Origin of the sequence: Paracoccus methylarcula (assembly GCF_003007735.2) — a bacterium.
Classification (GTDB): Bacteria; Pseudomonadota; Alphaproteobacteria; order Rhodobacterales; family Rhodobacteraceae; genus Paracoccus; species Paracoccus methylarcula.
In genome coordinates this window covers 1-112,896 of the sequence record NZ_PXNQ02000012.1, presented here as the reverse complement: position 1 = coordinate 112,896, position 112,896 = coordinate 1, and the positions used below count along the sequence as shown (strand labels likewise).

Sequence of the window (112,896 nt, the reverse complement as noted above, 5' to 3'; positions counted from 1 at the left end):
TCATGATCTCGACGGCCTTGACCGCCTTGTCGGTGCTGTCCCCGGGCAGGACCTCGCCATCCTCCGAGATCAGCGTTCCGCCCTGCTGCGCCAGAAGCGTGTAGAAGACGCGATAGGTGCCGCCATCGTCGCCGGTCGCATAGGTCACCGGCGTTTCCGAGCCGTTTTCGGCCGCAAGCTGCATCGCCTCTTCGAAATCGGCGACGCTTTCGATGCCGGTCAGCTTGCCCTCATCGTCGAGGAAGCGCGAGCCTTCGAGGTAGGACTTGTTATAATAGAGCACCAGCGAGTGAATATCGAAGGGCACCGCGTGAAGCTGACCCTCGGAATCGCGGGCGGCGTCAAGCGCGGTGGCGAAGAAATCCTCCTCGTTCAGCCCTGCGGTCTGCAGGTCTTCTTCGGTGATCGGCGACAGCACGCCTTCGCTCAGGCCCAGGGGCATGCGCGACAGGTGATAGGTCATCACGTCCGGTCCCTGGCCGACGGCGGCCGAGGTCCGCACCTTGCTATAGAACGGCACGCCCCATTCCAGCGTCGTGCCCTTGATCTGGATATCGGGATGCTCTGCGTTGAACTCCTCGATCAGCGCCTTCATGCGCACGCCATCCCCTCCGGAGAAGAAATCCCACCATGTCACGGTCTGCTGCGCCCATGCGGGCGACATCGCGCCCAGTGCCGCCGCTATTGCGGATGCGGTTACGAGTGCCTTGATCTTCATCGATTTTCCCTCTTTGCATCGGGCCACGTTTTCCACGCGCCCCCTCCCTTTTTGTCCTGCCACGCGCAGGACTATCGAAGCCTTCCGCCCTCGGGCGAAAAGGCCATGATCCTGTCGGCATCGGCGCCGATATGCAGTTTCTGCCCTTCAAGACTGTCGCGGCTCCCGCGCCGCTCGAAGACCAGATCGGCGCCGGAGGCCGAGCGGGCATGGACATAGGAATTGCCGCCCAGCTCCTCGGCGACCTCGACCGTGACCGGCAGGCCGCCTTCGCTTACCGGGGCCAGATGCTCGGGCCGGATGCCCAGGATGACCCGGGTTCCTTCGCCCGGTTTGGGACCGGAGAGCGCCGCGCGCAGGCTGCCTTCCTCGGCCTGCACCGTGATCCCCCCGGAATCGGTGCCGGTGACGGTGCCATTGACGAAATTCATCGCCGGAGAGCCGATGAAACCCGCCACGAAGCGGTTATCCGGATCGTCGTAAAGCGTCAGCGGCCGGCCCGACTGCATGACATGCCCGCCCTTGAGAACGAAAATGTCGTCGGCCAGTGTCATCGCCTCGACCTGGTCATGGGTGACATAGATCATCGTCGCGCCGATCTGCCGGTGCAGGCGCGTCAGTTCCAGCCGCATTTGCACGCGCAGCTCGGCGTCGAGATTCGACAGGGGTTCGTCGAACAGGAAAACCTCGGGTTCGCGGACGATGGCCCGGCCGATGGCGACGCGCTGACGCTGTCCGCCGGACAGGGCGGAAGGTTTCTTGTCGAGATGATCGGTCAGTTGCAGGATGCGGGCGGCCTCGCGGACCTTTTCCTCGCGTTCATGCCGGGGCGCGCGGGCGAGGCTGAGCGAAAAGCCCATGTTCTCGGCGACGGTCAGATGCGGATAGAGCGCATAGGACTGGAACACCATCGCCACGCCGCGCCTGGCGGGCTCGGCATCGGTGACATCGCGGCCGCCGATCTCGATCCGTCCGCCGCTGGTTTCCTCGAGCCCCGCGATCATCCGCAGCAGCGTCGATTTCCCGCAGCCCGAAGGCCCGACAAAGACGCCGAACTCACCCTTTGGCACTTCGAGCGAGACATCCTTGATGACGTCCACTTCACCGAAGGATTTCTTGACATTGGTCAGCTTCACACCCGACATGATTTACACCCTCAACCGCAGAACGTGATAGGACAGCGGAGCGATGGCGCCGCCAAGCGTGCCGTCCTCGACCGCCAGCCCCTTGCCGGGAACTGGCGCGATGGTTTCCTGCCCGGGACCGTTGCGGGTCATCAGGTCGTGACCCTCGATCACCTGATGCTCGGCCAGCCGGGCATTCTCGAACCCGGTCAGCGCCATCCGCAGATCGGCGGCTTCGGTCAGGTGCCGGTTCACGATGAACAGCGTGACCGTGCCGGCCTGCGTGTCATGCGTCGCGGCAACGTCCAGATAGGCCACGTCATCGGCCACCTTGCAGTCATAGGTCGGCCCATCGACCGAGACGCGCAGCGCCCGTCCGCGCCCGTAAAGCGAGGCGAGCTGATAGGGCCAATAGATCGATTGCCGCCATGCCGGCCCGCCCGCCTCGGCCCGGATCGGGGCGATCACGTTCACAAGCTGCGCGATGCAGGCGATCTTGACCCGGTCGGAGCGGCGGATGAACTCGTTCAGAAGGCAGGCGACGAAGAGCGTATCCTCGAAGGTATAGCTTTCCTCCAGCAGCGCCGGGGCCTCGGGCCAGTCCCATGTCCGCCAGCGGCGCGAATCCTCTTCGCGGTCGTGATACCAGACATTCCACTCGTCAAAGCAGATATGGACGTCGTTCTTCGCCCGCTTCTTGGCCTTGACGAAATCGATCACACCGGAAATCGCCTGGATATAGCGCCCGGTTTCCTCGACCTTGCCAAAGAAGTTCAGCGTGTCGCGGCTGGAATTGCCGTAATAATTATGCAGCGAGATGTAATCGACATTCTCGTAGCATTCCTCGAGCACGCCGCGCTCCCAATCGGGATAGGTCGGCATCTCGTTATTGGAGGAGCCGCAGACGATCATCTCGGCGCCCGGGGTCAGTTGCCGCAGCGCCTTGGCGGTTTCGTCGGCGAGGCGGCCATATTCCTTGGCCTCCTTGTGGCCGATCTGCCAGGGCCCGTCCATCTCGTTGCCAAGGCACCACATCTTGACGTTGTAGGGCTGCTCGACGCCGTGGCTGCGGCGCAGATCCGACCAATAGGTTCCCGAGGGGTGGTTCACATATTCCGCGAAGTTGCGCGCGTCCGAGATCCCGCGCGAGCCGAGATTGACCGCCAGCATCATGTCGATGCCCAGCTCATTGGCCCAGGTTGCGAATTCATTGATCCCGACCTGGTTGCTTTCCTTGCTGCGCCAGGCCAGGTCGAGCCGCGTGGGGCGGTCTTCCTTGGGGCCGATTCCGTCCTCCCAGTTATAGGCCGAGACGAAATTGCCGCCCGGATAGCGGATCGCGGGGATCTTCAGGTCGCGCACCAGCCCGGCGACATCGCGCCGGAAACCGTTGGCGTCGGCCTCGGGATGCCCCGGCTCATAGATGCCGGAATAGATGGCCCGGCCCATATGCTCGATGAACGCGGCATAAAGCCGGTCATCGATTTCCGAGATTTCGAATGCGCGGTGGATGGCGGCTGAAACCCGCATCAAGCTCTCCCTTTTCAATTTGTCCTACAAATAAGCGAAAGCGAAAAACCCTGTCAAGCCGGTTTCGTCAACCGGCTTTGCAGGGCTCCGTGCGGGATCATTCCCGGGCGTGGAGGTGCAAGGAAACGGCAGGAAACCGGAACGCTTTCCTGTGGGATGGCGATGTCATCGCGTGGGAAAGGGGTGCGCGCCAGGATGGGGTGCAGGGGCTGACCGGTTCCTTGATCCGGGTTGGTTCCGTGCCCCTGCCGACCGCGCCAATACGGTGGGATTGCCTCTCAGTTCCCTAATACCGGCCGCACAAACAGCACCGCCAGCCCCGCCAACAGGAACAGCGCCGTCCTCAGCCCCCGCTGCTCGCCGATCAGCCCATGCGAGACCAGCCCGCAACCGATCCCGATCTGCGCCGCCGCCAGCAGCGCCGCGCCGGGAGTGGCCGCCAGTTCGATCAGGGCAGGTTGCGCGATCATCGCCAGCGGGATCAGGTAGAGCCCGACGCCCAGTGCCATCGCCGTCAGCGCGACCTTGATCCAGTTCTCGCCGATCATGCCCGCCGCGATAAAGACCGCCCCGCAGACAGGCGGCGTGATCGTGGACAACAGCGCGAACCAGAAGACGAACAGATGCGCTTGCAGCGGCGACAGGCCAAGCTGCGTCAGGGCAGGGCCCGCGACCGAGACGCAGATGACATAGGCGGCGGTGGTCGGCACCTCCATGCCCAGCACCAGGCAGGCCAGCGCCGTGAGCAGCAGCGAGGGCCACAGCATCCCGCCCGAGACCGACAGGATCAGCGAGGTGATCTTGACCCCAAGACCGGTGACGGCCAGCACCCCGATGATGATCGAGGCGCAAAGGATGATGGCCGCGATCATCGCCACCTGCCGTGCAGCCGAGATCAGGGCATCGCTCAGCCGCGTTCCGGCCCGGCGCAGGTCGATCCGGCCATCTGCGCCGGTCAGCAACAGGGCGGCGGCTGCGATGATCGACAGGCAGGCCGAGAATTGCGGCGTGTAGCCCATGCCGAACATGGCCACCATCAGCACGGTGAACGGGACCAGGAAAAAGGCCGAGGTCACGATGACGGCGCGCCGCGCGGGGCGGTCGGCGGCGTCGATGCCGCGCAGGTCGAAGCGGCGGGCATAGGCGTCGATGCCGATCCAGACGACAAGGAAATACAGAAAGGCGGGCAGGGCGGCGGCCAGCACGATGCCGGTATAGGGCACGCCGGTCAGCTCAACCATGACGAAGGCTCCGGCGCCCATCAGCGGCGGCATGATCTGCCCGCCTGACGAGGCCACGGCCTCGACCGCGGCGGCGATGCGGCGCGGATATCCCAGCCTGACCATCGCGGGCATGGTGACGGCACCGGTCGAGGCGACATTGGCCGAGGCCGAGCCCGAGATCGATCCGAACAGGGCCGAGGCCAGCACGCTGACCTTGGCCGCTCCTCCGCGCAGGCGGCCGGCGGCGGCAGCCGACAGGTTCATGAAACCCTGTCCGGCCTCGCCCGCGTTCAGCACCGCGCCGAAGATCACGAAGATCGCGACGACACCCACCGATACGCCCGTCAGGGTGCCCCAGATGCCGCCCTCGGCCAGGGTCAACGTGCCCATCAGGCTGGCATGGGGCAGGGGGGCATGGCCGAATTCGCCGGGGATCAGGTGACCCCAGAAGGCATAGGCCAGCGACAGCGCCGCCACGATCGGCAGGGGCCAGCCGATGGCGCGCCGCGCCGCCTCCAGCACCGAGACCAGCAGCACCGCGCCGATGGCATATTGGAAACCGCTCTCGACAAAGCCGTATTGATCGGACAGCGCATCGGCGTTCCAGGCCACCCAGACAGAGGCCGCCATCCCAAGCGCGCCCAGCACCCATCCGCTGACCCGCGATCCCGGCGAGCGGCCCTCGGTAAAGATGAACACCCATGGCAGGATCAGCGCCATATGGAGCGGGCGCGCGACCAGGTTCGGGGTCAGCCCGTAAAAGATCAGCCCGAGATGATAGAACACCAGCAAACCCGCCGCGATCAGCGCCAGCGGCCGGGCAGGGAGGCTTGCCGTATCGGCAACAGAAGGTGCCCGGATCGGGGCAGGAGCGGCTTTCATCGGCGGAACCATGCAAAAGGGCTGCGGGTCAGTTCAAAGGCTCGGGGATCATTCGTCCAAAAAACCGCAAGCAACCGGCACTCCCGCTCTTTCTTCTTCATGCAAATATCCTCTGGGGGTCCGGGGGGCGAAGCGCCCCCGGCCATCGCGGGACGCAGGTCCCGCTCACTCCCCGGTATCGATCCCGGCCTCTTCGTAATAGCGCGCGGCACCGGGATGCAGCTCACCGATATTGGCCACCTGTTCGGGGCTCACGCCCGCCCACCATGCTGCGGTTTCGGCCAGCTTCTCGCGGGTTTGCCAGAAATCCTTCGTCAGGTCATAGGCGGTTTGCTCATCCATCGCCGTGGTGGTATATGCCACGACCGGCAGGCCGGTGGTCGTGATCGGCCCTTCCTGCCCGGGATAGGTTCCGGCAGGGATCTCGACGCGGGCCTGGCCGGTTTCCTCGATCTGGGCATCGCTCAGCGACAGGATGCGGATGCCGGTGCTGGCCGCCGCCTCGATGATATTGGGTGCGGGCCAGCTGCTGGCCGAGACGAAGGCGTCGATCTGGCCGTTCTTGAGCGCGTCCCCGGCATTGGACAATTCGGCATCGGCGATGGTCACATTGTCCTTCAGCCCGAACAGATCGAGATATCGTTCCCCTTCCGTGGCGCTGAACGTGCCCTTGCCCAGCAGGATGCGGGTTCCCTCCAGCACCGACATGTCGGTCGGGCCCTCGCTGCCGGTGACGACGAAATGCATGGTCAGCGAGGGGATCGGGAACAGCGCCCGGATCTCGGCGAATTTGGGATCGGCCTTGCCCTCGAACGGGCCCGCGCCCTCCTGCGCCGAGGCGATCAGCGCGGGTGGCGAGGTGAAGATATAGTCGCCGCCGCGCGCGCGGGTCTCCATCACGTTCTGGACCGAGCCCTGGCTTTCCTCGACCGTCATGACCAGCGCGCCTTCCGAGGCGGTCTTGACGGCTTCGGCCAGTTCCACCCCCATCTGGTAATAGGAGGTGCCGGTCTTGGCGGATTTGTAGGTGAGCTGGGTCTGGGCCATGGCGGGCAGGGTCAGCCCTGCGCAGGACATGAGTGCCATGGCGGCGGCGGCGATCAGGGTGCGGCGTGTCATCTGGATCCTCCTCGGGTTTTGCGCCAGAGTTCACCCGGGCGCGGGATTATGCAACCCGTCTTGGTGGCGCCCGTCCGGTATCGGGTGCGGCCCGGGTGCGGCATGACCGGCGGGGTGATGTCGATTTGCAAGACCGTTGGCGGAGCCTGGCCGTTCCTTGAACCGGGGCGTTTACATTCTATTTTTGTTGTAGCAAGAATTTTCGTGAACTGGACTCGACGCGGTCGAGTGGCTCATCCGGGCGCCTACCCCCCCGGCAATTCCGAGCAGGTTCCTGTTGCCAAGGGTACAAGGGTCATGTGGTTGACAGCATTGGCAGTTTTGCATGTGAACCGGTGCTCGCTCCGAATGTGAACGCTTTGACATGAAGAAACGCGACCCCCTGTTTCGACGGATCATACGGGATAAATTCGAAAAGCTGCTGTCGGAGACCATCCGCACCGGCGCGCTGGCCGTGGAGCTGCCATCGGGCGCGCGCTGCGTCGCCGGCGACGGGTCGGGACGGCATGTCCGCATCCGGATCACGAGCTGGAAGGCGCTGACGCGGATCGTGCTTTATCCGGACCTGGCGCTTGGCGAGGCCTATATGGATGGCGAGCTGGTCCTGCTCGACGGCGAGATGTATGACCTGCTGGACCTGATCTTCCGGAACCTGACCGTTGACGAACCCTCCGGGCTGTCCACCTTGACCCGCCGGCTGGTGCGGCTGTTCATCCGGATCAGCGATTACAATTCGCCGGCGCGCGCGCGCCGCAATGTCGCCCATCACTACGATCTCGACCGGCGACTCTACGACCTGTTCCTCGATAGCGACCGGCAATATTCCTGCGGCTATTTCGAGAAACCGGGCGACGGACTGGAGGAGGCGCAGCTTGCCAAGAAACGCCACCTGGCCGCCAAGATGAACCTCAAGCACGGTCAGCGGGTGCTGGATATCGGCTCGGGCTGGGGCGGTCTGGCGCTGTACCTGGCGCGGATGTTCGATGCGAGTGTGCTGGGCGTGACCCTGTCCGACGAGCAGCTGGCGATCTCGACCGAGCGTGCCCGGGCGGAAAAGCGCGAGGGGCAGGTGGATTTCAAGCTGCGCGATTACCGTTCGCTGACCGGGCGGTTCGACCGGATCGTGTCGGTGGGCATGTTCGAGCATGTCGGCAAGCGCAGCTATGGCGAGTTCTTCGCGAAGGTCCGGGACCTGCTGGCGGATGACGGGGTGGGGGTGCTGCATTATATCGGCCGGACCACCGCGCCCTATGTGACCAATGGCTGGGTCCGGAAATATATCTTCCCGGGCGGCTATCTGCCCTCGCTCTCCGAGGTGATGCCAGAGATCGAGCGGCACGGGCTGACGGTGACCGATATCGAGGTGCTGCGGCTGCATTACGCCGACACGCTGCGGCATTGGCGCAAGCGCATCATGGCCAATCGCATGCGCGCGGTGGAGCTTTACGACGAGCGTTTCGCGCGCATGTGGGAGTTCTACCTGGCCGCGTCCGAGACGGCCTTCCGTTACCAGGGGCTGGTCATCCACCAGATCCAGTTCGCGAAATCGGTATCCGCGCTGCCGCTGACCCGGGATTACATGACCGGCAACGAGGAAGAGCTGCGCCGGAGAGACCGGATTCCCGATCATTCGCAGACGGCGGCGGGGTAGGGGCCTGCCCATCGCGTCCGGCTCTCGGTAATGTGAGCGGGGGAAGGGAATTTTTCCCGGGGCTGGTGCGTTGTCGGCCCGGATTTTCCACATTAGGCTGATCTCATGATATTCAGACGCAGAAATTTCCTTGCCGGTGCGCTCCTGTCCGGCATCGCGGCCTGCGGGCCCAGCAAGTTCAAATCCTATTCCGGTCCAAGGATCACCCGCGTCGTGGTGAACAAGGGGGCGCGGCGGATGTATCTGTTCAGCGGCGAGAAGGCGCTGAAGGTCTATCCCATCGGATTGGGCACCTATCCGGTCGGACAGAAGGAATACGAGGGCGACGGCAAGACGCCCGAGGGGCTCTATTACATCGACCGGCGCAATCCCGACAGCCGCTATCACCTGTCCATCGGCATCTCCTATCCGAACGAGCAGGACATCGCGCGGGCGGCGGAACAGGGCCTTCAGGTCGGCAGCGACATCTTCATCCATGGCCAGGGGCCCGAGGGCCGGGTCCTGTCGCAGCGCGGGCGCGACTGGACTGTCGGCTGCATCGCGGTGACCGATGAACAGGCCGAGGAGATCTATGCCATGGTCGAGGACGGCACCCCGATCGAGATCACCCCCTAGTTGCGGAATATCGTCAAGAACGCGTGAAAACGGCCGGGCGGGTGGAACCCGTTCCGGTTCGGCTCGTTAATGCCGCATGCAGATTCCATTCCGTGGCAAGAGGGGCCAGATGAGACGCATCGCTCGCAACACGACCGCCATTCTAACCTGTCTTTCGCTGGTGATGCCGCATCTGGCATGGGCGGAGGCCAATGACGAGCGGGACCTCTCCCACAAGTTCACCCAGGAGATGGAGCGAAAGCAGGAGCAGGCCAAGGAAGAGCTCAAGCGCAAGGCCGAGGAGAAGAAGAAGGCCGCGGAAGCGAAGCGCGAAGAGCGCAAGAAGCGGCAGGAGGCCAAGCGCGAGAAGCGCAGGGAGGCACAGACCCGGAAGGCCCGCGAAGAGGAAAAGCAGGCCGCGGAAGCGGAACGCAAGGAACGCGAGAAGCGGCAGGAAGCCAAGCGCGAGCAGCGCAGGGAAGCGCAGGCCCGGAAGGCCCGCCAAGAGGAACGGCAGGCCGCGGAAGCGGAGCGCAAAGAGCGCGAGAAACGCAGGAAAGTGCAAGCCCGCGAGGCCGAAAAGATCCGCGAACAGGAGCAGAAAGCTGTCGAGCAGCGCCGGGCCGAACGGCGCGAAGCCGAAAAGGCGCTTCAGCAGGAACGGAAAGCCGCCGAAAAACGCCGGGCCGAGAGGCGCGAGGCCGAGGAACGGCGCCGTGCCCGGCGGAGCGCCGCCGCGCGCGAGGCTGCCGAGGTTCGCGTGCGCCCGAGGCCGCCGCTCTGAACAGCCTGTTCGGCTCGGGTTCCGGCGAGATCATCCGGCAGGTGATCACCGACGAGAATTCACGCTCGTCCGACGAGGATTTCGCCACCAGCCTGCGCGATGCGGTCTCTGGGGACCGGGACCGGCGGCGCCGCGAGGAATCCCGCTGGCGCGACGAAAGGCGCGAGCGCCAGGAGGCCCGCGACGATGATGATGACGACAACGACCTGACCAAGGCGCTGCTTCTGGGGCTTGGCGCGCTGGCGGTCGGATCGATGCTGAGCAATAACCGGCAGGTCGCGCTCAGCTCGCCCGACCGGGTGGTGATGACGCGCCCGGATGGCAGCCGCGAGATCGTCAGGGACGACGTGGCGCTGCTGCGCCAGCCCGGCTCGAATGTCGAGACCGAGCAATTCGACGACGGATCCTCGCGGACGGTGGTGACGCGGGCCGATGGCAGCAAGGTCGTCACCATTCGCGACGCCAACATGCAGGTGCTGCGCCGCACGCTGATTTCGCCCGATGGCCGCACCAGCCGGCTGATCGACGACACCGAGGATGTCCGGCCCGTCGATATCGCCAGCCTTCCGGCCCCCGCCCCGGTCGCGGATATCGGCAATTCCATGGACGAGGAGGCGCTGCGCGCCGCGCTGAACCGCGAGGCGAATATCGACCGGCGCTTCACGCTCGGCCAGATCCGCAATATCCCCGAGGTGCGTTCGCTGGTCGCGCCGGTCGATATTCCGGCGATCACCTTCGATAGCGGCTCGGCGGCGATCCCGCCCGGGCAGGCGCGGCAGCTCGGGGCCCTGGGACGGGTGATGGAGGACCAGATCCGCGAGAACCCGCGCGAGATATACCTGGTCGAGGGATATACCGACACGGTGGGCGATCCGTCGATGAATCTCGCGCTGTCGGACCGGCGGGCGGAATCCGTGGCGCTGGCCTTGACCGAGCATTTCGATGTGCCGCCCGAGAACCTGGTGGTGCAGGGCTATGGCGAGGATTTCCTGAAGACGGGAGAGGCGGGGGATGTCCGCGCCAATCGCCGGACCTCGGTCCGCCGGATCACCGACCTGTTGCAGACCGGGGATTCGGAATAGGGGGGCGATCCCCTATCCGGCGGTGCTCATGACATATCCCGGATGGCAGGCGATGCGCACGGTGGTGATCGGGCCCGCATCGTTCCAGGTGCTGCGATGCAGGATCAGCAATGCCTGCCCCTTCGGAACCCGGAGCAGGCGCGCATCGCGCCTGTCGGCATTCTCGGCCGAAAAGGCGATATCCGCGCGCAGATAAGGGGCGTTGCGGACCAGCCATTCATTGGCGTTCTGATGGCGGAAATCGACCGTATCGAGCCCCGGCGCCGAATCCGGGTTGATCCAGCGATCCTCGAACTGGAAGGCCCGGTCATTGCCGTAATGCACGGCGCGCAGATGGATCAGGATCCGCCCGGCGGGCAGGCCGATCCGGGTTGCGATCGCCTCGGGAACCGGGCTGCGGCGCTGCGCGATGACGCGATGGCTGTATTCCATCCCGGCGCTTTCCACCTGCTCGCGGATGATGGGGATGGTGAAGACCGCCTTGCGCACCGGGTTGACCGCCACCCGCGTGCCCGCCCGCCGCCTGCGGTCAAGCAGCCCCTCATCGGCCAAAAGTTGCAACGCCTTGTTGACCGTCGCCCGCGCGGCGCCGAAGGTGACGGCCAGGTCGGCCTCGTCGGGAATCCGCTCGCCCTGCTGCCATTCCCGCTCGACGATGCGGCGGCGCACCTCGCCCGCGATGAGCTGCGCCTTGGGCGAGGTCGGGCCGGGTTGGTGGTCGGTCACATCCGCTCCTGCAATTGGGTGATCCGGGCCAGATACTCGGCGATAATCCGGTCGCGGTCCAGATGCCGTCCGTCGCGGACCACGTGACGCCCCGCCGCCCAGACATCGCGGATCAATCCGTCGCCGCCGGCAAAGACCAGGCTGTCCAGCATCTGGTCGCCATCGCGCGCCGCCATCACCGGGTTTTGCAGCGATACCGCGCAGAGATCGGCCCAGAGCCCCGCCCGGATCGCGCCGCTTTCACGTCCGGCGGCATGCGCGCCACCTTCCAGCCCGGCCTCGTAGAGCACCCGCCCGGTCGAGCGTTCGGGCTGCGCCAGGATGGCGCGGGCGGTGTCGCGCAGGCGCTGGCTGTATTCCAGCGTGCGCAGCTCCTCGATCAGCGAGATGCGGATATTGCTGTCCGAACCGAAGCCGAGCCGCCCCCCGGCCTTGCTCCAGGTGGTGCCGTTGAAGATACCGTCGCCAAGGCTGGATTCGGTGATCGGGCACAGCCCCGCCACCGCGCCGGTCGCGGCCAGCCTGCGGGTTTCGTCCTCGGTCATGTGGGTCAGGTGGATCAGCGTCCAGTTGCCGTCCGGGGCGTGGTTGTCCAGCAGCCACTCGACCGGGCGCAGCCCGTGGGTTGCCTGCACCTCCTCGATCTCGGGGATCTGCTCGGCCAGGTGCATATGCAGCGGGCGTCCCGGGCGCAGCGCGGTGCAGGCCGCCAGGCCTTCCGGGCTGACGGCGCGCTGGGAATGCGGCGCCACCCCGATCCCGGCATCAGGGGGCAGGCCGCGCAGGCTGGCCTCGGCGGCGTCCAGCAGGCGGGTGAAGCCATCCGGATCGGTGCCGAAACGCGCCTGTCCGGGGCCAAGCGGCCGCCCGTCGCAGCCGCCGAACTGGTAATGCACCGGCAAGAGCGTCAGCCCGATCCCGGTCCGGCTGGCGGCTGCGGCGATGCGCTCGGACATCTCGGCGATATTGTCATAGCCCGCGCCGCCGGGGCGGTGATGCAGGTAATGGAATTCGACATTGGTGGCATAGCCCGCCTCCAGCATCTCCATCTGCACCAGCGCGGCAATGGCCTCGACATCCCCGGGGGTCAGGTGATCGAGAAAGCGGAACATGATCTGCCGCCATGTCCAGAACGTGTCGCGGGGATGGGGACCGCGTGCCTCGGACAGCCCGGCCATGGCGCGCTGGAAGGCATGCGAATGCAGGTTCGCCATGGCGGGCAGCAGCAATTCGACCCGCTGCCCTTCCGGCGCGGCATCGGGCGTGACCGATAGGATGCGGCCGTCGGAGGCCAGTTCGACCCGCGTATTTTGCGCCCATCCGCCGGGCAGCAATGCCCGTTCCGCCCATATCACGGTCATCTCGTCTTCCTTTCCGCCGGTGGCGACCGGGCGGCGATTGACGCCCGATAAGTTTATACATATAGAATAATTAAGTTTAGACATAATGCAATATCGAAAACGGGGCAACCATGCGGCTTCTCAGCAATGCCAGGCTTGCGCGGATTGACGGGAAATCAGCGCATTACGCGGTGAGCGAACCATTGTCGCTGGTCATGCGAGGCGACCGAATCGCGTGGATCGGGGCGGCGGATGCGCTGCCTGACGATTTCGCGGGGGCCGTGCCGCATGATCTTGGCGGGCGGATCGTAACGCCGGGGTTGATCGATTGCCACAGCCATATCGTCTTTGGCGGCGACCGCGCCCGCGAATTCGAGATGCGGCTGGAAGGTGCCAGCTATGAAGAGATCGCCCGCGCCGGCGGCGGCATCCTCTCGACCGTCACCCATACCCGTGAGGCGGATGAGGCCGGTCTGCTGGCCTCGGCCCTGCCGCGCGTCGATGCGCTGCTGGCCGAGGGCGTGACCACGCTGGAGATCAAGTCCGGCTATGGCTTGGATATCGAGACCGAGATCAAGATGCTGCGCGTGGCCCGCCGGATCGGGCAGGAGCGCCGCGTGACCATCCGCACGACTTGGCTGGCCGCCCATGCCCTGCCGCCGGAATATCGGGACGACCGGGCGGGCTATCTGCGCGATGTGGTCATCGCGGGGATGGAGCGCGCCCACGCCGAAGGGCTGATCGACGCGGTGGACGGGTTCTGCGAGGGCATCGCCTTCACGCGCGACGAGATGGCGCAGGTCTTTGATCACGCTGCCCGCCTTGGCCTGCCGGTCAAGCTGCATGCCGAGCAATTGTCGGATCTGGGCGGGGCGGCGATGGCCGCGAAACATGGCGCGCTGTCGGCGGATCACCTGGAATATCTGGGCGCGGACGGGATCAAGGCCATGGCCGCGTCGGGCACGGTGGCGGTATTGCTGCCCGGTGCCTTCTATACGCTGCGCGAAACGCAATTGCCGCCGGTGCAGGCTTTGCGCGATGCCGGGGTGCCGATAGCGCTGGCGAGTGACTGCAATCCCGGCTCTTCGCCGCTAAGCTCGCTGCTGCTGGTCATGAACATGGCCGCGACGCTGTTCCGGATGACGCCCTCGGAATGCCTGGCGGGCGTCACCGCCCATGCCGCCCATGCGCTTGGCCTGTCCGATCGCGGCAGGGTCGCTGTGGGCAGCCGCGCCGACCTGGCGGTCTGGAATATCACCCATCCGGCCGAACTGAGCTATCGTATCGGCTTCAACCCGCTTCATGCCCGCATCTACGGAGGCGAATTTGCCTGAACTGATCCTTATCCCCGGCGAGACGACACTTGCCCAGCTTGAACGCGTCTGGCGCGAGGGGCTGGCCGTGCGGCTGGCTGACAGCGCCCGCGCGGGTATCATGGCCTCGGCTGCGCAGATCGAGGCGGCTGCGAATGGCGATCAGCCGGTCTATGGCGTGAATACCGGCTTTGGCAAGCTGGCCTCGATCAAGATCCGGGCCGAGGATACCGCAACGCTGCAACGCAACCTGATCCTGTCGCATTGCTGCGGCGTGGGTGAGCCGGTCGAGCCCGAGACCACAAGGCTGATCATGGTGCTGAAGCTTCTGTCGCTCGGGCGCGGCGCATCGGGGGTGCGGCCCGAGGTGATCGCGCTGATCGAGGGAATGCTGGCCCGCGACGTGCTGCCGGTGATCCCGGCGCAGGGCTCGGTCGGGGCCTCGGGCGATCTGGCGCCGCTGGCGCATATGGCCGCCGTGATGCTGGGCGAGGGCCGCGCCACCCATGACGGGCACGAGATGAGCGGCGCCGAGGCCTTGGCGGAGGCGGGGCTGACCCCGCTGGTGCTGGCCGCCAAGGAGGGGCTGGCGCTGATCAACGGCACGCAGGTCTCGACCGCCTTCGCGCTGGCCGGGCTGTTCGATGCCTTCGCCTCGGCCCGTGCCGCGCTGGTCACCTCGGCGCTCTCCACCGACGCGATCATGGGCTCGACCGCGCCTTTCCTGGACGAGATCCACCAGCTGCGCGGCCATCGCGGCCAGATCCTGTCGGCGCGGGTCATCCGGGGGCTGATGGAGGGCAGCGAGATCCGCGAGAGCCACCGCGAGGGCGATGCCCGCGTGCAGGACCCCTATTGCATCCGCTGCCAGCCGCAGGTGACCGGCGCCTGTCTCGACCTGCTCTGGCAGGCCGCCCACACGCTGCGGATCGAGTCGAATGCGGCGACCGACAACCCGCTGGTGCTGGCCGAGGCCGGGCGGATCGTCTCGGGCGGGAATTTCCATGCCGAGCCGGTGGGTTTCGCCGCCGACCAGATCGCGCTGGCCATCGCCGAGATCGGCGCCATCGCGCAGCGGCGCATCGCGCTGATGGTGGATCCTGCGCTGAGCCATGACCTGCCGCCCTTCCTGACCCCCGATCCGGGGCTGAACAGCGGGCTGATGATCGCCGAGGTCACAAGCGCCGCGCTGATGAGCGAGAACAAGCATCTGGCCAATCCGTGCAGCACCGATTCCACGCCCACAAGCGCCAACCAGGAGGATCATGTCAGCATGGCCGCCCATGGCGCGCGGCGCTTGCGGCGCATGAATGCCAACCTGTCGCAGATCATCGGGATCGAGGCGCTTTGCGCGGCGGCGGGGGTGGAATTCCGCGCGCCCCTTGCGACCTCAGGCCCGTTGCGGGCGGTGATCGCCCGGCTGCGCGAAACCGTCCCGGCGTTGGAGCAGGACCGCTACCTTGCCCCCGATCTGGCCGAGGCGGCCGCGCTGGTCCGCTCGGGCGCATTGACCGGCGCGGTGCCCGCCGATCTTCTGCAGGAGGTCTGCCCGTGAATCCAACTGACGTGAATCCCGTCGAGATCATCCGGGGCGATGGCCCGGTCATCCTTGGGCTGCCGCATACCGGAAGTTTTCTGCCCGATGAGATCCTGGCAAGGCTGAACCCGCGCGGGCAGGTGCTGGCCGATACCGACTGGCATATCCACCGGCTCTATGACGGGCTTCTGCCCGGCGCGACCACGGTGCGGGCGCGGTTCCACCGCTATGTCATCGATGCCAATCGTGGCCCTGACGATGCCAGCCTCTATCCCGGGCAGAACACCACCGGGCTTGTGCCGCTGACCGATTTCGACGGTGAGCCGATCTGGACCGAGGCGCCCGGCCCCGATGAGATCGCCGGGCGCAAGGCACGGTTCCACGCCCCCTACCACGCCGCCCTTGCCGCAGAGATCGAGCGGGTGCAGGCGAAACATGGCGTCGCGATCCTGTATGACTGCCACTCGATCCGCAGCGAGATCCCGTTTCTCTTCGAGGGCAGGCTGCCGGATTTCAACATCGGCACGAATATGGGCGCGAGTTGCGATCCGCGCATCGAGGCCGCTGCGCGCGAGGTCGTCGAGGCGACGGGCCGCAGCTGGGTGGTGAATGGCCGCTTCAAGGGCGGCTGGACGACACGGCATTACGGCCAGCCCTCGCGCGGTGTCCACGCGATCCAGATGGAACTGGCGCAATCGACGCATCTGGCAACGGAGGCTCCGCCTTTCGATTACGACGAAGGAAAGGCCGAGGCATTGCGGGATCCCCTGCGCGGGATCCTGGGCCGGTTGGCGGCCTTGGCACCGATGCTGGTGGCCGAATAGTTGCGTCCCGCGATGGCTGGGGGCCAGCCCCCAGACCCCCGGGATATTTGCATGAAGAAGAAATACAGGTTTTCCGATCTGCTTGGGAGCAAGACATGAACAATCCCCGTCACAATAGCCGCGATATCTATCCCGCCACCGGCACCGAGATCACCGCGAAAAGCTGGTTGACCGAGGCGCCGATGCGGATGCTGATGAACAACCTGCATCCGGACGTGGCCGAGAATCCGCATGAGCTGGTCGTCTATGGCGGCATCGGCCGGGCGGCGCGGACATGGAAGGATTTCGACCTGATCGTGGACAGCCTGAAGGCACTGGAGGAGGATCAGACCCTGCTGGTCCAGTCCGGCAAGCCGGTCGGCGTGTTCCAGACTCACAAGGACGCGCCCCGGGTGTTGATCGCCAATTCCAACCTCGTGCCGCATTGGGCGAATTGGGACCATTTCAACGAGCTCGATAAGAAGGGGCTGGCCATGTATGGCCAGATGACCGCCGGATCCTGGATCTATATCGGCAGCCAGGGCATCGTGCAGGGCACCTATGAGACCTTTGTCGAGGCCGGGCGGCAGCATTATGACGGCAGTTTGCAGGGGCGCTGGATCCTGACCGCCGGATTGGGCGGGATGGGCGGCGCGCAGCCACTGGCGGCGGTAATGGCCGGGGCCTGCTGTCTGGCCGTGGAATGCGACGAGACCCGCGCCGATTTCCGGCTGCGGACGGGCTATGTCGATGCGAAGACGCATAGTCTCGACGAGGCGCTTGCCATGATCGATGAATGGACCAAGGCGGGCGAGGCGAAATCGGTGGCGCTGATCGGCAATGCCGCCGATGTGTTCCCCGAACTCGTCCGCCGTGGTGTCCGTCCTGACATCGTCACCGACCAGACCAGCGCGCATGACCCGGTGCATGGCTATCTGCCCAAGGGCTGGAGCGTCGCGGAATGGCGGGCCAAGCAGGAGAGCGATCCCAAGGCCGTCGAGAAAGCCGCCCGCGCCAGCATGCGCGAACATGTCGCCGCGATGGTGGATTTCTGGAATGGGGGCGTGCCGACACTGGATTACGGCAACAATATCCGCCAGGTCGCCAAGGAAGAGGGGCTGGAGAACGCATTCGCCTTTCCCGGTTTCGTGCCCGCCTATATCCGCCCGCTTTTCTGCCGTGGCATCGGTCCGTTCCGTTGGGCGGCGCTGTCGGGCGATCCCGAGGACATCTATCGCACCGATGCCAAGGTGAAGGAGCTCATCGACGATCCGCATCTGCATAACTGGCTGGACATGGCCCGCGAGCGGATCAGTTTCCAGGGCCTGCCCGCGCGGATCTGCTGGGTCGGGCTGGGGCTGCGTCACAAGCTGGGGCTGGCCTTCAACGAGATGGTCCGCAATGGCGAATTGAAGGCCCCGATCGTGATCGGCCGCGACCACCTGGACTCGGGCTCGGTCGCCTCGCCCAACCGCGAGACCGAGGCGATGAAAGATGGCAGCGACGCGGTGTCTGACTGGCCGCTTCTGAATGCGCTGCTGAACACGGCCTCGGGCGCGACTTGGGTCAGCCTGCATCATGGCGGCGGCGTCGGCATGGGCTTTTCGCAGCATTCCGGCATGGTGATCTGTTGCGATGGCAGCAAGGATGCCGATGCGAGAATCGCGCGGGTGCTGTGGAACGATCCCGCGACCGGGGTGATGCGCCATGCCGATGCGGGCTATGAGATTGCGCTGGATTGCGCGAAGGAGCATCAACTGAATCTGCCCGGCATCCTGTAACGCCGAGCTGGTGCGCCGGTTTCATTGACGGTGGCGCTCCGGGCGGACAAAAGACCGAAACGACCCAACAAGGAGACTGACATGACCTTGAAGACCACCCTGAAAGGCGCCCTGTTCGGAATCGCCGCGCTTGGTCTGGCCGCGCCTGCGATGGCCGACCAGCTGGCCGACATCAAGGCCGAAGGCAAGATCGTCACTGCGACCGACATGCATTATGCGCCCTTCGACATGCTCAACAACGGCACATATGAGGGCATGACCAAGGACCTGTTCGACGAGGTCGCCAGGGAAATCGGCGTCGAGCCTGTCTATCAGGACATTCCCTGGACTGCCGAACTGCCGGGGCTGGAAGTGGGCAAGTTCGATATCGTCATCGCCCCCGTGACGATTACCCCCGAACGGCTGGAGCGTTACACCTTCACCCCGCCGATTGCCGATGCGACAGTCTCGCTGGTGAAGGCCAAGGGGAATGACGATCTGCAAAAGCCCGAGGATATCGCCGGCAAGACCGTCGGCGTGCAGCAAGGCACGGCACAGTTCCGCCAGCTTCAGGCCTATGGCGAAGAGCTGGGCGGCGTCACCGTCAAGGAATATGGCACCACCGATGAAGCCTATGCCGATCTGGGGGCTGGCCGTCTGGACGCGGTCGCGGGATCGCTTCCGAACCTGACCTATCTGGTAAAGAGCCGCCCCGAGAACTTCGCCCTGTTCGAGCCTGCGCAATTCGGCGAGCCCACCTATTTCGCATGGGTTCTGCGCAAGGAAGAGGCCAGCGAAAGCCTTGCCAAGGCCATCGAGGACGCAATCGCCAAGATGACCGAGGATGGCCGCATCAAGGCGATCCAGGAAAAATGGCTGGGCAGCTATACCGAACTGCCGCTGAGCGCATCCGCCAACTGATGCCCTGCCGGGCGGAGTTCTGACCCCGCCCGGCCCTTCGATCAAACGGAGAGGCGATGTTCTCTATCGAGACATTCTTCGGCAGCTTCGGCCCGCTGTTCTGGGCGGCGCGTTATACATTGCTGGTTTCGGGCCTTGGCATCGCATTGGGGCTGGTGATCGGTGCGTTCATCTGCGCCGCCGGCCTGTCGCGCTGGACCGTCGCGCAGCGTTTCGCGGCGATATGGGTCAGCTTTCTGCGCGGGGTGCCGCTGCTGGTCCAGCTCTTGCTGATGTATTACCTGCTGCCGGTCATCGGCATCAACGTGCCCGCCATTGCCGCGGCCGTCATCACCGTCGGCATCTGCGCCAGTGCCTATATCAGTGAAATCTGGCGAGGCGCGATCGGCGCCCTGCCCAGGGGCCAGTCCGAGGCCGCAATCGCCATGGGCATGGACCCGCGCAATGTCTGGACCCGGATCGTCCTGCCGCAGGCGGTTGTCCTGTCGCTGCCGGCGCTGGTCAACGAACTGATCCTGCTGGTCAAGGCGTCCTCGCTGGTGTCGGTCGTCGGTATTCTCGAGGTCACCCGCGCCAGCCAGGCGCATGCCGCCACGACCTTCCGCCCGCTGGAGGTCTATCTGGCCGCCGCCTGCATCTATCTGCTGATCAATCTGTGCCTTGCCGGGCTTGGCCGTTATCTTGAACACAGGACGGCCGTCTGATGGAATGGAGCATTTTTCAGCAATACGGTCCCATGCTGCTGCGCGGTTTCGCGATCACGATTTTCTGCTGGCTGCTTGGCACGATCCTGGGCATGGTCCTTGGCCTGCTGATCGCGCTGGCGCAGCGCTACGGCGTCAAACCCGTTCGCTGGCTGCTTCAGACCTATATCGAGATCATTCGCGGCACGCCGTTTCTGGTGCAGTTGTTCGTGCTGTATTACGGCGGCCCGCTCATCGGGTTGCGGCTGGACGCGCTGCCTGCCGGGCTGCTGGGCCTGACAATTTACGGCAGCCCGTATTTCGCGGAAATCTTCCGCTCGGCCTTTCGCGCCGTTCCGCATGGCCAGATCGAGGCCGCCCGGGCCATCGGAATGGCCGAGCCCTCGATCATCCGCCGCATCCTGTTGCCGCTCGGGCTGGTGTCGGCCCTGCCGGCGCTGGTCAATTTCTCGATCATCCTGACCAAGGAAACGGTGATCCTGTCGATCATCACGGTTCCGGAACTGATGTACCAGGTTCAGCGCATGTCCACGGAAACCTTCCGCTACCTGGAAGCGAACCTTGTGCTGGCGCTGTTCTTCTGGGGCCTGGTCGAGCTGATCTCGCGCGCTGGCCGCAGGCTGGAAACCCGCATCACGAAACATCTGATCGAAAGGACCTGAGATGGTTCAGGCATCCTCTGTCGAGATCCGCAAGGTCAACAAGTTCTACGGCCCGTTCCAGGCGCTGAAGGATATTGACCTGTCCGTGCCGCCGGGCAAGGTCACCTGCCTGATCGGACCATCCGGTTCCGGCAAATCCACGTTGCTGCGCTGCATCAATTTCCTTGAGGAATACGATTCCGGCGAGGTCCGCATAGACGGTCAGCTGATCGGTTACGAGGCGCCGGGCGGGCGCAGGATGCGGGCACGGAAACTGCGCGAGATGCGCCGCTCGATCGGGATGGTGTTTCAGCAATTCAACCTGTGGCCGCACATGACCGCGCAGGAAAATGTGGCCGAGGGGCTGATCCGCGTGCGGGGCCTGCCCAGGGCCGAAGCCGCCGACCGCGCGGTCGAGGCGTTGCGCAAGGTGGGGCTGGGCGACAAGATGGCCAATCACCCCGCGCGGCTGTCGGGCGGGCAGCAACAGCGCGTCGCGATTGCCCGCGCCATCGCGATGGAACCGCGGCTGATGCTGTTCGACGAACCGACCAGCGCGCTGGATCCCGAACTGGTCGGCGAGGTGCTGAACGTCATGAAGACGCTGGCAGGCGAGGGCATGACCATGGTCGTGGTCACGCATGAAATGGGCTTTGCCGCCCATGTCGCCGACCAGGTCGCCTTCATGGAAGCAGGAGAGCTGGTTGCCGTCGATGCCCCGGCGCGCATCTTGCATCAGCCCGAAGATCCCCGCATTCAGGGCTTTCTGCGGACCTATCACGAGCGGAATGCGTTCTGACGATCAAGGGCCAGCCCCGCGAGGTTCACTTTCCATGTCCGGGGCTCTGTCGCTCGGTCGGGGCCTGGCAGAGCGGCAGGCTCGGGAAGGGCCGGATCGCCAGCAAGGCTTGCCCGCCCTTCAAGGTCCTTGCCGAACTCGCCGGATGCCCACCAGGACGAGGATGGCCGAGAACATCAGCAATCCCGTGACCACCGGGTAATCGTTATATCCCAGACTATCGAGGAACAGCCTGTTCCGCCGATTGGCGGCCATCCTTGGTCAGCCATGACCATCTGCCCGCAGGCTCTGCGCATCGCCATGGCTGAACTCTCCCCCGCGCTGCAGGAACAGCCTGCCATAGCTGGCCGTCAGCGCGCCGGGATCGCGGCATGTCCAGACCTGTGGATAACGCAGCGCTCCGGCCGCCCGCAGCTTCATCGCGGGTTCCGCCGCTGCCTGCATGGTGCCATCCTCGGCCGTGAACGCGATGTCATGCTCACGCTGCACAGCTTCGGCATTGGCGCAAGCCGCATCGAGGGCTTTTGCCGTCCGGAAGAGACAGCGATAGGGCGTTGTTGCGCGACTCGCGCCTGAGGCGTGACTTCCCCCTTCCCCCGCGGACGTTATGCCACGCGGACGATCTCGGCGGTCTGTCGGTCCGGGTCTCTCGCCATGATGCGTTCGCCGAAGGATTTCAGGTCGAGCAGGTGAACGCCACCGGTTCAAGAGAACCTGCGAGGGCATTTTTGCCGTGATCCGGCTGCGGGCGCGGTATCCGGTCCAGCGTTTCCGGAACACCCTGTCGATGACCGGAGGCACGCAGGCGGTCACCCGTTGGGTCACCGGGCTCGGCCTCAGCCCGACGGCGCTGCTGTTCCTGTTCGTGGTCTTCTACGTGGTGCTGGGCATGTTCATGGATGCGATGTCGATGCTGGTCCTGACCGTTCCCATCGCGGTGCCGATGGTCACGGCGCTTGGCATCGATCCGATCTGGTTCGGCGTCTTCGTCGTCGTGATGTGCGAGATCGGGCTGATCACGCCCCCGGTCGGAATGAACCTCTTCGTCGTGCAGGGCGTGCGCAAGGGCGGGGGCAGCTTCAACGACGTGATCCGCGGCTCCCTGCCTTTCGTCTTCATCATGATCCTGTTCACGGTCCTGCTGGTCATGGTGCCGCAAATCGCCTTGTTCCTGCCCGAACTGGCCTCGGAGAGCTGACATGACGAACAATCCGCAAGAGACGGCGGCGGCGGTCGCCGGACACCGGCTGCTGATCGTCAACCCGAACGGCAATCCCGAGGTCACGCGGCTGGTCGAGCGATCGGCCCGGCGGGTGATCGGTCCCGGCACTTCGGTCAGGGCCGTCCACCCGGCGGACAGCCCGCTTTCGATCGAAACCCCCGATGATCGCGATCTGGCCGAGCCGCTGGCCATCGCGCTGCTGCGCCGCAATCCCGGCTATGACGCCTATGTCATGGGCTGCTTCGACGATATCGCCGTGGCCGGTGGGCGCGGGGCCCTCGATGCGCCCATCGTCTGCGCGGCAGAGGCCGCGATTTCGCTGGCGCGGCTGTTCGCGCCCCGGTTCGCCATCGTGACCACGGTGCAGACCATGGTTCCCGGCATCCTGTCGCTGGTCGCCTCGCAGGGGGTGGCCGACCGGTGCAGCGTGCGCGCCGCCGGGATCGGGGTCGCCCGGGCCGCGGCGGGCGGAGACGAAACCGAGGCCCGGCTGGATGCCACCATCCGTGCCGCCCGCGAGATCGACGGCGCGGGGGCGATCATCCTGGGCTCCGGCGGGCTGACCGGCCGGGCCGCCGGGTTGAGCGCGCGCCATGGCCTGCCCCGTCATCGACTCGATCGAGGCCGCCGTCGCCATGGGTGAAACCGCCGCCCGCCTGGTATCCCGAAGCGGGGTGCCGGGTTGAAGGCGACGGGCGGCAACGGAGCCGATGGCGGGAAGCGGAACCCAGCCCCGCGCTACGACCCGGTGCCGGGAATATCCGCCAGCCGCAATCCGTCGTCCAGCGCCACCAGGTCGATCAGCGGCATGCCGGGGGCGATCCGCAGCGGGGCAAGGCCCATGGCGGCACAGGGAATGTCGGTGGCCATCGCGATGGCGCGCTCGGGTGCGATGCCGGTCATCCGCACCAGCCGCCGGATCGAGGTGACCATGTCGATATGCGCCCCGGCCAGCGAGCCCTCGCTGTTCACCAGCGCGCCGTCCCGCACATGGATATCCATGCCGTAGAGATTGAAATGATCCGGCCCGCCGATTGTCGGCATGGCATCCGACACGATGAAGCAGCGGTCGGGGCGGGGGCGGGCATTCAATGTCAGTTGCAGCATTTCGGGGCTGACATGGATACCGTCGGTGATCAGCCCGCACCAGGCATCGGACAGGATCGCCGCCGCGATCATCCCCGGCTCGCGCGAGCTCATCTGCGGCATGGCATTGTAGAGATGGGTGAACATGGTGACACCGCTTTCCAGCGCCGCCTGCGCCTCTGCCGCTGTCGCCATGCTGTGTCCTGCCGACAGCACCACCCCCATCGCCGCCGCCTCGCGCAGCAGTGCAGGATCGGCGCGCTCGGGGGCCAATGTCAGCAGCACCGGCACATCGGCCCGGCGCAAGCGCCGCAGGACCGCCATGGTCCGCGCATCCAGCGGGCGGATGAAGCGGGCGTCATGGGTGCCGCGTTTCCGTGGCGAGATATGCGGGCCTTCCAGGTGGATGCCGATGATGCCGGGCCTTCCCATCGCGGCGATGATGGCATCAGTGGCGGCCTCCATCACATCCGGCGCATCGGTGATCAAAGTGGGCAGGATCCGTGCGGTGCCAAGCTTGCGATGGGCTGCCGCGATGGCCTCGATCCCGGCGACGGTGGGATCGGTATTCAGCAGCACACCGCCGCCGCCATTCACCTGCAGATCGGTGCAGCCGGGCATCAGCAGCGGGACATGCGCATCGGGCGTATCGCCGCCAAGGGGGCGGCAGGCCGTCACCTTCTGCCCGTCGGTCTCGATGGCGAGGCCGGTTTGCAGCCTGCCACCCAGCCAGATCCGGTCCGCCGCGATCAGCATGCCGCCTCCGGGTAATAATCCGCCAATGCCTCTTCGACATGGGCTTGCAGGATCGCGCGGGCCGGTGGCAGACCGATCCCTGCCGCCCGGTCCAGCGTTGCCTGCGGCAGATATTGCCGCAGCAGCGGGCGCGGCGGATCGGCGTGGTCGATTGCCCGGCACAGGTCCTCGACAGCATCTTGCGCCTTGGGCCAGTAATAGCGGATCCGGTCGGCATAACCGAAATGGCGCAGGATCCGGGTGTCCCCGCCATGATAATGGCCCTGCCAGTGGCGGGGTTCCCCGGTCATCAGGCCCTCCATCCGATCCGAGACATGGGGGCTGCCATCCAGCCAGTGGCGGATATGCGAGAGCGCATAGAGCGCCTCGCGCCAGGCGAAGGTCAGGGCGGGGCCGACCTTGAGGATGCCGAAATTCCGCCGGGCCAGGTCGGCATAGACGGCGGCGTCCTGGTAATCGGTCGAATGGGCCTCGAAACAAAGCCGGGGATTGTCGCCCAGCACCGGGCTGAGCCGGTCCGGCTGCGCCATGTCGAAACCGATGACGCTGGCCGGGGCGAATTCCAGCCCCGGCTGCACGACCAGCCCCCGGACCCGCGACCATGCAGCCCCCGCACCCTCGGCCTCGAAGGCGCGGCGATGCGCCTCCAGCGTGGCGGCGGCGTTTTCCGGCGGCGTGGCCGTGATGCCCTCTCCGTCATGGCGCGCGCGCCGGGGGGCGGAACCTCGGTGCCGATGATATAGGTCAGCGCCTTTGGGTCGGGCGCCGCCGCCTCGGCCACGGCGGCCAGTTGTGCCGCACGCGCGGCGGCCAGGTCGTCGCCAACCTGCGCGGGCTCGCCTGCGCAGCCTTCCGAGCAATCGAGATGGATCTTGGTGAAACCAGCCGTCATATAGGCGCGGATCATCCCGGCCGCATGCTCCATCGCCTCATCGGCGGGGCGGTCGCGCCATGCCTGCGGGCCCAGATGGTCGCCGCCAAGGATCACCGGCACATGGCCGAGCCCATGCGCCTGCGCGATACCCTTCAGGAAGCCGGTGAAATCGGCGGGGGTCATGCCGGTATAGCCGCCGAACTGGTTCACCTGGTTCGAGGTCGCCTCGATCAGCGCGGGCATGCCCTGCGCCGCCGCCTGCCGCAGCCCGGCGGCGATGACATCGGGATGGGCCGAGCAGACCGAGGGAAGCGCCGGGCCGTTCCCCGTCCGCATTGCCTCGATGATCGGGGTGAGAAGATCGCTCATGTCAGATATGCCTTTGCCATCAATGCCGCGCCGCGCGCACCGGCGCTGTCGCCATGCACCGCCCGCCGGATCGCGGGCAGCCGTGAATTGCCAAGCCGGAGCCGGGCCAGCGCATCGGTCAGCCGCTGCGGCACATCGGGGATGTTCGACAGCCCGCCGCCCAGCACGATGACCTCGGGGTCCAGCAGCAATTGCGCGGTATAGACCATCTCGCCCGCCAGATCAGCCCAGATATCCATCACCCTTGCCGCGCCCGGATCGTCAGCGACCGAGGCGGCGACATGTTCCGGGTCGGGATTGTCCAGCCCGGCCCATTCCGCCAGCCGCCGCAGCCCGGTGCCGGAGACGTAATTCTCAAGACAGGCCACCCGCCCGCAGCCGCATTGCCAGACCGGCAGGTCGTGGCGGGCCAGCGCGCGGGCGGGCATGCCGATATGACCGATCTCGACCGCAAGGCCGGCATGGCGATGCGGCAGGCGGCCACGCTCGACCAATCCGCCACCGACGCCGGTGCCGAGGATGATCCCCATGACCGAGACCGCCCCGTCCCCCGCGCCGCCATGCGCCTCGGAATAGGCGAAGGCCATGCAGTCGTTGATCAGCGGCAGGTCGCGCCCGATCTCTGCCTCCAGCGCCTTGGCGATGCCGCGCCCCGATACCGGGATGTTCGAGGCCGTGGCGATGCCCGTCTGCGGGTCGATCACCCCGGCGATCGAGATGGCGACGGGCAGGGCGGGGTCATCCGCCTGCTGTTCGAGCCAGCGGATCTGACCGGCCAGCGCGGCGATGAAATTGTCGAAACTGTCGCGGGGCGTGGGGATGCGGCGGGTCTCGATGGTTGCCATCGCCGCATCGAACAGCCGCGCCTCGATCTTGGTGCCGCCCAAATCGATCGCGCCGCAATTCATCGCTGCCATCCATAGAGTTCCACGCCCGAGACCACCCGCGTCAGGTTCCGCCCGGCGAAGGGATCGTCCACCGGCAGGCCCAAAGCCTCGGACCAGCGATGCGCCAGCACCTGCGCGGGCAGCACGTAAAGCACCGCATCCCCCGCCGTGCCGGTCAGGTTCAGCGCGATGTCGCAGCCCTCTCCGCCGATGGTGGTGACGCTGATATCCGGGAATTGCCTGCGGATCTCGGCGGCAAGGTCCATGTCGTAGCGGGCGGTCTGCGGATCGGGATGGATCATCACGAAAACCGCCGTGCCGCCATCGACCGCCGCCTTGGGGCCGTGGCGAAAGCCCAACGTGCTGTCCCATTGCGTCAGCGTGCGCCCCGCCGTCAGCTCCAGCACCTTGAGCGCCGATTCGCGCGCGATGCCGGTCAGTTCGCCGGAGCCGAGAAAGATCGCCCGCTCGGGCCGGGGCGCGTCCAGCGACCACAGGCCGGGCAGGATCGCAGCGGCGGCATCCGACAGGGCGGGCAGGGCAGTTCCCGCGTCGAACCCCGCATCGAGGCAGGCCAGCGCGGTCAGGTACATGGTGGTGAAACTGGAGGTCATCGCGAACCCCCGGTCATGGGTCGCCGGGGGCAGGATGATTGCCTGCGTCTCTCCGGGGCCGGGGCCCTGCCGCGTGGCAAGGGCGCTGTCGGGGTTGCAGGTGATGTTCAGCCGGTCCACGCCGGGCATATGCGCGTCCAGCAGATCGATCAGCCCGACGGTCTCCGAGCTGTTGCCGCTGCGCCCGAATTGCACGGACAGGGCAGGGCCGGGACGATTCGCGCCAAGGCCGGGGCGTGCCACGAGATCGGTGGTGGCCAGCGGCAGCAAAGGCGGGCCTTCGCCGGTCACCTGCCGGGCCAGCGCCTCGCCGATATAGGCCGAGGTCCCGGCACCCGACAGCCAGATCTCGCGCGGGGCACGGGTGGCGATCCATTCGCGGATCCCGGTGGCCCGGCTGGCCAGAGGCGCGGCCCAATCCCGCCAGATACCGGGTTGGGCGTTGATTTCGTCAAGGGTGAAGCTGCTCATCATCGGTCCTTGCTGTCAGAGGCCGGTGCGTCGGCGACGACCAGCCTGATCCCGGCGGCATCCAGCGCCGCGCGGATTTGTTCGCTTGGGTTGCGGTCGGTGACCAGGATGGCGATACGCCGCAGCCCGCAAATGCGGTGCAGGCGCGCGCCGCGGAACTTCGTATGGTCGGCCAGCACGATGACGCGCGAGGCGGCCTCGACCATGGCGCGGGTCACATGCGCCTCGTCCTCGGAATAGGTGGACAGCCCGCCATCCGGGTCGATGCTGTCCGCGCCCATCACGAAACTGCTGAAATTCATGCCGTTCAGGCTGCTTTCCACCAATCGTCCCGACAGTGAGCCGGTCGAGGCGCGGATCACCCCGCCGGTCAGCATCACCCGATGGCGTCCGTTGCGCAGCGCCTGTTGCGCCACCATCAGTCCCGAGGTCATCACCGACAGGGCCGGAACATCCTCGCGCGTGCCCAGCAATTCGGCCAGCATCTCGACCGTCGTGCCATTGTCGATCAGGATCGCATTATCCTCGGCCAAGAGACCGATGGCGGCCTCGGCGATGCGGCGCTTGCCGGCGGGATTGGACAGGCGGCGGTCGGCGATCTGCGGATGCACCGATGCCGAAGCACCCTGCGAGGCCAGCGCCAGCGCCAGCTCGATCCGGAAATCCGCCAGCCCGGCGAATCCCAGGCTTCGGCAAAAGCGGATCAGCGTGGGCTCGGATGTGCCCAGTCTCGCGCAGATCTCGCGCGAGGTCATGCGGATGAACTCCGCCGGTTCCTCGGTCACGAAACCGGCGATGGCGCGCAGCTTGGCGGGCATGCTGTCCTGCGCGGCGGAAATCGCGGCCCAGAGGGCGGCGCCGCTGAGCGGTTTGTTGTCGCTTGCCAGTTGCATGGGCGTTTCTTTCAGGTTTGCGCAGCACCTATGGTTATCCCTCCCAGAATATTTGTCAAACTAAAATATATATCGGCAAATGTTAGCATGACTGAAAAAATATCTTTACAAAAGGAATATTTTGGTGTTGCCTGACCTCGTCATAACACCCGAGGTTACATGCCCCAGGCATCCAAGACCCCCGTGCTGGAAGTTTGCGTCGATGATCCGCAGGGATTGTCGGCGGCGGTTTCCGGTGGCGCCGACCGGATCGAGCTGTGCTCGGCCCTTGCGCTTGGCGGGCTGACGCCCTCGCCCGGGCTGATCGCGGCGGCGGCGGAGCAGGCGGTGCCGGTTTTCGCTATGATCCGTCCGCGCCCCGGCGGTTTTGTCTATACGCCGGAGGAACTGGCGGTGGCCAAGGCGGATATCGCGGCGGTGCGGGGTGCGGGACTGGCCGGGATCGTGCTGGGCGTCACCCATCCGGACGGGCGGCTGGACCGCGAGGCGATCACCCGGCTGCGGGATGCGGCAGGGGATCTGCCGATGGTGCTGCATCGCGCCTTTGATCTTTCCCCGGACCTGGACGAGGGGCTGGAGACCGCCATCGAGCTGGGCTTCTGCCGGATCCTGACCTCGGGCGGCGCGCCTTCGGCGGGTGAGGGCGCGGGCAATATCGCGCGGCTGGCGGGGCAGGCGCGGGGACGGATCACGATCATGGCGGGCGGCGGCGTCGATGCGGGTAACGCGGCGGAATTGCTGCGGGCAGGGGCGGATGACCTGCACGGCTCCTGCAGCGAGATCCGGGCCGATCAGGACATGGGCGGGCGGCTGCGGATCGCGTCAGAGCGGGCGCAGACCTCGGTCGCGAAGATCCGGGCGCTGCGCGCGGCCATGGAACGGGCCGCGATGGAACAGACGGGGGAGGAAACATCGTGAAGGCGGGTATCATCGGATTGGGCGCTAGGATCGCCTCGCTCTTGCCAAGGATGCGGGCGGCCTGCCCGGAATTCGAAGTGCTGGCGGTGGCCGATCCCGGCCCCGGACATCAGGACCGGTTGGCCGAGGCGGGGCCCGCGCAGGTCTATGCCGATCCCTCCGAAATGCTGGCGGCGCATCGCTTTGATTTGCTGATGATCGGCTCGCCCAATTACCTGCACCTGGATCATCTGCGGCAGGCGCTGGCCTCTGACACGCCGCATATATTTGCCGAGAAACCCGTGGTGATCTCGCTGGACGAGACGTTGGAGCTTGCCCGGCTGCTGGCCGCCCATGACGGGGTGAACCGCGTCGGGGTGGGCATGGTGCTGCGCTATTCGGCGCTTTATCGCGCGGTCAGGGCGGCGCAGGCCGAGGGCCATCTGGGCGAGATCATGTCCATCGAGGCCGCCGAGCATATCGGCCCCTATCACGGCAGTTTCTTCATGCGGGACTGGCGGCGCGACAGCGCCATGTCCGGCGGCTTCATGCTGGAGAAATGCTGCCACGATCTTGATCTTTACCAAGCGTCGCGGGGGCGCGTGCGGCGCGTGTCGCCAGTTTCGGCGGGCGCAAGAAATACCTGCCCGAACGCCGCCCGGCCTCCGCGCCCGCCTATCTGCAGGAAATGTCTCCGCGTTGGGGCGGGGCAGGGGATGCGTTTTCGGGCGAGGGCGACCTGATCGATTACCAGACCGCGCTGGTCGAATATGAAAACGGCGCGACGCTGGCCTTTCACACCAACATGAATGTCCCCGACGAATTCCGTCGTTTCGCGGTGATCGGCACCGATGGCATGGCCGAGGGCGATTTCATCCGCAATTTCTTCAAGCTGACCCGTTCGGATGACGGTGCCGTGCTGCGGGACGATCCCGCCATCGGCACGGATGGCAGTCAAAAGGGCCATTACGGCGCCGACCAGGCCATGGCCGAGGATCTCTGCGCCTATTACATGGGCCGCCTGCCCGCCTTGCCGCTGACCATCACCGATGCGCTGGAGGCGGGTGTGACCGCGCTGGCCATGGACCGGGCGCGCAAGGAGGGCCGGATCGTCGATCTGACCGATTTCTGGGCCCGCTTCGACGAGGCGCTTGCCGGGAGGGCCGTGGCATGAAGACAGGCCGCGATCCCTTTCCCTATCTGCTGCTGGTCCCGGCGCTCCTGCTGGTTGGGCTGATCGCCGCTTGGCCGATCATCGAGACCTTCCGGCTGTCCTTCACCAATGCCTCGATGCGGCCCACGCAGGAATATGTGGGGATGGAGAACTATACCAAGTTCTTCAACCGCGATTTCTGGCCGGTCATCACCCGCACGCTGATCTGGACGACGCTGTCGGTCAGCCTCAAGCTTATCATCGGCCTGCTGGGCGCGGTGCTGCTGAATGCCGCCGTGCCGGGGCGGGCGCTGTTTCGGGTGCTGATCATGCCGCCTTGGGTGGTGCCCATCGCGGTGGGCTGCTTCATGTGGGCATGGCTCTATAACGGCCAGTTCGGGATGATCTCGGGGCTCGGCCAGCGGATCGGACTGTTCAGCGGTCCTTTCGAGTTCCTGGCCTACAAGCAGGCGGCCTTCATCTCGACCGTCGTCACCGATGTCTGGATCGGCACGCCGCTGGTCGCGCTTTACCTGCTGGCGGCGATGCAGACCGTGCCGACCGATCTTTACGAGGCCGCATGGACCGACGGGGCCAGCCGCTTCTATCGCTTCCGCCGGATCACCCTGCCGCTCTTGATGCCGTCCATCGCCACCATGGCGCTCTTGTCGACGATCTGGACCTTCAACAGCTTCGACATCATCTGGATCCTGACCGAGGGCGGGCCGCGCGGTTCGACCACCACGATGATCATCGACACCTATCGCACCGCCATTTCCCGCTTCCGCTATGGCGAGGGCGCGGCGCGGGCGGTGATGATCCTGATCTGCCTGTCGGTGCTGTCGGCGGTCTACCTGCTGATGCTGCTTCGGCTCACGAGGAAAGGACGCGCGAGATGATCAACCGTTATCGCTGGTGGGAATATCTGCTGATCTATGCCGGAATGACCCTGTTCCTGGTCTTCATGCTGGCGCCTTTCGTCGAGGCGTTCATGGTCTCGCTGCGCCCCCTGAACGAGGTGTTCCGGGTTCCCTACCGCTTCATCGCCGAGGGGATGAGCTTCGAGAATTACGTGACCATCTGGACGGCGCAGCCGATGCTGCTGCGCTGGATCATGAACAGCTTCGGCATCGCGGTTGCGGTCACGATCCTGTCGATGTTCTGCTCGGTTCCTGCCGCCTATGCCTTCGCCCGGTTCGAGTTCAAGCTGCGCGGCAGCATCCTGGCGGTGTTCCTGGTCGTGTCGATGGTCGGGGCGGCGGTGCTGATCATCCCGCTTTACAAGCTGATGCTGGCGGCCGGATTGCTGAACAGCTACGCCGCGATGATCGTGCCGGGCGCGGCCTTTACCGTGCCTGCGGGGATCTTCCTGATGCGCAGCTATTTCATGCGCATCCCGGCCGAGCTGGAAGAGGCCGCCTATGTCGATGGCGCCAGCCGGCTTTACACCATGCGCCGGGTGATCCTGCCGCTGGCGGTGCCGGGAATGGTCGTCGTCGCCGTGACCACCTTCATCACCGCCTATGCGCAGCAATTCCTGTTCGCGCTGACCTTCAATTCCAAGAACGAACTGAACCCGCTGCCGGTCGGCCTGTTCCAGTTCTTCGGCCATGAGACCGTCCGCTGGAACGAGATCATGGCCGCCAGCCTGGTCGGCGTGCTGCCGGTGCTGGTGCTCTACGTGTTCCTGCAAAGATTCATCGTCGCCGGGCTGACCGCCGGTGCGGTGAAGGAATGATGATCCAAGGTCCAATCAGGGAGTAAGCAAATGAAATTCCGTTCCATCATCCTCGCCTCGACCGCGCTGATGGCATTGCCGCTGGCGGCGCAGGCCGCGGAAGAGCTGCATATCGTCAATTGCGGTTCCGATACCGAGCCGCAGGCGCCGGTGCAGCAGAAGCATATCGACGAATGGGTGGCCGAGAACCCGGATTACAGCGTCCGCGTCGAATACCTGCCGTGGGAGCAGTGCCAGGCCAAGACCCTGACGCTCGCCGCCGCCGGAACCCCGCCCGCCGCCGCCTATATGGGTTCGCGCGTGCTCAAGCAGCTGTCCTCAAGCGATCAGATCGTGCCGATTGAGATGTCCGAAGAGGAGCTGGCCAGCTACGAGCCCTCGGTGATCTCGACGGTGCAGATCGGCGGCGAGGTCTGGGGCCTGCCGCGCGCATTCTCGACCAAGGGCCTGTTCTGGAACAAGGACCTGTTCGCCGAGGCCGGGCTGGACATGCCCGAAGGCCCGCAGACCTTCGACGACATGCTGACCGCCGCCAAGGCGATCTCGGAAAACACCGATGCGGCGGGCTTTGGCCTGCCCGCGGCGGATATGGACAACACCTTCCACGAATTCCTGAACTTCCTCTATTCCAATGGCGGGCAGGTCGTGGATGCCGATGGCAATGTGGTCTTCGACAGCCCGCAGAATGTCGAGACGCTGGCCTTCTACCAGGAACTGGCGAAATATTCGCAGGAGGGGCCGCTGGCCTATGAACGTGGCGGGCTGGAGCCGCTGTTCAAGGAAGGCCAGATCGCGATGTATACCTCTTACGCCGCTGGCCGTGGCAAGGCGGAGGGCGTGAATTTCGGCGTCTCGCTGATCCCCGCCGGGCCGCAGGGCGGGCATTCGACCCTGCTGATCACCGACAGTCTCGTGGTGTTCAAGGGCACCGGGCTGGAGGAACCGGCGCAGAAGCTGATCAAGTACCTGACCGCGCCGGAACGGCAGGCCGAGTTCGACAAGGAGGGCGGCTGGACGCCGATCCGTCTTGGCACCGATACCGACGCGCTGATCGCCGAGGACCCGTCCTGGAAACCCTTTATCGACGCGATCCCGACCGGCGGGCCGGAACCCCTGATGACCGATTTCGTCGGCATGCAGGATGTCGCGATCGAGAATATCCAGGGCGTGGTCCTGGGGGAACTCACCCCCGAAGATGCCGCGACCCGGATCCAGGAAGATCTGAGCGCGCTGGACTGAGTTCCGCGCAACCATGGCAGGGGGCGCAGCCTGCCCCCGCCTTTCCCCTGCAGGAGAAGCCGATGGGCGATTTGAAACTGAACGGAGTGACCAAGGATTTCGGCTCGGCCCGGGTGATCCACCCGACCGACCTGCATATCCGCGACGGCGATTTCACCGTCTTTGTCGGCCCTTCGGGCTGTGGCAAATCCACCATGCTGCGGATGATCGCGGGGCTTGAGGATATCAGCGACGGCACGCTGGAGATCGACGGAAAGGTGGTGAACACGCTGCCCCCGGCCAAGCGCGGCATCGCGATGGTGTTCCAGTCCTATGCGCTTTACCCGCATATGAGCGTGTTCGAGAATATCGCCTTTCCGCTGCGCGTGGAGCGGCTGCCGCAGGCCGAGGTCGATGCCAGGGTGAACCGCGCCGCCGAGGTGCTGAAACTGACCGAACGGCTCGGGCATCGCCCCGGCGAACTGTCCGGCGGCCAGCGCCAGCGCGTCGCCATCGGGCGGGCCATCGTGCGCGAGCCCTCGGTCTTCCTGTTCGACGAGCCGCTGTCCAATCTCGACGCCGCCCTGCGCGGAGAGATGCGGGTGGAATTGTCGCGGCTGCATGGGCAGCTTGGCAACACGATGATCTATGTCACCCATGACCAGGTCGAGGCGATGACCATGGCCGACCGGATCGTGGTGCTGAACGGGGGCCATGTCGAGCAATCCGGCACACCGCTGGAGCTGTTCCACCGGCCCGCGAACCGTTTCGTCGCAGGCTTCATCGGCAATCCCAACATGAATTTCCTGTCCGCCCGGATCGAGGCGGTCGAGGCCGAGGGTATCGCCGTGCAGATCGAAAGCGGCCCGCGCGTGACGGTTCCGGTCGATCCGGATGGCGCATCAGTGGGCGATCAGGTCACATTGGGCATTCGTCCCGATGATCTGCATCTTGCGGAAGAGGGGCTGTCCTGCAGCGTCGATGTGGTCGAGCGCTTGGGCAACAGCTCTGTTGTCTATCTAATCGCGCCGGGGGAGGTGCCGCTTTGCATGGTGACCGATGGAACCGCGCATAGCACCCCGGGGGATCAGGTCGGGCTTGGCTTCTCCCCCGCCGATGCGCATCTGTTCGCAGCCGATGGCAGGGCGTTCACCCGTCGGCAGGTGCCGGTCGATCTGGCCGCCATATCCTTGAAGCGGACAGCATGACCGTGAGCCGTTCCCTGACCCTCAGGCTGATGCCCGACGCAGAAGCCGCCGCCGCCGCTGTCGCAAGACAGATCGCCGAGACGGTCGCGACCAAGCCCGATGCGGTTCTGGGCCTGGCCACCGGTGGCACGATGGAGCCGGTCTATGCGCATCTGGTCCGCGCCCATCGCGAGGGGCTGAGTTTCGCCCGCGTGCGCACCGTCAACCTGGACGAATATATGGGCCTGCCGCCCGATCACCCGAATTCCTATCACAGCTACATGGCGCGGCATTTCCTTGACCATGTGGACATCCCGCGCGGGCAGAGCTTCATTCCGCGCGGCGAAGGGGATGCCGATGCCGCCGCAAGGGAATATGCGGCGCTGCTGGAGCGGCTCGGGCCGGTCGATCTGCAGCTTCTGGGGGTGGGCCATAATGGCCATATCGCCTTCAACGAGCCGGGCACGCCCATCGACGCGACCACCCGTGTCGTCCGGCTGAGCGATGAGACACGGCAGGCGAACCGGCGCTTCTTCGCGGAAGGAGAGACGGTGCCGGCCGAGGCGGTGACGATGGGCACGGCGCAGATCCTGTCGGCGCGCAGCCTGCTGGCGCTCGCGGTGGGCGAGGCCAAGGCAGCCGCGCTGTCGTCGGCGCTGGACGGCCCGGTCGATCCCGATTGCCCGGCCAGCTATCTGCGGCTGCACCCGTCCTGCACCATATTCGCCGACAAGGCGGCAAGTTCCGGGCTGCGCGGGCGCTGACAACCCCCGGCCCCGGCCTTGCATCGCCTAGGGCAATTGCCGCAATCCCGGCAGGTGCCTGTCGAAATAATCCTTGCCGAAATGCCGCTTGATGGCCGCCTGCATCTGGGCGGCCGTCTCTTCCATGCGGGTGCCCATCCGGAACAGCGGACCCGCGACCGTGGCCGACAGCATGCGATCGTTCAGCGGCAGCGGGATCGAGACCCCGCCAAGATCCTGGCTGTAGGATGACGCGCTCATGAACCAGCCCCGGGCAAGCGATTCCTCGATGATCCTGTCGACCTCGCCGGCACTCATCGGCGTGCCGGGGCCAAAGCGTTCATAGCTCGCCTGCCGCAACAGCGCCGCGCGTCTTGGTTCCGGCATCTGGCTCAGGATCGCCTGTCCGGTCGCGGTCGCATGCATGGGAACCCGCTTGCCCGGCTGCGCGGTATAGCGGATCGCCTGCGGGGATTCGATGACCGCCAGGAACACCGCATGCTGACCGGCGGACCCCGCGAGCCAGACGGTCTCGGCGCTGAGCCGGGCGAGTTCCCGCAGCAGATCCTGCAGGCTTTCCGGCAGGGGTTCCGCATGCGCGATCTCTTGCGCGAGGCTCAGCCATCGGGGCGTCGGATAGAAGCCGTGACGGGGCCGTGGCTCATAGAGAAACCCGCGCTCGGCCAATGTGGTGATGAGATTGAACGTGCTGGATTTCGGCCAGCCGAAATGCCCTGCAATCTCGGCAAGGCTCGCCGGCTGCCCGGTCGAGGCGAAGAACTCGAACAGATCGAGCACGTTAGCTGCCTGTTTTACGATCGTCGGCATCCTTGCGGCTTCCCCCGTAACTCGTCAATTCCCATGCGCCGGATGGCCGCGCCAGTCAATCGGAGGGCGGCGGAATCCCAGAGAATGAAAGCTTGACAGAGGCGCGTTGGAAAGTCTAGCGTTCATGACAGTGAATATTTGGTCTTTATATATGGACCAAATGACAGGAGCGACAGGGGAGGGATCCTGGCAATGGGGCCACTTGAAGGGCTGCGCATCATCGATATGACCTCGGTTCTGATGGGGCCTTACGCGACGTTGATGCTGGGCGATTTCGGTGCCGATGTGATCAAGGTCGAAAGCCCCGAGGGGGATGTCGTGCGCCAGATCGGGCCCTCGCGTCACGCGGGCATGGGGCCGCTCTTCCTGCATGCCAACCGCTCGAAACGCTCGATCACGCTGAACCTGAAACAGCCCGAGGGGCGCGAGGCCCTGCTGCGCCTGTGCAAGAATGCCGACGTGCTGGTCTATAATGTTCGGGCCCGGGCGATGGCGCGGTTGGGCCTGTCATATGAAGAGGTCTCGGCGGTCAATCCGCGCATCATCTATGCCGGCATGTTCGGTTACAGCCAGTCCGGCCCTTATGCCGATCGCCCCGCCTATGACGACCTGATACAGGGGGCATGCGGCCTGCCCTACCTGTTTTCGCGCGTCAATGACGGAGAGCCGCGCTATGTGCCCTCGGCCATCGTCGATCGTATCGTCGGGCTGGCCGCATGCAACGCGATCCTTGCCGCCATCGTCGAACGCAACCGCAGCGGCTTGGGTCAGCGCGTCGATGTGCCGATGCTGGAAACCATGGTCAACCTGGTGATGGGCGATCACATGGGCGGGCTGACCTTCGATCCGCCCCTGGATCGCGGCGGCTATGCGCGGCAATTGTCAGTGGATCGGCGGCCTTACAGGACACAGGACGGTTTCATCTGCGCATTGATCTATACCGATGGCCACTGGCGGCGCTTCTTCAAGGCGATCGGCTGCCCGGACCTGCCCGAAGCCGATCCGCGTTACCGCGATTTCACCGCCCGCATGGCCCATATCGACGAGGTCTATGCAGAGCTTGGCCGCATCTTTGAAACCCGTTCGACCGCCGAGTGGATGGAGCTTCTGGAGCAGGCGGATGTGCCCGCGATGCCGATCCATGATTTCGAGGGGATGCTGAACGATCCGCATCTGACGGCGACCGGCTATTTCGAGATGGTGGACCATCCGAGCGAGGGGCGGATCCGGCAGATGGCCGTCCCGGCAAGCTGGAGCCGCACACCGGCCCGCCCCGAACGGCTCGCCCCGAGGCAGGGCGAGCACGGGGCAGAGGTGCTGCGCGAATCCGGCTTTGCGGATGACGAGATCGAGGCGCTGTCGGCAAGCGGGGCCTTGGGCACCGCCGCCGAACTGGCCGCCACCGGCGAATAGGACAGATCACGGGGGGAGACGGCATGGATTTTTCATATAGCGAGGAACAGGAATCGATCCGGGATGCCGTCGCGGCGATCTGCTCGCAATTCGACGACAGCTACTGGCTCGGGCTGGATGCGTCCGGCGAGTTTCCGCATGAGCTTTATTCGGCGCTGGCCCGCGACGGTTGGCTGGGCATCTGCACCGCCGAGGCCTATGGCGGCTCGGGCCTTGGCATTGCCGAGGCGGCGATCATGATGCGCGAGATCGCGGAATCGGGCGCCGGCATGTCGGGCGCTTCGGCGGTGCATATCAATATCTTTGGCCTCAACCCGGTCGCGGTGTTCGGCACCGAAGAGCAGAAACAGCGCATGATCCGCCCGATGGCCGAAGGCCGCGAGAAGGCCTGTTTCGCCGTGACCGAGCCGAATACCGGGCTGAACACCACGCAGCTCAAGCTGCGGGCGATACGCGACGGCGATGGCTATGTCGTCAATGGCCAGAAGGTCTGGATCTCGACCGCGCAGGTGGCCGACCGGATCCTGCTGCTGGCGCGAACCACCCCGCTGGAAGAGGTGTCCAGGCCGACAGAGGGGCTGAGCCTCTTCTATACCCGTTTCGACCGTGACCGCATCCGGGTGCGCGAGATCGAGAAGATGGGCCGCAAGGCGGTCGATTCGAACGAGTTGTTCTTCGAGGATTTCCGCATCCCCGCCGATGACCTGATTGGCGAGGAAGGGCGCGGTTTCGAATATATCCTGCATGGCATGAATCCCGAGCGCGTGCTGATCGCGGCAGAGGCGGTCGGGCTTGGCATGCTCGCGGTCAAGCGTGCCGCGCGCTATGCCAATGAGCGGATCGTCTTCAACCGCCCCATCGGCCAGAACCAGGGGATCCAGCATCCGCTGGCGAAATGCTGGGCGGAACTTGAGGCGGCCTGGCTGATGGTCATGTCGGCGGCATGGCAATATGATAGCGGCGCCCCGGTCCCGGTTGTCGGCGCCGCCGCGAATGCCGCCAAATACCTGGCCGGGGAGGCGGTGTTCGAGGCCTGCCAGACGGCAGTGATGTCGCATGGCGGTTTCGGCTATGCCAAGGAATACCATGTCGAACGCTACCTGCGCGAAGCCTTTGTCCCGCGTATCGCGCCGGTCAGCCCGCAGCTTTGCCTGTCCTACCTGGCCGAGCGCGTGCTCGGCCTGCCGAAATCCTACTGATCGCGGCCGGGGGAGACAGAATCATGGATAATCGGGGACCGCTGACCGGGTTGCGCATCATCGAGATGGAAGGGATCGGCCCGCCTCCCTTCGCGGCCATGCTTCTCGCGGATATGGGGGCAGAGGTCATCCGGATCACGCGCCCGGAGCCCTCGGGGCTGGGGATCGAACGGCCGCCGGAATTCGAGCTGCCCGCGCGGGGCCGCCGCTCTGTCGCCATGGACCTGAAGAACCCCGAGGCGGTGGCATGTCTCCTTGATCTGATCGCCCGTGCCGACGGGCTGATCGAGGGCTTTCGGCCCGGCGTGATGGAGCGGCTTGGCCTCGGGCCCGAGACCTGTCTGGATCGCAATCCGCGCCTTGTCTATGGGCGCATGACCGGTTGGGGGCAGACCGGGCCGCTGGCCCCGCGCGCGGGGCATGACGTGAACTACCTTGCTCTGACCGGATTGCTGGACATGATCGGGCGCGAGGGGCAGCCGCCGACGATCCCCTTGAACCTGCTGGCCGATTATGCCGGTGGCAGCCTGATGCTGGTGATCGGCATGCTCGCGGCGCTGCTGCATGCGAAATCGACGGGACAGGGGCAGGTCATCGACGCGGCAATGGTCGATGGCGCGGCCTTGCTGGGCACGGCGATGACCGGGCTGCGCGCCTCGGGGATTCACAGGGGCGAACGCGGCACGAATATCCTTGATGGCGGCTTGCCGGAATACTCGGTCTATGAATGCGCGGATGGGCGATACCTGTCGGTCGGCGCGCTGGAACCCAAGTTCCGCAAGATCCTGCTGGAGGGGCTTGGGCTGGACGAGGCCGACGCGCCGCTGGACGGCTCACCGGCTTCGCGGATCAAGGCCCGTGCGGCGATTGCCGGGCGGATCAAACAGCATGGCCGTGACGAATGGGTTGCCCGGTTCGAAGGACTGGATGCCTGCGTCGCGCCGGTCCTGTCGCAGGAAGAGGCGGCGCATCACCCGCATAATGCCGCGCGGGAAAATCATGTCGAGATCGCCGGGATCGTCCAGCCCGCACCCACGCCGCGCTTCTCGGTCACGCCCCTTCCCACGCCCACCCCGCCCGAGCCACCGGGGGCAAGCGGAACGGCGGTGTTGGCTGCATGGGGGCTGCCCGCCGAGCGGATCGAGGCCCTGCTGCGATCCGGCGCGGTGATTGCCGGGGATGAAGGGGAGGGCGGATCATGATGCTGACCGACAGGGACGGCCCGTTGGACAGGGTCTTGACCCGCATCGAGCGCGGGCTTGTCCTGCTCTCCGGTCTGGCGATCGGCATCATCATGATGGTCGTGGTGGCGGATGTGTCGATGCGCTACCTGTTCCGGCAACCGCTGACATGGTCCTATGACCTGATCGGCAGCTACCTGATGGTGGGGGCCTTCTTTCTCGCGCTTTCGGACACGATGAAGCAGCATGGCCATATCGCCATCGACATGTTCCTCTACAAACTGCCGCATCGCTTCATGCACGCCTCGCAGGGGCTCGGCTATCTGCTGGCGGCAGTCATCCTGCTGGTCATCGCCTTGCAGGCGGGGGACCGTCTGGCATCGGCATGGAAGGGCGGCGACCTGATCAGCGCGACGGTTCCGTGGCCGACATGGCCCTCTTACCTGATGGTGGTGACCGGGGCGGGGGTGATCACCCTGCGCTGCCTGGTTCGCAGCCTGCAACACCTGCTCTCCTGTCTGAGCGGCCGGCAACTGGCCGATCTGCCGCCGCCGCATGAAACCGGCCCGCATGACGAGGAACAGTCACTATGACCGTCGCACTTGTCCTGCTGTTGCTGGCTCTGTTCCTGGTCACAGGGCTTCCCGTCGCGCTCGCCATGTCGGTCTCCGGGGCCGTCGGGCTGTACCTGCTGGGCGGCTGGAGCTTCGTTGCTGGCATCCTGCGCACCTCGCCGCTGTCCACGGCAAGTTCGTATGAGATCATTACCATCCCGATGTTCATCCTGATGGCCGAATTCGTGATCCTGTCCGGGGTGGCAAAGGACCTGTTCCGGGCGGCCAGCATCTGGGTCGGGCGGCTGCGGGGCGGGCTGGCCATGGCCACGGCGATCGCGGGGGCGGGTTTCGGCGCCATCTCGGGTTCCAGCACCGCCGCGGCGGCGACCCTTGCCTCGACCTCGATCCCCTCGATGATGGAACAGGGATACGATCCGAAACTGGCCGGCGGCGCGGTGGCGATCTCGGGCACTTTGGCGATGCTGATCCCGCCATCGATTGCCCTGATCCTCTATGGCATCATCGCGGATCTGCCGGTGGGGGACCTGCTGATCGGCGGGGTCATTCCGGGCGTCATCGTGACCATGGCGATCATCCTGACCATCGCCGTGCTGGTCCGCATCGATCCCGCCGCCGCCCCGGCGGGCCGGGCCTATACGCTGCGCGAGAAATTCGGCTCGCTGAAACATGTGGGGCCGATGCTGATCCTGTTCCTGGCGGTGACCGGCGCGATCTATTCGGGCATCTCGACGCGACCGAAGCCTCGGGGATCGGGGCCTTTGTCGCCATGCTGCTGGCCGCGAAAGAGCGCAAGCTGAACCTGCAAAGCCTGCTGATCGCCCTGCGCAATACCGGGCATACCACCGCGATGATCCTGTTCATCATCCTCGGCGCGCATGTCTTCGGCTATTTCCTGACCCTGTCGCGGGTCACCAACGAACTGGCAGGCTGGATCGGCGGGCTCGGGCTGGCGCCTCTGCTGATCATGGCGATCATCCTGATCGGCTACCTGATCCTCGGTTTCTTCATGGACCAGATCGCCATCCTGATCCTGACCGTGCCGGTCATCCTGCCGGTCGTCACGCAGCTTGGTTTCGACCCGGTCTGGTTCGGCGTCGTGGTCATCGTCACCGCCGAGGTCGGCATGGTGACGCCGCCGATGGGCATGAATGTCTTTGTCGTGGCCCGCTATACAAGGCGGCCATTGGGCGAATTGTTCCGGGGCGTGATGCCGCATGTCTGGGCGCATCTGCTGGTGATCGCGCTGCTGGTGCTGTTCCCGAGCCTGGTGCTGTGGCTGCCCTCGACCATGTGAGGCCGGCCGGGACCGCAAGAAATCAACAGGAGGAGGAAAGAGATGAATATCGGAAAGACGAGGACCGCGGCACTGACCGCGATGGCCGCCGCCATGACCATCCCGTCGCTTGGGATGGCCGAGACCCTGCGGGTCGCCGACAGTTTCCCGGTGGGCCATTACATCGCCGAGAACATGACCAAGATCTGGATGGACAAGGTTACCGAACTGACCGGCGGCGAGGTCGAGTTCGAATATTACCCCGCCGAGCAGCTGGGCAAGTCCAAGGACCTGCTGTCGCTGACGCAGAGCAATACCGTCGATATCGGCTATGTCGGCGTTTCCTATGTCGCCGACAAGCTGCCGCTTTCGGCGGTGGGCGAATTGCCCGAGGCGTTCAACTCTTCCTGCCAGGGCACCGGGGCTTATTGGTCCATCGCCCGGCCCGGCGGGATTCTGGACGAGGCGGAACTGGCCCCGCAAGGCGTGCGCATGCTGCTGGTGATGATCCTGTCGCCCTACCAGATTTTCACCGCCGAGAACGAGATCACCGATATCGACAGTTTCAAGGGGATGAAGCTGCGGGCGACCGGCGGCACCAAGGAGATCGCGGTGCAGCTGATGGGCGCGACGCCGGTCAACATCCCGGCCCCCGAAACCCGCGAGGCGCTGACCCGGGGCACCATCGACGGGGTGCTTTTCCCGCATTCCAGCGCCCTTCCCTACGAGCTGGAACCGGCGCTGGCCTATGGCACGCAGGGCATGAATTTCGGCTCTTTCGTGGCCAGCTATGTCATCAGCGAGGATCGCTGGAACCGGCTTTCGCCCGAGGTTCAGAAGGCGATGACCGATGCCGCCGAAGAGGTGATCGGTTCGGCCTGCAAGGCTGCCGAAGAGCTTGACCTCAAGGACAAGCAGACCATGGCGGATGCGGGGGTGGCTTTCGTGTCGCTGCCCGAAGAGGACATGGCCGAGATCGGCAAGCGGATGTCCACCATCGGCGAGAAATGGGCCGAGGACCTGGACGGGCGGGGTCTTCCCGGCTCCGAGGTGCTGCAGGCGTTTCGCGACGCGCTGGCCGAATAGGATGCGGGGCATGCGCGCGGCCGGCTTGTCCGCCGTCGCAATGCCCGGGGATGCCGTCGGCATCCCCGTTTCGATGCAATGTCGCGGAGCAAGCGACCTGTTGGCAAGGAGCCTCGAATGAAACTGCTTGGTGAAGGATTCTACTGGAACGATCTGACGGTCGGCGACAGGTTCCGGACCTCGGGCCGCACCATCACCGAGACCGATATCGTCAATTTCGTCAATGCGGCGGGCATGCTGGAATCGCTCTTCGTCGATGCCGAGTATCGTGCCGCCCATTCCGCGATTCCGGGCCGCCCCGCGCCCGCCGCGCTGGTCCTGTCGCTGGCCGAGGGGCTGGTGCTGAACGCGACCGCGCAGGGAACCGGGCTGGCCTTTCTGCATATGGAGATGAATGTCGAGGCTCCGGTGCTGCAGGACGACACGATCCATGTCGAGATCGAGATCTCCGAGGCCCGGCCCGCGAAAAAGGCCGGGCGCGGGCTGGTCCGGACCCGCAATCACATCGTCAATCAGCGCGGAGAGACGGTCATCACCTATACGCCCCTGCGCCTGATGGCGGGGCGCGAGGCGTGACAGGGGAAACCCGCACATCTCCGGGCCGTGACGGCATGAGATGACCGAAGGCGGGGGCGGCGCAATTGGCCGATGCCCGGCTGCAAGGGCCGACAAGCTGCGAAATCATTCCTGCAAGGCCCGGCGGGTCACCATCTGGTGAGCCCTCTTCGCCTCTGCGCAGCAAATTGCCGATAGATTTAGGCAGAGATATGCCGGTTCCGCCCGCTATCCGGCAAATATGGGAACGGGCCTCGACGAACCCTGTTGCGTCATTATTCGTAACAGCCACTTGGGAAGACAATCTCCTGAAAGGTTCCTCCGATGCTCTCTTACCCCTCCTCCCGAATGATTTGCGGCGCCGCCATCGCGGGGCTTGCCGCCACGCTCAACGCCGCGCCCGCGCTGGCCTATGTGGGGCCGGGTGCGGGGTTGACCGCGCTTGGCACCATGATCGCGGTCATCGCCGTCGTGCTTCTGGCCGTGGTCGGCTTCGTCTGGTATCCGCTGAAGCGGCTGCTGCGCAGGAACAAGCCCGCCGATGACCGCCAAGAGCCGCAATGATGGCCGTCATCGCGCTTGTTGCGGGCGTGGTCGCCTTGATCGCCGTGTTGCGGCTGTTCGAGATCGAGCGCCGCGCCGGTTCGGCCATCCAGATCGCCCATGAGGCGCTCGGCACCATCACCGATCCGGATCTGAGCGACGAGATCAAGGAACGGCAGGTCCGGCGCGCCACATTCACACTGGTCAAGAGCAGCGCCACCCTGCTGGCCATCGCCGCGGCGGGATTCCTGGCGGCGGCGGGTTTCGTCGTCGGCGGCGACCTGCTGGGCCTGTTCAGCATCGGCGAGGCGATGGATATCGCGCTGAGCTGGTCCTTCATCCTGTGGTCCTCGCTTGGCAGCATCGCCTTGTGGATCGGGATCGGCCGATTGCGCGGGAAGGATGCCGGGGCAGCCGCCGGGGACACCACGCGCGACGAGGTGCCCTATTCGGCGCTCGACCGGGCGCTGCACAACCTGGCCTTTTCCTCGCCGGGGCTGCAAAAGGGGCTGGCCAGGGTCGAGGACCGGCTGTGGCGGCGCAGGATCGAGGACACGCGGGCCGAGCGGCCGGTGCTGGTCACCTCGCTGCCACGGGCGGGCACGACGATCCTGCTGGAATTGCTGGCCCGGCAGCCGGAATTCGCCTCGGCCAGCTATCGCAACATGCCGTTTACCTTGTCGCCGCTGTTATGGGGGCGCTTTTCCAACCTGTTCCGCAAGGCCGGTGAAAAGGCCGAGCGCGCGCATGGCGACGGTATCGACGTGGATTTCGACAGCCCCGAGGCTTTCGAGGAAATGGTCTGGATGGCCTTCTGGCGCGACCGTTACAGGGGCGGCCGCATCGCGCTGTGGAACGAGACGGACCGCAACGCGGAGTTCGAGGCGTTCCTGTCCCGCCACATGCGCAAGATCGTCGCGGGCAAGCCCGGTGCCTTCCGCTATGTGTCCAAGAACAACGCCAATATCGCCCGGTTGCCGCTGTTGACCGCGGCTTTCCCGGATGCCCGGCTGGTGATCCCGGTGCGCGATCCGGCCGCGCAGGTCGTCTCGCTGATGCGGCAGCATGAACGCTTTGCCGATCTGCATGCCCGCGACCGTTTCGCCCGCCAATACATGGAGGGGATCGGGCATTACGAATTCGGCGCCGCCTTGCGCCCGATCGCCTTTCCCGGCGCGCCCGAAAGCGCGGCAGGGGCCGGGACCAGCGACTACTGGCTGCGCTATTGGAATGCCGCCTATGCCCATGTGCTGGAACATGCGCCCGGGGATGCGGTCTTCATCGATCACGCCGCGCTCAGCAGCCACCCGCAAGAGCAGTTGCCCCGACTGGCCGAGGCGCTGGAACTGCGGGACGGGCAGGCGCTGCTGTCGGCCAGCGGCATGTTCCGCCCCTCGAAACCGCCCCCCGAGCTTTCCGGGGCCTCTGCCGGTCTTCTGCATCGCGCGAAAGAATTGCATGCCGCGCTGCTGGAACGGGCGCTTTGATCGGTTGCCATTCACAAGAGAAAGTAAACAGAGCCTTGAAACGCAGAATTTCCGACCGCATCGGTCCCGTCATTTCAATTGTTTCGCTTGCAATCATCGCGGTGATCTATGGCACCGTATCCACCTGGTGGAACTGGTTTCCCGCGCCGCAGATCGGCCTGGCGCATCGCACGATTCTGGAGGTCTCGCAGAACTGGAAGAACGATATCGGGCTTGAACCCACGCGGCACCTGGTCAAGCCGATCTCCGGCGATCCGGACCCCGAACGCGGATTCTCGGGCCAGACTTCGGGCAGCAGCGCCGAGGGCTATACCCTTGCCGCGGGGCTGAACGAGCAGCGGGACGGGCCGTTCCACACGGTTCGCCTTTATGACGGCAGCGGGCAGGAGCTGCATCGCTGGCCGGTGCGCTACGGCCTGTATGATTCCGAACGCAAGCCGCAGAACGTGATGCTGCACGGCATGGAAGTATTCGAGGACGGCTCGCTGGCGCTGACCTTTGACGGCGGGCAGGCCATCACCCGGATCGATGCCTGCGGCAAGCCCATCTGGACGCAGAATGACCGGTTCCACCATAGCATCAACCGGGATGGCGAAGGCCATCTGGTGACGCTGCGCGATGACGATATCGTCTGGCTCGACGAGGATACGGGCGAGATCCTGAACAGCATCAGCCTGCGCAAGGAAATGGTCGAGGGCGCGAATGCAGAGCAGAAGGCGATGCTGGAGATCCGCACCCGCACGCCGGAAAACGCCGAGGAAGAGGTCTCCTATCTGGGCGATCCCTTCCATCCCAACGATGCCGAGCCGCTGCGCGCCGATATGGCCGGTGCCTTCCCGATGTTCGAGCCCGGCGACGTGCTGCTGAGCCTGCGCGAGCTGAACATGATCAGCGTGGTGGATCCGGAAACCGGGCGCCTGAAATGGTGGCATTACGGGCCCTGGTTCAAGCAGCACGATCCCGACTTCCAGCCCGATGGCCGGATCACGGTTTACGACAATGCCACCGGTTCGGGCGCAAGCCGGGTCCTCTCGATCCGCCCCGGCGAGGATCGGGTCGAGACCCTGTTCACCGGCTCGGACGAGGTGCCGTTCTATAGCTGGCGCCGGGGCAAGCATCAGGTCCTGCCGGACGGCAACATCCTGCTGACCGAGGCCGAGGGCGGGCGCGTGCTCGAGGTGACACCCGGTGGCAAGCTGGCCTGGGAGCGGCACATGGCCTGGGATCCCGAGCAGAACGTGATCATCACCGAGGCCCGCCACCTGCCTGCGGATTTCTTCGAGAACGGGGTGCCGGGCTGTGATACGGGCGGCGAGGGGGAGACCTGAGCCACCACCGCGATGCGGTCTGAAACAAGGATGAAATTCCGGCAGGCCCGGCCTTGCGGGAAATGCGTCATCGCCCGATGGCATGGGGCGCGTTAACCGCCTTGCGATTTCGCTATTGGCGAAGATCCTGTTTTCGATCATTGCAGTTTTCGGGATGCGCGAATGCTTGAAATGCGCGATAAATTGCCGATCTGGTAAAGGGAACCCGAAACGCGAAGGAAGACAGCCGATGAAAGGTCTTGCATTGATCTGCCTCGCCGGCATCGCTTGGATGGGCGTGACCGCCGCCTCCGCCGCCGGTCTGGGCCCCCTTGTCGAGGCCGCGGAGCTGAATGCCGCCCTTGATGAGCAGGATCCGATCGTCCTGGATATCCGGGGCGATGCCTATGCCGAAGGCCATATCGAGGATGCGGTTTCGGCACCCTATGCGCTGTTCCGTGGTCCTGCCGGGAATCCTGGCCAGCTTCCTCCGGTGGATAGGCTGGAGGCGACCTACGAGGAATTGGGGCTGGTGATGGACCGCCCCATCGTCATCATGTCCCAAGGCGATACCGACAGCGATTTCGGCGCCGCCGCCCGAGTATACTGGACCCTGAAAAGCTCGGGTTTCACCGAGCTGTCGGTTCTGAACGGCGGGGCGGCTGCCTGGATCGATGCCGGGCTGCCGCTGAGCAAGGCCCCGGCCGGCGCGACGCCATCCGAGCTGGACATCACCTGGGACGACCGCTGGACGGCGCTGACCGACGAGGTTGCCGGCATTGTCGCAGGCGAACGGGACGCAGTGCTGGTCGATGCCCGGCCGCCCGAGTTCTACGAGGGCAGGAAAGCCCATGACGCGGCAGAACGGCCCGGAACCGTGCCGGGGGCGCTGAACCTGCCCCATTACAGTTTCTTCCCTCCGGGCGCGACGAGGATCGGCGGGGTCGATGACCTCGACGCGCTGAAGGCGTCGCTTGGCATCGATGCGGGCGAAGAGGTCGTGTCCTTCTGCAATACCGGGCATTGGGCCGCGACCGACTGGTTCGCGCTGTCCGAACTGGCCGGGATCGAGAACGTCAAGCTCTACCCGGGCTCGATGGTGGAATATTCGGCCAGCGGCAACGAGATGGCCAATGTGCCGGGCCTGTTCGAGAATTTCCTGAACCAGTTCAGGCGCAACTGATGTCCGGGGCGTCGGTTCCGCAAGGCCGGGAAGGCCCGGCCTTCGACATCCTTGCAAGGCGCGGCGGGCTGGTCCTGGCGGCGCTGGCCTGCATCGCGCTTGTCGCCCTGTTCGCCGGGGCGCGATACGGGATGATGCTGGCCATCGGCCTTGGCTTCGGCATCGCGCTGGAAGGGCTGCGCTTCGGCTTTGCCGGGCCATGGCGCGCGATGATCCTGCGCCGCGAACCGGCGGGAATCCTGGCGCAATTGCTGTCCATCGGGATCGTCAGCGCGGTCGCGATTCCGCTGCTGGCCGCCCATCCGGACGAGCTGACCGGCGCGCAGGCCCCTATCGGTTGGGCGATGATCGGCGGCGCCTTCGTCTTCGGCGCGGCGATGCAGGTGGTGCTGGGCTGCGGCTCGGGGACATTGGTGAATGCCGGTTCGGGCAATCCCGTCGGCCTGCTGGCGCTGCCCTTCTTTGCCATCGGCAGTTTCGCCGGGGCCTATCACCTGATCTGGTGGACCGGGCTGGGCGCCCTGCCGATCCTGACCCTGTCCGGCTGGCCGGGCCTGATCGTCACCCTTGCGGCTCTGGCGGCGGTAGCGGGCCTGCTCCTGAGACTGGCCAGGCCCGAAGCCCGGCACCTGCCGCGCAGGCTGGTGATCGCGGCCATCGCCCTTGCCGCCCTGGCCATCGCCAACCTCGTGATCGCCGGGCAACCCTGGGGCGTGGTCTACGGGCTGGGCCTCTGGGCGGCCAAGGGGTTCACGGCCCTGGGCGGCGACCTGTCCGGCTCGGCCTTCTGGAGCGCGCCGGGATCGGAACGGATCCTGCAAGGCAGCATCCTGACCGATTATACCTCGCTCACGAATATCGGCATCATCGCGGGCGCCTTCGCCGTGGCCGCATGGCGGAGCGGCGGGCTGTCGCAGAAACTGCCCGGCTATCCGATGCGGGCATGGCTGGCCACGATCGTCGCGGGCTTCCTGCTGGGATATTCCTCGCGGCTGGCATTCGGCTGCAATGTCGGGGCGTTCTTCTCGGGGGTGTCCACCGGCAGCCTGCATGGCTGGGTCTGGTTCGTCGCGGCCTTTGCCGGTGCGGTCCTGGGTGTCCGGCTGCGCCCGCTTTTGGGGCTGGAGACGCGCGCATGACCCGCACCGTCACCGCATCCGCCGCGATCGCGTTCCTTGCGGCCCTGCTGGTCTTCGACCAGGCAAGCGCCGATCTGAATCCCTACAAGGCGCCCCCGGCCTTTGCCCTGGGATCGGGGCAGGCATCATCGGGCGGCTTTTGCGGCGCCCTGCCGGAATAGGACGGGTCCGGCGGGGCAACGGGGCGCGCTGTCAGGTGAACAGGAAATCATCCGCGGTGATCTGGGCACATCATGCGCCATCCGGCCCTGGGGCATATGAGGATGTCGATCACCGCCCGACGATCAAGCGATACTGCAGAAATCTGACAGGAAGGACCATGCTCGGGATCATCGGGCGGTTTAGACCAAAGGCTTACTCACGTACTCACATTTGGTATATATAGTACAATTTGCAGACGATGGCAACAGCCAGCTTTCACCCATCCCAACCGCTGCAGAACGGTTGGCGACAGGGTGGTTACTGCAGGTCGGGGCACAAGGTCCCCTCCCCGGGGAAAGCTGGTTCCAACGGGGAGGGGACAGGCATGATCAGGCCAGGTCGAAACGGTCCGCGTTCATCACCTTGGTCCATGCGGCGATGAAATCGCTCACGAATTTCTCGCGGTTGTCATCCTGTGCATAGACCTCGGCATAGGAGCGCAGGACCGAGTTCGAGCCGAAGACCAGGTCGACCCGTGTCGCGGTCCATTTCACCGCATCGTTCTTGCGGTCGCGGATCTCGTAAAGCCCGTTATCCACGGGTTTCCAGCTATTGCCCATATCGGTCAGGTTCGCGAAGAAATCCGTGGTCAGCGTGCCCTCGCGATCGGTGAAGACGCCATGCCGGGTGCCACCGTGATTCGTGCCCAGCACACGCATGCCGCCGACCAGCACGGTCATCTCGGCCGCGGTCAGGCCCAGAAGCTGCGTCCGGTCCAGCAGCAATTCCTCGGCGCTGACGACATAATTCTGCTTGATCCAGTTCCGATAGCCATCGGCCAGGGGCTCCAGCGGGGCAAAGGAGTCCGCATCCGTCATCGCGTCGGTCGCGTCGCCACGGCCCGGAGCGAAGGGCACGGTCACGTCAAAGCCCGCAGCTTTCGCGGCCTTCTCGATCCCCAGGTTGCCGGCCAGCACGATCACATCGGCGATGCTGGCGCCGGTTTCCGTGGCGATGGGCTCCAGCACGGACAGGACCTTCGCCAGGCGGGCGGGCTCGTTACCCTCCCAGTCTTTCTGCGGGGCAAGGCGGATGCGCGCGCCATTGGCGCCGCCGCGCATGTCCGAGCCGCGCCAGGTCCGCGCGCTGTCCCAAGCGGTTGCAACCATGTCCGCGATGGACAGACCGGCAGCGTCGATCCTGGCCTTGACCGCCGCCACGTCATAGCCGGTATTGCCAGCCGGGATCGGATCCTGCCAGATCAGGTCCTCGGCCGGAACGTCAGGCCCGAAATAGCGCGCCTTCGGCCCCATGTCGCGATGGGTCAGCTTGAACCATGCCCGCGCGAAGGTCTCCGAGAAGTAGGCCGGATCGTCCCTGAAGTGCAGCGCGATCTCGCGATAGCCGGGATCGACCTTGAGCGCCATGTCGGCATCGGTCATCATCGGGTTGCGGCGGATGGAAGGGTCCTCGACATCAACGGGCTTGTCCTCTTCCCTGATGTCCACCGGCTCCCATTGCCACGCGCCCGCCGGGCTCTTGCGCAGCTCCCATTCATGGTTGAACAGCATTTCGAAAAAGCCGTTGTCCCATTGGGTCGGATTGGTCGTCCACGCGCCCTCAAGCCCGCTGACCACCTGGTCGCGGCCGATGCCGCGCGTGGACTTGTTCAGCCAGCCAAGGCCCTGATCCTCGATCCCGGCACCTTCCGGTGCATCGCCCAGCAGCTCGGCGCTGCCATTGCCATGGGTCTTGCCGACGGTATGGCCGCCCGCGGTCAGCGCCACCGTCTCTTCGTCGTTCATCGCCATCCGTGAGAAGGTCTCGCGCATCTGTGCCGCGGTTTTCAGCGGGTCGGGCTGGCCGTTCACGCCCTCGGGATTGACATAGATCAGCCCCATCTGCACGGCGGCCAGCGGGTTCTCCATGGTCGAGGGGTCATCAAGGCTGCCGTAACGGCTGTCGCTCGGCGCCAGCCATTCCTTTTCCGAGCCCCAATAGACATCCTTTTCCGGATGCCAGATATCCTCGCGGCCAAAGCTGAAGCCGAATGTCTTCAGCCCCATGTCCTCATAGGCGATGGTGCCCGCCAGGATGATCAGGTCGGCCCAGCTGAGCTTGTTGCCGTATTTCCTCTTGATCGGCCAGAGCAGGCGGCGGGCCTTGTCGGTGCCCGAATTGTCCGGCCAGGAGTTCAGCGGTGCGAAACGCTGGTTGCCGGTGCCGCCGCCGCCACGGCCATCCGAGATGCGATAGGAACCCGCCGCATGCCATGACATGCGCACGAACATCGCCCCGTAATGCCCCCAATCGGCGGGCCACCAGTCCTGGCTGTCGGTCAGCAGGGCGCGCAGATCCTGTTTCAGCGCCTCGACATCCAGTTTCTTCAACTCTTCCCGATAGTCGAAATCCTTGCCCATCGGGTTGGTCTTGCTGTCATGCTGATGCAGGATGTCCAGGTTCAGCGCATTCGGCCACCAGTCCATCACGCTGGCGCCCGAGGCCGTCATGCCGCCATGCATGACCGGGCATTTTCCCGAAGATTTGATGTCATTTCCGTCCATTGAAACTCTCCTTGCTGAACCGTGCCATCACGGTGACCGGATCTCGCGCGTTTCTCATGCGGAGCGCGAATCCGGGCATCGGCTACCATCCGTTTGTAACATGAATCGGAATTAGTTAAATTTGGATTTATTGATTGATCACATAAGGTGATCTTATGATGATACATTGCCGGATTCCCGCCCCGCTCCATCGGCAAACTGCCGCAAAATTCGACAATCCGCCGGAATATGCCTAACGAAATGGCATATCACGCTGAATCTGCTGCTTTCACAACCAGTTCCGATGCTCTGCGATTGAGATCGCCTGTCCGGCTAATTCAATGGCCTCCATGTTCGACTCACCCCGCATATCCGGTTTCCAGCGCAGTCATGGGCAGGCCCGGATCGTGCTTGGGCCCCGCGGTGTCGTCGATCTGGCGCAGTCGGGTTCGGCCAAGGCGATGCTGCCGCGGATGGCGGCGGGGCTGCCCGAGATCGTGTTCCTGAATACCTCCGGCGGGCTGGCCTCGGATGACCGGCTGGAATACGGCGTCGAGTTGCGCCCCCGCACGCGCGCCCTGGCAACGACACAGACGGCCGAGCGCGCCTATCGCGCCGATGGAGGTCCGGCGCGGGCGCATGTGTCCCTGACCATCGGCAGGGATGGCTGGCTGGACTGGCTGCCGCAGGAAACCATCCTTTTCGACGGCGCCGCGCTGGATCGCGTGACCGAGGTCGACCTGGCGCCGGGCGCGGGCTGCCTGTTGCTGGAAATGATCGTGCTGGGGCGGCTGGCCATGGGTGAGCATCTGTCGCATCTGCACTTGCGCGACCGCCGGGTGGTCCGCCGCGAGGGCCGCATCCTGCATCACGACGCGCTGGCGCTGGACGATGCCGGGCTGCGGCGGCTGGACGGTCCGGCGATGTTGGGCGGCGCGAAGGCCGTGGCGACGCTGGCCATGATCGCCCCGCATGCGCCGGATTTGCTGACCCGCGCCCGCGACATGCTGGACGAGCCCGGCGTGACATCCGCCGCCAGCGCCCCGCCCGGACGCTGGTTGTGCGGCTTCTGGCCGGGGATGGCTGGCCGCTGCGGCGGCAGATCAACCGGCTGCTCGCGGCACTGCGCCCCGATCCCCTTCCACGTATCTGGCAGGTCTGACCCATGAACCTTACCCCCCGTGAACGCGAGAAACTGCTGGTCTCGGTCGCCGCCATGGTCGCCCGTGGGCGGCTGGCCCGCGGCGTCAAGCTGAACCATCCCGAGGCCATCGCCCTGATCACCGATTTCGTCGTCGAGGGCGCCCGCGACGGCCGCAGCGTGGCCGACCTGATGCAGGCGGGCGCGCATGTGATCACCGCCGGGCAATGCATGCAGGGCGTGCCCGAGATGATCGAATCGGTGCAGGTCGAGGCGACCTTTCCCGACGGCACCAAGCTGGTTACCGTCCATCACCCGATCCGCGAGGAGGCTTGAATGAAACGATTTTTCACCCTTACCGCCGCTGCGGCCGTTTTCCCCGGCCTGGCGCTTGCACATCCCGGCCACGAGGCGGGCCAGTTCATGGGCGGGCTGTCCCACCCCATCGGCGGGGCCGATCATTTGCTGGCCATGGTCGCGCTTGGCCTGCTGGCGGCGCAGATCGGCGGGCGGATGCTCTGGGCCCTGCCTGCCGCATTCGTCACTGCGATGATCGCGGGCGGGCTGTTGGGTTGGGCGGGGCTGCCCTTTGCGGGCGTCGAGCCGATGATCCTTGCCTCGGTGGTGATCCTCGGCGCGCTGGTCGCGATGGCCATGCGCCTGCCGATGGCGGTGCTGGTTCCGGGCGTCGCGATCTTCGGCTTTGCCCATGGCTGGGCGCATGGGGCAGAGGGCCCGGTGCAGGGGCTCATCCCCTATGCGGTGGGTTTCGCCACTGCTACCATGGCGCTGCATCTGCTGGGCATCGGGATCGGCAGGCTGCTGCAACGCGGGGCATTGCTGCGCGGGATCGGCGGCGGCACGGTGCTGGCGGGCCTCGCCCTTGCGGTTGCGGGCTAGGCCATGATCCCCGGTGAGCTCATCCCCGCCAAGGGCGAGATCGCGCTGAACGAGGGCCGCGAGCCGATCACCCTCATGATCGCAAATAGTGGCGACCGTCCCATCCAGGTCGGCAGCCATTACCATTTCGCTGAAACCAACCCGGCGCTGCGTTTCGACCGCGCAGCCGCACGTGGCATGCGCCTGTGCATCCCGGCAGGCACCGCCGTCCGCTTCGAGCCGGGCCAATCGCGCGAAGTGCGGCTGATCCCCTATGCGGGCGACCGGGTCGTGCAGGGATTCCGCAAAGACATCATGGGGGCGCTGTAATGGCCGTGACGCTTTCCCGCGCCGATTACGCGGCGATGTATGGCCCGACGAGTGGCGACCGCATCCGGCTGGCCGATACGGAACTGCTGATCGAGGTCGAACGCGACCTGACCATCCCCGGCGAAGAGGTCAAATTCGGCGGCGGGAAGGTGGTGCGTGACGGCATGGGGCAGTCCCAGGTCACGCGCGGGGGCGGCGCGATGGATACCGTCATCACCGGCGTGGTGGTCTTCGATCACCAGGGCATCACCAAGGCCGATGTTGGCCTGAAGGATGGCCGCATTGCCGGCATCGGCAAGGCGGGCAATCCCGACACGCAACCGGGCGTCATGCTGATCATCGGACCGGGAACCGAGATCATCGCGGGCGAAGGCCGTATCCTGACCCCCGGCGGCTTCGACTGCCATATCCACATGATCTGCCCCCAGCAGGTCGATCACGCGCTGCATTCGGGTGTCACCACCCTGCTTGGCGGCGGCACCGGCCCCGCGCATGGCACGCTGGCCACCACCTGCACGCCGGGGCCGTGGCATATCGCCCGGATGCTGGAGGCCTGCGCCGATCTGCCGGTCAATATCGGCCTGGCGGGCAAGGGCAACGCCTCGCGCCCCGAGCCGCTGGAGGAACAGGTCCGCGCCGGGGCCTGTGCGCTGAAGCTGCACGAGGACTGGGGCACCACCCCCGCCGCCATCGACAATTGCCTGGGCGTGGCGGACCGGATGGATGTGCAGGTGATGATCCATACCGACACGCTGAACGAATCCGGCTTTGTCGAGGACACGATGGCGGCCATCGCCGGGCGCACGATCCACGCCTATCACACCGAGGGCGCGGGCGGAGGCCATGCCCCCGACATCATCCGCATGGTCGGCATGGGCAATGTGCTGCCCTCATCGACCAACCCGACCCGGCCCTATACCGTCAATACCATCGAAGAGCATCTGGATATGCTGATGGTCTGCCACCATCTGGACCGCCGCGTCCCCGAGGATGTCGCCTTCGCCGAAAGCCGCATCCGGCGCGAGACCATCGCCGCCGAGGATATCCTGCATGATCTGGGCGCCTTCAGCGTGATCTCGTCGGACAGCCAGGCGATGGGCCGCGTGGGCGAGGTCATCATCCGCACATGGCAGACCGCCGACAAGATGCGCCGCCAGCGCGGGCGGCTGGAGGGCGAGCAGGGCGAGAACGACAACCTGCGCGCCCGCCGCTATATCGCCAAATACACGATCAACCCGGCCATCGCGCATGGCGTCAGCGCCCATATCGGCAGTATAGAGCCCGGCAAGCGCGCCGATCTGGTCCTGTGGTCCCCGGCATTCTTCGGCGTCAAGCCCGAGATGGTGCTGGTCGGCGGCCAGATCAGCGTGGCGCAGATGGGCGATCCGAACGGCTCGATCCCGGTGCAACCGGTCTTCAGCCGCCCGATGTGGGGGCATTCGCGCCGTGCCTCGGCGCTGTTCCTGTCGGGTGCGGGGCTCGAGGCCGGGGCGGGCGGTGGTCTGGACAAGGTGCTGATCGCGGTCGAACAGACCCGGGACATCGGCAAATCCGACATGGTCCTGAACGATGCCATGCCCGAGATCGAGGTCGATCCGGAAAGCTACGAGGTTCGCGCCGATGGCGAAATCCTGACCTGCGAGCCCGCGAGCGAACTGCCCATGGCGCAACGCTATTTCCTGTTCTGAGGAGCCCCGATGATCCCCCATAGCCACCAGGTCATCCGCAATGCCGCCGCGTCTTCCGGTGCCCCCTTCGATGGTGGCGTGGTGCTGGATTACGAGGGGCGGCTGCTGCGCCGCAAGCGGCTGGCCTGCGATGCGGGCGATTTCCTCGTCGATCTGCCCGAGGTCACCAGCCTTGACGATGGTGACGCCTTCCTGCTGTCGGATGGCCGCCGGATCCTCGTTCATGCCGCCGCCGAGCCGGTGCTGGTCATTCGTGGCGACCTGCCCCGCCTCGCATGGCATATCGGCAACCGCCACACCCCCTGCCGGATCGAGGCCGACCGGCTCATCATCCGCGCCGATCACGTGCTGGAGGCGATGCTGAACCAGCTTGGCGCGCGGATCGAACATGCCACGCTGCCCTTCAGCCCCGAAAAGGGCGCCTATGGCCATGGCCGCACCTTCGGCCATGATCACGGTCACTCCCATGCACATGCGCATGACCACCAGCACGATCACGCCTGACGCCGCCCGGCTGCGGCTGGCGCAATACCTGTCGCCCGCCTTCCCGGTGGGCGGTTTCGCCTGGTCGCAGGGGCTGGAATGGGCGATGGATCAGGGCGCGGTGACCCGCGCCACCCTGCCGCAATGGCTGGCTGACTGGCTGGAACATGGCGGCGGCTGGACGGATGGCGTGCTGGCCTCGCTGTCGCGGCGGCCCGGGGCCGATCATGCCGGGCTGGACGATCTGGCCCGCGCCGCCTGCATGGGCTCGCAACGCCTGACCGAGACCGTCGAGCAGGGGACCGCATTCGCCGCCAATATCTCGGCGCTGACGGGCGAGGCCCATCCTGCGGCAGCCCTGCCGGTCGCCTTCGGGCGGGCCTGCGCCGGGTTTCCGCTGCCCATGCCAGAGGTGCTCGCCGCTTTCCTGCAGGCGCAGGCGGCGGCGCTGATCTCGGCCGCGGTGCGCTTCATGCCGCTTGGCCCGGTCGAGGGGCAGGCGATGCTGGCCGGGCTGCAACCGGCGCTGCTGGCCACGGCAACCCGCGCCGCAACGGCGACCGAGGCCGATCTGGCCAGCGCCACATGGGGGGCGGATATCGCCGCCATGTCGCATGAAACCATGACAACGAGGATATTCAGATCATGAGCCCAGAAGCATTTCCAGCAAAAGTGGGCACCGTTTCGGCAGAAAAAACAGTCTCCCAGACTGTTTCCCGGTCCTGCCTCGATGCGTCCGGAAATGCGTCACGTTTCTCGCACGGTCCCCTTCGCGTCGGCATCGGCGGTCCCGTCGGCTCGGGCAAGACCACCCTGACCGAGCAGCTGGCCCGGCATCTCGCCCCGCGCCTGTCCATGGCGGTCATCACGAATGACATCTACACGCGCGAGGATGCCGAAGCCCTGATGCGCGCGCAGGTCCTGCCGCAAGAGCGGATCCGGGGCGTCGAGACCGGCGGTTGCCCGCATACCGCGATCCGCGAGGATGCCAGCATCAACCTTGCCGCCATCGCCGATCTGAACGCCGCCTTTCCCGGTCTGGAACTGATCCTGATCGAGTCGGGCGGCGACAATCTGGCCGCGACCTTCTCGCCGGAACTGGCCGATCTGACGATCTATGTCATCGACACCGCCGCCGGGCAGGACATTCCCCGCAAGCGCGGCCCGGGCCTTGCGCGTTCCGACCTGCTGGTGGTGAACAAGACCGATCTTGCGCCGCATGTCGGTGTGGATGCCGAATTGCTGGAGGCCGATGCACGCGCCTCGCGCGGGTCGCGCCCGGTGGTCATGGCTTCGCTGCGCCACGGCAGGGGGGTGCAGGAGATCATGGATTTCCTGGTCCGCGAGGGCGGGCTGGAACTCGCACCGCTCAAGGCCGGGCACGAGGTCGGTCACGCGCCGTAGCGGAACCCGCGCTCTCTGCCTGCGCCCTATTTCTGCAACAGGTCCCACATCATCCGGTCACGCTCTGCCGTCCAGATCCGGGGCGTGTCGATGCCGCGCGCCTCGTCCCATGCCCGGCCGATATTGAAGGGCAGGCAATGCTCGTAGATCGCGTAATCGCCGAATTTCGGATCGCATTCGGCGCGGACGGCTGCCGCCGCCTGCTCGATCGTGCCGCCCCCGGCGGCGATGCGGGCGACGGGGCGATAGGTGCTGTCGACGAAATCGCGGGTATTGGCCACGGCCTTGGCAACCATGTCGCGGCCCAGCAGGGCGTCGCCGCGCCCCGGTGCGATCGCGGCCGGGTCGAATGCCATGATCCGGTCGAGCGTGCGCCCCCAATCGCCGAAATGCCCGTCGCCGCAATAGCAGGCCGAGTGGTATTCGACGATATCACCGGTGAACATCACCTCCTGGTCGGGAACCCAGACAACCGCGTCCCCGGCGGTATGGGCCCGCCCCGGCTGGAAGATATCGACGCGGCGATTGCCCAGCCAGACGGTCATCCGGTCGCGGAATGTCAGGCTGGGCCAGGTCAGGCCGGGGATTTCCTCATGCCCCTGGAACAGGCGCGGAAAGCGCCCGAACTCGCTGTCCCAATCCTCCTGCCCGCGTTCGGCGACCTGCGCGCGGGCGGCGTCGGACATGATGATCTCGCCCGCCCCATAGGCCGAGGCGCCCAGCACCCGGACCGCGTGGAAATGGGTCAGGACCAGGTGGCTGATCGGCTTGTCGGTCACGCCGCGGATCGATTCGATCACCTTGCGGGCCAGGCGCGGCGTGGCCTGCGCCTCGACCACCAGCACGCTGTCATCGCCGATGATGACGCCGGAATTGGGGTCGCCCTCGGCGGTGAAGGCGTAAAGCCCCTCGCCGATTTCGGTGAAACTGACGGTTTTCTCCTCGAGATCGCCATGAGATGCGAATTGCTTGGCCATTGGGATGCTCCTCGTCCTGCCTGCAAGGCATAGCCAATTCACATGCGCGATACAAATGCGCAGCCGCGCAGGGTCCCGCATGCGGAGCGGCTCAGCTACCAGGCCAGGGATTTTGCTGTATACAGCATGACGAATAAATGCTAGGAAATACCCTGGAGATCGCGATTGCTCCGGTATTCTATCTTTGGTTGTGCACAACGTTGACTTGTAAAAGGCCGTCGCATCATGTTCGCAAATCCTTTCAGCAGGCAGGAACTGGATCGGCGCGTGGCAGGCTTCCGGCAGCTCCTTGTCCGGAAACAGCTTGATTTCGCCGTTCTTTCTGCCCCCGAAAATGTCTTCTACCTGACCGGGCTCGATCACTGGGGTTATTTCGCCCCGCATTTCCTGATCGTTCCGGTCGAGGGCGAGATGGTGCTGGTGACCCGCGCGATGGAGCGCGTCACCATCGAGACCTTCGTCCGCAACGCGCGGTTCTCGGGCCATGGGGACGAGACCAGCCCGGCCGCGGCCCTGGTCGCCGAGATCCGGACGCTTTCCGGCCGGGCCGGGGTCGAGATGAACACGGCGGGCTTCTCCTATCCGACCGGGCGGGCGCTGGCCGAGGCCCTTGCCCCGCGCGAGATGACCGATATTTCCGGCTGGCTCGACTGGATGCGGCAGGTGAAATCACCCGAGGAGCAGGTCTTGATGCGTGCCGCCTCCAGGCTCTCGGACCGAGGCATGCAGGCGGCCATCGACGCGCTCGGCAACGGGGCGGGGGAATCCGGGACCGCCGCCGAGGTCATGGCCGCGCTGATCCGCGATGGCGGCAGCCCGCCCGGCTTCGGCCCCTTCATCCGTCCCGAACACCGCTTGGGCGAGGAACACACCACATGGGGCGAGGGAGATTACCTCGAAGGCAGCCGGGTCTTCATCGAGCTGTCGGGCTGCGTCGCCCGCTATCACGCGCCGCAGGGCCGGCTGATCCAGATGGGCCGGATCCGCGACGAGGATGCCCGCATGGCCGAGACCTGCCGGACGGCGTTCGATGCCGTTTGCGAGGCGCTGAAACCGGGGGCGGTGGCGCGCGATGTCTATGCGCTCTGGCAGGGGCATCTCGACGAAATCGGCTGCGCGCATTACCGGCGGCATCATTGCGGCTACATGGTCGGCATCGGCTTTCCGCCAAGCTGGACGGGCGGAAACGGCGTCACCGGGCTGCGCCATGACAGCGGGATGGAGATCCGCGAGGGCATGGCATTCCACATCCTGTCCTGGATGATGGGCACCGGACGCGGCGATTTCTTCCTATCGAACACGGTCCTGGTCGGCAAGGCGGGAGGGGAGGTCCTCAGCCAGACGACGAACGCGCCCATCGAAATCGAGCGGGCAATGGCACTATCGGCCTGATTCATCGATAAAAATCACTGAGGAGGAGGAAATGACGGATATTCCGGGAGAAAGGGAGACATTATCCCTCAATTACAGGATCACCATACCTTCGGTGGCGATCCTTGTTGCGCTGTGCATCCCGCTGGTCATCTGGCAAGAGGAGTCGACCGAGACCCTGAACGCGATCTTTGCGGTCATCGTCAACAATATCGGCTCTCTCTATATCTGGTATTCGATCCTGATGGTCGCGGCGAGCCTGTTCTTCATCTGCACCAGGTATGGCAGCGTGGTGATGGGCGATCCGGGCCGCAAGCCGCGCTTCAGCTGGTTCGAATACCTGTCGATCATCGTCGCCATGGGCATCGGCTCGACCATCATGCGCACCGGCACGGTCATGTGGGCGCCCATCGCCGCGGCGCCGCCATTCGGGCTGGAGCCGCAATCGCTGGCCGCCATGGCGACCGGCAATGGCTATGCCATGTATCTGTGGAGCTTCCAGACCTTCGCCATCTTCTCGGTCGGTGCGCCGGCCGTCGGCTACCTGCTCTATGTCCGCAAGGTGAAGATCCTGCGCATGTCCGAGGTCTACCGCCCGCTTTTGGGCGACCGCTTCACCGATGGCACGGGCGGCATCGTGATCGATATCCTGTTCATGGTCGCGATCATCGCCGGGGCGGCGACCTTCCTTGGCCTCGGCACCCCGATCGTGACCGCCATCGTGTCGCATATCACCGGGTGGGAGGCGACATTCGGCCTGACCTTCGTGGTCACGCTGGTCTGGATCGCGCTGTTCACGGCATCGGTGCTGCTGGGGCTGGAAAAGGGGATCAAGAACCTCTCGACGCTGAACATGTATCTTGCGGCGCTGCTGGGCGTCTTCATCCTGGTGGCGGGCCCCTCGGGCTTCATCCTGTCCTTCTTCGCCGAGTCCCTCGGCTCGCTGTTCCGCGACCTGCCGAATTACGTTCTCAATACCGGCACTTGGCCCGAAGAGGGCAGCGGCAGCTACGACATCGCCCGCTATACGATCTTCTGGTGGGCCTATGGCGCGACATGGTCTCTGTTGCACAGCATCTTCGCGGCCAAGATATCCGAGGGCCGGACGATCCGCGAATTGCTGCTGGCCTATCTGCTGGCACCGCTGGTCCTGGCATGGGTGGCCACCGGCATCCTCGGGGGCTTGGGCGCGGGGCTGCAGGCCGACGGATCGCTGGACGTGTTCGGAATCGTCGCCGAAAGCGGGCAGATGGCGGCAATCGCCGAGATCGTCGCCAGCGTGCCCTTCGGGCTGATCGCCGCGCTTGTCTTTACCATGCTGACGATGACCTTCTTTGCCACGACGCTGGATTCCACGACCTTCACCGTCTCGGCCTATACCGATGATAACGACATGCACAAATACGATCCGGCGGCGAAGATCCGGCTGTTCTGGTCGGTCGTCATCTCGGTCTTTGCGCTGGTGCTGATGAAGGTCGGCGGCCTCGTTCCGCTGGAGGTCACATCCGGCCTTCTCGGTCTGCCGATCATCTTCATACAGCTCGGCTCGGTCTGGGCCGCCAAGAAGATGATCGACCAGGATCGCGCATGGGAGACCCATACGCGAAAGGCGGCCGCCCGGATCTAGGGCGGCCATCCCTTCCCTGACTGGCCCCGCCTTCGGGCGGGGCATTTTTCCCCTTGGGCTGATGGTTTTCGATGACAGGATTTTCCGCTTTCAGACTTCTGGCCGAGGCGCTGCGCGGCAATCGCGGCTGGACCCCGCATTGGCGCAAGGCGGCACCGGGTTCGCATTACGACGTCGTCATCATCGGCGGCGGCGGCCATGGGCTGGCCACCGCCTGGCATCTGGCCCGCGCCTGCCGGGAATTGCGGATCGCGGTCCTGGAAAGGAACTGGATCGGATTGGGCAATACCGGGCGCAACACCACCGTCATCCGCGCCAATTACCTGCTGCCCTCGAACCAGCGCTTCTATGAATATTCGCTGCGCAAATGGGAAAGCTTCGAGCAGGATCTGAACTACAACGCCATGGTCTCGCAGCGCGGGGTGCTGAACCTGTGGCATAGCGACGGCCAGCGCGATGCCCATATCAGGCGCGGCAACACCATCCGCCTGTCGGGCGGAGATGCGGAACTGCTGGATGTCGCGGCATTGCGGGCCCGCTATCCGTTTCTCGATTTCGACAATGCCCGGTTTCCGATCAAGGGCGGGCTCTGGCATGGGCGGGGCGGCACCGTGCGCCATGACGCCGTGGTCTGGGCCTATGCCCGCGCGGCCTCGGATCTCGGCGTCGATATCGTCGAGAATTGCGAGGTTACGGGCTTCGAGATCGAGGCGGGCCGCTGCCGCGCCGTGCAGACGACGCGGGGCCGGGTCGCGGCGGAAAGGACCGCGATCTGCGTCGCTGGCTCGTCCGGCAGGCTCGCCGCCATGGCCGGGCTGCGCCTGCCGATCGAAAGCCACGTGCTGCAGGCCTTCGTGACCGAGGGGCTGAAGCCCTTCATCGATGACGTGATCGGCTTCGGCGCCGGGCATTTCTATATCAGCCAGTCGGACAAGGGCGGGCTGGTCTTTGGCGGCGACCTGGACGGCTACAACTCCTATGCGCAGCGCGGCAACCTGCCCATGGTCCGTCATGTCTGCGCCGGTGCGATGGCGCTGATGCCCGCCATCGGCCGGGCGCGGCTGCTGCGCTCCTGGGGCGGGATCATGGACATGACCATGGACGGCTCGCCGATCATCGACCGGCTGCCGGTCGAGGGCATGTTTCTCAATGGCGGCTGGTGCTATGGCGGCTTCAAGGCGATCCCCGGCGCCGGGGATTGCTTTGCCCGGCTGATCGCCAGTGGCGAGCCCCCGCCCGAGATCGCCGCCTTCCGGCTGGACCGCTTCCAGCGCGGCCGCCTGATCGACGAGGCCGGGAGCGGTCCCCGGCCCAACCTGCATTAGAACCCGTGGGGATGAGATGGAAACCGTGATGATCCGCGTCCCGCGATGGCCGGGGGCGCTGCCCCGTCGCCGGCAGGTCTCTCGAACCAGTGGCGCCCCAACCGGCGACCCCCGGGGATATTTGCATGAAGAAGAAAGGCCCGGTCATGCCCAAGCCTGAATCCGTCATTTTCCGGGAGATTTGAAATGCGCATTCCCCATCCCGATCTTGGCCTGCGCGATATCGAGGAATTTACCTGTCTAGGCGATGCCTGCCTGTGCGAGCGGCCACAGGCCTCGGCGGATCACCGGGATTTCTGCGATTATCTCTATCTGCGCGACAACCCGGCGGGGCCGCATCGCGAGCTGTGGTTCCATGAACATGGCGACCAGTCATGGCTGATCGTCACCCGCGACACATGCACGCATGAGATCCTCTCGGTGGAATACGCCGATATGCGACCGACCGAAGGAGGGCGGCCATGAGCGCGTATCGGCTGGATGGCGGGGCGGGCGAGCTGTCCTTCGGCTTTGACGGAGAGATCCTGAAGGGGCGGCGGGGCGATACCCTGGCCTCGGCCCTGCTGGCCAATGGCCGGCATCTGGTGGGCCGGTCCTTCAAGTATCACCGCCCGCGCGGCATCTTTACCGCGGGCGAAAGCGAGCCGAACGCGCTGGTCACGATCGGCGAGGGGGCATTGCGGACGCCCAACAGCAATGCCGCCACGCAAGAGCTGCATGACGGCATGGTGGCCTGTTCGCAGAACCGTTTGGGCTCGCTGCGCTTCGATCTGCTGGCGGTCAACGACGCCCTGTCGCCGCTGCTGGGGGCAGGGTTCTATTACAAGACCTTCATGTGGCCGCGCGCTTTCTGGGAACGGGTCTACGAGCCGGTGATCCGGCGGGCGGCGGGGCTGGGGGCGTTGTCGGGCGCGGCGGATGGTTATCATTACCGCAAGGCCTGGCGCGATTGCGACCTGCTGGTGATCGGCGCGGGCGAGGCCGGGGTCGCCGCCGCGCGGGCCGCCGCCGAGGCCGGGCTGGAGGTGATCCTCGCCGAGCAGGATTTCACCGTCAGCCCGACCGCCGCCGGGCTGGAGGCGTTGCCGAATGTCACGATCATGCGCCGCACATGCGTCTTTGGCCATTACGACGGCCCGGTCTTTGCCGCCCGGAGCTGGGGCGATCCGGCCCATAAGTGCGAACGGCACCAGGAGACGCTGTGGCATATCCATCCCCGCCACGCGATCCTGGCGACCGGCGCCCATGAGCGGTCGCTGGTCTTTCCGAACAATGACCGCCCCGGCATCATGCTGGCCAGCGCCGCCGAGCGTTACGCCCTGCGCCATGATGTCGCCATCGGCAGGCGCGTCGCTGTCTTCACCAATAACGACAGCGGCTGGTCATCGGCACTGTCCCTGCAGCGGCGGGGCGTCAACCTGGTCGCGGTGATCGATCCGAGGCAGAGCTTTTCTCCGCCCGAGCCGTTGCGGGGCATAGCGCGGATCGGGCATTACGTCGCCGGAACCCGGGGGCGGCTCGGGATTTCGCAGGTCGTGCTTGGCGATGGCACCAGGCTGGATTGCGACGCGCTGGCCGTCTCGGGCGGATGGGCGCCGAATGCGCGGCTGGCCTCGCATCGGGGCGGACAGGAGGGCGGGCAGGACGGTTTCCTGCACCTTGTCGGCGGCGCGGCCGGGATCGGCAATGGCAAGGCCGCGATTCCGCATGCCGAGGAGACCGTCAGGCGCTCGGTGCTGAAACAGGCCGGGACCCGGGGGCCGCTTGTTCCCGACTGCCGCAATACCGAGGGGCCGCGCCATTTCCCCGGCAAGGGCCGCGCCTTCGTCGATTTGCAGAACGACGTCACCGACAAGGATTTGGTGCAAGCCTGCGCCGAGGGCTTCGAGCATCCCGAGCACCTGAAGCGTTACACCACCCTTGGCATGGCGCCGGACCAGGGCAAGTCCGGGGGGCTGGCCGGTTTGGGCAGGCTGCTGGGCCGTGCCGACAATGCCGCGCCCGCCGAGACCCGCAACCGCCCCCCGGCCGTGCCGGTGCCGATCGGCTTGCTGGGCGGCACCCATCGCGGCAGGGATTTCCGGCCCGTCCGGCGTATCCCCAGCCATGACGCGGCCAAGCGGATCGGGGCCTCTTTCGTCGAAAGCGGGCTGTGGCTGCGCCCCGAATGGTTCGCGCTCCCGGGTGAGGCCGGGTGGCGCGACAGCGTCGACCGCGAGGTGCTGATGGTCCGCAGGGCCGTCGGGGTCTGCGATGTCAGCACGCTTGGAAAGATCGACATCCAGGGCCGCGATGCCCATGCGCTGATCGATTTCGTCTATGCCAACAAATTCGCCAGGCTTGCCGTCGGCAGGACCCGCTATGGGCTGATGCTGCGCGAGGACGGGATGGTGATGGATGACGGCACCTGCGCCCGGCTTGGGCAGACGCATTTCCTGGTCACGACCACGACGGGTAATGCCGGTGCCGTCTATCGCCACCTGGAATTCTGCCATCAATGCCTGCATCCGGAATGGGACGTGGTGCTGACCCCGGTCACCGATCAATGGGCGCAATTCTCGGTCACCGGGCCGCATGCGCGCGATGTCATCCGCCATGTCGCCGGGCCGGGCTGCCATGTCGGCAACGAGGCCTTCCCCTTCATGGCCTGCGCCGGGCTGACCCTGCGGGACGGGACCCCGGCGCGGCTGTTCCGGATCTCGTTCTCGGGCGAGCTGGCCTATGAGATCGCCGTGCCTGCCGGATACGGGCCGGAGCTGTGGGACGCCTTGCTGAAACAATGCGAAAAGCTGGGCGGCGGCGCCTATGGGACCGAGGCGCTGGACGTGATGCGGATCGAGAAGGGCCATCCCTCGGGCGGCGAGCTGATCGGGCAGGTCTCGGCGGAGATGCTGGGGCTTGGCGGGATGCTGGCGCGGGACAAGGATCATATCGGCGCGCGACTGGCCGGGAAAACCGCCGTGGACGGGCTGGAGCATTGCCGCCTGACCGGGGTGATCGCCGAGGATCCGGCGCAGCCCATCGCCGCCGGGGCGCATCTTTTCGCCCCCGGTGCCGATCCGGTGCTGGACAATGACCTGGGCTGGATTTCCTCGGCGGCCTATTCACCGCATCTGCAACGCCATATCGCGCTTGCCTTCGTCAGGGCCGGGGATGGCGGCCTGCCCGAGCGGGTCCGCGCCATCGATCACCTGCGCTCGGTTGATATGGTGCTACGCTGCGTTTCTCCGCATTTCATCGATCCCGAAGGCAGCAGGTTAAGGACATGAGCCCCGCATGAAACGACATCCCGCCCTTGAAACGATACCGGCCGGGCCGGGCGGCATCCGGGTTTCGCCCCTGCGGCATCGCGCCAAGCGGCAATATCCCCTGTCGGGCGGCCGCCTTGCCGCCGTGACGCGCCACATGCAGGCGCATGGGTCGGAAAACCTGCCCGGGATCGGGCGGATGACCTGCTCGGGGGATCTGACCCTGCTGCGGCCCGACCGGCACCGGCTGCTGGTCCTTGGGCCGGAAACGCATCCCTGCCTTGTGGAACCGCCGGAATTCGATGGCGCCAGGCCGGTCGATATCGGCGATTACTGGACCGGGATCGAGATCCGCGGCGATGGCCTGACGGCCGCGCTGCGCCATGTCCTGCCGCTGCCCTTGCCAGTCGGGGCGGTCCTGCGCAGCGGGCTTGACGAGATCCCGGTCATCGCCGCGCGGCCATCCGAAACGGATGCATGGCTGTTTGTGCCGCGCTCCTTCGCGCGTGCGGGATTCGAGCATCTGACAAGGCATCTGCCTGACAAGGAGATCCCATGACGACGAAAACCGATCTGATCGAGGCGCTGGACGAGGCATTGATCGTCGATCTGACATCAAGGCTGGTCGGGATCCCCTCGGAGAACCCGCCGGGGGACGAGGCCGCCTGCGCCCGTTTCATCCATGACACTTTGCGCGATTGGGGTGTCGAGGCCGAACTGGTCCGCAAACCCTATGCCGAGCGTCCGCAGGTCGTGGCCTGGCATCGCGGGCGCGGCAATGGCCCGGTTTTCGTGCTGAACGGGCATATGGACACGGTGCCCGCCGATCCGTCGCTGTGGCGGCACCCGCCGCATGAGGCGGTGATCGAGGACGGGCGGCTCTATGGGCTGGGCAGTTGCGACATGAAGGGCTCGCTGGCCAATGCGATGGCGATCCTGAAGGCGCTGAAAGAGTCCGGGATCGAGACAAACGGCACGCTGATGGCGCAATTCGTGGTCGGCGAGGAAACCGACGAACCGGGCACCAGGACGCTGTTGCAGCTTGGCTATACCGGCGACCGGGCAATCGTCATGGAGCCCACCGACGGGCAGATCGGCCCCGGCACGCGCGGCGCCTGCTGGCACAGGGTGACGCTGACGGGCCCGGCCTGCCATTGCGGCCTGACCGATGCCGATGCCCCCGACCTGATGCGGGTGCTGTGGCGCTTTGCAGGCGAGGTCGAGGCCTGTCACCGGCGCGTCTCGGAACAGCGCCACCACCTGCTGGCCAGTCCCGGTTGCCGGATCACGCGGATACGGGCGGGCGAGACCCATAACAGCACCGCCCGCAGCGCCGAGATGATCATCGACCGGCGCATGCTGCCGCATGAAAGCGTGGATCAGGTGCGCCGGGACCTGCAAGAGATGCTGGACGGGATCCTGTCGGATGAGCCGGGGATCGGTGCCGATATCGCCTTTGTCGATCTCAACGAGGCGACCGAGACGCCGCTGGATTCGCCCGTCGTGACCGGGCTGCAGCGCAATATCCGCGAGATCACCGGGCAAGAGCCGCGTATCTGGGGGCCGCCCTATGGCTGCGACATGCGGAATTTCGTCGCCGATGCAGGCATCCCGACCGTCAATTACGGTGCCGGGGATTTCCGCCGCTGCCACCAGCCGGACGAGTTCGTGCCCATCGCCGATCTGCTCCAGGTCGGCCGCGTGACCTTCGGGGTGGTGCTGGACAATATCCTTTAGACCGGCGCCATCCTTCAGAAAGGGCCGGGATCAAATGGCGATGCCGGGGTTTTCATCCCCGTCACCGACCGGTCTCTCGAACCGGTGGCGCGCCCCGTCCGCGACGCCCGGCAAGGTATTTGGACAAAGAAGAAGAGAGCCGCCCGCTTGCAGGCCGATGTGGCAGGCTTTTCGCCACCTGTCACGAGTTCTGCCAGTCCAGCAACTGGCCGACCGTGGCCGTCGCTCCGCCGCAGACGATGATCAGGACGCGCCCATATGGCGACAGGCGGCCGGGATGCGCATAGGCGATCGACAGCGCCGCGCCGCAGGCCGGTTCCACCACCACCCGGTGATCGTCGAGAAAGCCGATGCAGGCATCGACCGCGTCCCGGTCGCTGACCACGACGCTCTCGACCGGGTGGGAGCGGGCAAGCTCGAAGGCGCGCTCGCAGACCTGCCTGGCGCCAAGCGAGGTCGCGATGCTGGTGATGCCCGGCAGCTCCACGCGCCTGCCCGCATGTATCGAGGCGGCCAGGGAGGCCGCGCCCTCGGTCTCGACCGCGATGATCGGGATGTCCTGCAAGCCGTTGCGCGCCAGCCCCTCGGCCACGCCGGCCATCAGCCCGCCGCCGCCGACCGACAGCACCACCGCGTCGAACGAGAGCCCGGCCCGGACGGTCTCGTCGATCATCGTCGCATGCCCGTTCCACAGGATCGGATCGTCGAAAGGATGGATGAAGGCGGTCTCGGAATCGACGGCCTCAAGCGCACGCTCATTCGCCTCTTGCCACGACGCCCCATGCACCACGAGCTCGGCGCCCTCCTGCCGGATCAGCGCCTTCGCCCTTTCGCTGGTCGTCTCGGGCACGAAGACAGTGGCCGGCAGCCCGAGACGCCCGGCGGCATAGGCGACCGCCAGCCCCGCATTGCCGCCGGAGGACGAGACGAAGCGCCGCTTGCCAGCCCCGGCATGCGCCTCGCAGGCCGCGCCGATCCCGCGCAGCTTGAACGAGCCCGAGGGCTGCAGCGCCTCCATCTTCAGCCAGACGGGCCGCCCCGCCTTCTGCGACAGCGGGCGGGATTCGAGCAATGGCGTGTTGTGATGCAGTCCCATCGGGTTCCTTTCGCAAACCGGTCCCGGCGGCGCTCAGCCATCGGGGATATGGCCCTCGCGGCTGAGCGCCACGATACGTTGCCAGCTTTGCCGGATATGGGCGGCGCGCACCAGGCTGACAGAGCGGATATCGCCATGCTCCAGCGCCCGCAGCACCTCGCTGATCTCTTGCCGGAACAGTTCCACCTCGCGGGCCAGCCCGATCTCGGGGATCGAGTGGATCCAGACCCGGGCCGACTGGTTGTAAAGCGCCTCCGCGATATTGTTCGCAACCTCGTTGCGGTTCAGCCGCAAGAGCGCCTGGAAGGCATCGCGGTTCAAGCGCGCGAAATCGCGGGTGCCGATGGAGGCGCTTTCGCGTTCGGCGGTGGCCAGGATGCGGGTGATCTCGTCACGCACCTCGGCCTGCACCGCCGGTTCGATATCCTGCCCCAGCAGGATCGCCAGCTCGGCCCGCAACTCGTAGATCTGGCGCAGCGTGTCGAAATCGATCTCGGTGACGAAGGTGCCGACGCTCTGGATCGACTGGACCAGCCCCTCGCTTTCCAGCCGCGCGATGACCCGGCGCATCGGCGTGCGCGAGACCTGGAACTCCTCGGCCAGGTCATCCTCGCGCAGACGGTGCCCGGGGGCGAAATCCAGCAGGCAGATCCGCTCGCGCAGGGTCTCGTAGATGGTCTGAAACCTCGTATAGGCCTTTCCGGCGCCAGATCCGAAACCCGTCAATATGCCATGTCCTTCGATCGTATCCGGCTGACAAGACAGGATATCCGGGAAATTCACCCCCGATGCCGATGACCGCCGGAATATCCGCGATGGCGAGGATGGAACATGGCATGGCGGGCGTCAAGCTTGGGTCCGCCCGGGTCGAGATGCGGCAAAGTTGCCAGCTGTCAACTTCACGCCATCCGGTTCCGGGCGCCCCGGCCAGCCTTGTCCTGGATGCAAGGCAGCATTTCACGCCCGGCACTACTCATTCCCCGGGAATGTCCTATGTTTGCGCTATCGCATTAACGCGGCCGGATGCAGCCCATCCACCGCAACGAGTTCTGGATCAGGAGACGACCATGACCAATCACAACAAGATGCTGCACGGCATTCGCGGTTTCTTTCTCGCATTGGTGCGCGAAAAGGCGATGACCGCCCCCCGGCTGTCCGACGAATTGGGCCGGAACGCGCGCTGACGCGCTGCTGCCTTCTTCTTCACGCAAATATCCCGGGGGAATCCGGCCCGGACGGGGCCGGATGGGGGCAGCGCCCCCGGTCAGGGGGCGCCACCCGCCCGTCAGCTGAAGATCAGGTAGCTAGACACCACGATGGCGACGATGACCGCACCCACGGGTTTCGCCAGCGCATAGGGCGTCATGTCGACGGGACTCGCCGCGCCCGGCGCCCAGGAACGTGTCATCGGCCTGACCTTGCCGATCACCAGCATGATGCAGACGTTCAGCACGAAAAGCGCGAACATCACATGCAGGAAATGCGGGTAGCTGTCGGCACCGACCACCGGTTTCAGCACGAACTGGCTGATGATATACAGCCCCACGCCCGAGGCGAGGCCGATCTTGGCCGCGATCGGCGGCACACGGCGCGAAAAGATCCCCACCAGGATGATGGTCAGGATTGGGATGCTGTAGCAGCCGTTCACCTCTTGCAGGTAACCGAACAGGCCCTGCGGCGCATTGGCGATGAAGGGCGCGATGGTCATCGAGGCGATGGCCAGCAGGATGCCGAATTTCTTGCCCGCGCTGACCACCTGCCGGTCACTGGCCTCCTGGTTGAAATATTGCCGGTAGATATCGACACCGAACAGCGTCACCGAAGAGTTCAGCGCCGAGTTGAAGGAACTCAGGATCGCGCCGAACAGCACCGCGGCGAAGAAACCCCGCAGCCAGAAGGGCAGCACCTCGGTCACCAGCCGCGGATAGGCCTGGTCGGCGACCTCCAGCCCGCTCTCGAACAGGTGATAGCGACGATGCCCGGCAGCACCACGATCACCGGCCCGAAGATCTTCAGCGCCGCCGCGATCAGCAGGCCCTTCTGACCCTCCTGCAAATCACGCGCGCCAAGGGCCCGCTGGATGATCGCCTGGTTGGTGCCCCAGTAGAACAGTTGCACCAGCATCATGCCGGTGAAGATGGTGGCGAAGGGGATCGAGGAATCCGGCTTGCCGATGGCGTCGAATTTTTCCGGGTTCGCGGTGTAGAGGGTCGAGATCCCCTCGAACACGCTGCCCCCGCCGATCGCCGCCAGCCCGAAGACCGGGATCAGGAGCCCGCCCAGGAACAGCCCCACGGCGTTGATCGTGTCCGACACGGCGACGGCTTTCAGCCCGCCATAGATGGCATAGATCGAACCGACGATGCCGATCGCCCAGACCGTGACCCATAACGCGACCGTATCGGACACGCCAAGCAGCGCCGGCACGTCGAACATCGTCGACATGGCCAATGCGCCGGAATAAAGCACGATTGGCAGCAGCACGATCACGTAGCCCGACAGGAACAGGATCGAGGTGATGGTCTTGGTCTGCGCGTCGTAGCGCTCTTCGAGAAAGCCGGGGATGGTGCTGACGCCGCTGCGCAGGTAGCGCGGCAGCAAAAGCAGTGCCGTGACCACCATGGCGATGGCGGCCAGCGTCTCCCATGCCATCACCAGGATGCCCTCGGAATAGGCCTGGCCGGTCAGGCCGACGATCTGCTCGGTCGAAAGGTTGGTCAGCAAGAGCGAGCCGGCGATCACCGGCGCCGTCAGCGAACGCCCGCCGAGGAAATAGCCCTCGGAATGGTGCTCGTCCGTGCCCCGGGTCCAGTAATAGGACAGAACGGCGACAAGCGCCGTGAAGCCCACGAATGTCAGTATATTGAACGCTCCCATCGCGCCCTCCCCCGTTTCGTCGGCGGTTCATGTCGTTATCCGGGCGAAAACTCCGCCGTCGTTTCGCCCTTCGTAGCCGTTAACGGTAACTGAATCGAGGCGTGGCGCGCAAGAGCCCAGGCAAGACATAGGATTTGCCACCAATCCCGCCGCGATGTCATACTGGCCGCCATGACAGGGGGAGGCACGGATGAGGGATACCGATCACCTGCGCGAGATCGACCGGGTGCTGCGCGGGCAGATGACCGGGCGCGACGGTGTGGTCTCGGAAAGCTGGCGCCGCTGTGTCGAGACCCATGGGCTGGATCCCTCGCGCCCTTCGCCCGCCCATATCGTCACCGAGACCGAGCTGCGCGCCCATCGCGAACAATCCGAGCGGCTGATCGCCATCGCGCGATCCGGGCTCGATGCGCTGTTCCGGCAGGTGGCGGGGCAGAATTACGTGCTGCTGCTGGCCGATGCCAAGGGCGTGACGGTGGATTTCTTCGGCGACCGGCGCTTCGAGGACGATCTGCGGCAGGCGGGTCTGTATATGGGTTCGGACTGGTCCGAGGACCGGGCGGGAACCTGCGGCGTGGGCTCCTGCCTTGCCACCGGAGAGGCCATCACCATCCACCAAAGCGATCATTTCGACCTGCATCACACGCCGCTTTCCTGCACCGCCGCGCCGATCTTTGACACTTCGGGCAATCTTTCGGCGGTGCTGGACCTGTCGCTGCTGCGCTCTCCCCAGCCCAAGGCCAGTCAGAACCTGGCAATGAACCTGGTCCGCGCCTCGGCCCGGCGGGTCGAGATGGCCAACCTGATGGCGATGACAAGGCGGGACTGGGTGCTGCGTTTCTCGGCCAGCCCTGAGTTTCTCGAAGTCGATCCCGAGGCCGCCATCGCGCTGGACGGGTCCGGGCGAATCATCGGCATGACCCATGCGGCGCAAGAGGTGCTTGGGGCGGGCAATGGCAGCCTGCTGGGGCAGCGGCTGGACCAGGTCATGGAGCTGTCGGCCGACGATCTGCCCGAGCTGATGCGCGGGCGGCCAAGCGAGGAACGGGTGATCCGCCTGCATGACGGCCGCGCCCTGTTCGGCCATGCCATCGCCCCGCAGAGGGCACGGGTGCCGCGCGCCGCCGGGATGGACCTGCCCGGCGGTTTGTCCAGCCTCGCCGGTCCCGACCCCGCCATGCAGGCGCTGTTGACGCGGGCGGCGAAACTGGCGCGGACGCGGGTGCCGCTCTTGCTGGGCGGCGAGACCGGAACGGGCAAGCAACGTCTCGCCCGCGCGGTTCATATGTGCGAGCCCGCCGCGCGTCCCTTTGTGCTGCTGGATTGCGCCGGGGCGGATCCAGCGGCGATCGAGGCGCTGCAACCGCGCACCGATCAGGCGGGGACGCTGTTCCTGCAGGGTGCCGATGACCTGTCGGCGGCGGGACAGGCCGCCCTGTTGCGGCTGTTGACAGATGCCAAGCTGCGGGTGATCGCCTCTTGCCGCCAGGATCTGGCGGCGATGACCCGTGCGGGCGAGTTCCGGGGCGATCTGTTCTTCCGCATCGCCGGAGCGACGCTGGCCTTGCCGCCCTTGCGGCTGCGGCAGGATTTCGACTGGCTGCTGGACAGGCTGCTGCGGCAATGCAATCCCGACGGGCTGCGCCTGACCCCGGCTGCACGGGCAGAGCTGAAGGCCCGCGACTGGCCCGGGAACCTGCGCGAACTGGCCAGCACGCTGGACGTGGCGGTGAACCTGGCCGAGGGCGTGGCCATCGACATCACCGATCTGCCCGATCCGGTGCTGGCCGGGGCCGGCCGGGACTCCACCGAGGGTTTCGAGGCGCTGCTGGACGCCTGCGGCTGGAACATGGCACTGGCGGCGCGGCGGCTTGGCGTCAATCGTTCGACCATCCTGCGCCGGGTGCAGCGGCTTGGGCTGACCCCGCCGCAATAGGGTTGCGTCACCGTTGCGCGGCGTTGCATCTGCAACCGCGCGGGCGGAAAATGCGCCCCTGCCCCGCTTGTCCCGCGAATTTTCCTGTTCGGACATAGTCGAACAACGCAGGTTTCCCCCGGAGGAATTGCAACCCGAGGGAGGAACAACATGCTCGATTCCGCATTGTCAGACCGCGTGCAGGCCACGCTGGACGAATTCGGCGCGGCGCTGGAGGCCGGCGATATCGACCGCGCCACGCAGATGTTCGTGAGTGACTGTTACTGGCGCGACCTGGTGGCGTTCACATGGAACCTGCGCACCATGGAGGGGCAGGACCAGGTCGCCGACATGCTGCGCGCGCAGCTTGGGGTGGTGAAGCCTTCCGGCTGGAAACTGGCCGAGAACGAGATACCGGCCGAAGAGGACGGCGTCGTCACCGCATGGATCACATTCGAAACCGGGGTGGCGCGGGGCTACGGCCTTGTCCGGCTGCGCGACGGCAGGATCTGGACGCTCTTGACCGCCATGCAGGAACTCAAGGGCCACGAGGAGGCCAGGGGCTTTGCCCGGCCGATGGGCGCGAAACACGGCGCCGGCAAGAACCGGCAAAGCTGGAAGGAAGAACGCGAGGCCGAGGCCGCCGAGCTTGGCTATGGCCGCCAGCCCTATACCGTCATCATCGGCGGCGGTCAGGGCGGTATCGCCCTTGGCGCGCGGCTGCGTCAGCTTGGCGTGCCGACCATCGTTCTGGACAGGCATGACCGCCCCGGAGACCAGTGGCGCAAGCGTTACAAGTCGCTATGCCTGCATGATCCGGTCTGGTACGACCACCTGCCCTATATCAAGTTTCCCGACAACTGGCCGGTCTTTACCCCCAAGGACAAGGTCGGCGACTGGCTGGAGATGTATACCAGGGTCATGGAGCTGAACTACTGGACGCGCAGCACCTGCCAGCGCGCCAGCTATGACGAGGCGGCGAAGGAATGGACCGTCGTGGTCGATCGCGACGGCGAGGAAGTGGTGCTGAAGCCGAAACAGCTGGTGCTGGCCACCGGGATGTCGGGCAAGCCGAATATCCCGACATTCCCCGGCGCCGATACGTTCCGGGGCGAGCAGCAGCATTCATCGCAGCATCCCGGCCCCGACGCCTACAAGGGCAAGAAGGTCGTCATCATCGGCTCGAACAACTCGGCCCATGATATCGCCGCCGCGCTGTGGGAGCATGATGTCGATGTCACCATGATCCAGCGTTCCAGCACCCATATCGTGCGCTCGGACACGCTGATGGATATCGGGCTTGGCGGGCTTTATTCCGAACAGGCGGTGCAGAACGGCGTGACCACGGAAAAGGCCGACCTGATCTTTGCCTCGCTGCCCTACAGGATCATGCATGAATGGCAGATCCCGCTCTATGACCAGATGCGCGAACGCGACAAGGAGTTCTACGAGGGGCTGGAAAAGGCCGGGTTCAAGCTGGACTGGGGCGATGACGGATCGGGACTGTTCATGAAATACCTGCGCCGTGGCTCGGGCTATTACATCGATGTCGGCGCCAGCCAGTTGATCATCGATGGCGAGGTCAAGCTGGCGCAGGGCCAGGTGACAGAGATCGTCCCCGATGGCGTGAAACTGGACACGGGCGAGGTGCTGCCCGCCGATCTGATCGTCTATGCCACCGGCTACGGCTCGATGAATGGCTGGGCCGCCGACCTGATGGGGCAGGAGATCGCGGACAAGGTCGGCAAGGTCTGGGGGCTTGGTTCCGACACCACCAAGGATCCCGGCCCCTGGGAAGGCGAGCAGCGCAACATGTGGAAGCCCACCCAGCAGGAAGCGCTGTGGTTTCATGGCGGCAACCTGCACCAGTCGCGGCATTACTCGCTGTACCTGGCATTGCAGCTCAAGGCCCGGATGGAAGGGATCGAAACCCCCGTCTACAAGCTCCAGGAGGTTCATCACCTGGGTTAAGATCATGGCCGGCGGAGACATTACCGCCGGCCCGAATCCCAATCGCGCGGCTTCTTCTTCATCCAAATATCCCGGGGAGTCGCGCGGCACGCGCGGCGGGGCAGGGCCCCCTGCCGTCACCGAACTCTGATTCATCCCGCCATCATCTTTATCCCCGCCCGGCCCTTGAACCCGGCGGCATGATTAATTAGCTAGCTAACATTCATCGGATCATTAGCAAGCTAAGCAATCGCGTCATGCCAACCGACACCGCCATCATCGACTCGCTCCTTCAGGTCATGCGGACCCTGCGCCGCCATTACGACGATTGCGCCCGCGACATGGGGCTGACCATGTCCCGCGCCCGCGTCATCAGCGAATTGACCCGGAAAGAGGGCGTCTCGCAGACCGAGCTGGCAAGCGCGCTGGATATCGAGGCGCCGACGCTGAAGCGCCAGATCGATGCGCTGGAAGCCGGGGGCTTCGTCATCCGCCGCCCGATCGAGGGCGATGCACGCAAGAATGCCGTCTTCCTGACCGAACAGGGCCGCGCCAGCCAGATCACCACCTTCAGCCGCAAGCTGCGCTCGGACGTGCTGGAGGGGATCGCGCCCGAGGATCTGGCCCGCACCCGCGAGGTGCTGGACAGGATCGCCGGGAATATCGTGAAACTGGGGCGGAAATGATTGATATGCCGCAACATCCAGCGCCCGCCGCAGCCCCTGCCGCGCCGCCGCAGCATCCGCCTTTGCCGGTGGCGCGCGCGCTTGCCTATATGGGCGCCTCGGTGATGCTGGCCCTGTCGCAGGGGCTGGGGCAGGGATTCGTCTCGTCCAATATCCCGCAAATCGCCGGGGACCTGGGCATCACCACCACGCAGGCAAGCTGGCTGATGGCGGTCTACATGATCCCCCGCGCCGCCCTGCCGGTCATGCTCATCAAGATCCGCACGCAGTTCGGGCTGCGCCGCTTTGCCGAGATCGGTATCGTGATCTATGTCGCGGTGGCCTTCGCCTCGGTCTGGATCAGCGATTTCCGCTCGGCGGTGGTGGTGCAGCTGCTGTCGGGCGCAGCCGCTGCGTCGCTGTCGACGCTGGCTTTCCTTTACATGCTGGAACCGCTTTCCCAGCAATGGAAGATGCGGCTCGGCCTGCCGCTGGCGATGGCGGTGATCATGTCGGGGCCGTCGCTGGCGCGGGTCGTCTCGCCGGCGCTGATCGGCGATGGCGGGCTGACATGGCTGCACCTGACCGCGCTTGGCCTGGCGATGCTGTCGCTGATGCTGGTCTACCTGCTGCCGCTGCGCCCGATGCCGCGGATGAAGGTCATCCAGCCGCTGGATTTCGTCAGCTTCCTGCTGATCGCCTGCGGCTTCGGCGGGCTGATCATCGGTTTCGTCATGGGGCCGATCCATTACTGGGTCGAGGAGCCCTGGATCGGCTGGCTGCTGGCGGCCTCGGTCGCCGCCCTGACCGGCGTGGTCATGATCGAGCTGAACCGCAAGGCGCCGATCATCGATATCCGCTGGCTGACCAGCCCGGCCATGCTGCACCTGACCGCGACGCTGTTCCTGTTCCGGCTGATCCTGTCGGAACAGAGCAGCGGCGCGCCCAGGATGTTCTCGGCCCTCGGGGTGGCGCCCTCGCAGATGGTCACGCTGTTTTCCATCATCGTCATCGCCAGCCTGCTGGGCGGGCTGGCCTGCATCGCCTGGATCAAGCCGGGGCGCGAGAAATGGTTTCACCTGGTCGCCCTGTTCCTGATCATGGCGGGCGCCTTCATGGACAGCCGGTCCACCGTGGATACAAGGCCCGGGCAGATGCTGCTCAGCCAGGCGATGATCGCCTTCGCGGGGATGCTGTTCCTGCCGCCGGCGATGATGGCCGGGCTGATCAAGGCGCTGGCGCGGGGGCCGCAATACCTGCTGTCCTTCGTCATCGTCTTCATCTCGACCCAGAGCCTTGGCGGGGTGCTGGGCTCGGGCCTGTTCACCAGCTTCATCAACCACCGCCAGGCCGCGCATCTGCAGGCCCTGTCGGAACAGTTGACGCTGACCGACAGCCAGACCGCCTCGGCCATCGCCGCCCGCGCCGCCATGCTGGCCGCGCAGATCCCCGATGCCGCCGCGCGCAAGGCGCAGGCGGTCACCGCGCTGGCGCAAGAGGCCAGCCGCCAGTCCTATGTGCTGGCCTATAACGACGCCTATTTCCTGATTTTCCTCATTGCCGGTTTCACCGCGGGCGCCCTGCTTCTGCATGTGTTCCGCGACTGGCTGGCCGCGCGCCTCGCATCCGGGCGGGACGCCATATCCGAGACGGAATCCGCATCATGACCAGATCACATATCCTGCCCACCGCCATCGCCCTTGTCATCGGCTTCGCCGGGGTTCTGCTGCTGCTCTTCGCCTGGCACCTGCCGCCCTTCCACCCGGCAGAGCCGACAACCGAGAACGCCTATATCCGCGGCAAGGTCACCACCATCGCGCCGCAGCTTTCGGGCTATGTCAGCGAGGTCGCGGCCAGCGATTTCCAGACGGTCGAACAGGGCGATGTGATCGCCCGGATCGATGACCGGATCTATCACCAGAAACTGGCCCAGGCCGAGGCGCAGCTTGCCGCCGCCAGGGCCGCACTGCAGGTCGGGCAGCAGAAAGTGGCCTCGGCCCAAGCGACATTGCGGGCAAACGAGGCGGGGCTGGCTTCGGCGCAATCGGCGCTGGAGACGGCGCAGACAAGCTGGGATCGCGCGCGAGAGTTGCAGACGCGCGGCGTTGCCTCGCAATCCTCGGCCGATCAGTCCGAACTGGCGCTGCAACAGGCGCGAGCCTCGGTGACGCAGGCCGAGGCGCAGCTGGATGTCCAGCGCGAGGCGGGCAATTCGGCCCGGGTCGCGCTGTCGGCGAACAAGGCCGATATCGCCAGCGCCGAGGCGGCGGTCGAACTGGCGCGGATCGATCTGGACAATACCGTGATCCGTGCCCCCGCCGACGGTCGGTTGGGCCAGGTCTCGGTGCGCGAGGGGCAATATGTGACGCCGGGCAGCGCGCTGGTCTCGCATATCGGCACGGATGTCTGGATCGTGGCGAATTTCAAGGAGACCGGGCTGCACGGGATGCGCGTGGGCGAAACCGTGCGCTTTACCGTCGATGCGCTGCAGGGCCGGACCTTTACCGGCAAGGTCGAGGCGTTTTCCCCGGCCACCGCCTCGGAATACAGCCTGATGGCGGGCTCGAACGCCACCGGCAATTTCACCAAGATCGCGCAGCGCCTGCCGGTCCGTATCTCGATCGATCCGGGGCAGGAGATGGCGGAATATCTTGCGCCGGGCCTCTCGGTCGTGGTGCAGGTGAATACAGAGGGCCGGTCGCGGCAATAGGGCGTGGGCGGAGCTGCGTCCCGCGATGGCCGGGGGCTGCCTGCCCCCGCCGCGCTTCACGCGACTCCCCCCGGGGATATTTTCATGAAGAAGAACGAGGCAAGGGGTTGGGTCGATGGCCCGTGTCAGGCGGGGTCGCGGCGCAGCAGGTAGATGTCCATGATCCAGCCATGGGCAGCGCGGGCGCGGGCGCGGCTGTCGATGATGCGCGGGCCGGTTTCGGTCAGCGGGCCGTGGTCCAGGATCTGCTCGTTCATGCCGATATAGGCGCCCCACCAGATGTTCAGCCCTTCGGGCGGCAGTGCCTGGAACGAGCATTGACCGTCAAGCATCACAACCACGGTATCGGCGCTCTCGGGCCAGCCATGATCGCGCAACCGGCGCCCGGTGGTGATCTGCACTGGCGCGCCGATCCGGTTCAGCGGTATCGCATGGGCTGCACATAGCCCCTGGATCGCGGTGATGCCGGGAATGACATGGCGGCGCAGCGGCAGGTCGCGGGCCAGCCGGTCAGTGATGCGCAGGCTGCTGTCGTAAAGCGAAGGATCGCCCCAGACCAGCAGCGCCACCTTGCCCGAGAGAGCGGGAAGATGGCGGCGGATCTCGGCCTGCCAGGCTTCGGCGATGCCATCATGCCAGCGCTCCACCGCGCCGAGGTAATCGGGATCGGCACTGTCGCGGCGGGGCAGGGCGAACTCGGCGATCCGGGTGGAGGGCCCGGCATGCCGGCCGCAGATCACCCGGCGCAGCCCGGCCAGATCGTCCTTTTCGGCGCCTTTCAGCGGGATCAGGATCAGATCGGCCTCTTGCATCGCGGCGATGGCCTGCAATGTCAGGTGATCGGGATTGCCGGTCCCGATCCCGATCAGGGTCAGGTCGATCATTCCGGCCTCGCCTGCGCGCGTGCGATCAGGTGGAAAAAGGTTCCGCTCACCTGCCCGCCGCCCTCGGTGACGCGATAGGACCCGGTTTCGGGAACCTCGGCGCCATTCGCGTCGCTGACCCGGGCCAGCGGTGCGTCGGGTTGCGACAGGATCGTGGCATAGTGGAACTCGTGCCCGCGCAGCGCCTCGTCTGCGCCGAGGCCGGGCAGGGCGGCCGCGTTCAGCCGGGCGAGCCGGTAGCCCAGATGCATGCGGCGCTTCTGGTAGCTGGTCTCCAATCCCAGCAGACCGGTCATCCGGTGCCGCCGCCCTTCCGCATCCACCAGCCCGGCCCCCAGGGCCATGTAGCCGCCACATTCGCCATGCACGGGGCGGGTCCGGGCGAAACGGATCAGCCCCTCGCGGAAATGCTCGGCGGCGGCGAGGCGGCCCGCATGCAGCTCGGGATACCCGCCGGGCAGCCAGCAGGCATCGGCGCTGTCATCCGGGGCCTCGTCGGCCAGGGGCGAGAAGGGCAGGATGGTCGCGCCCTGGTCCCGCCATTCCGCGACCAGATGCGGATAGGTGAAGGAAAACGCCGCGTCGCGCGCCAGTGCGATCCGCCCGCCCGGGGGCGGCACCGGCCGGTGCGGTGCCATGTCCGGCAGGTCACGCGCAGCGGCGGCGGCCATGATCGCGTCCAGGTCGCAATGGGCGGCGATGAACTCCCCTGTGTGGCGCAGGATACGCTCCAGCCCGGCGGTTTCCTCGGCCTGCACCAGGCCCAGATGCCGCTCGGGCAGCTCGATATTGCCTTGCCGGGGCAGGGCGCCCAGCATCGCGATCCCGGCCTCTTCCATGCCCTTGCGGATCAGCGCCTCGTGGCGGGGCGAGGCGACACGGTTCAGCACCACCCCGGCGAAGGGCAGGCCGGGGCGCAAGCTGGCAAACCCCTTTGCCACCGCCGCCGCCGATTGCGCCTGCCCCGAGACATCGAGGATCAGGACCACCGGCCAGCCCATCAGCGCGGCGATCTCGGCGCTGGAGCCGATGCCCGTTTCTCCGGGCTTCGCCACCCCGTCGAACAGGCCCATCGAGCCCTCGGCCAGCACCAGGTCGGCTTCCCGTCCGCCGGTATGGGCGGCAATCTGGCCCTCGCTCATGGCCCATGTGTCCAGGTTGAACGAGGCCCGTCCCGAGGCGGCGAGATGAAAGGCGGGATCGATATAGTCCGGCCCGCTCTTGAAGGGCTGAACTTCCAGGCCGCGCGCGCGAAACGCCGCCAGCAGCCCCAGCATCAGCACCGTCTTGCCGCTGCCCGAGGACGGGGCCGAGATCAGCAGGCCCGGGGGGGACGTGCTATTGGGCATCGAGCACCTCGCTTGCCGCGTTGAGCGTAATTATCGCGTTGGATTTTGGATATTTAAGTGAAGAAGAAGACCTTTCCGCCTTCTTCTTCATATAAATATCCAGGGGCGTCGCCGGTTTGGGCGCCACTGGGTCAAGAGCCAGCCGGCGACGGGGGACTGGCCGCACGCACGCAATATGGGTCAATGGCATCATTCGGGGAATCTCGGGTTGGGGCCGGTCGGGCGGTAACGGCGGTCGTAATCGGCGGCATAGAGGCGGCTGTCGTCGAACCCTTCCGCCGCCAATGCCGGGCCGACAAGGATCAGCGCGGTGCGGTCGATGTCTTCCGCCTCGGCCTCGATCCGCGCCAGTGTCGAGCGGATCACCCGCTGATCGGGCCAGCTTGCGCGCCAGACGACCGCGACCGGGCAATCGGGGCCGTAATGCGGGATCAGATCGGCCACGACGCGGGCCAGCGCATGGATCGACAGGTGGATGGCCAGCGTCGCGCCGGTGGCGGCGAAACCGGTCAACGTCTCGCCCGGCGGCATGGCCGAGGCGCGGCCGGGCGTGCGGGTCAGGACCACGGATTGGGCAATGCCGGGCAGGGTCAGCTCTGACTGCAAGGCGGCGGCGGCGGCGGCGAAAGAGGGCACGCCGGGGGTGATCTCGAAGGGAATCCCCTTCGCGCGCAGGCGGCGAAGCTGCTCGCCCATCGCCGACCAGACCGACAGGTCGCCCGAATGCAGCCGCGCCACGTCATGGCCCGCCGCATGGGCCGAAGCGATCTCGTCGATGATCTGATCGAGGCTGAGCGGCGCGGTGTTCACGATCCGCGCGCCGGGCGGGCAATGGCTCAGCAGCGCCTCGGGGACCAGGCTGCCCGCATAGAGACAGACCGGGCAGGCGGCGATCAGGTCGCGCCCGCGCAGGGTGATGAGATCCGCCGCGCCGGGACCGGCGCCGATGAAATGGACGGTCATGGGGTTTCCTTGTCTTCGGCGATGGCTGCCGTGGCGCGCCCGCAGGCGCTGGTGACACGGGTGACGATGATCCGTGCGCCCGGTTCGCAGGCCGACAAAGCGGCGGCCTCGGCGATCGAGCCGGTGCCGTGCAGGGCCTGTATGCGCTCGGATCGCGTGGGGGTGGCGATGCCTTCCACCCCGGTCAGGCGTAGTGGCAAGGCCAGTTCTCGGGCGAAAGCGGTCAGTTCCGCTTCGCGCGCCGGGATGGTGGCGAGCGCCGCGAGATCCTGTGTTCCGGTCCGGGTCAGCGCATCGCGTAACGCCTCGATGGGTGCGCCCGGGCGGCAGCCGAACCCCGCGACCCTCATCGTGTCACCTGCCATTGCACCACCGGGCGGGCGGGGTGCCAGCCCCGCATCCGGCCAAGCGGCGCGGCTTGGAGATCTCGATCCTGCTCAGGCTGCCGCCGTGACGGGCATGCAGATCGGCCAGCAGGGACTCGGTTTCCAGCGTCACGGCATTGGCGACCAGCCGGGCGGATGCGGGCAGAAGCGGCCAGAGCGTCTCGAACAGCTCCCGGCTCGCGCCGCCGCCGACGAATACGGCATCGGGTTCGGACAGACCGGCCAGCGCCCCGGGGACCGCGCCATGGATCGGCTCGATGCGGTCGGACAGACCGTAAGTCTCGATATTCGCGCGGATATTGGCCAGCCGGTCCGGGCGCGGCTCGATGCAGCAGGCACGGCCTCCGGCCAGTGCCCATTCGACCGAAACCGCGCCCGATCCGCCGCCGATATCCCAGAGCAGCGCGCCGCGCCGCGGGGCCAGCGCCGCCAGCGTCAGGGCGCGAATGGGCGATTTGGTGATCTGGCCGTCATGGGCGAATTCCGCCTCGGGCCGTCCCGGCGAATTGGGCAGGCCGAAGCCGCGCGGCAGATCGGCACCGCAGAGGGCGACGGCGACCGGGGCCTCGATGCCCACAAGCCCGAAGCTGTCTGCGCGGGCCTGTCGCACGCGTTCGCGCGCCCCGCCAAGCCGTTCCAGCACCGCCATGCGCATCGCGCCTGCGCCTTGTGCGGTCAGCCATTCCGCCAATGCCACTGGCGCCGCGCCATCGCGCAGGGTGGCGATGATCCGGCAGTCCGGCGTCAGATACGGGTGCAGGCGGGTGAAAGGCGCGGCATGCAGGCCGAGGCAGGCGGTCTGCTCCAGCCGCCACCCCAATCGCGCGGCGGCGAGCGAGAACACGCCCGGCGCGGGCAGGGCGCACCATTCTCCGGGCTCCAGCCGCTCGGCCAAGGCCCCTCCCGCGCCGAAATGGAACGGATCGCCCGAGGCCAGCACGGCAACGGGCCGCCCCCGGCATTCCAGCACCGGGGCGATGTCGAAGGGCACCGGCCAGGGACGTCCCCTTGCCCCGGCCCCTGCAAGCGACAGATGCCGGGGGCCGCCAAAGACGATTTCGGCCCGTTCCAGCGCGGAACGGCTTGCATCCGGCAGCCCGGCCAAGCCATCCTCGCCGATACCGATGATCGTCAACCAGGGTTCAGCCATGATCCGCATCCTTCTGCTGGGCGGCACGACCGAGGCCAGCCGCATGGCCCGCCTGCTGGCGGATGCGGGCATGGATGCGGTGTTTTCCTATGCGGGCCGCACCCTTGCGCCCACCGCCCAACCCCTGCCGCTGCGGGTGGGCGGCTTTGGCGGCGCGGCGGGGCTGGCCGCTTACCTGCGGGATCAGGCGATCAGCCATGTGATCGACGCGACCCATCCCTTTGCTGCGCAGATGAGCCGTAACGCGATCACCGCCTGCGAAGAGGTTCGAACCCCGCTTCTGGCGCTGGAGCGTCCGGCTTGGCGCGCCGGGCCGGGGGATCGCTGGACCCATGCCGCCGATCCCGAGGGGGCCGCCCGCGCCTTGCCCGATGTGCCTGCGCGGGTGTTCCTCGCCATCGGCAAGCAGAACCTCGCGCCCTTCGCCACCCGTCCGCATCATTACCTGCTGCGGCTGGTCGATCCGCCGGAAGGCCCGCTTCCGTTGCCGGATGCCGAGGCGGTGATCGCCCGTGGCCCCTTCACGGCAGAGGGGGACGAGGCATTGATGCGCGAACATGGCATCACCCATCTGGTCGCCAAGAATTCCGGTGGCGCGGGGGCCGAGGCCAAGCTGATCGCCGCCCGCCATCTGAGCCTGCCGGTGGTGATGATCGACCGGCCCCGGCTGCCGCCGCGCCCCAGTGTTGCCGAGCCCGAAGAGGCGATGGCATGGCTGCATCAGACCCCCTCTCCCGCCCGTCGCGGGGTATAGATCCAGCGCCCGATCCGGCGGGTCGCGGAATTGCCGAGCAGCACGACCGTCCGCATATCCGCCATCTCGGGGCGCGCCTCGGACAGGGTTACGGTCACCAGCCGCTCTTCGAGGGTCGAGACAGCGCGGGCGAAGGTGATCAGCCGGTCCGGGCCGCATTCTTCGCGTAGGATCTCCAGCACGCGGGCGAATTGATGCGGGCGGCTGGACGAGCGGGGATTATAGAAGGCCATGGCGAAATCGCCCCTTGCGGCGTGACGCAACCGGCGCTCGATCAGTGCGAAGGGCTTGAGATTGTCGGACAGGTTGATGGCGCAGAAATCATGCCCCAACGGTGCACCCGCACGGGCGGCAGCGGCCAGCATGGCGGTGATGCCGGGCAGGATGCGGATGTCGAGCGCTTCATGGCGCGGATCGGCCTCGACGCCTCGAACAGGGCCGAGGCCATGGCGAAGACCCCCGGATCGCCCGAGGACACCACGACCACCTGCCGCCCCGCCTGCGCCAGTTCCAGCGCATGGGCTGCACGGTCCAGCTCGACCCGGTTGTCGGAGGCATGCAGGGTCAGGCCCGGGCGTGGAGCGATACGGGCGACATAGGGGATATAGCCGATCACATCCGTGGCCTCGGCCAGCGCGGTGCTGACCTCGGGCGTGACCATGTCCCCGGCGCCCGGACCAAGCCCCGCGACCGTGACCCAACCGCTCATTCCGCCGCCCTTGGCATCGAGACGGGGCGGCGGCCCTGCCCGTGGATCAGCACGATGGCGAAATAGGGGCAGTCGCCTGCCTCGATCTCGGCCAGCCGCACCACCCTTTCGCCCGGCATGGTGCCGCGCTCGATCAGCCATGCCTGGTCCAGCCGCCCGGCCGCCGCCAGCGCCCGGCGGATCTTGGGCAGGTTGCGGCCGGTCTTCATCACCACCAATGCGTCCGATCCGCGCATGTGCCGGATCAGGTCGGGCTCGGGCAGGGTGCCCATGACCACGCTCAGCACGTCATCGCCCCATGTGATCGGCTGTCCCGTGACGTTCCAGCAGCCCGCCATGCCCGGAATGCCGGGGATCACCTCGACCGGGGCGCGGCCCTGCAGGCGGATGTAAAGATGCATGAATGAGCCGTAGAAGAACGGATCGCCCTCGCAGAGCACCACCAGCTCGTGATCCTGCGCCAGATCGGCCAGCCTCGCGGCCCATTGGTCGTAGAAGGCGGCCAGCAGGGCGTTGTATTCCGGGCTGTCAAAGGGGAGCTCGGTGGTGACCGGGTATTCCATCGGGTATTCGGTCACGCCCTCGGCCAGCATCCCCTGCACGATCCTGCGCGCCTGCCCCTGCCGCCCGGCCTTGCGGAAATAGGCGACATGCCGCGCGCCCCGGATCGCCCGGTCGGCCTTGACCGAGATCAGTTCGGGGTCGCCGGGGCCAAGGCCCGCGCAGATGATCCTGCCTCTCGCTTGGGTCATGGCTTACTCCTTGCGGCTCGCCAGCGCGTTGACGGCGGCGACGGTGATGGCCGAGCCGCCCAAGCGCCCCTCGACGATGAGCGAAGGGGCGGGCGGGGCAGAGATCAGCGCCTGCTTGGATTCCGCCGCGCCGACGAAGCCCACCGGGCAGCCGATGATCGCGGCGGGGCGGGGGCAGGCGGGGTCGCTCAGCATGTTCAGCAAGTGGAACAGCGCGGTCGGGGCGTTGCCGATGGCGATCACCGCGCCCTCCAGATGCGGGCGCACAATTCCAGCGCGGCGGCGGAACGGGTATTGCCCATGTCCCGGGCCATGGCGGGCACGCGCGGATCGGGCAGGGTGCAGATGATCTCGTTTCCGGCGGGCAGGCGGGCGCGGGTGATGCCCTCGCTGACCATCCGCGCATCGCAGAGGATCGGCGCGCCGCCTTCCAGCGCGGCACGGGCGGCGATGGCCATGCCGGGGGTAAAGCGGATATGCGCGGCCAGCTCGACCATCCCCGCGGCATGGATCATGCGGACTGCGGCGATTTCCTCTTCGGGGGTGAAGCGCGCCAGGTCGGCCTCGGCCCGGATCGTGGCGAAGGATTGGCGATAGATCGCCGCGCCGTCCTTTTCGTAATCGTAAGGCATCACAGAACCTCTGGCAGTCGGGCGGGCGGCAGCCCGCGAGGCTGGGGAATGTCCGAGGCGCAGCCGCCCCGGATCAGGTCGAAACCCTCGGGCGTGGCCGTCAGGGTCAGATCGGCGGCGCGCGGCCATCCGCAGCCCTTGGCGCATCCCGAGACATGCAGCACCCGGCCCTTGGGCAGATGCGGGGCAAGCTGGCGGGCAAGGGCGCGGGTCGGCGCATGGGCATGGCGGCATCCCGGTGCGCCGGTGCAGGAGCGCAGCCGCAGCCGGGGATCATCGGGTTCCGCGATCAGGCCGGGCAGGGCGGGGACCCTCCCCGCGCCCTCGATCAGCAGCATCCGCCACGGGGTCATGCGAAGCGGGCCAAGCGCGGCGAGGGCGGCAAGTATTTCCGCCTCGATCTGGCCGAATTCGAGGCCAACCAACATCCCTTGCGGAACAGGTCCCGGAACGGGTGTCGGCAGGGCAGGGGCGGGTGTCAGTATCGCATCCGCTGGTGGTGTTCCGCGTGCGATCAACCCGGCCATTCGCCCCCGGCCTTCGGGCGCTCCGCCCGCTGCAAGGAACCATCCGGCCAATGTCAGCGCCTCGGCAGCGCTGTGGCAGGGCGCACCATGAGGACATCCGTCGGCACGCAGGATCAGGCGGCCATCCGCACCCCGTTCCAGCCGGATATCGGCGGGGATGTCCCACAGGACCGGGGCGGGGCCGGTATCGACGGCAAAGCCGAATTTCGCGGGCAGGGGCAGGGCAGAGGCGGTCAGCGCCGCCTCCAGCTTTGCGGCCAGCCCGTCGGTTTCGGGATCGGCGAAGGGAGTGACGATGATGTTGCGCCGCTGCTCGGCCTCGATATCCGCATCGATCAGGTCAAGCGCGCGAAGGGCCTCGATCAGCGGGGCATGGCTGTCGGGCGTGACGCCGCGGATCTGCAGGTTGGCACGCCCGGTCAGGTCGATCAGCCCGTTGCCGTGATCCCGCGCGGCGTTTGCGATTCCGGCGGCCTGCGATGGGCTCAGCCGCCCTCCATGCGGGCGGATGCGGGTGATCCAGCCATCGCCCGATTCCATCGGCCGCAGCGCGCCGGGGCACCATCCCCTGACCCCGCTCATCGTTCCGCCTCCAGCGAGGCCGCGATGGAGTTGCGGCGGGTCGACCACAACCCGGCATCGGCAAGGCGGCGGAACAGGTCGCGCATCGCCTGCAGGGCCTGCGGATTGGCCTGTTCCATGAAATCCACGATCTCGGGGCGGCCAAGCGTCGCGTCGTGATAGAGGTCGAACAGATGCGGCGGCACCGCCCCGGCCAGATGCGCGAAAGCGGCAAGGTGATCCAGCGTCGCGGCGATCTCTGCCGCGCCCCGGAACCCATGCGCGGCCATGCCGTCGGCCCATCGCGGGTCAGAGGCGCGGGCGCGGACCGTGCGGGCGATCTCCTCGGTCAGGCTGCGGGCGCGGGGGCGGTCGGGCTGCGTGGCGTCGAGATGATAGAGCGAGGCTCCGCCGCCCCGATCCGCGCCATGGCGGCGGCGAAACCGGCCTCATGCGCGGCATAATCGGCGGCCAGCAGCAGGTCGGTTTCCGGCAGATCCTGCGCATGGAGGAAACTGTCGGCCCCCGCCAGCCGCGTTTCCAGCGCCGCGCGATCCTGCCGCGCCTTGCCATCGGCGCCGATGGACCAGCTTGACGCGGCCAGCCATGCCTCGCCCGCCGCCTGCCGCGCCTGATCGGTGAAATCATCCGCCGCCGGTCCCATGCCAAGCCCGTATTGTCCCGGTTCGGGGCCGAAGACGCGGGGGCTGCGGGCCTGGTAGGGATTGTCCGCCGGGTCTTCGCCGCGCCCGGCCAATGCCGCAGCACCGGTCTCGAACAGTTGCGCCAGCACCGGGAACACGTCGCGGAACAGGCCCGAGACCCGCAGCGTCACGTCGATGCGGGGGCGGTTCAGCAGGGTGAGTGGCACCACCTCGACACCCGAGACCCGCCCCGATCCGCTATCCCAAACCGGCTTCAGCCCCGCCAGATGCAGCGCCATGGCGAATTCCTCGCCCGCCGTGCGCATGGTCGCGCTGCCCCACAGATCGACGACCAGCCCCCTGGGCCAGTCACCATGATCCTGCAGATGGCGGCGCAAATATTCCTCGGCCAGCTTGATGCCCTGCGCATGGGCGGCAGGGGTCGGCACGGCGCGGGGATCGGTGCTGAACAGGTTCCGCCCGGTGGGCAACACGTCGCTGCGGCCCCGCGCGGGCGAGCCCGAGGGACCGGGCGCGACATGGCGGCCATCCAGCGCGGCCAGCAGCCCGGCGCGTTCCTGCGCCCCGCAATCGCCCGAGCCATAGACATGCAGCCCCTCGCCGAACTGGCTTTCCTTGAGATCGCAGACGAACAGGTCGATCCGGGCGATCGCCTCGGCGGGGCTGGCATCTAGCGGGATGCCCAGATCCGCCTCGACACCCGCCGCGCGAGCCTCGTCACGTATCGCACGGGTCAGGCGGTCGCGGCGGGCCGGGTCCAGCCCGTCGGCGGTGGAAAACTCGTCCAGCAGCCGCTCCAGCTCGCCCAGTCCCGCCGGGATGGCCGCCGCGATCATCGGCGGCGGCAGGTGGCCGAGAGTTACCGCGCCAAGGCGGCGCTTGGCCTGCGCGGCTTCGCCGGGGTCGTTGACGATGAAGGGATAGATCACCGGCATCTCGCCCACCAGCGCCTCGGGCCAGCAGGACGCCGACAGCGCCACCGCGTTGCCGGGCAGCCATTCCAGCGTGCCATGCGCCCCCATATGGACCAGCGCATGCAGGCCTTGCGCGCGCAGCCACAGGTAGAATGCGACATAGGCGTGGCGCGGGATGCGGGTCAGGTCGTGGTAATCGTCCTTGCGGCTGTCGCGCTGGCCACGCTCGGGCTGCAGCGCCAGCAGCAGGTTGCCGCGCCGGATCGCGGCAAAGCGGAACACGCCGTCGCAGCAATCGGGATCGGCCTGCGCCTCGCCCCATTCGGCCCGCAGATCGTCGCGAAGCGCGGCGGGCAGATGTTCCAGCGCGGCCAGGTAATCCGCCAGCGGCCAGTCGATATGCTCGGTGGCCAGTGCTTCGGCGGAAGGACCGTCGGCGATGCCGTAACCGGCATCGTCCAGCATTTGCAGCGTGGCATCCGCTGACGCCAGCGCATCCAGCCCCACCGCATGGGCCATTTGCCAGTCGCGGCCCGGATAGGTGGACAGGACCATGGCGATCCGGCGATCCCTGGGCGCGGTCGTGCCAAGGCGATACCGCGCGCTGACCCGGTCCGCGATAGCCGCGACGCGCTCGGGCTCGGCGCGATGGGCAAAGCGGCTGAATTGCAGGTCGGGGTCGCGCGGCTCGGGGGCCTTGAAGCTGGTCACGCCCGCGAAAATGCGACCATCGATCTCGGGCAGGACAACATGCATGGCCAGATCGGACGGAGACAGGCCGCGTTCCGCCTGCTGCCATTCCCGGCGGCGATTGGTCGACAGCGCCACCTGCCAGACCGGGCAGCCGAAATCGAAGGGTTCCGGCGAAGGCGGGGGGCTGTCTGCCCCCCGCGCCCCCCGAGGATATTGGGATGAAGAAGAAGGGGAGCCGGTTTCCATGCGTGCGGAGAAGCCCGTCGCATTGACGATGACCGCAGGGGGGCGGGGGAGGGCCCGTGTCAGCCATTCTCCGAAGCCCGGAGTCTTGAGCGATGGCGCGAAGACCCCGCAGGCTTTGAAACCCGCCTCGCGCAGCCCCAGGATCAGCGCATCGATCGGGCCGGTATCGGCAGCGGTCAGATAGCTGCGGTAGAAGCTGACAAGGGCCAGCGGGCCGTCGTCGGGCGGCGCGCCGATCACGCCCTGGCCGGGATCGTAGAACCCCATCTGCGGCATGGATGTCGTGCCCATGACCGGCTCGGCCCAGAGCCCCGCCGCCAGTGCCATCTGCGCCAGCGCGGCCTGCGCCGCCACCGCTCCGCCAGCTTCGCAGAGCCGCCTGAGTTGCCGCAGCACCGAGGCGGGCACGGTCGAGACCGACTCCAGCCGCGGATCGTCGCGGCCATCGCCGGGCAACACGGCCAGCGCGATCCCCCGCCGCCGCGCCAGATCCTGCACCGAGGCCAGCCCATAGGGCCAATAGGCCTCTCCGCCGATCAGCCGGACCAGGATGCCTTTCGCACCGGACAGGGTCTGCTCGACATAGGTATCGACCGAGACCGGATGCCGCAGTGCCTCGAGGTTGCACAGCCGCAGCGAGGGCAGGCCTCCGCCCGCGCGATGCCAACCCGCCGCGAAAGCCCCGAGATCGCTGTCCGAGAATGACAGCACCACCAGATCGCCGGGGGTCTGCCCGGGATCATAGGGGGTGTCGGTCTCTTCCAGACCGTGGCTTTCGCGGAAAACGATATGCATCAGGCGGGCACGGCCCCCAGCAATACGTTACGGATCGCGGCCTCGTTGACATCGTCATGCTCGGCGATCACCACCAGCCGCGAAACCCGTGGGGCATCGCCCCAGGGCCGGTCATATTGATGCCGCACCCGCGCGCCCACCGCCTGCACCAGCAGGCGCATCGGCTTGGCCCTGATGGCGACATGGCCCTTGACGCGCAGGATGTTCTGCTCGGCCGCCAGCCGCTCGATGGCGCTTGCCAGCGTCTCGGGGTCGTCGAATTCCGGCAGCTCGATCACCACCGTGTCGAAATCCTCGTGCTCGTGGTCATCGGCGCCGTCGTGATGGCTGGGCCGGGCCTCCAGATCGTCCTCGGCCGCAGCAGCAAGGCCGAGGATCACCGAGGGATCGATGGCGCCATCCGTCACCGCCAGGATCGGCAGCCTGCGCGGTGCCTCGGCCTCGATCACGGCGCGGGCGGCGGCCACCCCCGCATCGCCCGCCAGGTCGGGCTTGGTCAACAGCACCACGTCGGCGCAGGCGATCTGGTCCTCGAAGACTTCCGACAGCGGGGTTTCGTGGTCGAGACCGTCATCGGCCTCGCGCTGAGCCTGCACGGCAGCCTCGTCGGGGGCGAAACGGCCCGCGGCCACCGCCTCGGCATCGGCCAGCGCGATCACCCCGTCCACGGTGATGCGCGAGCGGATCGCCGGCCAGTCAAAGGCCTTGAGCAGCGGCTTGGGCAGCGCCAGCCCCGAAGTCTCGATCAGGATGTGATCGGGCCTTGAGGGCATCGCCATCAGCCGCTCCAGCGTCGGGATGAAATCATCGGCGACGGTGCAGCAGATGCAGCCATTGGACAGCTCGACGATATTCTCGGCCGGGCAGTTATCGTCGGCGCAGCCTTTCAGGATCTCGCCATCGACGCCGACGGTGCCGAATTCGTTGACCAGAACGGCCAGCCGCCTGCTGCGGGTTTTGCATCAGGTGGCGGACCAGGGTGGTCTTTCCCGAGCCCAGAAAGCCGGTGATGACGGTGACGGGGGTCTTGGTCAGATCGGTCATGGATCACTCCTGCGGGGGGATGCGGGCAAGGCTTTGCTTGCGGAAAATCACCGGGCGCTCGCGCCACGGCACGAGCCCGTCGGGGGCGGCGGCATAGGCCCCGGCACCGGCCAGGATGTCGGCGGCATCGTCAGGGGTCAGGCGGCCATAGACATAGGACCACTTTCCGGGCGCCGATAGCGCGACCGAGCAGCCCATCGAGCAGGCAGAGAGGCATTCGACCGGGCGCAGCTCGACTCCTTCGGGCAGGTCGGACAGGGACAGGGTGTCATGCAGCCGCGCGCCGGGGCGTGGTTCCAGAGGCGCGTCCGGGTCGATGCCCCGGCAGGTGGTGCAGACATGCAATATGGCGCGCATCGCGGCCCCTTTCCCAATCACGGCGCAAGGGGTGGGGCCAGAAGGACGAAAGCAGCGCGTGGCCAGCCTTTCGCCTGCCGGTCGCGGATCACCCCGTCCGCCCGTCAACAACCGGCGCTGGCAGGTCTCCCGGCTTGCGGATCCTGGGTTTCCCCAACGGTCGACCCACCTTCCCGGCTATTTGCCAGTGGCCTGGGCGACCTGTCCGGTCACGGTCGCGGGGGCGGCTGCGCTTGGACAAGGCATCCTTCGCCCTGCCTGTCGCATTCCCTCTTCGCCTGCCCGGGGGCAGGAACCAACGCAACCCTCACCTGCGGCACAGCCGGGGCGGTTGTCAAGCCGAAGCCGCGATCCGGCATCGGGGAAATCGCATCGCCGGGACCGGGATCAGAAGAAGATATCGTCCAGGGTCTGCGGTTCGGCCACCGGCGCGGCAGTGGCGGAGCGGAGCGTCTCGCCGACGAGACCGGCATGGATCTCGCGCTCGCGGTCCATCGTGTAGAGCGACTGGAATGGCACCAGCATCGCGGCATCCTCCGGGGCCAGCACGGCATCCGCTCCCTTGGGAACATGGGCCTCGATCTCGGCGATCAGCTCCGGCAGGCTCGCCAGCAGCTGCAGCCCGTCATCCACAGCATGCTGGAGCGTGGCCGCGCTTTGCCTTGCCGCCTGCTGCATGGCTTCGAGCCGGGCGAACATCTCGGATGCCAGCGCAAGATCGGCATCGGCACGGGCGATCAGGGTGCTCAACTGCCCCGCCTCGGCGCTCAGCTGGCTGAAATCTGCCTGCTGGGTATGGCTGTCGATCCGGCCAAAGCTGCTGCGGCAGCGGTGATGCAGCTCGTTGCAGGCATCCGCGCGTTCCCGCACGGTTGTCGACAACACGTCCATGGCCGATTTCGCCGAGCCGCTGCGCCGGGCCAGAAGCCCCGCATTGACGGTGGCGAGGCTGACCTCCAGCGCCGTGGAGGACAATGTCTCGAGATTCCCGCGCGCGTCGGCGATGACGGTATCGATATTCTCGACCGCCGCCATGGCGCCTTCGAGGGCGGGTGCGACGAGCCTTTCGATCTGGTGCCCGTCATCCAGTTCCGCGCGCCACCCGGCCAGAAGCTGCGCCGCCTGCGCGCCGGTATCCCCGGTCAGCGAATCGGCGGCGGCCTGCCCGATCGTGCCGAGCTGTTCGAGCGCCACCTGCGTCGCGGCCAGCATTTCCGAGGCATCCGCCGCGAGCGCCGAGATCTGAGCGGCGGCCAGGGCGGCGGCGGGCGGCTCGGCATCGGCGGCCTGCAGGATGGTCTCGATATGATCCAGCCGCTGCGCGAAAGCGTCCGAGAACTGGATTCCGGTCATCAGCACGGCGGTGTTCGACTGCGTGCTGCCGCGCAACTGCTCTGCCAGGGTTCCCGCCGAACCGCAGACCGCCTCCATCTCGGGCACCGTCCGCTCCTGCCGCTGAGCATCCATCGCCATCCGGGCGCAGGAGGCGGCGGTGCCCAGCTGGCCGGTGGCCTGCCTGACCGCCGTGCCGATGCTGACCAGCCCCTCCTGCACCGCCATCGTCGTCGAGGACAAGCGCTCGATCATCCCCCGCAGGGTCACGATGTAATCCTCGATCGCATCGATATCGAGCGAATAGCCGGTGACCCGCGTCATCGAGGCGATCGCGTTGAGCTGCCGGCATTCGCGGCGCAGGGTCTCGACCGCATCCAGCCCGTCGACGATGGCATGGGACAGATCGGGCACCGATATCGCGGCATGCGCGGCGCCCAGCAGCTCGGCAAGGCTGCTGCAGGCGTCGCGCAGCGCCCCGGTGCCGCCACGGGCCGCGCCCACCTCGTCCACCAGCCGCGTGAGACGGTCGAAATCGCCGCCGATCCCGTGCAGCGCGCGATGCACCCTGCCCAGGACCTCTGTCAATTGCTCGAACCGGCCCTGGCTGGTCCGGCGCAAACCGGTCAGTCCGGTTGACGCCGAAGCCGTGATCGCAACATCCGCTGGTTTCATATCCGTCTCCGTCATCCCTTTCCGCATCGCGGCCGCATCCTTCCCTCACTCGCCCGCCTTGCGCAGCAACATCGCCGCCAGCGCGACAATGGCAGTTCTTCCTCGACCGCACCCAGCTTGCGGGCCTCGTTGGGCATGCCGTAGACGACGCAGCTTGCCTCGTCCTGCCCCAATGTGCGCGCCCCGGCCTGGCGCATCTCCAGCAGGCCACGCGCACCGTCATCGCCCATCCCGGTCATGATCAGCCCGACCGCGTTGCGCCCCGCCGCCCGCGCCACCGAGCGGAACAGCACATCGACCGAGGGCCGGTGCCGCGACACCAGCGGGCCGTCGCGCAGCTCGACGCAATAGGTCGCGCCGCTGCGGGTCAGCAGGGTATGGCGGTTGCCCGGCGCGATCAGCGCATGGCCGCGCAGCATCCGGTCGCCATGCCTGGCCTCGCTCACGCTGATCCCGCACAGCCCGTCCAGGCGGCGCGCGAAGGCGGCGGTGAAATGCTCGGGCATATGCTGCACCACCACGATCGGAGGACAGTTCGCCGGCATCGCCTCGAGCACCGAGCGCACCGCCTCGGTCCTCCCGGTCGAGACACCGATGGCGATGATCGTCTCGGTCGTCTTGACCATGGCGGAGGACGAGGGCGGCGACAGCACCGCGTCGGCCGACAGCTTGGCCTGGACCGGCGCGGGACGCATCCGGGACAGCCTGGCCTGCGCCGCCGCCTTGATCGCGTCGCAGAGCACCGTCCTGCTGTCTTCGAGAAAGCCCTTCACGCCCATCTGCGGCTTGCAGATGACCTCCACCGCCCCGGCCGACAGCGCCTGCTGCAGGGTTTCGGTATTTGCCCCCACCAGCGAGGAACACATCACCACCGGGATGGGATGCTGCGCCATCAGCTTGCGCAGGAAGGTCACGCCGTCCATCCTTGGCATTTCCACGTCCAGCGTGATGACATCGGGCCGCTGCCTTGCGATGCTCGCCGCCGCGGCGAAAGGATCGGCGGCGGTGCCCATCACCTCTAGCCCGGGATCCGAGCCGATCAGCTCGGCCATCGTCTGGCGGACCACGGCGCTGTCATCGACGATCAGCACCCGGATGGGTCGGTGGGCGGTATCGGACATGGGCTTCAGACCTTCTGATAGGTGGAGGCGGCGACCTGGCGCAGATTGGCGGGCGGATCGGCAAGGCTTTCGGAATGGCCGGTCAGCAGATAGCCGCCGTCCCGCAGCCGCGAGACGACATTGGCCACCGCGCGCCGCTGATCCTCGGGCTGGAAATAGATCAGCACATTGCGCAGGAAGGCGACATCCGCGGTAAGTTTCAGCGTCCGGTCCAGATCGACGAGATTGGCCCAGGCAAGCTGCGCCCGGCTGCGCAGTTCCGGCACGATCCGGTACAGCCGGGGCTCGCCGCGCGAGCGCATCAGATAGCTGCGCCGCAGCTCTGCGGGAATGCCGGTGACCTGGTCCTCGGTGAAAACGGCGGTGGCGGCCTGCCGCAGGATCTGCCTTGACACGTCGGTTCCCACGACACCCCAGGACAGCCCGCCCTTCCGGGTCTGGGAAAACTGGTCCAGCACCATGGCCGCTGTCCACATCTCGGATCCCAGGGAGCAGGCCGCGCTCCAGATCGTCAGCTTGTAGCCGGTTCCCGCACCCGCCTCGGCCAGGTTCGGCAGACCTTCGCGCGCAAGCCAGTCGTAATGGACCTTCTCGCGAAAGAAGCTGGTCGTATGGGTGGTCAGCGCCTCGGCCAGGTAGCGGGCCTCGGCCATTCCGTCAGGCCCGTGCAACTTGGCGATATAGCTGTCGTAATCCGCGCATCCGAGTTCTCGCAGGCGGCGGCTGACCCGCAATTCCAGGAACGAGATCTTGTCCGTCGAGACCGCGACGCCGGTAATCTTCCTGGCGATCTCGACCAGGGTCCGGGCCTGCCTGGGGTGAAGGCGGGGCGTGGCAGTGGAGAGCGGGTTCTGCGCCATGCCGGTCACGCGAAATCAAACAGTCCGGATGCCGCGACGCCGAACAGCCGGTCCAGCGCGAGCATCATCGTCAACTGTCCGTCGATCCGCGCCACCCCGATCATCGCGTCAGAGCGCCAGCGGGACATGGCATCGGGTGCCGGCTCGATATCGGCCTTGGCGATCGCCACCACGCTCAGCACCCGGTCGGCGATCACCCCGATCGGCTTGCGCGGCTCGGGGCCAAGCTCGAACACGACGATCCGGGCATCCTCGGGATTGGCCTGATGCATCAGGCCCAACTGGCTGGGCAGATCGATCACCGCGATCCCCTCGCCGCGCACATCGATCATGCCCAGCAGATCCGCCGGCGCATTGGGAAGCCGGGAAATCGGTTGCAGGTCAAGTATTTCACGGACATTGCCCACATCGACCGCAAAGACCTGGCCGGCCAGTTCAAGGGTGACATAGGTATGCGGCTCAAGCGTTTCGGCGCCGTCATCCTCTTCCATCCAGGAATCGATCGAAGAGGGGCGCGCATCGGTTTGAAGCTCGGACATGGCAAACGCTCCGGAGCAGGGGGCGGGGGCGGCTGCGCGCCCCTCGGGCCGGTGAGGGAAAGAGACGGGAGGACCGGGGCGGGGACGCAATCGCCCGCGCCCCGGCCTGCGGATCAATAGCGCATGAAATCGGCGTCGGAGACCTGGCCATCGCCCAGGTCCAGCATGACCCCGCCCGGCCGGGCATTCGCGACCATGGCGGGCTCGGCGGGCGATGCCGCGCTGTTCGCCGCAGGCCGGGGCATGGGATCCGCGATCTGCTGGACGGGAGCGGCAGAGGGTTTCCGCGCCGGTTTCCCGGCCTCGTCACCCAAGCGGAAGAACGAGATCACGCCGCGAAGCTGTTCGGACTGGGTCGCGAGGCTTTCGGAGACGCTGGCCGCCTCGGTCGAGGCCGATGCGTTCTGCTGGATCACCGCGTCGAGTTCGCGGATCGCCGTGTTGATCTGTTCGACGCCGATATTCTGCTCGCGCGCGGCGGCGCTGATCTCCTGCACCAGGTCGGCGGTGCGCTGGATCGAGGGCACCAGCGAGGACAGCATCTCGCCGGCCTTCTGGCTGACCTCGACGGTGCGCCCGGACAATTCGCTGATCTCGCCGGCGGCCTGCTGGCTGCGCTCGGCCAGCTTGCGCACCTCCGAGGCGACCACGGCAAAGCCCTTGCCATGCTGTCCGGCACGGGCGGCCTCGACGGCGGCGTTCAGGGCCAGCAGGTCGGTCTGTCGGGCGATCTCCTGGATGATGTTGATCTTCTCGGCGATGGTCTTCATCGCCCGCACGGCTTCATCCACGGCCTCGCCGCTTTCGGCGGCCTCTTTCGCGGATTGGGTTGCGATCTTCTCGGTCTGCGCCGCGTTGTCCGAGGATTGCCGGATATTGGCGGTCATCTCTTCCATCGAGGCCGAAGCCTCTTCGGCCGCGGCGGCCTGCTCGGTCGAGCCCTGGTTGAGCTGATCGGCGGTCGCCGACATCTGCCGCGCGCCCTCGGCCACGCCATTGGCGCTGGCATTGGCATTCGAGATCACGCCCCGCAGCTTGTCGAGCATGCTCTCCAGCGCGGCCCCGAGCGCATCGACCTCGGAACGGCGGCGGATTCGCGACCAGACCATGGTCCTGCCGATCAACGCCGTGCAAGAGACGATGCGGGCGAACCCGTCGCTTCTGCATGGCGTGGGACAGGGCGGGCGGCTGCTCTCCAATCGCGGCGAACTGATCCCGATCATCGATCTCGGCTGCATCTTCGGATTGCGCGACGATCCGGCACCGCTGGAAGAGGGCGTGCTGGTCGTGGTCGAGACCGACAGCCAGAAGCGTGCGGCGCTGCTGATCGATGGCATCTTCGATCAGCGCCAGGTCGTCATCAAGAGCCTCGAAGAGAATTACGGCCGCGTGCCGGGTGTTTCGGCGGCCACCATCCTTGGCGACGGCAAGATCGCGCTGATCATCGATCCCGAAGAAATCGTCCTGTCCTCGTCGAACGATCGCGGCAGGACAGCCATGACCCTCGCAGCGAACGGGTAAGACATGTTCGAGTCAATGTCCCACAACTCCATCGGCAAAAGCGATGTCGTCGCCTTCAAGCTGGCCGACCAGGATTTCTGCATCGATATCGGCCTTGTCCGCGAGATCCGCGGCTGGTCGCCAACCACGGTGCTTCCGCATGCGCCCCATTACGTCAAGGGGGTGATCAACCTGCGCGGCTCGGTGGTGACGGTGGTCGATCTCTCGGCACGGCTCGGATTCGGTGCGACCGAGCCGTCGCAGCGCCATGTGGTGATCATCGCGATGCATGAGCGGCGCATCGTCGGCCTGCTGGCCGATCTGGTCTCGGATATCGTGACCGTCGAGGACGAGCATATCCAGGCGGTGCCGGATCTCGCATCGGATCCGGCGCGCGAATACATCACCGCCATGATCACCTTCGAGGATGGCCGCATCCTGCGAAAGATCGACCTCGCCCTGCTGCTGCCCAGCCCAGAGGAAGGCGCCGCGTGACCGTGATGCACCCCATCGCCGAGCCGGTCCTGTCCGACAGCCAGTTCCTCAAGCTGGCCGAGATCGTGCGGCAGGACAGCGGCATCGTCCTGACCACCGCCAAGCGCGGCCTCATGGTGGCGCGCCTCAACCGGCGGCTCAGGGCCTTGCGGCTGCCCGATTACCAGGCCTATTGCGACAGGCTCGAAGGCATGGACGGCCCGGCGGAGCGGCGCCACCTGATGTCGGCGATCACCACCAATGTCACCGCCTTCTTCCGCGAGGCGCATCATTTCCGGTCACTCGCCACCGAGATCCTGCCGCCCCTGGCCGCGAAGGCAAAGGCCGGGCGGCGGCTGCGGCTATGGTCGGCGGCCTGTTCTTCCGGCGAAGAGGCCTATTCGATCGCCATCACGCTGTTGGAGACCTTCCCGGATGCCGCCCGGCACGATGTCCGGATCCTCGCCTCGGATATCGATCCCGGGATGATCGCCCGCGCCGCGGCCGGGCGCTACGCCCGCGACGGCCTGCGCCCGGTCGGGGTCAGGCGGCTGCAGCGGTTCTTCACCCGCGACGGCGAGTCCTGCACGGTGCGGGACGAGCTGCGCGGCATCATGCGCTTCGCCGAGTTGAACCTGCATGATCCCTGGCCCTTCTCGGGGCGCTTCGACGTGATCTTCTGCCGCAATGCGGTGATCTATTTCGAAACCGGGGCCCGGCAGCGGTTGTGGCAGCGTTTCGCCCGCCAGATCGCGCCCGGCGGATACCTGTTCATCGGCCATTGCGAACGGCTGGACGGCCCGGCAGCCGATCTTTTCGAGCCGGCCGGCGCGACCTGCTACCGCCGCAACTCCACCCCGCCACCCCCCTTGCCTTGAAGGAGAAGAAAATGCCCCTGAAATCACAACTGCGTGTGATGGTGGTGGATGACATGACCGTCAGCCGGGCCCTGATCGAGCAGGCGCTAGACTGGGCGAAGATACCCAATGTGCAATATGAATCGGATGGCGAGACCGCCTTTCGAAAGCTGGCCGCCGCGCCGGTCCACCTGGTGATCTCGGATTACAACATGCCGGGCATGGACGGGCTGGCGCTGCTCGAGGCGCTGCGCGGGAACAAGAGCACGCAGCGCATCGGTTTCATCCTGATCACCGGCACCGCCAATCGCGCGATGATCGCGCGCGGGCAGAAGGCCGGGATGAACAATTTCATCGCCAAACCCTTCACCAAGGAGGATCTGTTGAAATGCATCGAAACGGTAACGGGCAAGCTGCAATGAACCCTGCGGACGAAACCTTTGCATCCGCAGCCGGGGCAGAGCCGCTGCGGAGGGTCCTGTGCCGCGTGGCGGAAGAGGCGGGAACGCTGGCCAATGACATTACCGCGCTGGACCGGGCGATCGGGCAGGCGCTGACGGTGACGGATATGGGCGCGCTTGACGGGCTTCAGCGTGCCGATGCGATCCGGCAGGGGCTCGAAGGGCTGTCGAATTTCCTGGCGCGCCTTGCCGAGACTGTCGAACCGGGGGTGATCTGCGATCCGGTCGGGGCCGCGGAGGGCATGGCCCTGCGGGCGCAGCTGCAGCGCCTTGCCGGGCTGACGCCCGCCCCTTCCCCGGGCCAGGACGATGCCGGGGCCGATCTTTGGACTTGACGGTCCCGCAAGCCGGGTGACCGCTATGCGTCCACACCTGCGCCCATCATGCCCCGCACGAAATCCGGGCCGTCCTACCGCACGGCCCCGCCGGAAACCGGTCCGGGCGGTTCAGACCGCCTCGGCAAGGCTGCGCTCGATCAATGCCCGGATCTCGGGGCGGCAGGAACCGCAATTGCTGCCCGCCTGCAGGGCCGCGCCGACCTGTTCGACCGTGACCAGACCCTGCTCGGCGATGGCCCGCGCGATGCGGTTCACCCCCACCCCGAAACAGGCGCAGACCGTGGCCCCATCGTCCGGCTGATCGGCGCCGGCGCGCCCCGCGAGCAGGCCCGGGTCAGATTCCGCCCCCAGCAGACCGGCGACATGGCTGCGTGACAGCGCCACCGGCTCGGGCGCCGTGAACAGCGCCGCGACCAGCCGCCCGCCTTCGACAAAGGCAAGGCGCTGCATGCCGCGTGCGCGGTCGGAGACCACCAGCGGCTCGCCCGCCAGCCCGAACATGGTGGCGGCCCATTCCCCCCAATCGGCGGGTTTTTCCACCCCGGCCAGCTCGGCCTGAACCCCACCGGGCAGGCTCGCGCGCGCCCAATAGGCGCAATCGGGGCGGAACGGGCGGGCGGCCATCGCGAATCCGAACCAGCTTGCCGCGAAGGGCCGGATCGCCACCGGCGCGGATTTCGAGGCGGGCTGACCCGACAAAGGATCGGTCAGCCATGGCACCAGCGCATCGATCCGGCCCGAGGGCGCGGTTTCCCCGGTCCAATGCATCGGCGCGAAGGGATGGCCCCGTGCCACCCGGTCACTTACCAGCACGCGCAGGATCGCCCGGCCATGCGGGCTGCAAAGCTCGGCCAGATCCGCCGGTTGCAGGCCCAGTTCCGCCGCGTCCTGCGGGTGCAGTTCCAGGTAGGGCTCGGCCAGATGGCGGCTGAGCCGTGGCGACAGGGCGGTGCGGGTCATGGTGTGCCAATGGTCGCGCACCCGCCCGGTATTCAGCCGGAACGGATAGGCCGGGGCAAGCGGCTGCGGCGCGCGGGGGGTGACGGGCACCATCCGCGCCTTGCCGTCGGGCGTATGGAAACGGCCATCGCCAAAGAAGCGCCCGCCCTGCTTGCGCGCCGATTGCGGCCAGAGAAACGGCTCCAGCGCGTCATATTCGGCGGGCGTGATCCCGGCATGGGCGGAAATGTCGAAATCGCTGCCAAGTTCCCCGGCCAGCCCGGACAGGGCCGCATATTCGGCAAAGACCTCGGCGGCAGAGTTCCAGCCGAACGCGCTTTCCCAGCCCATCCGCCGTCCCACATCCGCCAATATGCGCCAATCGTCCCGCGCCTCGCCCCTTCGGGGCAGGCTGCGGCGCTGGCGGCTGATGCGGCGCTCGGAATTGGTGACGGTGCCGTCCTTCTCTCCCCATCCGGTGGCGGGCAGCAGCACATGCGCGAGCCGGGTGGTGTCGGTCTGTTCCATCATGTCGCTGACCACCACGAAATCGCAACCCTCGATGGCGCGGGCGACACGGTCGGCCTCGGGCATGGTTACCGCCGGATTGGTGCAGATGATCCACAGTGCCTTGATCCGGCCCTCTTCGACGGCGCGGAACATCTCGACCGCCTTCAGTCCCGGCCCCGGCGCCACCCTCGGCGATTGCCAGAAATCCTGCACGGCGTCGCGATGCGCCTTGTTCTCGATATCCAGGTGGCAGGCCAGCATATTGGCCAGCCCGCCCACCTCTCGCCCGCCCATGGCGTTAGGCTGGCCGGTGACGCTGAACGGCCCCATGCCGGGGCGACCGATCCGGCCCGTGGCAAGATGGCAGTTGATGATCGCGTTCACCTTGTCGGTGCCGCTGTCGGACTGGTTGATGCCCTGCGAATAGACCGTCACGACCTTCTCGGTCCCGGCCCACATGTCGAAGAACCGGGACATGTCCTTCAGCGAAAGCCCGGTCATCGCCGGGTCGCTGGCATGGGCGGCCCTGATCGCCTCCTCGATCCCCGAGACATGGGCGAGGAAATCGCGATCGACGGCGCCCTGCCGGTCGATCCGGGCAAGCAGGGCATTGAACAGCGCCGCGTCCGCGCCCGGCTTGATCTTCAGATGCAGATCGGCAAGGTCGCAGGTCGCGGTGCGGCGCGGATCGATCACCACGACGCGTGGCCCCTGCCCCTTTTCCCGTGCCGCCGCCAGGCGCTGATACAGCACCGGATGGCACCATGCGAGATTGGAGCCCACAAGAACCACCAATTCCGCTTCCTCGAAATCCTCATACAGCCCCGGCACGGTGTCCGAGCCGAAGGCGCGGCGATGCCCGGCCACCGAAGAGGCCATGCAAAGCCGTGAATTCGTGTCGATATTGGCCGAGCCGATGAAGCCCTTCATCAGCTTGTTGGCGACGTAGTAATCCTCGGTCAGCAACTGCCCCGAGACATAGAAGCCCACCGAATCCGGCCCGTGCTCGGCGATGGTTTCCCGGAACCGCCGCGCCACCAGGTCGAGCGCGCTGTCCCAATCGGCCACGCGCCCGTGGATGCGCGGGGTCAGCAGCCGTCCGTCGGGCCGGAGCGTCTCGGCCAGCGCCGCACCCTTGACGCAGAGCCTGCCGCGATTGGCCGGATGTCCGGGATCGCCGCTGATCTCCAGCCCGCCCGCCCCGTCCGGCCGGGCCAGCACCCCGCAGCCCACCCCGCAATAGGGGCAGGTCGTGCGGACGGGTCCGATCATGCCAAGATCCATAGTGGCCACCGCCTATTCGGCAGGCATCGTCGCGGCATTGTCGCCATGCGCATCGGCATCGCGGAGCTGCGGCGAGGTGGTCTTGTAATGCGTCGCGTAGATCATCGCGCCGACAAAGGTCAGCCCGCCGACCAGGTTGCCCAGCACCGTCGGGATCTCGTTCCAGAACAGGTAATCCAGCCAGGTGAATTGCCCGCCCAGCAGGATCCCCGCCGGAAACAGGAACATGTTCACGATGGAATGCTCGAACCCCATGTAGAAGAACACCAGGATCGGCATCCACATGGCCATGATCTTGCCCGAGACGCTGGTCGACATCATCGCCGCGACGACCCCGGTCGAGACCATCCAGTTGCACATCACCGCCCGCACGAACAGCGTCAGCATGCCCGCAGCACCATGGGCGGCATAGCCAAGCGTGCGCCCCTCGCCGATATGGCCGATCTTCTCGCCGACCGCGTTCGGAGCCTCGGAAAAGCCGAATGTCACGATGATCGCCATGAAGACCGCGACCGTGAAGGCGCCCGCGAAATTGCCGCAGAAGACCAGCCCCCAGTTCCGCCAGAGCCCCTTCATGGTGACCCCGCTACGCTTGTCCAGCAGCGCCAGCGGAACCAGCGTGAACACCCCGGTCAGCAGGTCGAAGCCCAGCAGGTACAGCATGCAGAACCCGACCGGGAACAGCAGCGCCCCGATCAGCGGCTCTCCGGTATTGACGGTGACCGTGACGGCGAAAGCCGCCGCCAGCGCAAGGATCGCGCCGGCCATATAGGCGCGGATCAAGGTATCCCGGGTGGACATGAAGACCTTGGATTCGCCGGCATCGATCATCTTCCGGGCGAAATCGGGCGGGGTGACGTAAGACATGGTATTTCCTTCCTGTTGGGCGTCCCTGAAGGCCGGGCACTACCAGTTTGCGTATTCCAGGTATTTGCCGGACATGGTGACCTTGACGCGGTCGCCCTTTGGGTTCGGCTCGCGCTCGACCTGCATCGAGAAATCGATCGCCGACATGATGCCATTGCCGAATTCCTCGTTGATCATCGCCTTGATGGTGGGGCCATAGACCCCGACGATCTCGTAAAGGCGATAGATGCAGGGATCGGTCGGCACCGCCTGGTCCCAATGCTTGAGCGGGCTTTCGACCAGCAGATCGACGGCGCTGTCGGGCAGGCCCAGCAATTCGGCGAAGGCGCGGGCCTTGTCCTCGGGAAAGGCGTTCATGCCGGTCGCGGCGGAATGGGTCCAGACCGGCGACATGCCGATCCTTGCCGCGATCTCGGCCCAGCCCAGCCCCAAGCGCTTCTTGGCGCGCAGGATCAGGGCGGTCAGGTCGTCGCGGCTCAATTCGTCCAGGATCATCTTGTTCATCTTCGCCTCCTTCCGGCTTACGCCGCGTTGCTGCGCGCGATCAGCGAGGCGTCGATCAGGATGCGCCCCTTCTCGACACGGGTCGCATAGGTGCCCACCTGCCCCTCGTCCGCGCCCGTGGCCTCGCCGGTATTCATGTCGAACACCCAGTTATGCAGCGGGCAGGTCACCCGATCGCCATGGACGATGCCCTCTGACAGCGGGCCGCCCTTGTGCGGGCAGCGGTCGTCCAGCGCGAAGACCCGGTCATCGGCGGTGCGGAACACCGCGATGCAGCCCTGCGCGGTGCGCACCAGCCGGGCGCCCTGCACGGGAATATCCTCCAACGATCCGATATCGACGAATTGGGTCATTCCGCGGCCTCCAGCGTGAAATCGGCCATCGGGGCCCATTTGGCGCGCTCCCGGTCGGTGGAATGCTCGGCCCATGGGTCCTTGCGATAGACGGATTGGCTCAGCTCGAACCGCTCGACCAGCGCCTGCCGCCCGGCAAGGTCATCGACGACACGCTCGATCACCCAGTCCAGCCCGACCTTGGCGACCCATTTATAGGGGCGGTCCAGGTATTTGGCGTGCTCGCGGTAAAGCTGGATGAAGGCGGTGATGATCTGGACCGCCTCGTCCTCGGACGGGGTCGAGGCGAGATGCTCGGTCTCTTTCACCTCCATGCCCGCCGCACCGGCGACGCTGATATTGTAGCCGGAATCGACGCAGACCACGCCGACATCCTTGCAGGTCGCCTCGGCGCAGTTCCGGGGGCAGCCCGACACGCCCAGCTTGACCTTGTGCGGTGTCCAGGATCCCCAAAGCAGCTTTTCCAGCCTTATGCCGAGCCCGGTCGAATCCTGCGTGCCGAAACGGCAGAAATCCTTGCCGACGCAGGTTTTGACCGTCCGCAGCCCCTTGGAATAGGCGTGCCCCGACACCAGCCCGGCCTCGTTCAGATCGGCCCACATATGCGGCAGATCCTCCTTGCGGACGCCCAGAAGGTCGATGCGCTGGCCGCCGGTGACCTTGACCATCGGCACGTCATACTTGTCGGCGGCATCGGCGATGGCGCGCAGCTCGGCGGGCGTTGTCACCCCGCCCCACATGCGCGGCACGACGGAATAGGTGCCGTCCTTCTGGATATTGGCGTGGTTGCGCTCGTTGACGAAGCGGCTCTGACGGTCGTCCTGGTATTCGGTCGGCCATTCGGCCAGCAGGTAGAAATTCAGCGCCGGGCGGCAGGAATGACAGCCGCCGGGGGTTTTCCAGCCCAGTTCCTGCATGACCGCGGGAATGGATTTCAGCCCCATCGACTTGATCAGCCTGCGCACATCCTCGTGGCTGTGATCGGTGCAGCCGCACATGCCCGAGGGGGCGGAGGCGGCGAAATCATCGCCTAGCGTGAATTGCATCACCTGCTCGACCAGCCCGGTGCAGGTCCCGCAGGAACTGCTGGCCTTGGTCTGCGCGCGCACGGCGTCAAGCGTCACCGCGCCGCCCTGAACCGCCTGAACGATCTGACCCTTGCAAATGCCGTTACAGCCGCAGATCTCCGCCTCAGGCGGCAAGGCTGCAACGGCCGCCATAGGGTCCGGCGCACCCCCTCCCTGGAAGGCGGGGCCGAATATGAGCGTGTCGCGCATCTCGCTGACATCGGTTCCGTCCTTCAGCAGACCATAGAACCAGTTGCCGTCGGCGGTGTCGCCATACATGACGATGCCGATGATGCGGTTGTATTCAAGCACCAGCCGCTTGTAGATGCCGCGCCCCGGATCGCGGAAGACGATATCCTCGCGCCCTTCGCCATCGGCGAAATCCCCGGCGCTGAACAGGTCGCAGCCGGTGACCTTCAGCTTGGTCGCGGTCTGGACGGGGCGGAACTCGGCGGCCTCGCCCTGCAGGGTTTTCGCCAGCACCTTGGCCTGATCGTAAAGCGGCGCGACAAGGCCGAAAAGCTGCTGGCGATGCTCGACGCATTCGCCAAGCGCGAAGATCGAGGGATCGGTGGTGCGCATGCTGTCATCGACGGTGATGCCGCGCTCGACCTCCAGCTTGGCATCCACGGCGATGCGCGTCTCGGGGCGGATACCCACGGCCATGCAGACCAGGTCCGCCGGGTAGACGGTGCCGTCTTCCAGCAGCACGGCCTCGGCCCGCTCATGGCCAAGGATCGCCTTGGTCGCGCCTTCGCAATGCACCTTGATGCCGCGGCTCTCCAGGTCCTTCTTCAGCAGGTAGCCCGCCGCCGGATCGAGCTGCCGTTCCATCAGGTGGCCCATCAGGTGGATCACGGTGACGCTGGCGCCGCGCGCGGCCATGCCCGCCGCCGCCTCCAGCCCCAGCAGCCCGCCGCCGATCACCACGGCATCCTTGCCCGCGACACCGGCATCGATCATCGCGTGGGTATCTTCGAGATCGCGATAGGTGACGACGCCGGGCAGTTCCTTGCCAACCACGGGAATGATGAAGGGCGCCGAGCCGGTGGCGATGACCAGCGCGTCATATTCAGCCGAACCCTGGTTCGTATGGACCAACTTGGCCTCGCGGTCGATCCTGACCACCGGCTCGCCGAAGCGGCAGGTCACGCCATGGGCTTCATACCAGTCGGCGTCATGGGTGACGATCTCTTCATAGGTCTTTTCGCCCGACAGGACCGGCGACAGCATCAGGCGGTTGTAATTGCCGCGCGGCTCTTCGTTGAACAGGGTGACGTCGTAAAGATCGGGGGCCGCGTCGAACAGATGCTCCAGCATCCGGCCCGAGGCCATCCCGGCTCCGATGATGACGAGTTTCTTTTTCATCGCATGGCTCCTTTCAGGCAGCTTGCGGGACAGCGGCGCGGTCAAGGCGGCGGATCGACAGATGCATCCAGCCGAAACCGATGGCGACCAGCACGAACAGCACCATGAAGCAGCTTGACCAGAGCCCGGTCTCGTCGCGCAGCCAGCCGAACAGCAGCGGCAGGAAGAAACCGCCCAAGCCGCCGATCATGCCGACCAGCCCGCCGACCGCGCCGACATTCCGCGGGTAATAGCTGGGCACGTGTTTGTAGACGGCAGCCTTGCCGAGGCTCATGAAGAAGCCCAGCACAAAGATCGCGACCACGAAAAGCAGCGGCGGCAGCCCACCGGGAAGCGACAGGACCGCCGTGACCGCCAGCGAGACGGCAAAGGTCCAGTACATCACCCGCCGCGCGCCGATCCGGTCCGACAGCACCCCGCCATAGGCGCGGAAGACCGAGGCCGGGATGGAATAGGCCGCGCCGATCATCCCGGCGGTCTTCACGTCGAAGCCGTAAACCTCGATCAGGTAATGCGGCAGCCACAGCGCCAGCGCGACGAAAGCCCCGAAGGCGAAGAAGTAATAGAAGGAAAAGCGCCAGACCTGCAGGTTCTTCAGCAGCGAAAGCTCTGCCGACAGGCTGCGCGGCTGCGCCTTTGGGGCGGTGCCGTGATGGCGGGCGAAGCTGTCGGGATCGTCATAGGTGGTGAACCAGAACAGCGCCGCCATGGCCACCAGCAGCAGCGCCCAGATCTGCGCGGTGCCCTGCCAGCCGACCGCGATCATCACGAAGGGCGCGACGAACTTGGTCACCGCCGCGCCGACATTGCCGACCCCGAAGATGCCAAGCGCCGTGCCCTGCCGTCCCGCCGGGTAGAAGCGCGACACATAGGCGACACCCACCGCGAAGGAGCCGCCCGCCATGCCGACGCCGGTGGCGGCCAGCAGCACCTGCGGATAGGTCTGGGCGAATGACAGCAGCAGCGTCGAGGCGGCGGCGGTCAGCATGGTCAGGCTGTAGACGATGCGCCCGCCCAGCCTGTCGGTCAGGATCCCCAGCACGATCCGCACCAGCGAGCCGGTCAGGATCGGCAGCCCGACCATCAGGCCGAATTGCGAATCGCTCAGGTCAAGCTGTTCGCGGATCTGCAGGCCGATGATCGAAAAGATGGTCCAGACCGCGAAACAGGCGGTAAAGGCGATGGTGGACATGATCAGGGCGCGATTGGCCTCTTCGGGCGAGGCGGGTGCGTGGACAGGTTCGGTCATATGGGCTCCCTTGGCGATACGGTGGCTTCCCGCATGCATCAGCGCCATGACCCGCCATCTTCATGCAAGCCTGACGGGGGAATTAGCGTCTCTGCAGCGCAGCATTACGCGAACCGCCCAAGTCTTGACCGCCGGAATCGGGCATCTGACCAAGAAATGGGCGGTTTGAAATCTGCGGCGTGAAGCCGGATTTTCCACGATTGCACCATCTGCAGAATCATCCGCCTTTCGGGGGATGACCCGCTTTTCGGCCGCGTTTCGGCCAGCAAAACCTGCCCGGAACGCAGCGAATGCTTGCCGTGGGGGCAAGCAATGTCTAGAACAGCGCGAATGCGCCGCCCTCCGGCGCAGCGACCGGACCCGCTCGACCACCCGAGCGCCCATGTTTGCGAGAGGTGTCAGACCATTGCTCGACCAGACCGACCTTCGCGCCGAGCTTGAAGCGCATTACGACCTTGCCCCCTCCGTCGAACTGGCCGAGGAGATGGGGGACATCTATGCAAGGATGGATCGCGTCGTGCCGCCGCCCGATTGGGCGATGCATGCCCCCTATGTCGCCGCGATCAACCGGCTCAAGAAGGAACGCAACGCCGTGGTGCTGGCGCATAACTACATGACGCCCGACATCTATCACGGCATCGCGGATTTCGTCGGCGACAGCCTGCAGCTTGCCATCAAGGCGACCGAGGTCGAGGCCGAAGTGATCGTGCAATGCGGCGTGCATTTCATGGCCGAGACCTCGAAGATCCTGAACCCCGCCAAGACCGTTCTGATGCCGGACATGGAGGCAGGCTGCTCGCTGGCCGAAAGCATCACCGCCGAGGGCATCGCCGAGATGCGGGCGCAATATCCCGGCGCGCCGGTGGTCAGCTATGTCAATACCACCGCCGAGGTGAAGGCCGCCTCCGATATCTGCTGCACCTCCGCCAATGCCGCGCAGATCGTCGCCGCGATGGAGGGCGACACCGTCATCATGACGCCCGACAAGTACCTGGCGCAGAACGTGGCGAAACAGGTGCCGCAAAAGCGCGTCGTCTGGTGGGACGGTGCCTGCATCGTGCATGAACGCTTCACCCCGCAGGACCTGCGCGATTTCCGCGACTGGAACCCGGGGCTGAAGATCATCGCCCATCCCGAATGCCGCCCGATGTCGTGGCCGAGGCCGATTTCGCCGGCTCGACCTCGGGCATCATCGATTGGGTCAGCCGCGAGAAGCCGGAAAAGACCATGCTGGTCACCGAATGCTCGATGGCGACGAATATCTCGGACGCCTTCCCCGAGGTCGAGTTTCTCGGCCCCTGCAACATGTGCCCCTATATGAAGAAGATCACGCTGGAAAAGGTGCTTTGGTCCTTGCACAGCATGACTGGCGCGGTCGAGGTGGACCCGCAGATAGCCGGTCGCGCGCGGCTGGCGGTGCAGCGGATGATCGACTTGTCGCGCCGTCTGGCCGGCTGAGGGGCCACGCATATGCCGCAAATCGCGAGCGACCGGATCGTGATCGTCGGTGCGGGACTGGCGGCGATCTATGCCGCGCTGAACCTTGCCCCGCGCCCGGTGCTGATGATCTCGCCTGAGAGCCTGGGTCAGGGCGCAAGCTCTGCGTGGGCGCTTGGCGGCGTCGCGGCGGCGATGGACCCGGCAGACAGTGCCGCCGCCCATGCAAGCGACACGATGCGGGCGGGGGCGGGAACTGTCGATGCCGATGTGGCGCGGATCGTGACCGAGGCGGCGCGCAACCATATCCTCGACCTGACCGGGCTTGGCGCGCCTTTCGACCGTGACGCGGATGGCGGCTATGTCATGTCGCGCGAGGCGGCGCACAGCTTCGCCCGTGTCGTCCGCGTGAAAGGCGACCAGGCCGGGGCCGAGATCATGCGCGCGCTGGTCGCCACCCTGCGCGCCACGCCCTCGGTGCAGGTGCTGGAGGGGATGCTCGCCACCGGGTTGCAGGTGGATGCAGGCCGCGTCACCGGCGTCGATATTGCCCGTGCGGATGGCTCTGCCCCGGTGACAATCACCGCCCCTGCCGTTTTGCTGGCGGGGGGCGGATCCTGCGGGCTCTATGCGGTGACGACCAATCCCCTGCGCATTCGCGGGCAGGTGATCGGCATGGCGGCGCGGGCGGGGGCGATGATCGCCGATGCGGAATTCGTGCAGTTCCACCCCACCGCGCTTGCCTGCGGCATCGACCCCGCCCCGCTGGCGACCGAGGCCCTGCGGGGCGAGGGCGCATGGCTGGTCAACCGCAAGGGCGAACGCTTCATGCAGGGCGTTCACCCGGATGCCGAGCTTGCCCCCCGCGATATCGTCGCCCGCGCGGTCTATGCACAGACGCAGGCCGGTCTGGAACCGATGCTGGACTGCCGCGCCTGCCTTGGCTCGCGCGTCCTGACCGAGTTTCCCGCCCTTGCGGGAGCCTGCGAAAAGGCCGGGATCGACCCGGTCACGCAACCGATCCCCATCGCCGCCGCCGCGCATTACCACATGGGCGGGATCGCCACGGATGCCGATGGCCGGGCCAGCCTTGACGGCCTGTGGGTCTGTGGCGAAGCGGCCTCGACGGGACTGCACGGGGCGAACCGGCTGGCCTCGAACGGGCTGTTGGAAGGGCTGGTCTTCGCGGCACGCTGCGCACGGGACATCACGGTTGCCTTGGGGCCTGGACCGGACAGGGCCGCGCCGCTGCACCTGCCCGATCTGCCCGGCGCCCCCCTGCCCGACCCGGTGCTGGTCTCGCGCCTGCGCCATGCCATGACCGAGGGCGCCGGGGTGCTGCGTGACGCGGAGGGCCTGACCCGCTGCCTGCGCGAGATCGCTGCGATCGAGGCGGCGCAACCCGACTGCCCCTCGCTCTCCAACATGACCGCCACCGCCACGCTGATCGCCGCCGCCGCCCTGCAACGCGAGGAAAGCCGAGGCGCGCATTGCCGCCGCGATTTCCCCGGCAGCCTGCCCGAGCCCCGCCGCAGCCGGCTCTCACTGGCCGAGGCCATGGCGATCCGAGACGCGTTTTCACCGGAGACCACCCCATGATCCCGCCCCTGCCCGACCTGCTTGTCGAACCCCTGGTCCGTGCCGCGCTGGCCGAGGACCTGGGCAGCCAGGGCGACATCACCACGCGCACGGTCATCCCGGCGGATCTGCGCTATACCGCCCATCTGCGCGCGCGCGAGGCGGGCGTGGCCTCGGGGATGCAGCTGGCCGCGATGGCCTTTCGGCTGGTCGATCCGGGATTGGCGCTGCGCATCGCCTGCCCGGACGGCACCGGTTTCGAACCCGGCGGGCTGCTGATGGAGATCGAGGGCAGCGCCGCCTCGATCCTCTCGGCCGAGCGGGTGGCGCTGAATTTCGCCGGCCGGATGTGCGGCATCGCCAGCCTGACCGCCGATTTCGTCGCCCGAACCCAAGGGAGCGCAACCCGCATCACCTGCACCCGCAAGACCACGCCGGGCCTGCGGCTGGTCGAGAAACAGGCGGTGCTGCATGGCGGCGGCTTCAACCACCGTTTCTCGCTGTCCGACGCGATCCTGATCAAGGACAACCATATCGCCGCAGCGGGCGGCATCCGCCCCGTCCTGCAAGCGGTCAAGGCCCGCGCATCGCATATGATCCGCTGCGAGATCGAGGTGGACAGTCTCGGCCAGCTAGCCGAAGTGCTGGACGAGGGCGGCGCGGATGTCGTGCTGCTGGACAACATGGACACGCCCACGCTGCGCGAGGCGGTGGCCATGGCGGCGGGGCGCGTGGTGCTGGAAGCCTCGGGCAATATGCGGCTGGAACGGATCGCCGAGGTGGCGGCGACCGGGGTGGACTATATTTCCTCGGGCGCGCTGACCCATTCGGCGCGGACGCTGGACCTGGGGCTGGATTTCTGAAATCGGCCCGTGGGGATGAGATAGGCGGGATTGCGTCCCGCGATGGCCGGGGGGCTGCCTGCCCCCCGGCACCCCCCGGGGATACTTGCATGAAGAAGAAG

Annotated in this window: 98 protein-coding genes, 9 pseudogenes, 1 riboswitch and 1 other annotated feature (1 of these 109 only partly in view); of the genes and pseudogenes, 64 read left to right on the top strand and 43 right to left on the bottom strand. The window is 66.4% G+C overall.

What is annotated here, in order from left to right; all coding sequences use genetic code 11:
* The 5 genes from A7A09_RS17780 to A7A09_RS17760 form a co-directional block, all read right to left on the bottom strand.
* A protein-coding gene (locus A7A09_RS17780) for an extracellular solute-binding protein (RefSeq protein ID WP_106692644.1) crosses the window boundary here: on the bottom strand, window positions 1–718 show its 5' portion. Its footprint begins 569 nt before the window's first position; only the first 718 of its 1,287 coding nucleotides appear in the window; the start codon lies at window positions 716–718; its stop codon lies off the left edge, out of view.
* A 71-nt stretch (window positions 719–789) separates the two neighbouring features.
* Window positions 790–1,863, bottom strand: a complete 1,074-nt coding sequence (locus tag A7A09_RS17775; RefSeq protein WP_106692643.1) for an ABC transporter ATP-binding protein — start codon at window positions 1,861–1,863, stop codon at window positions 790–792.
* Window positions 1,864–1,866: 3 nt separating this feature from the next.
* Window positions 1,867–3,372 carry an arabinosylfuranosidase ArfA gene (gene arfA, locus A7A09_RS17770; protein ID WP_106692642.1) on the bottom strand — a complete coding sequence of 502 codons (1,506 nt, stop codon included), beginning with the start codon at window positions 3,370–3,372 and terminating at the stop codon, window positions 1,867–1,869.
* A 278-nt stretch (window positions 3,373–3,650) separates the two neighbouring features.
* On the bottom strand, window positions 3,651–5,477 hold the full coding sequence (locus tag A7A09_RS17765) for a TRAP transporter permease (RefSeq protein WP_106692698.1): 1,827 nt from the start codon (window positions 5,475–5,477) through the stop codon (window positions 3,651–3,653).
* 165 nt (window positions 5,478–5,642) lie between these two features.
* Window positions 5,643–6,596, bottom strand: coding sequence for a TAXI family TRAP transporter solute-binding subunit (locus tag A7A09_RS17760; RefSeq protein ID WP_106692641.1), 954 nt, complete (start codon window positions 6,594–6,596; stop codon window positions 5,643–5,645).
* A gap of 208 nt (window positions 6,597–6,804) precedes the next feature.
* Window positions 6,805–6,858 (top strand) — a sequence feature (sul1 is cis-regulatory element that is thought to sense ions involved in sulfur or methionine metabolism; They are found in Alphaproteobacteria).
* A 102-nt stretch (window positions 6,859–6,960) separates the two neighbouring features.
* On the opposite strand from A7A09_RS17760, the gene A7A09_RS17755 reads away from it, so the two are divergent.
* From A7A09_RS17755 to A7A09_RS17740, 4 genes are all read left to right on the top strand, one after another.
* Window positions 6,961–8,247, top strand: a complete 1,287-nt coding sequence (locus tag A7A09_RS17755; protein WP_106692640.1) for an SAM-dependent methyltransferase — start codon at window positions 6,961–6,963, stop codon at window positions 8,245–8,247.
* Window positions 8,248–8,352: 105 nt separating this feature from the next.
* Window positions 8,353–8,862 carry a L,D-transpeptidase family protein gene (locus tag A7A09_RS17750; RefSeq protein WP_106692639.1) on the top strand — a complete coding sequence of 170 codons (510 nt, stop codon included), beginning with the start codon at window positions 8,353–8,355 and terminating at the stop codon, window positions 8,860–8,862.
* Window positions 8,863–8,971: 109 nt separating this feature from the next.
* Window positions 8,972–9,625, top strand: coding sequence for a hypothetical protein (locus A7A09_RS17745; protein ID WP_148043711.1), 654 nt, complete (start codon window positions 8,972–8,974; stop codon window positions 9,623–9,625).
* A gap of 41 nt (window positions 9,626–9,666) precedes the next feature.
* Window positions 9,667–10,707 carry an OmpA family protein gene (locus tag A7A09_RS17740; RefSeq protein ID WP_106692637.1) on the top strand — a complete coding sequence of 347 codons (1,041 nt, stop codon included), beginning with the start codon at window positions 9,667–9,669 and terminating at the stop codon, window positions 10,705–10,707.
* A 12-nt stretch (window positions 10,708–10,719) separates the two neighbouring features.
* Here A7A09_RS17740 and hutC read toward each other — a convergent pair whose 3' ends face one another.
* Together hutC and A7A09_RS17730 are read right to left on the bottom strand one after the other, a co-directional pair.
* Window positions 10,720–11,433: a histidine utilization transcriptional repressor HutC gene (gene hutC / locus A7A09_RS17735; RefSeq protein ID WP_106692636.1), complete on the bottom strand. Its 714-nt coding sequence runs from the start codon at window positions 11,431–11,433 to the stop codon at window positions 10,720–10,722.
* Complete coding sequence (locus tag A7A09_RS17730; protein WP_106692635.1) at window positions 11,430–12,794, bottom strand: formimidoylglutamate deiminase; 1,365 nt, start codon at window positions 12,792–12,794, stop codon at window positions 11,430–11,432. The genes hutC and A7A09_RS17730 overlap by 4 nt, the downstream gene beginning before the upstream one ends.
* A 110-nt stretch (window positions 12,795–12,904) precedes the next feature.
* Here A7A09_RS17730 and hutI point away from each other — a divergent pair, with 110 nt between their 5' ends.
* The 8 genes from hutI (at window position 12,905) to A7A09_RS17690 (ending at window position 21,251) form a co-directional block, all read left to right on the top strand.
* On the top strand, window positions 12,905–14,107 hold the full coding sequence (gene hutI / locus A7A09_RS17725; protein ID WP_106692634.1) for an imidazolonepropionase: 1,203 nt from the start codon (window positions 12,905–12,907) through the stop codon (window positions 14,105–14,107).
* A complete protein-coding gene (hutH, locus tag A7A09_RS17720; protein ID WP_106692697.1) occupies window positions 14,100–15,641 on the top strand; it encodes a histidine ammonia-lyase in 1,542 nt (513 codons plus the stop codon). Before hutI ends, hutH begins: the two co-directional genes overlap by 8 nt.
* An 11-nt stretch (window positions 15,642–15,652) precedes the next feature.
* Window positions 15,653–16,447 (top strand): N-formylglutamate deformylase, encoded by a 795-nt coding sequence (gene hutG / locus A7A09_RS17715; RefSeq protein WP_106692633.1) that lies wholly within the window; start codon window positions 15,653–15,655, stop codon window positions 16,445–16,447.
* Window positions 16,448–16,542: 95 nt separating this feature from the next.
* Entirely contained in the window at window positions 16,543–18,207 is a 1,665-nt protein-coding gene (gene hutU, locus A7A09_RS17710) for a urocanate hydratase (RefSeq protein ID WP_106692632.1), read from the top strand.
* Between the two features lie 81 nt (window positions 18,208–18,288).
* Entirely contained in the window at window positions 18,289–19,107 is an 819-nt protein-coding gene (locus A7A09_RS17705; RefSeq protein WP_106692696.1) for a transporter substrate-binding domain-containing protein, read from the top strand.
* Window positions 19,108–19,163: 56 nt separating this feature from the next.
* Window positions 19,164–19,811 carry an amino acid ABC transporter permease gene (locus A7A09_RS17700; protein ID WP_106692631.1) on the top strand — a complete coding sequence of 216 codons (648 nt, stop codon included), beginning with the start codon at window positions 19,164–19,166 and terminating at the stop codon, window positions 19,809–19,811.
* A complete protein-coding gene (locus A7A09_RS17695) occupies window positions 19,811–20,473 on the top strand; it encodes an amino acid ABC transporter permease (RefSeq protein ID WP_106692630.1) in 663 nt (220 codons plus the stop codon). Before A7A09_RS17700 ends, A7A09_RS17695 begins: the two co-directional genes overlap by 1 nt.
* Before the next feature lies 1 nt (window position 20,474).
* Window positions 20,475–21,251: an amino acid ABC transporter ATP-binding protein gene (locus A7A09_RS17690; protein WP_106692629.1), complete on the top strand. Its 777-nt coding sequence runs from the start codon at window positions 20,475–20,477 to the stop codon at window positions 21,249–21,251.
* 261 nt (window positions 21,252–21,512) lie between these two features.
* On the opposite strand, the gene A7A09_RS17685 is transcribed toward A7A09_RS17690, so the two are convergent.
* Window positions 21,513–21,695 (bottom strand): hypothetical protein, encoded by a 183-nt coding sequence (locus A7A09_RS17685; protein ID WP_148043710.1) that lies wholly within the window; start codon window positions 21,693–21,695, stop codon window positions 21,513–21,515.
* Window positions 21,696–22,038: 343 nt separating this feature from the next.
* On the opposite strand from A7A09_RS17685, the gene A7A09_RS17680 reads away from it, so the two are divergent.
* Both A7A09_RS17680 and A7A09_RS17675 read left to right on the top strand, forming a co-directional pair.
* Window positions 22,039–22,449 carry a TRAP transporter large permease subunit gene (locus A7A09_RS17680; RefSeq protein WP_106692627.1) on the top strand — a complete coding sequence of 137 codons (411 nt, stop codon included), beginning with the start codon at window positions 22,039–22,041 and terminating at the stop codon, window positions 22,447–22,449.
* Window position 22,450: 1 nt separating this feature from the next.
* On the top strand, window positions 22,451–23,116 hold the full coding sequence (locus tag A7A09_RS17675) for an aspartate/glutamate racemase family protein (RefSeq protein WP_106692626.1): 666 nt from the start codon (window positions 22,451–22,453) through the stop codon (window positions 23,114–23,116).
* Between the two features lie 95 nt (window positions 23,117–23,211).
* Here the strand turns inward: A7A09_RS17675 and A7A09_RS17670 are convergent, their stop codons facing one another.
* The 5 genes and pseudogenes from A7A09_RS17670 to A7A09_RS17650 form a co-directional block, all read right to left on the bottom strand.
* Window positions 23,212–24,315: an N-acetylglucosamine-6-phosphate deacetylase gene (locus A7A09_RS17670; protein ID WP_106692625.1), complete on the bottom strand. Its 1,104-nt coding sequence runs from the start codon at window positions 24,313–24,315 to the stop codon at window positions 23,212–23,214.
* Window positions 24,309–25,525: pseudogene (locus A7A09_RS17665) on the bottom strand (class II D-tagatose-bisphosphate aldolase non-catalytic subunit). The gene A7A09_RS17670 and the pseudogene A7A09_RS17665 overlap by 7 nt, the downstream one beginning before the upstream one ends.
* A 29-nt stretch (window positions 25,526–25,554) precedes the next feature.
* Window positions 25,555–26,475 (bottom strand): ROK family protein, encoded by a 921-nt coding sequence (locus A7A09_RS17660; RefSeq protein ID WP_106692624.1) that lies wholly within the window; start codon window positions 26,473–26,475, stop codon window positions 25,555–25,557.
* Complete coding sequence (locus A7A09_RS17655) at window positions 26,463–27,530, bottom strand: AgaS family sugar isomerase (protein ID WP_245999436.1); 1,068 nt, start codon at window positions 27,528–27,530, stop codon at window positions 26,463–26,465. The genes A7A09_RS17660 and A7A09_RS17655 overlap by 13 nt, the downstream gene beginning before the upstream one ends.
* Complete coding sequence (locus tag A7A09_RS17650) at window positions 27,530–28,423, bottom strand: DeoR/GlpR family DNA-binding transcription regulator (RefSeq protein ID WP_106692622.1); 894 nt, start codon at window positions 28,421–28,423, stop codon at window positions 27,530–27,532. The genes A7A09_RS17655 and A7A09_RS17650 overlap by 1 nt, the downstream gene beginning before the upstream one ends.
* Before the next feature lie 159 nt (window positions 28,424–28,582).
* On the opposite strand from A7A09_RS17650, the gene A7A09_RS17645 reads away from it, so the two are divergent.
* From A7A09_RS17645 to nagB, 8 genes are all read left to right on the top strand, one after another.
* Window positions 28,583–29,341, top strand: a complete 759-nt coding sequence (locus tag A7A09_RS17645; protein WP_106692621.1) for a copper homeostasis protein CutC — start codon at window positions 28,583–28,585, stop codon at window positions 29,339–29,341.
* On the top strand, window positions 29,338–30,063 hold the full coding sequence (locus tag A7A09_RS21650; RefSeq protein ID WP_245999435.1) for a Gfo/Idh/MocA family protein: 726 nt from the start codon (window positions 29,338–29,340) through the stop codon (window positions 30,061–30,063). The genes A7A09_RS17645 and A7A09_RS21650 overlap by 4 nt, the downstream gene beginning before the upstream one ends.
* Window positions 30,009–30,494 (top strand): hypothetical protein, encoded by a 486-nt coding sequence (locus A7A09_RS21645; protein WP_245999434.1) that lies wholly within the window; start codon window positions 30,009–30,011, stop codon window positions 30,492–30,494. The genes A7A09_RS21650 and A7A09_RS21645 overlap by 55 nt, the downstream gene beginning before the upstream one ends.
* Entirely contained in the window at window positions 30,491–31,372 is an 882-nt protein-coding gene (locus tag A7A09_RS17635) for a carbohydrate ABC transporter permease (RefSeq protein ID WP_106692620.1), read from the top strand. Before A7A09_RS21645 ends, A7A09_RS17635 begins: the two co-directional genes overlap by 4 nt.
* Window positions 31,369–32,211 carry a carbohydrate ABC transporter permease gene (locus A7A09_RS17630; protein WP_106692619.1) on the top strand — a complete coding sequence of 281 codons (843 nt, stop codon included), beginning with the start codon at window positions 31,369–31,371 and terminating at the stop codon, window positions 32,209–32,211. Before A7A09_RS17635 ends, A7A09_RS17630 begins: the two co-directional genes overlap by 4 nt.
* A 30-nt stretch (window positions 32,212–32,241) precedes the next feature.
* On the top strand, window positions 32,242–33,450 hold the full coding sequence (locus tag A7A09_RS17625) for an extracellular solute-binding protein (RefSeq protein ID WP_106692618.1): 1,209 nt from the start codon (window positions 32,242–32,244) through the stop codon (window positions 33,448–33,450).
* 62 nt (window positions 33,451–33,512) lie between these two features.
* The gene (locus A7A09_RS17620) at window positions 33,513–34,637 is read left to right on the top strand and encodes an ABC transporter ATP-binding protein (RefSeq protein ID WP_106692617.1); all 1,125 of its coding nucleotides are present in this window, start codon (window positions 33,513–33,515) and stop codon (window positions 34,635–34,637) included.
* The gene (gene nagB / locus A7A09_RS17615) at window positions 34,634–35,380 is read left to right on the top strand and encodes a glucosamine-6-phosphate deaminase (RefSeq protein WP_245999433.1); all 747 of its coding nucleotides are present in this window, start codon (window positions 34,634–34,636) and stop codon (window positions 35,378–35,380) included. The genes A7A09_RS17620 and nagB overlap by 4 nt, the downstream gene beginning before the upstream one ends.
* Before the next feature lie 27 nt (window positions 35,381–35,407).
* On the opposite strand, the gene A7A09_RS17610 is transcribed toward nagB, so the two are convergent.
* A complete protein-coding gene (locus A7A09_RS17610) occupies window positions 35,408–36,187 on the bottom strand; it encodes an IclR family transcriptional regulator (RefSeq protein WP_106692616.1) in 780 nt (259 codons plus the stop codon).
* A gap of 192 nt (window positions 36,188–36,379) precedes the next feature.
* Here A7A09_RS17610 and A7A09_RS17605 point away from each other — a divergent pair, with 192 nt between their 5' ends.
* The 13 genes and pseudogenes from A7A09_RS17605 (at window position 36,380) to A7A09_RS20875 (ending at window position 49,292) form a co-directional block, all read left to right on the top strand.
* Complete coding sequence (locus A7A09_RS17605) at window positions 36,380–37,600, top strand: CaiB/BaiF CoA transferase family protein (protein WP_106692615.1); 1,221 nt, start codon at window positions 36,380–36,382, stop codon at window positions 37,598–37,600.
* 23 nt (window positions 37,601–37,623) lie between these two features.
* Window positions 37,624–38,799, top strand: a complete 1,176-nt coding sequence (locus A7A09_RS17600; RefSeq protein ID WP_106692614.1) for an acyl-CoA dehydrogenase family protein — start codon at window positions 37,624–37,626, stop codon at window positions 38,797–38,799.
* Window positions 38,800–38,822: 23 nt separating this feature from the next.
* Window positions 38,823–40,001, top strand: a complete 1,179-nt coding sequence (locus tag A7A09_RS17595) for a CaiB/BaiF CoA transferase family protein (RefSeq protein ID WP_106692613.1) — start codon at window positions 38,823–38,825, stop codon at window positions 39,999–40,001.
* Window positions 39,998–40,573: a TRAP transporter small permease gene (locus A7A09_RS17590; protein WP_106692612.1), complete on the top strand. Its 576-nt coding sequence runs from the start codon at window positions 39,998–40,000 to the stop codon at window positions 40,571–40,573. The genes A7A09_RS17595 and A7A09_RS17590 overlap by 4 nt, the downstream gene beginning before the upstream one ends.
* Window positions 40,570–41,852 (top strand): annotated as a pseudogene (locus A7A09_RS22175) (TRAP transporter large permease). Before A7A09_RS17590 ends, A7A09_RS22175 begins: the two are co-directional and overlap by 4 nt.
* A 42-nt stretch (window positions 41,853–41,894) precedes the next feature.
* A complete protein-coding gene (locus A7A09_RS17580) occupies window positions 41,895–42,917 on the top strand; it encodes a TRAP transporter substrate-binding protein (protein ID WP_211341177.1) in 1,023 nt (340 codons plus the stop codon).
* A gap of 117 nt (window positions 42,918–43,034) precedes the next feature.
* On the top strand, window positions 43,035–43,493 hold the full coding sequence (locus tag A7A09_RS17575; RefSeq protein ID WP_106692611.1) for a MaoC family dehydratase: 459 nt from the start codon (window positions 43,035–43,037) through the stop codon (window positions 43,491–43,493).
* A gap of 303 nt (window positions 43,494–43,796) precedes the next feature.
* Window positions 43,797–44,036, top strand: coding sequence for a hypothetical protein (locus A7A09_RS17570; protein WP_245999430.1), 240 nt, complete (start codon window positions 43,797–43,799; stop codon window positions 44,034–44,036).
* On the top strand, window positions 44,033–45,502 hold the full coding sequence (locus A7A09_RS17565; protein WP_106692609.1) for a sulfotransferase family protein: 1,470 nt from the start codon (window positions 44,033–44,035) through the stop codon (window positions 45,500–45,502). Before A7A09_RS17570 ends, A7A09_RS17565 begins: the two co-directional genes overlap by 4 nt.
* Before the next feature lie 35 nt (window positions 45,503–45,537).
* Window positions 45,538–46,830 carry an arylsulfotransferase family protein gene (locus tag A7A09_RS17560; protein WP_106692608.1) on the top strand — a complete coding sequence of 431 codons (1,293 nt, stop codon included), beginning with the start codon at window positions 45,538–45,540 and terminating at the stop codon, window positions 46,828–46,830.
* 229 nt (window positions 46,831–47,059) lie between these two features.
* Window positions 47,060–47,992 carry a sulfurtransferase gene (locus A7A09_RS17555; protein ID WP_106692693.1) on the top strand — a complete coding sequence of 311 codons (933 nt, stop codon included), beginning with the start codon at window positions 47,060–47,062 and terminating at the stop codon, window positions 47,990–47,992.
* Entirely contained in the window at window positions 47,992–49,131 is a 1,140-nt protein-coding gene (locus tag A7A09_RS17550; protein WP_106692607.1) for a YeeE/YedE family protein, read from the top strand. Before A7A09_RS17555 ends, A7A09_RS17550 begins: the two co-directional genes overlap by 1 nt.
* A complete protein-coding gene (locus tag A7A09_RS20875; protein WP_170167150.1) occupies window positions 49,128–49,292 on the top strand; it encodes a hypothetical protein in 165 nt (54 codons plus the stop codon). Before A7A09_RS17550 ends, A7A09_RS20875 begins: the two co-directional genes overlap by 4 nt.
* A 369-nt stretch (window positions 49,293–49,661) precedes the next feature.
* On the opposite strand, the gene katG is transcribed toward A7A09_RS20875, so the two are convergent.
* Complete coding sequence (katG, locus tag A7A09_RS17545) at window positions 49,662–51,836, bottom strand: catalase/peroxidase HPI (protein ID WP_106692606.1); 2,175 nt, start codon at window positions 51,834–51,836, stop codon at window positions 49,662–49,664.
* Window positions 51,837–52,165: 329 nt separating this feature from the next.
* Between katG and A7A09_RS17540 the strand changes: the two are divergent.
* The 8 genes and pseudogenes from A7A09_RS17540 to ureG all read left to right on the top strand — a co-directional run bounded on the left by A7A09_RS17540 (window position 52,166) and on the right by ureG (window position 57,740).
* Window positions 52,166–52,977, top strand: a pseudogene (locus A7A09_RS17540) (urease accessory protein UreD).
* A 3-nt stretch (window positions 52,978–52,980) separates the two neighbouring features.
* Window positions 52,981–53,292, top strand: a complete 312-nt coding sequence (locus A7A09_RS17535; protein WP_106692605.1) for an urease subunit gamma — start codon at window positions 52,981–52,983, stop codon at window positions 53,290–53,292.
* Window positions 53,293–53,856 carry a HupE/UreJ family protein gene (locus A7A09_RS17530; RefSeq protein WP_106692604.1) on the top strand — a complete coding sequence of 188 codons (564 nt, stop codon included), beginning with the start codon at window positions 53,293–53,295 and terminating at the stop codon, window positions 53,854–53,856.
* 3 nt (window positions 53,857–53,859) lie between these two features.
* The gene (locus tag A7A09_RS17525) at window positions 53,860–54,165 is read left to right on the top strand and encodes an urease subunit beta (protein ID WP_106692603.1); all 306 of its coding nucleotides are present in this window, start codon (window positions 53,860–53,862) and stop codon (window positions 54,163–54,165) included.
* On the top strand, window positions 54,165–55,853 hold the full coding sequence (gene ureC, locus A7A09_RS17520; RefSeq protein WP_106692602.1) for an urease subunit alpha: 1,689 nt from the start codon (window positions 54,165–54,167) through the stop codon (window positions 55,851–55,853). Before A7A09_RS17525 ends, ureC begins: the two co-directional genes overlap by 1 nt.
* 9 nt (window positions 55,854–55,862) lie before the next feature.
* On the top strand, window positions 55,863–56,357 hold the full coding sequence (locus A7A09_RS17515; RefSeq protein WP_106692601.1) for an urease accessory protein UreE: 495 nt from the start codon (window positions 55,863–55,865) through the stop codon (window positions 56,355–56,357).
* Window positions 56,332–56,985 carry an urease accessory protein UreF gene (locus A7A09_RS17510; RefSeq protein ID WP_245999428.1) on the top strand — a complete coding sequence of 218 codons (654 nt, stop codon included), beginning with the start codon at window positions 56,332–56,334 and terminating at the stop codon, window positions 56,983–56,985. Before A7A09_RS17515 ends, A7A09_RS17510 begins: the two co-directional genes overlap by 26 nt.
* The gene (gene ureG / locus A7A09_RS17505; RefSeq protein WP_106692599.1) at window positions 56,982–57,740 is read left to right on the top strand and encodes an urease accessory protein UreG; all 759 of its coding nucleotides are present in this window, start codon (window positions 56,982–56,984) and stop codon (window positions 57,738–57,740) included. Before A7A09_RS17510 ends, ureG begins: the two co-directional genes overlap by 4 nt.
* Before the next feature lie 26 nt (window positions 57,741–57,766).
* Here ureG and A7A09_RS17500 read toward each other — a convergent pair whose 3' ends face one another.
* Complete coding sequence (locus A7A09_RS17500) at window positions 57,767–58,717, bottom strand: MBL fold metallo-hydrolase (protein WP_106692598.1); 951 nt, start codon at window positions 58,715–58,717, stop codon at window positions 57,767–57,769.
* A 225-nt stretch (window positions 58,718–58,942) separates the two neighbouring features.
* Here A7A09_RS17500 and A7A09_RS17495 point away from each other — a divergent pair, with 225 nt between their 5' ends.
* The 7 genes from A7A09_RS17495 to A7A09_RS17465 all read left to right on the top strand — a co-directional run bounded on the left by A7A09_RS17495 (window position 58,943) and on the right by A7A09_RS17465 (window position 68,025).
* Entirely contained in the window at window positions 58,943–60,109 is a 1,167-nt protein-coding gene (locus tag A7A09_RS17495; RefSeq protein ID WP_106692597.1) for a M24 family metallopeptidase, read from the top strand.
* Window positions 60,110–60,140: 31 nt separating this feature from the next.
* Window positions 60,141–61,715 (top strand): BCCT family transporter, encoded by a 1,575-nt coding sequence (locus A7A09_RS17490; RefSeq protein ID WP_106692596.1) that lies wholly within the window; start codon window positions 60,141–60,143, stop codon window positions 61,713–61,715.
* A gap of 71 nt (window positions 61,716–61,786) precedes the next feature.
* Window positions 61,787–63,040 (top strand): sarcosine oxidase subunit beta family protein, encoded by a 1,254-nt coding sequence (locus A7A09_RS17485; protein ID WP_106692595.1) that lies wholly within the window; start codon window positions 61,787–61,789, stop codon window positions 63,038–63,040.
* A gap of 186 nt (window positions 63,041–63,226) precedes the next feature.
* Window positions 63,227–63,505: a sarcosine oxidase subunit delta gene (locus A7A09_RS17480; protein ID WP_106692594.1), complete on the top strand. Its 279-nt coding sequence runs from the start codon at window positions 63,227–63,229 to the stop codon at window positions 63,503–63,505.
* A complete protein-coding gene (locus A7A09_RS17475; RefSeq protein WP_106692593.1) occupies window positions 63,502–66,309 on the top strand; it encodes a 2Fe-2S iron-sulfur cluster-binding protein in 2,808 nt (935 codons plus the stop codon). The genes A7A09_RS17480 and A7A09_RS17475 overlap by 4 nt, the downstream gene beginning before the upstream one ends.
* 7 nt (window positions 66,310–66,316) lie before the next feature.
* Entirely contained in the window at window positions 66,317–66,847 is a 531-nt protein-coding gene (locus A7A09_RS17470; protein WP_106692592.1) for a hypothetical protein, read from the top strand.
* Window positions 66,844–68,025, top strand: a complete 1,182-nt coding sequence (locus tag A7A09_RS17465; protein ID WP_106692591.1) for a M20 family metallopeptidase — start codon at window positions 66,844–66,846, stop codon at window positions 68,023–68,025. Before A7A09_RS17470 ends, A7A09_RS17465 begins: the two co-directional genes overlap by 4 nt.
* 181 nt (window positions 68,026–68,206) lie before the next feature.
* On the opposite strand, the gene A7A09_RS17460 is transcribed toward A7A09_RS17465, so the two are convergent.
* The 4 genes from A7A09_RS17460 to A7A09_RS21905 form a co-directional block, all read right to left on the bottom strand.
* Window positions 68,207–69,121, bottom strand: coding sequence for a serine/threonine dehydratase family protein (locus A7A09_RS17460; RefSeq protein ID WP_106692590.1), 915 nt, complete (start codon window positions 69,119–69,121; stop codon window positions 68,207–68,209).
* 33 nt (window positions 69,122–69,154) lie between these two features.
* Window positions 69,155–69,847 (bottom strand): GntR family transcriptional regulator, encoded by a 693-nt coding sequence (locus A7A09_RS17455; protein ID WP_170167149.1) that lies wholly within the window; start codon window positions 69,845–69,847, stop codon window positions 69,155–69,157.
* Window positions 69,848–70,406: 559 nt separating this feature from the next.
* On the bottom strand, window positions 70,407–71,036 hold the full coding sequence (locus A7A09_RS21910) for a sodium:solute symporter family transporter (RefSeq protein WP_211341176.1): 630 nt from the start codon (window positions 71,034–71,036) through the stop codon (window positions 70,407–70,409).
* Window positions 71,033–71,998: a solute:sodium symporter family transporter gene (locus tag A7A09_RS21905; protein ID WP_211341175.1), complete on the bottom strand. Its 966-nt coding sequence runs from the start codon at window positions 71,996–71,998 to the stop codon at window positions 71,033–71,035. Before A7A09_RS21905 ends, A7A09_RS21910 begins: the two co-directional genes overlap by 4 nt.
* Before the next feature lie 190 nt (window positions 71,999–72,188).
* Between A7A09_RS21905 and A7A09_RS17440 the strand changes: the two genes are divergently transcribed.
* From A7A09_RS17440 to A7A09_RS17420, 5 genes are all read left to right on the top strand, one after another.
* Window positions 72,189–73,934 carry a sigma-54-dependent Fis family transcriptional regulator gene (locus A7A09_RS17440; protein WP_106692587.1) on the top strand — a complete coding sequence of 582 codons (1,746 nt, stop codon included), beginning with the start codon at window positions 72,189–72,191 and terminating at the stop codon, window positions 73,932–73,934.
* Between the two features lie 150 nt (window positions 73,935–74,084).
* Entirely contained in the window at window positions 74,085–75,884 is a 1,800-nt protein-coding gene (locus A7A09_RS17435; protein WP_106692586.1) for an NAD(P)/FAD-dependent oxidoreductase, read from the top strand.
* Between the two features lie 236 nt (window positions 75,885–76,120).
* Window positions 76,121–76,549 carry a MarR family winged helix-turn-helix transcriptional regulator gene (locus tag A7A09_RS17430; RefSeq protein WP_106692585.1) on the top strand — a complete coding sequence of 143 codons (429 nt, stop codon included), beginning with the start codon at window positions 76,121–76,123 and terminating at the stop codon, window positions 76,547–76,549.
* Window positions 76,550–76,554: 5 nt separating this feature from the next.
* Entirely contained in the window at window positions 76,555–78,195 is a 1,641-nt protein-coding gene (locus A7A09_RS17425; protein WP_106692692.1) for an efflux MFS transporter permease, read from the top strand.
* The gene (locus A7A09_RS17420; protein WP_106692584.1) at window positions 78,192–79,238 is read left to right on the top strand and encodes an HlyD family secretion protein; all 1,047 of its coding nucleotides are present in this window, start codon (window positions 78,192–78,194) and stop codon (window positions 79,236–79,238) included. Before A7A09_RS17425 ends, A7A09_RS17420 begins: the two co-directional genes overlap by 4 nt.
* A 125-nt stretch (window positions 79,239–79,363) precedes the next feature.
* On the opposite strand, the gene cobF is transcribed toward A7A09_RS17420, so the two are convergent.
* The 5 genes and pseudogenes from cobF to cbiE form a co-directional block, all read right to left on the bottom strand.
* The gene (gene cobF, locus A7A09_RS17415) at window positions 79,364–80,122 is read right to left on the bottom strand and encodes a precorrin-6A synthase (deacetylating) (RefSeq protein WP_106692583.1); all 759 of its coding nucleotides are present in this window, start codon (window positions 80,120–80,122) and stop codon (window positions 79,364–79,366) included.
* On the bottom strand, window positions 80,119–81,471 hold the full coding sequence (locus A7A09_RS17410) for a cobyrinic acid a,c-diamide synthase CobB (protein ID WP_106692582.1): 1,353 nt from the start codon (window positions 81,469–81,471) through the stop codon (window positions 80,119–80,121). Before A7A09_RS17410 ends, cobF begins: the two co-directional genes overlap by 4 nt.
* 189 nt (window positions 81,472–81,660) lie before the next feature.
* A complete protein-coding gene (gene cobM, locus A7A09_RS17405; RefSeq protein ID WP_106692581.1) occupies window positions 81,661–82,434 on the bottom strand; it encodes a precorrin-4 C(11)-methyltransferase in 774 nt (257 codons plus the stop codon).
* On the bottom strand, window positions 82,431–82,784 hold the full coding sequence (locus A7A09_RS17400) for a cobalamin biosynthesis protein (protein ID WP_106692580.1): 354 nt from the start codon (window positions 82,782–82,784) through the stop codon (window positions 82,431–82,433). The genes cobM and A7A09_RS17400 overlap by 4 nt, the downstream gene beginning before the upstream one ends.
* Window positions 82,781–83,970, bottom strand: a pseudogene (gene cbiE / locus A7A09_RS17395) (precorrin-6y C5,15-methyltransferase (decarboxylating) subunit CbiE). Before cbiE ends, A7A09_RS17400 begins: the two are co-directional and overlap by 4 nt.
* Here cbiE and A7A09_RS17390 point away from each other — a divergent pair.
* A complete protein-coding gene (locus A7A09_RS17390; RefSeq protein ID WP_106692579.1) occupies window positions 83,969–84,724 on the top strand; it encodes a cobalt-precorrin-6A reductase in 756 nt (251 codons plus the stop codon). The pseudogene cbiE and the gene A7A09_RS17390 sit on opposite strands and share 2 nt — an antisense overlap.
* Here A7A09_RS17390 and cobJ read toward each other — a convergent pair.
* From cobJ to A7A09_RS17330, 12 genes and pseudogenes are all read right to left on the bottom strand, one after another.
* Window positions 84,691–85,433: pseudogene (gene cobJ, locus A7A09_RS17385) on the bottom strand (precorrin-3B C(17)-methyltransferase). The gene A7A09_RS17390 and the pseudogene cobJ overlap by 34 nt on opposite strands.
* Entirely contained in the window at window positions 85,430–86,185 is a 756-nt protein-coding gene (locus A7A09_RS17380; RefSeq protein ID WP_106692578.1) for a precorrin-2 C(20)-methyltransferase, read from the bottom strand. The pseudogene cobJ and the gene A7A09_RS17380 overlap by 4 nt, the downstream one beginning before the upstream one ends.
* A 3-nt stretch (window positions 86,186–86,188) precedes the next feature.
* Window positions 86,189–86,817: pseudogene (locus A7A09_RS17375) on the bottom strand (precorrin-8X methylmutase).
* Window positions 86,817–87,926 carry a precorrin-3B synthase gene (gene cobG, locus A7A09_RS17370; RefSeq protein WP_106692577.1) on the bottom strand — a complete coding sequence of 370 codons (1,110 nt, stop codon included), beginning with the start codon at window positions 87,924–87,926 and terminating at the stop codon, window positions 86,817–86,819. The pseudogene A7A09_RS17375 and the gene cobG overlap by 1 nt, the downstream one beginning before the upstream one ends.
* Window positions 87,923–91,218 (bottom strand): annotated as a pseudogene (cobN, locus tag A7A09_RS17365) (cobaltochelatase subunit CobN). The gene cobG and the pseudogene cobN overlap by 4 nt, the downstream one beginning before the upstream one ends.
* Window positions 91,218–92,262: pseudogene (gene cobW, locus A7A09_RS17360) on the bottom strand (cobalamin biosynthesis protein CobW). Before cobW ends, cobN begins: the two co-directional pseudogenes overlap by 1 nt.
* Window positions 92,263–92,265: 3 nt before the next feature.
* A complete protein-coding gene (locus A7A09_RS17355; RefSeq protein ID WP_106692576.1) occupies window positions 92,266–92,619 on the bottom strand; it encodes a DUF1636 family protein in 354 nt (117 codons plus the stop codon).
* A gap of 102 nt (window positions 92,620–92,721) precedes the next feature.
* A riboswitch (cobalamin riboswitch) is annotated at window positions 92,722–92,934 on the bottom strand.
* A gap of 72 nt (window positions 92,935–93,006) precedes the next feature.
* Window positions 93,007–94,626 (bottom strand): hypothetical protein, encoded by a 1,620-nt coding sequence (locus A7A09_RS17350; RefSeq protein WP_148043709.1) that lies wholly within the window; start codon window positions 94,624–94,626, stop codon window positions 93,007–93,009.
* Between the two features lie 11 nt (window positions 94,627–94,637).
* Window positions 94,638–95,747 carry a protein-glutamate methylesterase/protein-glutamine glutaminase gene (locus A7A09_RS17345; protein ID WP_106692574.1) on the bottom strand — a complete coding sequence of 370 codons (1,110 nt, stop codon included), beginning with the start codon at window positions 95,745–95,747 and terminating at the stop codon, window positions 94,638–94,640.
* A gap of 5 nt (window positions 95,748–95,752) precedes the next feature.
* Window positions 95,753–96,607, bottom strand: a complete 855-nt coding sequence (locus A7A09_RS17340) for a CheR family methyltransferase (RefSeq protein WP_148043708.1) — start codon at window positions 96,605–96,607, stop codon at window positions 95,753–95,755.
* Window positions 96,608–96,612: 5 nt separating this feature from the next.
* On the bottom strand, window positions 96,613–97,146 hold the full coding sequence (locus A7A09_RS17335; protein ID WP_211341174.1) for a chemotaxis protein CheW: 534 nt from the start codon (window positions 97,144–97,146) through the stop codon (window positions 96,613–96,615).
* 113 nt (window positions 97,147–97,259) lie between these two features.
* Window positions 97,260–98,255, bottom strand: coding sequence for a methyl-accepting chemotaxis protein (locus tag A7A09_RS17330; RefSeq protein ID WP_211341173.1), 996 nt, complete (start codon window positions 98,253–98,255; stop codon window positions 97,260–97,262).
* Here A7A09_RS17330 and A7A09_RS21155 point away from each other — a divergent pair.
* The 5 genes from A7A09_RS21155 to A7A09_RS17310 are packed head-to-tail and all read left to right on the top strand — an operon-like array spanning window position 98,254 to window position 100,773.
* On the top strand, window positions 98,254–98,667 hold the full coding sequence (locus tag A7A09_RS21155) for a chemotaxis protein CheW (protein WP_245999425.1): 414 nt from the start codon (window positions 98,254–98,256) through the stop codon (window positions 98,665–98,667). The genes A7A09_RS17330 and A7A09_RS21155 overlap by 2 nt on opposite strands.
* A 3-nt stretch (window positions 98,668–98,670) precedes the next feature.
* Window positions 98,671–99,141 carry a chemotaxis protein CheW gene (locus tag A7A09_RS17325; RefSeq protein WP_106692571.1) on the top strand — a complete coding sequence of 157 codons (471 nt, stop codon included), beginning with the start codon at window positions 98,671–98,673 and terminating at the stop codon, window positions 99,139–99,141.
* 5 nt (window positions 99,142–99,146) lie between these two features.
* Window positions 99,147–99,998: a CheR family methyltransferase gene (locus tag A7A09_RS17320; protein WP_106692570.1), complete on the top strand. Its 852-nt coding sequence runs from the start codon at window positions 99,147–99,149 to the stop codon at window positions 99,996–99,998.
* An 11-nt stretch (window positions 99,999–100,009) separates the two neighbouring features.
* Window positions 100,010–100,399 (top strand): response regulator, encoded by a 390-nt coding sequence (locus tag A7A09_RS17315; protein WP_106692569.1) that lies wholly within the window; start codon window positions 100,010–100,012, stop codon window positions 100,397–100,399.
* A complete protein-coding gene (locus tag A7A09_RS17310) occupies window positions 100,396–100,773 on the top strand; it encodes a DUF8776 family protein (protein ID WP_106692568.1) in 378 nt (125 codons plus the stop codon). The genes A7A09_RS17315 and A7A09_RS17310 overlap by 4 nt, the downstream gene beginning before the upstream one ends.
* A 111-nt stretch (window positions 100,774–100,884) precedes the next feature.
* Here A7A09_RS17310 and A7A09_RS17305 read toward each other — a convergent pair whose 3' ends face one another.
* From A7A09_RS17305 to A7A09_RS17280, 6 genes are read right to left on the bottom strand one after another with little or no spacing between them, the layout of a single operon-like run.
* Window positions 100,885–103,497, bottom strand: coding sequence for a nitrate reductase (locus A7A09_RS17305; protein ID WP_245999424.1), 2,613 nt, complete (start codon window positions 103,495–103,497; stop codon window positions 100,885–100,887).
* A gap of 24 nt (window positions 103,498–103,521) precedes the next feature.
* Window positions 103,522–104,376, bottom strand: coding sequence for a formate/nitrite transporter family protein (locus A7A09_RS17300; RefSeq protein WP_106692566.1), 855 nt, complete (start codon window positions 104,374–104,376; stop codon window positions 103,522–103,524).
* Between the two features lie 39 nt (window positions 104,377–104,415).
* Window positions 104,416–104,880 carry a cyanase gene (cynS, locus tag A7A09_RS17295; RefSeq protein ID WP_106692565.1) on the bottom strand — a complete coding sequence of 155 codons (465 nt, stop codon included), beginning with the start codon at window positions 104,878–104,880 and terminating at the stop codon, window positions 104,416–104,418.
* Between the two features lie 17 nt (window positions 104,881–104,897).
* Complete coding sequence (nirD, locus tag A7A09_RS17290) at window positions 104,898–105,233, bottom strand: nitrite reductase small subunit NirD (RefSeq protein WP_106692564.1); 336 nt, start codon at window positions 105,231–105,233, stop codon at window positions 104,898–104,900.
* A complete protein-coding gene (gene nirB, locus A7A09_RS17285; protein ID WP_106692690.1) occupies window positions 105,230–107,668 on the bottom strand; it encodes a nitrite reductase large subunit NirB in 2,439 nt (812 codons plus the stop codon). Before nirB ends, nirD begins: the two co-directional genes overlap by 4 nt.
* A gap of 13 nt (window positions 107,669–107,681) precedes the next feature.
* On the bottom strand, window positions 107,682–108,917 hold the full coding sequence (locus A7A09_RS17280) for an MFS transporter (protein ID WP_211341171.1): 1,236 nt from the start codon (window positions 108,915–108,917) through the stop codon (window positions 107,682–107,684).
* A 382-nt stretch (window positions 108,918–109,299) separates the two neighbouring features.
* On the opposite strand from A7A09_RS17280, the pseudogene nadA reads away from it, so the two are divergent.
* The 3 genes and pseudogenes from nadA (at window position 109,300) to nadC (ending at window position 112,795) form a co-directional block, all read left to right on the top strand.
* A pseudogene (gene nadA / locus A7A09_RS17275) lies at window positions 109,300–110,375 on the top strand (quinolinate synthase NadA).
* 12 nt (window positions 110,376–110,387) lie between these two features.
* Complete coding sequence (locus tag A7A09_RS17270; RefSeq protein ID WP_106692563.1) at window positions 110,388–111,953, top strand: L-aspartate oxidase; 1,566 nt, start codon at window positions 110,388–110,390, stop codon at window positions 111,951–111,953.
* The gene (gene nadC, locus A7A09_RS17265) at window positions 111,950–112,795 is read left to right on the top strand and encodes a carboxylating nicotinate-nucleotide diphosphorylase (RefSeq protein WP_106692562.1); all 846 of its coding nucleotides are present in this window, start codon (window positions 111,950–111,952) and stop codon (window positions 112,793–112,795) included. Before A7A09_RS17270 ends, nadC begins: the two co-directional genes overlap by 4 nt.
* The last annotated feature ends 101 nt before the right edge of the window (window positions 112,796–112,896 follow it).

What these genes read in the sequence shown, in the direction of transcription:
- A7A09_RS17775 (WP_106692643.1), bottom strand. Translation starts at nt 1,863, where the DNA reads ATGTCGGGTGTGAAGCTGACCAATGTCAAGAAATCCTTCGGTGAAGTG.
- arfA (WP_106692642.1), bottom strand. Translation starts at nt 3,372, where the DNA reads ATGCGGGTTTCAGCCGCCATCCACCGCGCATTCGAAATCTCGGAAATC.
- A7A09_RS17765 (WP_106692698.1), bottom strand. Translation starts at nt 5,477, where the DNA reads ATGAAAGCCGCTCCTGCCCCGATCCGGGCACCTTCTGTTGCCGATACG.
- A7A09_RS17760 (WP_106692641.1), bottom strand. Translation starts at nt 6,596, where the DNA reads ATGACACGCCGCACCCTGATCGCCGCCGCCGCCATGGCACTCATGTCC.
- A7A09_RS17755 (WP_106692640.1), top strand. Translation starts at nt 6,961, where the DNA reads ATGAAGAAACGCGACCCCCTGTTTCGACGGATCATACGGGATAAATTC.
- A7A09_RS17750 (WP_106692639.1), top strand. Translation starts at nt 8,353, where the DNA reads ATGATATTCAGACGCAGAAATTTCCTTGCCGGTGCGCTCCTGTCCGGC.
- A7A09_RS17745 (WP_148043711.1), top strand. Translation starts at nt 8,972, where the DNA reads ATGAGACGCATCGCTCGCAACACGACCGCCATTCTAACCTGTCTTTCG.
- A7A09_RS17730 (WP_106692635.1), bottom strand. Translation starts at nt 12,794, where the DNA reads ATGACCGTGATATGGGCGGAACGGGCATTGCTGCCCGGCGGATGGGCG.
- hutI (WP_106692634.1), top strand. Translation starts at nt 12,905, where the DNA reads ATGCGGCTTCTCAGCAATGCCAGGCTTGCGCGGATTGACGGGAAATCA.
- hutU (WP_106692632.1), top strand. Translation starts at nt 16,543, where the DNA reads ATGAACAATCCCCGTCACAATAGCCGCGATATCTATCCCGCCACCGGC.
- A7A09_RS17705 (WP_106692696.1), top strand. Translation starts at nt 18,289, where the DNA reads ATGACCTTGAAGACCACCCTGAAAGGCGCCCTGTTCGGAATCGCCGCG.
- A7A09_RS17700 (WP_106692631.1), top strand. Translation starts at nt 19,164, where the DNA reads ATGTTCTCTATCGAGACATTCTTCGGCAGCTTCGGCCCGCTGTTCTGG.
- A7A09_RS17695 (WP_106692630.1), top strand. Translation starts at nt 19,811, where the DNA reads ATGGAATGGAGCATTTTTCAGCAATACGGTCCCATGCTGCTGCGCGGT.
- A7A09_RS17690 (WP_106692629.1), top strand. Translation starts at nt 20,475, where the DNA reads ATGGTTCAGGCATCCTCTGTCGAGATCCGCAAGGTCAACAAGTTCTAC.
- A7A09_RS17685 (WP_148043710.1), bottom strand. Translation starts at nt 21,695, where the DNA reads ATGCAGGCAGCGGCGGAACCCGCGATGAAGCTGCGGGCGGCCGGAGCG.
- A7A09_RS17680 (WP_106692627.1), top strand. Translation starts at nt 22,039, where the DNA reads ATGACCGGAGGCACGCAGGCGGTCACCCGTTGGGTCACCGGGCTCGGC.
- A7A09_RS17675 (WP_106692626.1), top strand. Translation starts at nt 22,451, where the DNA reads ATGACGAACAATCCGCAAGAGACGGCGGCGGCGGTCGCCGGACACCGG.
- A7A09_RS17670 (WP_106692625.1), bottom strand. Translation starts at nt 24,315, where the DNA reads ATGCTGATCGCGGCGGACCGGATCTGGCTGGGTGGCAGGCTGCAAACC.
- A7A09_RS17660 (WP_106692624.1), bottom strand. Translation starts at nt 26,475, where the DNA reads ATGGCAGCGATGAATTGCGGCGCGATCGATTTGGGCGGCACCAAGATC.
- A7A09_RS17655 (WP_245999436.1), bottom strand. Translation starts at nt 27,530, where the DNA reads ATGAGCAGCTTCACCCTTGACGAAATCAACGCCCAACCCGGTATCTGG.
- A7A09_RS17650 (WP_106692622.1), bottom strand. Translation starts at nt 28,423, where the DNA reads ATGCAACTGGCAAGCGACAACAAACCGCTCAGCGGCGCCGCCCTCTGG.
- A7A09_RS17645 (WP_106692621.1), top strand. Translation starts at nt 28,583, where the DNA reads ATGCCCCAGGCATCCAAGACCCCCGTGCTGGAAGTTTGCGTCGATGAT.
- A7A09_RS21645 (WP_245999434.1), top strand. Translation starts at nt 30,009, where the DNA reads ATGTCTCCGCGTTGGGGCGGGGCAGGGGATGCGTTTTCGGGCGAGGGC.
- A7A09_RS17635 (WP_106692620.1), top strand. Translation starts at nt 30,491, where the DNA reads ATGAAGACAGGCCGCGATCCCTTTCCCTATCTGCTGCTGGTCCCGGCG.
- A7A09_RS17630 (WP_106692619.1), top strand. Translation starts at nt 31,369, where the DNA reads ATGATCAACCGTTATCGCTGGTGGGAATATCTGCTGATCTATGCCGGA.
- A7A09_RS17625 (WP_106692618.1), top strand. Translation starts at nt 32,242, where the DNA reads ATGAAATTCCGTTCCATCATCCTCGCCTCGACCGCGCTGATGGCATTG.
- A7A09_RS17620 (WP_106692617.1), top strand. Translation starts at nt 33,513, where the DNA reads ATGGGCGATTTGAAACTGAACGGAGTGACCAAGGATTTCGGCTCGGCC.
- nagB (WP_245999433.1), top strand. Translation starts at nt 34,634, where the DNA reads ATGACCGTGAGCCGTTCCCTGACCCTCAGGCTGATGCCCGACGCAGAA.
- A7A09_RS17610 (WP_106692616.1), bottom strand. Translation starts at nt 36,187, where the DNA reads ATGCCGACGATCGTAAAACAGGCAGCTAACGTGCTCGATCTGTTCGAG.
- A7A09_RS17605 (WP_106692615.1), top strand. Translation starts at nt 36,380, where the DNA reads ATGGGGCCACTTGAAGGGCTGCGCATCATCGATATGACCTCGGTTCTG.
- A7A09_RS17600 (WP_106692614.1), top strand. Translation starts at nt 37,624, where the DNA reads ATGGATTTTTCATATAGCGAGGAACAGGAATCGATCCGGGATGCCGTC.
- A7A09_RS17595 (WP_106692613.1), top strand. Translation starts at nt 38,823, where the DNA reads ATGGATAATCGGGGACCGCTGACCGGGTTGCGCATCATCGAGATGGAA.
- A7A09_RS17590 (WP_106692612.1), top strand. Translation starts at nt 39,998, where the DNA reads ATGATGCTGACCGACAGGGACGGCCCGTTGGACAGGGTCTTGACCCGC.
- A7A09_RS17580 (WP_211341177.1), top strand. Translation starts at nt 41,895, where the DNA reads ATGAATATCGGAAAGACGAGGACCGCGGCACTGACCGCGATGGCCGCC.
- A7A09_RS17575 (WP_106692611.1), top strand. Translation starts at nt 43,035, where the DNA reads ATGAAACTGCTTGGTGAAGGATTCTACTGGAACGATCTGACGGTCGGC.
- A7A09_RS17570 (WP_245999430.1), top strand. Translation starts at nt 43,797, where the DNA reads ATGCTCTCTTACCCCTCCTCCCGAATGATTTGCGGCGCCGCCATCGCG.
- A7A09_RS17565 (WP_106692609.1), top strand. Translation starts at nt 44,033, where the DNA reads ATGATGGCCGTCATCGCGCTTGTTGCGGGCGTGGTCGCCTTGATCGCC.
- A7A09_RS17555 (WP_106692693.1), top strand. Translation starts at nt 47,060, where the DNA reads ATGAAAGGTCTTGCATTGATCTGCCTCGCCGGCATCGCTTGGATGGGC.
- A7A09_RS17550 (WP_106692607.1), top strand. Translation starts at nt 47,992, where the DNA reads ATGTCCGGGGCGTCGGTTCCGCAAGGCCGGGAAGGCCCGGCCTTCGAC.
- A7A09_RS20875 (WP_170167150.1), top strand. Translation starts at nt 49,128, where the DNA reads ATGACCCGCACCGTCACCGCATCCGCCGCGATCGCGTTCCTTGCGGCC.
- katG (WP_106692606.1), bottom strand. Translation starts at nt 51,836, where the DNA reads ATGGACGGAAATGACATCAAATCTTCGGGAAAATGCCCGGTCATGCAT.
- A7A09_RS17535 (WP_106692605.1), top strand. Translation starts at nt 52,981, where the DNA reads ATGAACCTTACCCCCCGTGAACGCGAGAAACTGCTGGTCTCGGTCGCC.
- A7A09_RS17530 (WP_106692604.1), top strand. Translation starts at nt 53,293, where the DNA reads ATGAAACGATTTTTCACCCTTACCGCCGCTGCGGCCGTTTTCCCCGGC.
- A7A09_RS17525 (WP_106692603.1), top strand. Translation starts at nt 53,860, where the DNA reads ATGATCCCCGGTGAGCTCATCCCCGCCAAGGGCGAGATCGCGCTGAAC.
- ureC (WP_106692602.1), top strand. Translation starts at nt 54,165, where the DNA reads ATGGCCGTGACGCTTTCCCGCGCCGATTACGCGGCGATGTATGGCCCG.
- A7A09_RS17515 (WP_106692601.1), top strand. Translation starts at nt 55,863, where the DNA reads ATGATCCCCCATAGCCACCAGGTCATCCGCAATGCCGCCGCGTCTTCC.
- A7A09_RS17510 (WP_245999428.1), top strand. Translation starts at nt 56,332, where the DNA reads ATGACCACCAGCACGATCACGCCTGACGCCGCCCGGCTGCGGCTGGCG.
- ureG (WP_106692599.1), top strand. Translation starts at nt 56,982, where the DNA reads ATGAGCCCAGAAGCATTTCCAGCAAAAGTGGGCACCGTTTCGGCAGAA.
- A7A09_RS17500 (WP_106692598.1), bottom strand. Translation starts at nt 58,717, where the DNA reads ATGGCCAAGCAATTCGCATCTCATGGCGATCTCGAGGAGAAAACCGTC.
- A7A09_RS17495 (WP_106692597.1), top strand. Translation starts at nt 58,943, where the DNA reads ATGTTCGCAAATCCTTTCAGCAGGCAGGAACTGGATCGGCGCGTGGCA.
- A7A09_RS17490 (WP_106692596.1), top strand. Translation starts at nt 60,141, where the DNA reads ATGACGGATATTCCGGGAGAAAGGGAGACATTATCCCTCAATTACAGG.
- A7A09_RS17485 (WP_106692595.1), top strand. Translation starts at nt 61,787, where the DNA reads ATGACAGGATTTTCCGCTTTCAGACTTCTGGCCGAGGCGCTGCGCGGC.
- A7A09_RS17480 (WP_106692594.1), top strand. Translation starts at nt 63,227, where the DNA reads ATGCGCATTCCCCATCCCGATCTTGGCCTGCGCGATATCGAGGAATTT.
- A7A09_RS17475 (WP_106692593.1), top strand. Translation starts at nt 63,502, where the DNA reads ATGAGCGCGTATCGGCTGGATGGCGGGGCGGGCGAGCTGTCCTTCGGC.
- A7A09_RS17470 (WP_106692592.1), top strand. Translation starts at nt 66,317, where the DNA reads ATGAAACGACATCCCGCCCTTGAAACGATACCGGCCGGGCCGGGCGGC.
- A7A09_RS17465 (WP_106692591.1), top strand. Translation starts at nt 66,844, where the DNA reads ATGACGACGAAAACCGATCTGATCGAGGCGCTGGACGAGGCATTGATC.
- A7A09_RS17460 (WP_106692590.1), bottom strand. Translation starts at nt 69,121, where the DNA reads ATGGGACTGCATCACAACACGCCATTGCTCGAATCCCGCCCGCTGTCG.
- A7A09_RS21905 (WP_211341175.1), bottom strand. Translation starts at nt 71,998, where the DNA reads ATGGGAGCGTTCAATATACTGACATTCGTGGGCTTCACGGCGCTTGTC.
- A7A09_RS17440 (WP_106692587.1), top strand. Translation starts at nt 72,189, where the DNA reads ATGAGGGATACCGATCACCTGCGCGAGATCGACCGGGTGCTGCGCGGG.
- A7A09_RS17435 (WP_106692586.1), top strand. Translation starts at nt 74,085, where the DNA reads ATGCTCGATTCCGCATTGTCAGACCGCGTGCAGGCCACGCTGGACGAA.
- A7A09_RS17430 (WP_106692585.1), top strand. Translation starts at nt 76,121, where the DNA reads ATGCCAACCGACACCGCCATCATCGACTCGCTCCTTCAGGTCATGCGG.
- A7A09_RS17425 (WP_106692692.1), top strand. Translation starts at nt 76,555, where the DNA reads ATGCCGCAACATCCAGCGCCCGCCGCAGCCCCTGCCGCGCCGCCGCAG.
- A7A09_RS17420 (WP_106692584.1), top strand. Translation starts at nt 78,192, where the DNA reads ATGACCAGATCACATATCCTGCCCACCGCCATCGCCCTTGTCATCGGC.
- cobF (WP_106692583.1), bottom strand. Translation starts at nt 80,122, where the DNA reads ATGATCGACCTGACCCTGATCGGGATCGGGACCGGCAATCCCGATCAC.
- A7A09_RS17410 (WP_106692582.1), bottom strand. Translation starts at nt 81,471, where the DNA reads ATGCCCAATAGCACGTCCCCCCCGGGCCTGCTGATCTCGGCCCCGTCC.
- cobM (WP_106692581.1), bottom strand. Translation starts at nt 82,434, where the DNA reads ATGACCGTCCATTTCATCGGCGCCGGTCCCGGCGCGGCGGATCTCATC.
- A7A09_RS17400 (WP_106692580.1), bottom strand. Translation starts at nt 82,784, where the DNA reads ATGAGGGTCGCGGGGTTCGGCTGCCGCCCGGGCGCACCCATCGAGGCG.
- A7A09_RS17390 (WP_106692579.1), top strand. Translation starts at nt 83,969, where the DNA reads ATGATCCGCATCCTTCTGCTGGGCGGCACGACCGAGGCCAGCCGCATG.
- A7A09_RS17380 (WP_106692578.1), bottom strand. Translation starts at nt 86,185, where the DNA reads ATGACCCAAGCGAGAGGCAGGATCATCTGCGCGGGCCTTGGCCCCGGC.
- cobG (WP_106692577.1), bottom strand. Translation starts at nt 87,926, where the DNA reads ATGAGCGGGGTCAGGGGATGGTGCCCCGGCGCGCTGCGGCCGATGGAA.
- A7A09_RS17355 (WP_106692576.1), bottom strand. Translation starts at nt 92,619, where the DNA reads ATGCGCGCCATATTGCATGTCTGCACCACCTGCCGGGGCATCGACCCG.
- A7A09_RS17350 (WP_148043709.1), bottom strand. Translation starts at nt 94,626, where the DNA reads ATGAAACCAGCGGATGTTGCGATCACGGCTTCGGCGTCAACCGGACTG.
- A7A09_RS17345 (WP_106692574.1), bottom strand. Translation starts at nt 95,747, where the DNA reads ATGTCCGATACCGCCCACCGACCCATCCGGGTGCTGATCGTCGATGAC.
- A7A09_RS17340 (WP_148043708.1), bottom strand. Translation starts at nt 96,607, where the DNA reads ATGGCGCAGAACCCGCTCTCCACTGCCACGCCCCGCCTTCACCCCAGG.
- A7A09_RS17335 (WP_211341174.1), bottom strand. Translation starts at nt 97,146, where the DNA reads ATGTCCGAGCTTCAAACCGATGCGCGCCCCTCTTCGATCGATTCCTGG.
- A7A09_RS21155 (WP_245999425.1), top strand. Translation starts at nt 98,254, where the DNA reads ATGGTCCTGCCGATCAACGCCGTGCAAGAGACGATGCGGGCGAACCCG.
- A7A09_RS17330 (WP_211341173.1), bottom strand. Translation starts at nt 98,255, where the DNA reads ATGGTCTGGTCGCGAATCCGCCGCCGTTCCGAGGTCGATGCGCTCGGG.
- A7A09_RS17325 (WP_106692571.1), top strand. Translation starts at nt 98,671, where the DNA reads ATGTTCGAGTCAATGTCCCACAACTCCATCGGCAAAAGCGATGTCGTC.
- A7A09_RS17320 (WP_106692570.1), top strand. Translation starts at nt 99,147, where the DNA reads ATGCACCCCATCGCCGAGCCGGTCCTGTCCGACAGCCAGTTCCTCAAG.
- A7A09_RS17315 (WP_106692569.1), top strand. Translation starts at nt 100,010, where the DNA reads ATGCCCCTGAAATCACAACTGCGTGTGATGGTGGTGGATGACATGACC.
- A7A09_RS17310 (WP_106692568.1), top strand. Translation starts at nt 100,396, where the DNA reads ATGAACCCTGCGGACGAAACCTTTGCATCCGCAGCCGGGGCAGAGCCG.
- A7A09_RS17305 (WP_245999424.1), bottom strand. Translation starts at nt 103,497, where the DNA reads ATGATCGGACCCGTCCGCACGACCTGCCCCTATTGCGGGGTGGGCTGC.
- A7A09_RS17300 (WP_106692566.1), bottom strand. Translation starts at nt 104,376, where the DNA reads ATGTCTTACGTCACCCCGCCCGATTTCGCCCGGAAGATGATCGATGCC.
- cynS (WP_106692565.1), bottom strand. Translation starts at nt 104,880, where the DNA reads ATGAACAAGATGATCCTGGACGAATTGAGCCGCGACGACCTGACCGCC.
- nirD (WP_106692564.1), bottom strand. Translation starts at nt 105,233, where the DNA reads ATGACCCAATTCGTCGATATCGGATCGTTGGAGGATATTCCCGTGCAG.
- nirB (WP_106692690.1), bottom strand. Translation starts at nt 107,668, where the DNA reads ATGAAAAAGAAACTCGTCATCATCGGAGCCGGGATGGCCTCGGGCCGG.
- A7A09_RS17280 (WP_211341171.1), bottom strand. Translation starts at nt 108,917, where the DNA reads ATGACCGAACCTGTCCACGCACCCGCCTCGCCCGAAGAGGCCAATCGC.
- A7A09_RS17270 (WP_106692563.1), top strand. Translation starts at nt 110,388, where the DNA reads ATGCCGCAAATCGCGAGCGACCGGATCGTGATCGTCGGTGCGGGACTG.
- nadC (WP_106692562.1), top strand. Translation starts at nt 111,950, where the DNA reads ATGATCCCGCCCCTGCCCGACCTGCTTGTCGAACCCCTGGTCCGTGCC.